Here is a 114093-nt window from a genome sequence, read left to right on the forward strand (position 1 = left end):
CTGAGGATGCAGCGGTTCAGCGCAAGGATTTTCAGGGCGAACTGGCGGTTGCCGGAAAACCGGTCGTCTCGGCGCCGGTGCCAGCGGATTGGTGGCGTCTTTATAAGGATGCGCGGCTGGATCAACTGGTACAGCAGGCCATGGCCTCCAACACCGATTTGCGCGTCGCGGCGGCGAACCTGCAACGGGCTCGAGCTCAGGTCGATGAGGCCGAAGCAGCGGGCGGCTGGAGCGCAGGTGTGAAGATGGGCGCGCAGCGTTTGCAAGAGTCTGGTCAGGCATTCTTGCTGCCGGAAAAAGTCCCGGTCGATAACGTCGGCGACATCGGCATCAGCGCTTCTTATCAGTTCGATCTGTGGGGCACTTTGCAACGCGGCATCGAAGGCGCAAAGGCCAATGCCGATGCGACCCAAGCCGCAGCGGATACGGCGCGTATCACCTTGGTGGCGGACGTGGTTCGCGCTTACACCCAAGTCTGCGCGGCCAACGAAGAACGGGAAATTGCCCAGCACTCCCTCGACCTGCAATCGCAAAGCACCACGCTGATTCAGCGTTTGCGTGACGCCGGACGTGGCGACGAAACCCAGGTCACCCGTTCGCAAACCCAATTCAAATCCCTGCGCGCCGACCTGCCGCGCTATGAAGCGGCGCGTCAGGCCGGGCTGTTCCGTCTGTCGATGCTGCTGGCAAAACCGGTCGATCAATTGCCGGCCGGTACCGCCACCTGCGCAGAACTGCCGAAAATCGCTCAACTGGTGCCAGTCGGCGATGGCGCTGCGCTGCTCAAACGTCGCCCGGACATTCGCCAGGCCGAACGTCGTCTGGCCGCTTCGACCGCCGGGATCGGCGTCGCCACGGGCGAGTTGTATCCGGACATCAGTATCGGCGCGACCATCGGCACTGTTGGTCTCATCGATGACTTGGGTGATCCGTCGACCAACCGCTGGGGCTTTGGCCCGTCGCTGAGCTGGAAGGTGCCGACCAACGGCGCCCGCGCTCGAATCCGCGAGGCAGAAGCGGCGACCCAAGGCGCACTGGCGCACTTCGATGGCGTGGTGCTCAACGCCATTCGTGAAACCCAGACCGGTCTGGCCCAGTACAGCGCGCTGCTGCAACGCCGCGATGCGCTGGCCGATGCCGAGCAATCGGCAAAACTGGCCGCCGACCAGACCCACCGCTTCTTCCAGGCCGGCCGCGAGTCGTTCCTCGCCGACCTGCAAGCAACGCGCACCTACACCGATGTCACCGCGCAACTGGCCGCCGCCAACACCCAGGTCGCCATGAGCCAGATCGATTTGTTCCTCGCCCTCGGCGGCGGTTGGGAAAGCGGACGAACGCACGCTGCAAGCCCCAGCAAACCCTGAGGCCGTTGCTATGCTTTGAAGTGTTGGAGGGGCGCCCCGAGCAAGGCGCCCTTTCAGCGCACATTGCTAGCGCTGGTCTAGGGGAAACCAATAATGAAAAACCCTTACGCTCTCGGCTTCTGGTGCGCCATCGCAGCGCTGGTGCTGCTCTCGGCGACCTATTTCTACGGCATCATGCTGGCCCACCAGATCGACAAGGCCATGGTTTTCCTCGACAGCGCCGTCGCGCTGATTGCGGTCATGGCCATCGTCGTGGTCGCCTGGGCGTCGGTTCAGGTGCAACGCGTGAAGAAGCGGCAGCTTGAACAGGGCAAGACCCTGGTGCTGATCTGGGACACCAAAGTCGCCCTGCGCCGGGTCGAAACCGTGTTCGACCGGTATTTCTGGGGCAGTTACTGGCAGCCGGGGCGCACCTTCGCCGAAGTCATGGGCGAACTCACCGGCACGCCGCTGGAAAAAAGTCTCGAAGCGCTGAAAAAGCAGTGCCTGGAACTCGACAAGCAGATCGATGACGAGGGCTGGCACTGGCTCAACAATGCCCGCGAATTGTCCGATGTCGCTACAGCCATGGCCCGCGAGCGTTATCAACTGGATTTCTGCGACCCGCGCGCCGAGGGGCCGGGCGGGGCCGTGATCGATCGGGACTTTGAAGTGCTGGTGTACACCTGGACCGCGCGGCTCAAAAGCTTTGATCATCAGTTGGATGAGATCGAGGTTCAGTATTCCTGATTTTTGCCTGAATCATCTGGCCCCTTCGCGAGCAGGCTCGCTCCCACAGGTACAGTATTGTCCTTGTGGGAGCGAGCCTGCTCGCGAAGGCGGACTGAAAAACACCGAAACTCTTCCAACCTGTCGACTGTCCATTCCCCCCATAGACACTCTTTAACCTTTAAACATTGGGCCAGCTCACGCGCCCGGTGCTAATCTCCACCGCTGAATTCAGCGCAGTCGAGCCGCGACCCGGTCACGGGTTCAGGGAAGACGACCACACTCACAGCCACGGAAATCGATCAGGTCATTCATGAATAAATCAGCAGGCGTGCTCCTCGGAATTGTTGTTGCCATCGGCGCGATCAGCGCGGGCGGGGCCTGGTACACCGGGACCAAAATCGAAGGCGTGTTGAACAACGCCGTCAGCAACGCCAACAAAGAGCTGCAAACCGCGATGGCCGGCTCCAACGGCACCGCATCGCTGGAGCTGGTGTCGCTGGATCGCCACACCTTCACCAGCACCGCGCACTATCGCCTCAAGGGTGAAGGCGAGATGTTCGGTGATGCGCCGGTCGAACTGCTGTTCGTCGACCACATCGAACACGGTCCGCTGCCGTTCTCGCGTCTGGTTTCGCTGAAATGGCTGCCGGTCATGGCCACCAGCAACTACGAACTGGAAAAGAATCCGGCTACCGAGAAGTGGTTCGCCGCCACCAAGGGCGCCGCGCCGCTCAAAGGCGTGACCAGCATCGGCTACGACGAGTCCACCACCAGCACTCTCGACCTGCTGCCGTTCGAAACTGCGCTGGATGAGCAATCGAGTCTGAAATTTTCCGGCCTGACCATGAACATCTCCGCTAACGCCAAAGCGCAGAAGGTCAAGGCAGACGGCTACATGGATAACCTGAAACTGGTTACTGTGGCTGAAGACCAGGCGCCGGTGCAGGTCGAGCTCAACGGTCTGACCCTGGCCAGCAACCTCGCCAAGAGCAGCTACGGCTACTACACCGGGGAAAACACTCTGGAGCTGACCAACAGCAAAACCACCTTCGGCACCAAGCAATCGGTGCTCGGTGTGAAGAACTTCGAAATGAAGAACCTCACCGAAGAAAACGGCAGCAATGCCTCTGGCCGTGCCGATTACAAGGTTGGCGAAGTCAGCCTCAACGACAAGAAAATCGGCTCGGCCAATATGGCCATGAGCCTGAAAAACCTCGACATCCCGTCGACCATGTCGCTGATGCAGATCTACCAGACTAAATTGCAGCCGTATGAAAAAGCCGCGGCCGAGGCTGCAGCCCAAGGCTTGCCAGCGCCGGAGCTGAACCTCACCGAAGCTGAAAACGCCCAGGTCAAAGCCGACCTGCAGAAATTGCTGGCCGCCGGCCCACAGATTGCGCTGGAGAACCTGACGTTCAACACCGCCAACGGCGAGAGCAAGGCCAATCTGGTGATCGACCTGACCAAGCCGCAATCGATGGATTTGCCGCCGGATCAACTGGGCAAACAACTGATTGCATTGCTGGATCTGAATATCCAGGTGTCCAAGCCGATGCTGGTCGATCTGCTCAGTGTGCAGGCGCAACTCGACGGCCAGACCGATGCCAAAGCCATCGTCGATCAGTCCAAGGAAGCGGCCGACATGTTTGCGGGCATGGCGGTCGGTTCGCAGTTGGCCGTCGTCGACGGCACCAATGTCGTGACCAAGCTGCATTACGCCGCCAATCAGGTCGAATTCAACGGCCAGAAGATGACCGTCGAGCAGTTCGTCGGCTTCCTGATGAGCAAGTTCGCAGGCGTCACGCAAGTGCAGTAATTCTGCGTTCTTAATAGCAGCGCCCGGCCTCTGTATCGCACAGACGCCGGGCGTTTTGCTGTCTGGCGTTCGGGTTTTCGGCTGAACCACCAGCACGATTCTGAACAATTATTGTGTTCTGGATATTGCTCTGTGCTTGCGTGCAAAACTGCCTGACTAAGCTTGGCCGTTGCATGTGCATTGGCGGCCACCGTTACGAATGGGCAAGGAGGGCATTGCGACCCGGCTGGCCATGTAAGGATGCTGACGAATGCCGCGTATTGATGTTCCCGTATTACATCGTGGTTTACGCCCTTTGTTTCGAGTCGCGCTGTGCAGCCAGTTGCTCTGGCCGGCACTGGCGTTTGCCGACACACCCTACGATCAAATGGTGCGCGACGCCCGTGCCGGGCAATACACGCCTGCGCTAACGGTTTTGCGGCAGGTGCCACCCGGCCAATCGACCACCGGGCAGATCAGCGATCACCTGCAAATTGCCAGTTGGGCCGGACTCGACGCCGAAGTGGTGCAAGTCTATGAAACCCAGGGCCGCGACCACGTGCTGCCGGTTCAGGCGCTGACCGCCACCGCCCGCGCCTATCGCAATCTCAAACGTTGGGATCAAGCCACGCAGGTCTACAACAAGGCTTTGGCGCTGGAGCCGGACAACGCCGACCTGCAACTGGGCCTGGCCCTGACTCAGGCTGACGCCGGTAAACCCGACGAAGCGGTGACCCGCGCCAAAGCGCTGGTCGCGGCCAAGCCCGATGATCCGTCGCGCCGTCTCGCCTTGGGCTATGCCCTGACCCGTGACAACAAACCTTACGATGCCCTGTTCGAATACGATCAGGCCTTCAAGCGCGCCGGCAGCAAGCCGGAAGTCGCTCGCGAATACGTGGTTGCTCTGCAAAAGGCGCGTTTGCCGGAACCGGCGTTGCGTATGGCCAATCAGCGCCCGGGGTTGATCGATCCGGTCACGTTGCGTCGCCTCGAAGGTGATCTGGCCGCCGAGCGCGTGCGCCTCGCCGAACTCGCCACCCGCAGCGAAAAAGAACGCTACGTCATCGCCGACCGAGCGCTGGTCGATTACGACAAACTGCTCGCCACCTGGACACCGGATGCCACGGCGCACGACGACGTGATTCGCTGGCGCATCGATCGCATGGGCGCGCTCAAGGCCCGGGCGCGCACCGCCGACGTCATCACTGAATACCAAAAGCTGCAAGCCGAAGGCGTGAAGATTCCGACCTACGCACTGCGTTGGGTAGCGGCGTCGTATCTGGATCAACGCCAGCCGGAAATCGCCACGGACTTGTATCGCCAAGTGCTTGCGGCGCCGGATGCCGATGTCGGCGACCGACTCGTAGACACCACAGCGCTGTACTACTCGCTGCTGGAAAGCGACCGCGCTGATGAGGCGCGCAAAGTCGCCGAGGACGCCGCCAAGTCCCAGCGTCCGCGTGTCGAACTCAAGGGCTTGCCGATCGGCAACCCCAATGATGAATGGATGGACGCCCAGCAACTGGCGGCGCAGGCCGGCACTTACAGCGCTGACTTGCCCCACGGTGAGGAGCGCTTGCAGACGCTGGTCGATCAGGCGCCGGGTAACGTCGGTTTGCGTCTGGCTCAGGCCGATTTATACCTGGCCCGTAACTGGCCGCGCCGCGCAGAAATGCAGCTCAAGGAAACCGAGAGCATGGTGCCACGCGCCATGGGACTGGAAATTGGCCAGGCCCACACCGCGATGGAATTACAGGAATGGCGGCAAATGGATGCGCTGACCGACGACGTCGTCGCCCGTTATCCGGATAACCGCCAGGTACAGCGTCTGGCCCGTGAGCGCGAAGTGCACGACATGTCCGAGCTGCGCGTCGAAGCCTACGGCGGCAAGGCCAACGGTGGTGGCAGCGGTGATGCCGGTGCTGTCAGCGGCAGCCGCGATTTCGGTATCCAGACCACCCTGTACAGCCCGCCCATCAATGAAGACTGGCGCGTGTTCGCCGGGGTCGGTTATGCCACCGGCGACTTCGCCGAAGGCACCGGTCACCACCGCTTTCAGCGTGTTGGCCTGGAACGCCGCACTCGTGACATGACCCTTGAAGCCGAAGTGTCCAATCACGATTACGGTTTCGGCGACAAACAGGGCGCGCGGCTGGCGATCGCCCGCGACATCAACGACCATTGGCAGTACGGCGGCAGCCTCGAATACCTCTCGGCTGAGACACCATTGCGCGCGCTCAACAGCGACATCAAGGCCAACGGCGGCAGCGGTTTCATCCGCTGGCGCGCCAACGAAAGCCGCGAGTGGCGCCTGTCGGTAAGCCCGTCGCACTTCAGCGACGGCAACAACCGCGTCGAAGCCTTGCTCACCGGCCGTGAGGGCGTCTACAGCGCGCCGAACGTGCAGGTCGACGCCGGTCTGGAGGTCGGCACCAGCCACAACTCCAAGTCTGATGATGTGCCGTACTTCAACCCCAAATCCGACTTCAGCGTGATGCCGCTGGTCAACGTCAATCACGTGCTCTACCACCGCTACGAAACCTCCTGGAGCCAACAATTCCAAGCCGGAGCAGGCACGTACAGCCAGCGTGAGCACGGCACCGGCGGCATGGCCCTGCTCGGTTACGGCCAACGTTACGCCTGGAACGACGTGTTCGAAGTGGGCGGTTTGTTCAGTGTGATCAACCGGCCTTACGACGGTGATCGGGAGACCGATCTGCGTCTGCTCGTCGACCTCACTTTCCGCTTCTAGAAGAGTTTGAAGATGCCTTTGATTTCGCGTTTCATCCTTCTGCTGGGAGCGCTGCTGGTCAGCGCCTGCGCCCAGCAAGCTCCGGCCTTTGCGCCGCCATCCGAGCGTCCGCTGGCGGCCAGCGAAAAACCGTGGCCGAAAAATCACGTGCTCGGCATTGCCTATCACGACGTTGAAGACCGCGATCCCGATCAGGCCGTGGTGGCGGTGCGCACCGAGCGCATGATCGAGCAGCTCGCGTGGTTGCGCGAGAACGGCTACAAACCGGTCACCGTCGACCAGATCATGGCCGCGCGCAAGGGCGGCCCGGAGCTGCCGGCGAAAGCGATCCTGCTCAGCTTCGACGACGGCTATTCGAGCTTTTACACCCGCGTACTGCCGGTGCTGCGCGCCTATAACTGGCACGCGCTGCTGGCACCGGTCGGCAGCTGGATCGACACGCCGCTCAATCAACCGGTGGATTTTGCCGGTGCGCCGCGTGCGCGTTCCGACTTCCTGACCTGGGATCAGATTCGCGAAATCTCGCAATCCGGTCTGGTGGAAATTGCCGCGCACACCGACGCCAACCACAAAGGGATCCTGGCCAACCCGCAGGGCAACCTGCAGCCTGCTGCCGCGACCCGGCGCTATGATCCGCTGACCAAACGTTATGAGTCCGAGGCCGAATTCCAAGCACGGATTCGCACCGACGTGAACAACATCTCGGAAAAAATCCGCAAGGTCACCGGCAAGAAACCACGCGTCTGGGTCTGGCCGTATGGCGCGGCGGACGGCACATCGCTGACGGTGGTTGGCGAGGAGGGCTACGAAATGGCCCTGACCCTCGAAGACGGTCTCGACGCCCTCGACAACCTGATGAGCAGCCCGCGCTTTCTCGTTGCTTCGGATCCTGACGGCGAGCGTTTCGCCAACAGTATCGTCGACGTGCAGTCGGATTTCGTCATGCGCGTTGTGCATGTTGATCTGGACAACGTTTACGACCCGGATCCGGCGCAGCAGGACATCAACCTCGGAAAACTGGTGCAGCGCATCGCTGACTTGGGCGCCAACACGGTGTTCCTGCAAGCCTTCGCCGATCCCAAGGGCGATGGCCTGGTGCATTCGCTGTACTTCCCCAACCGTCACTTGCCGGTGCGTGCGGATATTTTTAACCGCGTCGCCTGGCAACTACGTACCCGCGCTAACGTGAAGGTCTTCGCGTGGATGCCGGTGCTGAGTTTTGGTCTCGACTCGAAACTGCCGCGCGTGACCCGTTGGGACCCGAAAACCGGCATCACCTCGGTGGATCCGGATCAGTACCAACGCTTGTCGCCGTTCGATCCTGAAGTGCGACGGATCATCGGTGAAATCTACGAAGACGTGGCGCGCCTGACCTCGGTCAACGGCATTCTTTACCACGATGACGCGGTACTGTCGGATTTCGAAGATGCCGGCCCTGAAGCCCTGAAAGCCTACGCTGCCCACGGCTTGCCGGGTTCGATTGCAGCATTGCGCGACGATCCGGCAGCGATGCAGCGCTGGACGCGCTTCAAGAGCCAATACCTCATTGACTTCACCAACGAGCTGACCGCCAAAGTCCGTGCGATCCGCGGCCCGCAGGTGCTGACCGCACGCAATATTTTCGCCGAGCCAATGCTCAATCCCGAGAGCGAAGCATGGTACGCACAGAACCTCGATGACTTCTTGCAGACCTACGACTGGACCGCGCCGATGGCCATGCCGCTGATGGAAAAACAGACCCAGGCAGAGTCCGGCCCGTGGCTGGAAGCGTTGGTGGCTACAGTCAGGAAACGCCCCGGCGCGCTGGATCGTACGGTGTTCGAATTGCAGGCACGCGACTGGACGAAAAAGGATCAGGCCGACATTGGCGGTGCCCTTCTGGCTGACTGGATGGGTCGCCTCAAGCGTCAGGGCGCGACCAGTTTCGGTTACTACCCGGACAACTTCCTCGACAACCTGCCGGACCTGAAAACCGTAAGGCCTGCACTCTCCAACAAATGGAATCCATAACATGCTGGATAGACTGTTAGCCCTGCTTGTTCTGGCGCTCGTCCTCGGCGTGCCGCTGGGGCTGATCTTCCTGGTCACCGGGCAGTTCCTGATGGACTTCGTGTTCTTCTACCCGCTGTTCATGTCCGGGTTGTGGATTGCCGGCGGCCTGTATTTCTGGCTGCACTGGGAGCGCCACTGGCCATGGCAGGACGACACCCTGCCGCCGCCACTGGAAGGCGAGCCGCTGATCTCGATCCTGATTCCTTGCTACAACGAAGGTGACAACGCTGCCGACACCATCCATGCGGCGCTGGCCCAGCATTATCCGAACATCGAAGTTATCGCGATCAACGACGGCTCGAAGGACAACACCGCCGAAGTGCTCGATGCGCTGGCCAAGGAAGATCCACGTTTGCGCGTGCTGCATCTGGCGGAAAACCAGGGCAAGGCTGTCGCGCTGCGTATGGGGGCGATCGCTGCGCGTAGTGAGTATCTGGTGTGCATCGATGGTGATGCGTTGCTGGCGCCGAACACCGCGGCGTATCTGGTCGCGCCGATGCTGGATAACGCACGCCTTGGCGCGGTGACCGGTAACCCGCGGATCCGAACGCGCTCGACGCTGGTCGGGCGGGTGCAGGTCGGTGAGTTCTCATCGATCATCGGCTTGATCAAGCGCACGCAACGGGTATTCGGGCGGATTTTTACCGTCTCCGGGGTGATCGTCGCGTTCCGCCGTACCGCGTTGAACCGCGTCGGTTACTGGAGCCCGGACATGATCACCGAAGACATCGATATCAGCTGGAAGCTGCAACTGGATCACTGGAGCATCTTCTACGAGCCACGCGCGCTGTGCTGGATCCTCATGCCGGAAACCCTCGGCGGTCTGTGGAAGCAACGACTGCGCTGGGCGCAGGGCGGCGCCGAAGTGCTGTTCAAGAATATTCGTGGCATCTGGCAGTACCGCCATCGTTACCTGTGGCCGCTGCTCTTCGAATACTGCCTGTCGACCGGTTGGGCGTTCACCTTCCTGTTGTCGGTGATCTTCTGGGCCGTTGGCAAATTTGTGGTCATGCCGGAGGCGATCGCGGTGGATCACCTGATGCCGCCGGCATTTACCGGGTTGCTGCTGGCCTTCGTCTGCCTGGTGCAGTTCGCGGTAAGCATCGTCATCGATCGGCGCTATGAGCCGGGATTGGGCCGCACGATGTTCTGGGTGGTCTGGTATCCGTTGGTGTTCTGGCTAATCAGCCTGCTGACCACGTTGGTCAGCTTCCCCAAAGTGCTGTTCGGTCAACATCAGAAACGTGCGCGTTGGGTCAGTCCTGATCGGGGCATCAAACCGATCGGCGACGACGAAGAGGAGGTCATCAAATGAAAATCATCCGGACTCGCCAGCGGCCCTTTCTGGTAGTGATCGATGTGATCCTCACCGTGGTGGCCTGGGTTGGCCTGCTGTTTCTGCTGATCCGTGGCTTATGGCCGCTGATCGAAACTCACGCGGGCGGGCCGCTGCTCGATAAATCGGCGTTCGACGCGCTGGGCACCCTGCAGATTTATCTGTGGATTGCCTTGGTCAACGCGGTGATTCTGATTTCCTGGGCGCGCTATCAGCAGCGCAAAAGCCGCAGCTTCGCCCAGCGCCGCTTGCCATCGCCGGTGATTGACGATGAAGGGCTGAGCAAGAGTTTCAAACTCTGCGATGACCGCTTTCAGAAGTTGCGCACGCCAGGGGTGATGACCATTCATAACGATCAGGAGGGTGACATCAGCCATGTGGTGACACATTTCTGGCCGGTTCAGCCGCAGGAACTGCCACCGCCGCTGGCACCACTGGAGCATCCGCGGGTGATTTTTCTGCATGCCGAGGATGACGACAATCGCGAACCTCTTCCCCGTTAATTGATCGTTCCCACGCTCCGCGTGGGAACGATCAAGCGTAATCGCGGACCAGTGTCCAAGCCTCTTCCATTGCCAGCGGTTGCTTCATTCGCTCGGCCAGCAGCGCCATCGCCCGTTCCTTCTCGCAAGCGACTGCAGCGACCAGAATGCCGTTTCTGCCGAACAGACCAATAAATGGCGGATGTTCAGGCTCGCCGAGAAACTCCACTTCATCCCAGTGCTCAGCATGGCCGAGGTAGTCGTAATTCTTGCCGAAGTGCCAGGTCCAGAAAAACGGCACGTCGAGGTAATGCTCCTCGCCACCCAGCATATTGGCAGCCGCGATTCGCGCATGCTGCTGGGCCAGGCGCCAGTGTTCGATGCGTTGCGGCTGGCCGTGAAGCGGGAAAGTAGCGATGTCGCCGATCGCCCACAGGCCGTCCGTAACGCGCATACCGTCATCGACGCGCAATGACTGATCTTTTTCCCTCGGCAGTGACGCGAAGGCCTCGGTGGCCGGGTGCACACCGATCCCGGCCAGTACCAGATCCGCCGAAAGACGCAGGCCATTGTCCAGCAATACGGCCTCGACTTTGCCATCGCCGATGATCTCGGTGGCTGCGTGTTCGATGATGAACTTCACCCCGTTCTGTTCGTGCAGCGCGCGGATCGCCTTGCCCACGGCTTCACCGAATTGCGCAGCGAAGGGCATCGCGTGGCGAGCCAGTACCGTGACGTCGAGGCCATATTGGCGTAGGGCCGATGCGCATTCGAGGGCGATGAAGCTGTCGCCGATGATCACCGCGCGTTGCTCCGGTCTGGCTGAGCTCATGATCTGCTCTGCCTGAGTTTTTGAGCGCAAAACGAACACCTGAGGCAGGTCGGCGCCGGGTAACTTCAGCGAGTTGGGCTCACCGCCAGTGGCCAGCACCGCGGCGTCATAACTCAGCGTCTGGCCGTCGATAAGGTGCAAGGTTTTGTTCGGCGCGTCGATTGCGCTAATTTCGCCTTGTTGACGTTCAATGCGCTGCTCTTTATAGAAGTCATCTTCACGCAGCGGCGGTGTTTCTTGCGGGGTCATCTCCCCGGCTAGGACAAATTTGCTCAACACGGTACGGTCGTAACCGGCATCCGCCTCGCGATCGATCATCACAATCCGCCCACTGAAACCCTTTTCCCGCAACGCCGCCGCGCACGCTGTACCTGCCGCGCCGGCACCGACAATCACGAAAGTGCGCGAATCGTCCGCCGGCGGCGTATGCGGGTCGGGCAACGGCTGATAATCGACCCAAACCTCGTCGCCACGCAGTTCCAGCGGATAGCGCTTGAGGCTGTCGAGCGCCGGGGGCTCGCACAGTGCGCCGTCCTCCGCGCGAAACGCAGCTTTATGCCACGGGCAGATCAGGCGTCCGTGACACAACGCACCATCAGCCAACGGCGCGCCGGCATGTGGGCATTCGCCCTGAAACGCACGTAACTGGCCGTTGGTGCGCAACAGCACAATCTTGCATTCGCCGATTTCAACCTGCAGGCCACGGTCTTCAGGGACATCGGCGAATCGGGCGACACGGTGCAGGGGCATGATCGGCTTCCTCGCGGGCATTTCTCTTGTGAGTTTGCGCGGTAGTGCGAGGTTCAGCCATTTGCCACTGCCACGGCACGAACGGTACAGCTATAGTTTGCAAGCCGACGACGGCCCCACTGCACAAGGTGCTCCCGGAATGACCCGATTGACCTCTCTCAACCCCTGGCTGGCGGCCCTCGCCGTCACCCTTTGCGTGCAGTTTCCGGCGCAGGCCCAGGAGCGTTTCACCCTGAGCATCCCGGGTGTTTCCGATAACCGCCTGTTCACCTCGGCAGCGGCCAGCGATGCGCCCGGTTGCGGCGGCAAGAACCAGTCGCCGGCCTTGAGCTGGAACGCAGGTCCTGCCGGTACCCAGAGTTATGCGATCGTCATGCACGACCCGGACGGCCAGAAAGGCCTGGGCGTCGATCACTGGATTCATTACGGCATCAAAGCCACCACGCACCAGATCGCGGCGGGCGTCGGCGCCAAATCCGCGTTCGAAGGTGTCGGCGGCACCAACAGCAAGGGCAACACCCATTACATGGGGCCGTGCCCGCCAGTGGGCGACAGTGCGCACCACTACATCATTCAGATCTACGCACTGGATCTGGCCCCGGATGCCTTGCCGGCCGGTTTGACCCGCGCCGAGCTGATGGAAAAAATCAAAGGCCATGTGCTGCGTAACAGCAGTGCGGTGCGGCGTTATCACCGCTAAAAATATTTTTAGCGGCGTTTAACCCTAACTGAAAGGGCTGCCCGTCTCAGGGGATGAATGATCAATTTCATCCCGAGGTCAGCCCCCATGTCTCATTCTCTCTTGCGTCCTGTTGCGGTTGGTGTGCTGCTGGCGCTCGCCGGTTGCGGTGCTTCGTCCACACCCGATTCCGCTGCTGTGCCAGCGCCGGCGCAGCCTGAGGTGCTGGTTCAACAGGAAGCCGTGATGGCTGACAGCTCAATGGCCAAACGCGCGCTGTACAGGATGCCCAATGCGGGCAGCGCGCCGATGCCGTTGAGTGAAAGTTATCCACAGAGCTATCGCGACGAGCAGCGCGAGCAGTATCAGACGTTGGCCGATAACCCGATCCACAGCGTCGCCGAGACACCGGTTTCGACTTTCAGTGCCGACGTCGATACGGGCGCTTATGCCAACGTCCGCCGCTTGCTCAATCAGGGCCGACTGCCGCCGGAAGGCGCGGTGAGGCTGGAGGAACTGGTCAATTACTTCCCCTACGACTACGCGCTGCCCAGTGATGGCTCGCCCTTCGGCGTGACCACCGAACTGGCCGCTTCACCGTGGAACCCGCACACGCGCTTGCTGCGCATCGGCATCAAGGCCTCCGACCGCGCCGTGGCGGAACTGGCCCCGGCCAATCTGGTATTTCTGGTCGACGTGTCCGGCTCGATGGATCGCCGCGAAGGCCTGCCGATGGTCAAAAGCACGCTGAAATTGCTGGTCGATCAGTTGCGCGATCAGGATCGCGTTTCGTTGGTGGTGTATGCCGGCGAATCGAGAGTGGTGCTGGAGCCGACTTCTGGACGTGAAAAAGCGAAAATTCGTACAGCCATTGAGCAATTGACTGCGGGCGGTTCGACCGCCGGCGCTTCAGGCATCGAATTGGCCTACCAAATGGCACAGCAAGCCTTCATCCCCAAAGGCATCAACCGCATCCTCCTGGCCACTGATGGTGACTTCAATGTCGGCGTCAGTGACTTCGGCAGCCTCAAACAAATGGCTGTGGATAAACGCACAACCGGGATTTCGCTGACGACCCTGGGTTTCGGTGTGGATAACTACAATGAACACTTGATGGAACAACTGGCCGACGCTGGCGATGGTAACTACGCCTATATCGACAACCTGCGCGAGGCACGCAAAGTATTGGTGGATCAGTTGAGTTCGACCCTCGCCGTGGTGGCGCAAAACGTCAAACTGCAGGTGGAATTCAACCCGGCGCAGGTCAGCGAATATCGCCTGCTCGGCTACGAGAACCGTGCGTTGAAGCGTGAGGATTTCAGCAATGACAAAGTCGATGCCGGCGAAATCGGCGCAGGACACACGGTGACCGCGCTGTACGAAATTGTTCCGGCGGGCGAGCAGGGCTGGCTGGAGCCGCTGCGTTACGGCAAATCCGACGCTGTTGTTTCGGCAAAGAGCGGAGAATTAGCAATGCTGCGTGTGCGTTATCAGCGTGCCGAAGGTGGGAAAAGTCTGCTGATCGAACGGCCCATCGCCAATCAGGTTGCAACCGCCAGCGAAGATCTGCGTTTTGCCGCCGCCGTGGCCGCGTTCTCCCAGCAGCTCAAAGACGGCCGTTATACCGGCGACTTCAGCTTGAAGGACACCGAGGCATTGGCCCGTGGCGCTCGCGGCGATGATCGCTTCGGTCTGCGCAACGAGTTCGTGCAACTGGTCGAACTGGCGCAGAGCTTGCGCAGCTCAACCGCATCGAACGCGTTGGCCACTGAACAACGGATCAAATAAGTGAGTCGTCTGAAAGGCTTCATCAGTCAGCTGTTTGCCTCGGCAGACAGCTCAACCGCCAGCAGCGATGAATCGTTGCTGGCGCGTTATCGCCAAGGCGACAGCGCGGCGTTCGAGATCTTGTACGCGCGCCATCGCCAAGGCCTGTACCGGTTTCTGCTCGGATTGAGCGGCAAACCCGAACTGGCCGACGAGGTGTTTCAGGAAACCTGGCTGAGCCTGATCCGCAGCAGCAGTCAGCCACAAGGCCGGGCGACATTTCGTACGTGGTTGTTCCAGATTGCCCGTAATCGCCTGATTGATCACTGGCGCAAACACGGCGCCCGGCAACCGTTGCACGACAGCTACGACGAGCAACATCACGCGGTCAGCGATGAAACCAACGATCCCGAACAACTGCTCAGCCTCAGTCGCGACAGCCAGCGCCTGGAAAGCGCCCTGCAAACCCTGCCCGCCGACCAGCGCGAGGTGTTCTTGCTGCGTGCCCACGGCGACCTCGACCTGGCACAAATCGCCAGCCTCACCGAAACACCGCTGGAAACCGTCAAAAGCCGCTTGCGCTATGCCCAGCAAAAACTGCGTCGGCTGCTGGCCGAGGAGGTACTGACATGACTGACGCCCGCCAGACACCGGAAGATTCGGTGATTAAACATGTTCGCGAACAGCACAACGCTGAACCGCCAGCGCATCTGGATGCGTTCATCCTCAACGCTGCGCAGCGTCAAACCCCTGCGCCGAAACCAAGCCTGTGGCAACGCTGGCTGGATGCTTGCCGTAAACCACGCTGGCAGGTTGCATTCGCCAGCCTCGTCGGCGTGGCATTGATGTTGTCACTGGTACAGCGCGCTCCTGAGCCGCTGCGTCATTACGACTACGCCCCAGCCCCCAAACTTGCCGTACCGATGACCGATACGAACTCAGCGCAACTGCACCGATTGTCCGCTCCGGCCGGCGCCATACCGGCACCTGCGCCGATGATGGAAATGGCCGCACCGATGCAGGATCAAGCCATCAGCGCCGATGAAGCCAAATTCAGCAAACGCGCCGCCGCCCCGGCCAACGGCCTCGACGCACAACTGCGCGAAGTCCTGCGCCTACGCGAATCCGGCCAATCGCAAGCCGCCGACAGCCTGTTCAACAACCTGCACAAACGCTACCCGAACGCCGATCTCGACGCCCAACTCGAACAGTTGCAGAAAAAATGACCGCCTGAACCCCAGCCATTTGGCATTGCCCCGCAAAAACGCGCACTATCGGGCTATTGCCAATGCGCTGGAGGACAACGTGGCAGCAAAAATTGACCGCATCGCCCAACTGCTCAACTGCCCGGAGAAGGGCGAAGAGATGCGGCGCGCGATTACCGAGACGCGTAAGGAATTTCTGCTGAATCAGCCGGAAGAAGATGTCGTTGATGAAGACGACGTTTTCGAAGAGGAGGTTGAGGAGGAAGAAGACGACGATGATTACGACGAGTTCGACTGGACGACGGAGTGACGTCGTTCAGGTGCCTTTGCATCGTCCACAAAAAAGCCCCGGACCATGACAGTCCGGGGCTTTCTCGTTAAATCAATGGTGCACCAGGCGGGATTCGAACCCACGACCCCTGCCTTCGGAGGGCAGTACTCTATCCAGCTGAGCTACTGGTGCAGCGGGCGACATCATACCTAGGTCGACTCGGGGCGTCCATGCCGGGTTTTGGCGGGTATTGTCAGTGCGCATGTCCGCGCAAATCGCGGTATTCCATAAAACGGTAACGTCCTGCAAAACCCTCGCTTGGCGCTTTCGTGGGACTGTTCTATGGTTTTGCTGCGGCTGAGGCTTTAGGCTCGTTGATCTGAAAAATTCCACAAACGCGGCGTTTTTGTTCTTTTTTTCGAACGACCTATTGTCCTTTAACCCCTTTGATCCTACGATCCGTTTGAGATTTCAAACGCTCGTTGACCGGGCGTTGAAGCGCCGGTGTTTCGAATCGTGCACTGTCGATGCGCCACACCCGGTCACTGATTTCCCTGACGGCAGCCTTGCGAGGCGCCTTTCTACAATCATAATTTGCTCCGCGCAGGCCGCGGTGCTGTTAAGGAAAGCCGACATGCAGCTTAAAGACACCCTGTTGTTCCGCCAGCAAGCCTTCATTGATGGCGCTTGGGTCGATGCGGACAACGGTCAGACGATCAAGGTCAACAACCCGGCCACCGGCGAAATCCTCGGTACCGTGCCAAAAATGGGCGCTGCCGAAACCCGCCGTGCCATCGAAGCCGCAGACAAAGCGCTGCCGGCCTGGCGTGCCCTGACCGCCAAAGAGCGTGCCGGCAAGCTGCGTCGCTGGTTCGAGCTGATGATCGAGAACCAGGACGACCTCGCGCGTCTGATGACCCTCGAGCAGGGCAAGCCGCTGGCCGAAGCCAAGGGCGAAATCGTTTACGCCGCGTCGTTCATCGAGTGGTTTGCCGAAGAAGCCAAGCGCATCTACGGTGACGTGATTCCGGGCCACCAGCCAGACAAGCGCCTGATCGTGATCAAGCAGCCAATCGGCGTGACCGCGGCGATTACCCCGTGGAACTTCCCGGCGGCGATGATCACCCGCAAGGCCGGTCCAGCACTGGCTGCCGGTTGCACCATGGTGCTCAAGCCAGCTTCGCAAACTCCGTTTTCCGCTTTCGCGTTGGCCGAACTGGCCCAGCGCGCGGGCATTCCTGCGGGCGTGTTCAGCGTGGTCTCCGGCAGCGCCGGCGACATCGGCAGCGAGCTGACCAGCAACCCGATCGTGCGCAAACTGTCCTTCACCGGTTCGACCGAAATCGGTCGTCAACTGATGTCGGAATGCGCCAAGGACATCAAGAAAGTCTCGCTGGAACTGGGCGGCAACGCGCCGTTTATCGTGTTCGACGACGCGGACCTGGATAAGGCCGTTGAAGGCGCGATCATTTCCAAATACCGCAACAACGGCCAGACCTGCGTCTGCGCCAACCGTCTGTACATTCAGGATTCGGTCTACGACGCATTCGCCGAGAAGCTGAAAGTGGCTGTGGCGAAACTGAAGATCGGCAACGGTCTGGAAGACGGCACCACCACTGGCCCGCTGATCGACGAAAAAGCCGTGGCAAAGGTGCAAGAACACATCGCTGACGCTGTAGCCAAAGGCGCCACCGTGCTGGCTGGCGGCAAGGCGATGGAAGGCAACTTCTTCGAGCCGACCATCCTCACCAACGTGCCGAAAAATGCCGCCGTGGCCAAGGAAGAAACCTTCGGTCCACTGGCGCCGCTGTTCCGTTTCAAAGACGAAGCCGAAGTGATCGCGATGTCCAACGACACCGAGTTCGGCCTGGCCTCCTACTTCTACGCTCGCGACCTCGGTCGTGTGTTCCGTGTCGCGGAAGCGCTGGAATACGGCATGGTTGGCGTCAACACTGGGCTGATCTCCAACGAAGTCGCGCCATTTGGTGGCATCAAGGCCTCGGGCCTGGGCCGTGAAGGCTCCAAGTACGGCATCGAAGATTACCTGGAAATCAAATACCTCTGCCTGGGCATCTAAGCTCGGACAAGGATTGCTGCAAACGCAAAGGGCACGAGAGCGCTGTCCCTTTGCGTGGTTTCAAACCGGAATTTTCTCTGCGGCCAGGAACGCCGTGGCAGTCGATCATCGCATGCTGCCACCGTCGATTTCTCCCGCTTAATCCTTGAACCACGCCGCCCGATGAGCGGCGAATGAGGACTGTAATGAGCAAGACTAACGCTGAACTGATGGCCCGTCGTACCGCAGCTGTTCCACGTGGTGTCGGCCAGATTCACCCGATCTTCGCTGAGTCGGCGAAGAACGCCACCGTGACGGACGTTGAAGGTCGCGAATTCATCGACTTCGCCGGCGGCATCGCGGTACTGAACACCGGCCACGTGCACCCGAAAATCATCGCCGCCGTGACCGAACAGCTGAACAAGCTGACCCACACCTGCTTCCAGGTGCTGGCTTACGAGCCGTACGTTGAGCTGTGCGAGAAAATCAACGCCAAGGTGCCAGGTGATTTCGCCAAGAAAACCCTGCTGGTCACCACCGGTTCCGAAGCCGTTGAAAACGCCGTGAAAATCGCCCGTGCCGCCACTGGCCGCGCTGGCGTGATCGCCTTCACCGGCGCTTACCACGGTCGCACCATGATGACCCTGGGCCTGACCGGTAAAGTCGTGCCGTACTCGGCCGGCATGGGCCTGATGCCAGGCGGCATCTTCCGCGCGCTGTACCCGAACGAACTGCACGGCGTGAGCATCGATGATTCGATCGCTTCCATCGAACGCATCTTCAAGAACGACGCTGAGCCGAAAGACATCGCCGCGATCATCATCGAACCTGTGCAGGGTGAAGGTGGTTTCTACGTTGCGCCGAAAGAGTTCATGAAGCGTCTGCGTGCCCTGTGCGACCAGCACGGCATCCTGCTGATCGCTGACGAAGTACAGACTGGCGCTGGCCGTACCGGCACCTTCTTCGCCATGGAGCAGATGGGCGTTTTTGCCGACTTGACCACCTTCGCCAAATCCATCGCAGGCGGCTTCCCGCTGGCCGGTGTGTGCGGCAAGGCCGAATACATGGACGCCATCGCCCCGGGTGGCCTGGGCGGCACTTACGCCGGTAGCCCGATCGCTTGCGCCGCTGCGCTGGCGGTGATGGAAGTGTTCGAAGAAGAGAAACTGCTGGACCGCTGCAAGGCTGTCGGCGAGCGTCTGGTTACTGGCTTGAAAGCTATCCAGGCCAAGTATCCGGTGATCGGCGAAGTCCGTGCTCTGGGCGCGATGATCGCGGTCGAGCTGTTCGAAAATGGCGACAGCCACAAGCCGAACGCCGCCGCTGTAGCGTCCGTTGTGGCCAAGGCGCGCGACAAGGGCCTGATCCTGCTGTCCTGCGGCACCTACGGCAACGTTCTGCGCGTCCTCGTACCGCTGACCTCGCCGGACGAGCAACTGGACAAAGGTCTGGCGATCATCGAAGAGTGCTTCTCGGAGCTGTAAGCCGCGCACTGTGTGATCGGATAGACAAAAGAACCCGCTTCGGCGGGTTTTTTTTCGCCCCGTGAACATATCAATTGCTTTAGCGCTGTATCGAATGGCCAGCATTGGCTAAGGTTCAGGCATTGCAAGGGAGAGCGCGCATGACTGCCGTTGATTTACCCGCCGTACCCCGAGTGCTGATTGCCGAGGCCGATCCGTGGTCCCGGGACCTGCTCAAACAAGTGCTCCTGAACGTGCGTTGCGATGCGCGGATAGACTTGTGCGCCGACGGGCAGCAAGCCCTGTCATTGCTCAGTGAAGTGCCGTATGACCTGGCGATCGTTGATTGGGAGTTGCCCGGCATCGATGGTTTGAGCGTGCTGCGCAGCGTGCGCCAGCGCAAACGCAACCCGCCGTTGCCGTTCATCCTGATGAGCAGCCGTAACGACAGCGCCAGCGTGCGCGAAGCGATTCCGTTGGCACCGACGGCCTATCTGACCAAACCACTGAACATGGAAAGCCTGACCGAGCGTTTGCAGGGTTTGCTGCTGAATGCCGGTGAAGAGGTTTTCTGTGACGTACCGGCATTGGCGCCGGGCATGACCTTGTCGGTGTTTCTCGAGCGACGTCGTGAGCAGGCTGACGGTGCGCCGTTGATGACCGATGTGCAGGTGGCGGTGAAGCGCAGCCTCAACCCCAATGGCCTCGATCTGAAGCTGTTGGAAGATGAGATCAAGACCGACCCACAAATCACGGCGGTGCTGATCGCTGCGGCCAACAGCGCGGCGCAGCACCATGGCGCGCCGGTGCAGACACTGGCGCAAGCCCTGCATCGGTTGGGCACCGGGCAGAGCATGAACCTGATTCTGGGGCTGGCACTCAAGCGCAGCGCAAGGCTCAGTGATCCGTGTCTGGCGGACTATGCCGAACGTTACTGGGGGTTGTCGCTGCACACCGCTGAATATGCGCGCACCCTCGCGCGGCTGCTCGATCTCGATCAGGAGCGCTGTTACTGCGCGGGTATGCTGCATCGCTTGGGCGATCTGGCGTTGCTGCGTTGTCTGCAGGAATGGCAGCAGGCGGGTGGTGAGCTGGATGAACTGGAGGAAGTCGGCGAGGCGTTGGCCGAGTTTGGCGCGGCTTATGGTTCGGCGTTGCGTACCCGATGGCGATTGCCGCTGGAATTGCGGGAGCTGATTGCGTCGGTGTACCAACTCGGCGGCGGGGTGTATTCCCGTGAGGCGCTGGTGATGAACATGGCGGCGCAGATGGCCCGCTTGACCGAGCATGAGGGCGTTGAGGAGTTGGCGAAGAGCCGCACGGCGCGGTTGCTGAAGATCGGGCTGCCGGAGTTGATGCGGATGCGCAAATAACCTGACTTACACAATTCCAATGTAGGAGTGAGCCTGCTCGCGATAGCGGTATGTCAGTCAATTCTGTGTGTCCGACACACCGCTATCGCGAGCAGGCTCACTCCTACAATGGATCTCTGTGTAGCTGAGATACGGGTCAAGCAGAAATGATGCGGTTCTTGCCCTGTCGCTTGGCCTCATACATCGCCGCATCCGCGCGGGCGAACAGGCTGTCGAGGCTGTCGTCTGTCTCGTTCAGACTGGTCAACCCCTGGCTGACGGTGATACCGAACGTCTGGCCATCATGGCTGAAACTCAACCGCTGAATCTCCTGCTGCAGCCGTTCCGCCACTTGCATGGCCATGTCCGGCGCACAACCGGGAAATACCGCTGCAAACTCTTCGCCGCCAATCCGCCCGAACAGATCCCCTCGACGTAATGACCCGCGCCCGCACTCGGCAATCCGCTGCAACACGTTGTCGCCTTCGGGATGACCGTAGGTGTCGTTGATCATTTTGAAGTCATCGATATCCAGCAGCAGAAAGGCCATTTGTGCGCCCTGTACACGCGCTACTTCGAACTCGCGATTGGCGCACTCGAAGAAGTGCCGGCGATTGCTGCTTTGTGTCAGCACGTCGGTAGTCGCCAAACGGTGCAGCTCGGTTTCCATCTGCTTCTTGTCGGTGATGTCCTCGGCGATGCCGACGATGATTACCGGCTGACCGGGCTCGTCCTGACGATTGATGAAGCATTTGTCGCTGAGCCAGCGCACCTGGCCGTCGGCGGCAATAATCCGGTATTCGCGATCTTCCACCGCGCCTTTGTGCAGGACTTCGGCAAGGCTGCGTTCGGCGTATTCCAGGTCGTCGGGGTAGATGCTGTCGCGCCACTGGTTGTAGTCGGCGAGTAGCAGGCCTGCAGAGCGGCCGAAAATCCGTTCGTAGGCGGGGCTGACGTACAGCACCTGCCGGGTTTCCCAGTTGAAGGCCCAGAGCACGGCGTTGACGCTGACCAGCAAGGAGCTGAACAGCTGTTCGCGTTCGCTCAAGCGGGCGACCTCGCCTTGGGCGTGCATCAACGCCATCAGGGTTTGCGCGGCCTCGGGCCACTGCGGGAAGGATGAGTCTTTTTGATTGTTGTTGACCATCGGCACAGATCTCAAAGGACGTGCCGCAATTCGACAACGGCCACAGTACAGCCCGCCGGGATGGCGAAGTGTCTTTGAGATAGGCGATTTTTAGCGAAGTTCCGAAGGGTGCACCCGGGAGCCGGGTGCACCGATCAACGGTCTCAGACCGCTGCAGGACGCAACGAGTAGGTTTTCAACTGATCAGCAAATTCGCGCAGGGACTGGATGCCGCTGGCTTCTGCCTCGTGAATCCACTCTTTGATGGCCGCGAGCATGTCGTGGCCATTTGCGCTGGTCTTGACCCAGATCTGCTGCAGTGCCAAGCGTTTTTCGTAAATTACCTTCAATGCCTGGCTGTGCTCGAGCATGGTCTGGATGCGCAAGTGATGGCGATCTTCCAGCAGGCTAGTCTCCCGCGACAACAAACGCTTGGCGCGGTGGAACTGGTGGCGCACCGAATGATCGACCTTGGCCAGCTCTTGCTTGACCAGCGGGCCGATCACCAATTTGCGGTACTGGGCCATGATCTGAAAGCGGTTGTTGAGGATGGCCATGGCGGTGTCCATGTCCAGATTGCCCTTGCCTTCAACGCGGTGGGCGATCGGCGCCACGCGCTGAACCTTGGCCAGACGCAGGAAGCAGAAGACTTTGATCCACGCCCAACCGAGGTCGAACTCCCACTTCTTCACCGATAGCTTGGCCGAGTTAGGGTAGGTGTGATGGTTGTTGTGCAGTTCTTCGCCGCCGATCAGGATGCCCCAAGGCACCAGATTGGTCGCCGCATCGCGGCATTCGAAGTTGCGATAGCCGACGGCATGGCCAAGGCCATTGATCACGCCAGCGGCCCACACCGGGATCCACATCATCTGGATCGCCCAGATGGTGATGCCGATGGTGCCGAACAGCAGCAGGTCGATAACGCCCATGATCGCCACGCCCAACAGCGGGTAGCGGCTGTAGACGTTGCGTTCGATCCAGTCTTCGGGGCAGTTCTTGCCGTAGATGCGCAGGGTTTCCGGGTTCTGCGCTTCGGCACGATACAGCTCGGCGCCGGTGCGAAGTACGGTGGAAAGGCCTTTGATGACCGGGCTGTGCGGGTCATCTTCGGTTTCGCACTTGGCGTGATGCTTACGGTGGATGGCGGTCCACTCGCGGGTGTTCTGCGCCGTGGTCAGCCACAGCCAGAAACGGAAAAAGTGCTTCAGGCCAGCATTCAGCTCCAGCGAGCGATGGGCCGAGTAACGGTGCAGATAGACCGTGACGGCAACAATCGTCACGTGGGTCATCAGCAGGGTGACCGCGACCAGAGACCAGGCCGACAAGCCAAGAAAACCTTCGTACCACATAGGCTATAGGGCCCTCGATAAAGATAAAAACAGCCGTTGCATTATCACCAAGCACACAGATAAAACCAGTCGCCCTTTCAGATAAGAGTCGCTGGATGTTTCTTGACCTATAATTCCAACCTTTTTGTAGGGACATGGACAGCCGAATGCGTGCCACTTACCGCGATGCTTTGCGTGCAGCGCTGCTCTATCTCGTGCTTGCCGCTGTCTGGCTGCAAGGTACTGATCATTTATTAAACAATTTCTTCGATAACTCCGTCGATCTTGCCCGATGGCAACTGATCAACGGTTACGTTTTAGCGGCGTTCAGCGCCGGGCTGATTTTCCTGGCGCGGGCGCGCTTGTGCGAGTTTCTCGGAATCGGTGCGCGGTTGCGCGAGCGCCACGCCGATCGCGAACGCCTGCGTCAAGCGGCGGCCGTCTTCGATTGCACCCGCGAAGGGGTGTTGGTCAGCAACCACCAAGGGTTGATCGTGCACGTCAATCGCGCGTTCATCGAGATCACCGGTTATCAGCGTGAAGAAGTCCTCGGGCAGCAGCCGAGCCTGTTCAAGTCCGGCCATCATCCGCCGGGTTTCTACCAAGCGATGTTCGCCACCCTGGAGTCGCAGGGCGAGTGGAGCGGCGAGATCTGGAACCGGCGTAAAAGCGGCGAGATTTATCCACAGTGGCAAACCATCCGGGTCATTCACGATGATCAGGGCCGGCTCAGCCATTACGTTGCGGTGTTTTCCGATATCAGCGCCATCAAGGATTCCGAGCATGAACTCAAACACCTGGCGCACCACGATCCACTGACCGATCTGCCCAATCGCCTGCTGTTCAGCGACCGCGCCGAACAGGCGCTGGCTTCGGCGCAGATCCACAAGCGCGGCTGCGCGTTACTGATGCTTGATCTCGATCATTTCAAAATGATCAACGACAGCCTTGGCCATAACGTCGGCGATCGCTTGCTCAAGGCAGTAGCGGCGCGCCTGCAAGAACTGTTTGGCCCCGGTATTACCCTGGCGCGCCTGGGCGGCGACGAGTTCGCGGTGTTGGCAGAGAGTTGTCCACAGCCGGTGCAGGCAGCGGCGCTGGCGCAACGGATTCTCGATGCGCTGAAGGAGCCGTTCAGCATTGATGGCAATCAGTTGTTCATCAACGCCAGTCTCGGCATCAGCCTGTTCCCCAGCGACGCGCTAAGCGCCGAGCAACTGTTGCGCAATGCCGATGCGGCGCTGTTCAAGGCCAAGAGCAGCGGCCGCAACGGTTATGCCTTGTACACCGAAGAACTGACCGCCCACGCCCAGCAACGTGTGGAGATCGCATTCGAGCTGCGCCGGGCGCTGGAGCAGCAGGAACTGCGGGTTTACTACCAACCGGTGCATGACTTGAAAACCAGTCGCTTGATTGGCGTTGAAGCGCTGGTCCGCTGGCAGCATCCGTTGCGTGGTCTGGTGTCGCCGGCGGAGTTCATCCCGATTGCCGAGCGCACCGGGCTGATCGCCGAAATTGACGCGTGGGTTATGCAGCAGGCGTGTCGACAGATGTGCCAGTGGCAGCAGGCCGGGATCGTGCTGTCGTTTGTCGCGGTGAATGTTTCGTCACGATTGTTCGCCCGGCGCGAGTTGTACCAGCAGGTGGCGCAGGTGCTGCACGACACCGGACTGGATCCGGCATATCTGGAGCTGGAAGTCACTGAAAGCGCAGTGATGGATGATCCGGAAGTGGCGCTGGAGCAGATGCACCGTTTGCGCGAGTTGGGTATTCGCCTGGCCATTGATGATTTCGGCACGGGTTACTCGTCACTGCTGCGACTCAAGCGCTTGCCGGTGCAGAAGCTGAAGATCGATCAGGGATTCGTTGCCGGGTTGCCGTGGGATGAGGATGACGTGGCGATTGTCCGGGTGATCATCGCGCTGGCCCGAAGCATGGGCATGCAGGTGCATGCCGAGGGCATCGAGCAGGTTGAGCAGGCGGCGTTTCTGCTTGAGCAGGAGTGTGATCTGGGGCAGGGCTATTGGTTTGGGCGACCGGCTCCGGCGCACGAGATAGATTGGGTGAGAACTCCGGTGATTAGCTAAGACAGGGGCAAACTTGTTCCTGCGCTCAGCAAAGGGGCGCTCTGCGTCGGCCCAAAATCGCAGCGCAGAGCGCCGCCGGCTGCATTCCTTTGCTGCGCGTGGGAACGATCAGTTTTTCAGTTATATAAACATTCTTAAATAGTCTTTTTAAGAATATCCGCGCCTCTCTTATATTGCTCCCACGCCGAACGCAGTGCCGCCCACTGCCAGGCAAATCCCATTCAAAGGAGCAGCACCATGAGCGCATCCCTTCGCAGCGTTGACGGTCAGGACGAAACCACCATCTTGCGTGAAATCCAGAGCGCCCTGCGCGATCTGCGTTTCGGCGCGGTGGAGATCACTGTGCACAACGCCCAGGTTGTACAGATCGAACGCAAAGAGAAATTCCGTTTGCAGCAGCCGGGCAAACAACCGGGCTAAAAGATCGCAGCCTGCGGCAGCTCCTACAGGGGGCTGTGCGTAGGAGCTGTCGAAGGCTGCGATCTTTGAACCGACAACACGATTCCCGAAATACATAAGAAAAAGCCACCACCCAGAATTCCAGGAGCTTTCACCATGTCGTCGATTCGCCGTTACGCTTTGGCCGCCCTGGCCAGTGCTGTGTTTGCCGGTTCCGCCGTTGCCAAGGATTACGAACTGCTCAACGTGTCGTATGACCCGACGCGCGAGCTGTATCAGGACTACAACGCTGAATTCATCAAGTTCTGGCAGAAAGATCACGCCGGCGACACCGTGAAAATCCAGCAATCCCACGGCGGTTCGGGCAAACAGGGCCGCGCGGTGATCGACGGTCTGCGCGCTGACGTCGTGACTCTGGCGCTGGCTGGCGACATCGACGAAATCGCCAAACTCGGCAAGACCCTGCCGGCCGACTGGCAGAAGCGTCTGCCGGAAGCGAGCACGCCGTACACCTCGACCATTGTGTTCCTGGTGCGCAAGGGCAACCCGAAAGGCATCAAGGACTGGGGCGATCTGGTCAAGAACGACGTCTCGGTGATCACCCCGAACCCGAAAACCTCCGGCGGCGCCCGCTGGAACTTCCTCGCCGCCTGGGCCTACGGCCTGAAAGCCAACGGCGGTGACGAAGCCAAAGCCAAAGAATACGTACAGACCCTGTTCAAGCACGTGCCGATTCTCGACACCGGTGCACGCGGTTCGACCATCACCTTCGTCAACAACGGTCAGGGTGACGTGTTGCTGGCCTGGGAAAACGAAGCATTCCTGGCGCTGAAAGAAGATGGCGGCGCTGACAAGTTCGACATCGTCGTGCCTTCGCTGTCGATCCTCGCCGAGCCGCCAGTGGCCGTGGTCGACAAGAACGCCGAGAAGAAAGGCAACGAGCAGATCGCCGAAGCTTATCTGAAGCACCTGTACAGCCCGGCCGGCCAGGAAATTGCCGCGAAGAACTTCTACCGTCCGCGTGATAAGGACGTGGCTGCCAAGTACGCTCAGCAGTTCCCGAAACTGGAACTGGTGACCATCGACAAGGACTTCGGCGGCTGGAAAACCGCGCAGCCGAAATTCTTCAACGACGGTGGCGTGTTCGACCAGATTTATCAGGCGCAGTAATCTGACCCACAACGAGCCTACTGTTTAGGCACACCACATGTGGGAGCGACGATTCGACCTGCTCGGGAAGGCTGTATTTCAGGCGACAGGGATGTTGACTGATACTCCCTCTTCGCGAGCAGGTCGAATCGTCGCACCGTCGCTCCCACATTGATGCGTTTTTAACCAAGGACTTTTATGTCGCGTCGTATCTCCCCCGTCATACCCGGCTTCGGGCTGACGCTGGGCTACACCTTGGTGTACCTCAGCCTGATTGTGCTTATCCCGCTGGCGGCGATGTTCGTCCACGCCGCGCAACTCACCTGGGATCAGTTCTGGACGATCATCTCCGCACCACGGGTGCTGGCCGCGTTGAAGCTGAGCTTCGGCACCGCGCTGTGTGCCGCGATCATCAACGGCATCATCGGTACGTTGCTGGCGTGGGTGCTGGTGCGCTACACCTTCCCGGGGCGCAAGGTGATCGACGCGATGATCGATCTGCCGTTCGCCCTGCCGACAGCGGTGGCCGGTATCGCGCTGACCGCGCTGTATGCGCCGGCCGGTCTGGTCGGGCAATTCGCCGCTGACCTCGGTTTCAAGATTGCCTATACCCCGCTGGGTATCACGTTGGCGCTGACCTTCGTCACTCTGCCGTTTGTGGTGCGTACCGTGCAGCCGGTGCTGGCCGACATTCCCCGTGAAGTCGAGGAAGCCGCCGCGTGCCTCGGTGCTAAACCCTTGCAGGTGTTCCGCCACATCCTCGTTCCCGCATTGTTGCCCGCTTGGCTGACCGGTTTTGCCCTGGCCTTCGCTCGTGGCGTCGGTGAGTACGGTTCGGTGATTTTCATCGCCGGCAACATGCCGATGAAAACCGAGATCCTGCCGCTGCTGATCATGGTCAAACTCGACCAATACGATTACACCGGCGCTACCGCCATCGGCGTGCTGATGCTGGTGGTTTCCTTCGTCCTGTTGCTGCTGATCAACTTGCTGCAGCGGCGCATCGAAACCCCATAAGGAGGCGCGAACCATGTCCCAATCGTCTATTGCGGCCGCCTCTTCGGCCAACGCTGCACGCCGTGGCAGTGCCACTTCGCGCAGAATCCTGATCGGCCTTGGCTGGCTGGTCTTTTTCCTGTTTCTGTTGCTGCCGTTATTCATCGTGGTATCGCAGGGTTTAAAGAATGGCCTCGGCGCATTTTTCACCGCGATCTTTGAGCCGGATGCGCTTTCGGCGCTGAAACTCACCGTATTCGCCGTGCTGATTTCGGTACCGCTGAACCTGGTGTTCGGGGTCAGCGCCGCGTGGTGCGTGAGTAAATACTCGTTCCGCGGCAAGAGCATGCTGGTGACCCTGATCGACCTGCCGTTCTCGGTGTCGCCGGTGATCGCTGGTCTGGTCTACGTGCTGATGTTCGGCGCGCAGGGTCTGTTCGGGCCGTGGCTGCAGGATCACGACATCCAGATTGTCTTCGCCCTGCCGGGCATCGTACTGGCGACGATTTTCGTCACCGTGCCGTTCGTCGCTCGTGAGCTGATTCCACTGATGCAGGAACAAGGCACGCAGGAAGAGGAGGCCGCGCGTCTGCTAGGTGCCAATGGCTGGCAGATGTTCTGGCATGTCACTGTGCCGAACATCAAGTGGGGCCTGATCTATGGCGTGGTGCTATGTACCGCGCGGGCCATGGGTGAATTCGGTGCGGTGTCGGTGGTCTCCGGGCACATTCGCGGGGTGACCAACACCTTGCCGCTGCACGTCGAGATCCTCTACAACGAATACAACCACGTGGCCGCGTTCGCCGTGGCGAGCCTGTTGCTGATCCTGGCGCTCTTCATCCTGCTGCTCAAGCAGTGGAGCGAAAACCGTATCAACCGCCTGCGCGCCAGCGCCGCGGAGGAATAATTCATGTCGATCGAAGTGCGTAACGTCAGCAAGAATTTCAATGCGTTCAAGGCGCTGGACAACATCAGCCTGGACATCCACAGCGGTGAACTGGTCGCATTGCTCGGCCCGTCGGGCTGCGGCAAAACCACGTTGCTGCGGATTATCGCCGGCTTGGAAACCCCGGATAACGGCAACATTGTCTTCCACGGCGAAGACGTCTCCGGCCACGACGTGCGTGATCGCAACGTCGGTTTCGTGTTCCAGCACTACGCCTTGTTCCGTCACATGACCGTGTTCGATAACGTCGCGTTCGGTTTGCGCATGAAACCGAAAAACCAGCGTCCGAACGAAAGCCAGATCGCGGTCAAGGTGCATGAGCTGCTGAACATGGTGCAGTTGGACTGGCTGTCGGATCGTTATCCGGAGCAGTTGTCCGGCGGTCAGCGTCAGCGTATTGCTTTGGCCCGCGCACTGGCGGTGGAGCCGAAAGTGCTGCTGCTGGATGAGCCGTTCGGCGCCCTCGATGCCAAGGTGCGTAAGGAGCTGCGTCGCTGGCTCGCCCGCCTGCACGAAGACATCAACCTGACCTCGGTATTCGTGACCCACGACCAGGAAGAAGCGATGGAAGTCGCTGACCGCATCGTGGTGATGAACAAGGGTGTGATCGAGCAGATCGGCTCACCGGGCGACGTCTACGAAAACCCGGCCAGCGATTTCGTTTATCACTTCCTCGGCGATTCGAACCGCTTGCTGTTGAGCGACGACAACCACGTGCTGTTCCGCCCGCATGAGGTGTCGCTGTCCAAACATGAGCTGGAAGATCACCACGCTGCTGAGGTGCGTGACATTCGGCCGTTGGGCGCGACCACGCGGGTGACGCTTAAGGTCGAAGGGCAGACGGATCTGATCGAGGCCGAAGTGGTGAAAGACCACGACAGCCTGATCGGCTTGGCCAAGGGTGAAACTCTGTTCTTCAAGCCGAAGGTCTGGCAGAAAGTCGCCAGCCTTTAACTGATCGTTCCCACGCTCTGCGTGGGAATGCATCCCGTGACGCTCCGCGTCACAGTGGACGCGGAGCGTCCATGGCGGCGTTCCCACGCAGAGCGTGGGAACGAGCAGGGTTGAAGTCTAGATTGCCGCACGATTCGGATTAACTCGTACCACCCCCGCCCGCGCCTCGATCTGCTCTTTCAATTCATGCCGCATCCCGAGCATGAACGCCACCTCGGCCACGACAAACAACGGCCCGACAATCAGCCCCGAGACATCATCGACAAACGCCGGTTTGCGCCCTTCATAGTGATGCCCGACAAACTGGATCACCCAGCCGACCACAAACATCGCCAGACCACTGCTCAGCCAGACCAGGGTGCTCTGCTGCGCCAGCACATGCCCGGCCCAGACTGACAGCCCCATCAGCAGCGTCATCAGCACCCCGAACTTCACCTCCAGACGCAGATAAAACCACGCCGAGGCCAGCGCCACGACAACGGCTGGAGATATCCACAAGCCGCCCAGCGACCATTCTGGCCGCGACAACAAAACCGCCACCGCCACCACGATCAGCGGAATGCCGATAAAGTGGCTGGCGATATTGCGCGGATCACGGTGGTAGGCGGCGTATTGACTCAGATGGTCGACGAGGCTTTTCATTGTTGTTCCTCCGGTAGGGTTGATCGCATCATCCCTCGGGATCAGGGTTCGCTCTGTCAGGCAGGCGACAATCCAGGAGTGTTTATGCAAATACGTTCACGGCTGATGAGCGGCCAGTGGTTCAGTCATCTGCCGGCGTCCTTTCAGGATAGTCTGTTGGCTACGGCCCGGGAGCGGCGGCTGACGGCAGGGCAGCGGCTGTTCCAGCGCGGTGATCCACCGTGCGGTTTATACGCGGTGCTCGACGGCGCCGTGCGTATAGGCGCGGTGAGCGAGCAGGGCAAAGAGGCGTTGTTGAGTCTGGTCGAGGCGCCGCACTGGTTCGGCGAAATCTGCCTGTTCGATGGCCAGCCGCGCACCCATGACGCCTATGCAGTCGGGCCGTGCACCTTGCTCAATATCCCTCAGGCGACGTTGCTCAAACTGCTCGACGAACACCCGGTGTACTGGCGGCATCTGGCGCTGCTGATGAGCCATAAACTGCGCCTGACCTTCATCAATCTCGAACAACTGAGCCTGCTGCCAGCCCCGGCACGCTTGGCCCATCGCTTGCTGATGATTGCCGAAGGCTACGGCGAGCTCGATGCGCCACGCCGCGTTCTGCAACTGCCGCAGGAGCAGTTGGCATCGATGCTGTCGCTGTCGCGGCAGACCACCAACCAGATCCTCAAGGATTTCCAGGGGCAGGGGATTATCGGACTCGGGTATGGAGAGATCGAAATCCTTGATGCCATGCGATTGCGCGCTCTCGCCACGATCTAGGATCTAACACCGAACCATTGTAGGAGTGAGCCTGCTCGCGATAGCGGTCTGTCAGTCACAGATTGATCAACTGACAGATTGCTATCGCGGGCAGGCTCACTCCTACAGGGGCATTTGTGTAGGGCTCAGGAACCGCGATAGGTCGAGAAACCGTACGGGCTGAGCAGCAGCGGGATGTGGTAATGCTGATCGGTCTGCTTCACTTCGAAGATCACCGGAATCTCCGGGAAGAACGTGTCGTGCTTGACCTTCTTGAAGTACTCGCCGGTCTTGAACACCACCCGGTATTCACCCGCTTCAAAAGGCTGTTTGGCCGGGAACAATTCGGCAATTCGCCCCTGTTCATTGGTCGTGCCTTGAGCCAGTGGTTGCCAGTTCTGGCCAACGTGTTTCTCCAGTGTCACATTGATACCCGGCGACGGCAGGCCGTTTTCCAGGTTGAGCACGTGCACGCTCAACGGGTTGCCGGCGGCGAGGGCTAGACTTGAAAAAGCGCTCAGGCCGAGCGCGGCGAAGGTCATGCGCAAAGTGCTCATGGATGAATCTCCTTATTGGGAACGGGTAGTGGCCAGACCGGTTTTCTCGGCAGCCTTGATCGCACAGTTTTCGTCTTGCTCGCCGCCGCCGGAACCGGCCACGCCCATGGCGCCCACCAGTTCAGATCCGAGGAACAGCGGAATCCCACCGCCGAGCAAGAGCAGCTCGTCGAGGGTGTTGAGGTTGGCGGTTTCCGGATTGCTGCGAGCCCGTTCGGCAAACAACCGGGTCGCTGTTTTGGTCGACAGTGCGGTGTACGCCTTGCGCTGGCTGGCGGCGGTGTTGTGCGGGCCGACACCGTCGCCGCGCAGGGTTACCAGTAGATTGCCGCCACGGTCGAGCACCGACACCGTGCCGGTGCAGTTGACCATGGCGGTGTCGGCGAGCAGCCGTGCGGTTTTCAGGTCGAGATCAGCGTGACGCGGCAGCTCAGGACTGGCGGCAGCGACGCCACTGAGGCCGATCATCAGGCTGGCTACAAAGTATTTGATGGTCATGGACAGGCTCCAAAAGCGAAGGTCGCCACCTTAATCGCCGCTCTTCGTCAGAACCTCGTCAGTCTGATTACAAGTTTGTAATGGGCAACGCCTTCGAAGGCGCCTAGCCTGTGTGCCTGATCAATCGAGGTGTGCCATGCGTTTGCTGGTCGTAGAAGATGAAGCCAAAACCGCGAATTTCCTCGCCAAAGGCCTGGGCGAGTCGGGTTTTGCCGTGGACGTGGCGCTCAATGGCCTCGATGGGCGCTACTTTATCGAGCAACAGGCATATGACCTGATCATCCTCGACGTGATGCTCCCCGGCCTAAATGGCTGGCAGCTGCTGCAACTGATCCGTCAGCGCGGCGCCACACCGGTGTTGTTCCTCACCGCCAAGGACGCCATTGAAGACCGCGTACGCGGCCTCGAACTGGGCGCTGACGATTACTTGCTCAAGCCATTCGCCTTTGCCGAACTGCTCGCGCGGGTACGCACGTTGCTGCGCCGCGGGCCGATGCGCGAAGCCGAGTCCTACAACATTGCCGACCTTGAAATCGATGTATTGCGCCGCCGCGTCAGTCGCGGTGGCCAGCGCATCGCCCTGACCAACAAGGAATTCGCCCTGCTGCAATTGCTCGCCAGCCGTCAGGGTGAAGTGCTGTCGCGCACGCTGATCGCCTCGCAGGTGTGGAACCTGAATTTCGACAGCGACACCAACATGGTCGAAGTCGCGGTGCGGCGTTTGCGTGCGAAAGTCGATGACCCGTACATGCCGAAACTGATTCACACCGTGCGCGGCGTCGGTTATCAACTGGAAGCCCCCGACGATGCGCTCTAGATCGATCGCCTGGCGCCTGGCGCTGGCGTTCGCATTGGTTTGCGCCGTGGTGTTGAGTGCTATCGGTGTGTTTCTCTACCGTTCGCTGGCCTCGGAAATCGCCTACCGCGACGACCTCGCGTTGCTCGGTCGACTGGAGCAAGTGCGCGCGTTGCTCGCTGACAGCGACAGCCTCGATGCCTTGCAGGCGCGGCCACGGCTGTATCAGAACATGCTCGGTAATCTCGACAGCCTGTTGCTGGTGCGCCGCGCCGACGGATCGAGCGTGATCGCGATCAATCCACGGCAACGCGAGTTGCCCGCGCTGAGCGCGATCCCCCGCGAGCAAACGCCGCAGCGCCGTGATGTGTTGACGTGGCAAGCGCCGGACGGTGCCGAACTCGCGCTGTTGTCCGGCGAAGCGCAGGGGCCGAACGGCGAACCGCTGACCGTGATCGCCGGCAAAGTGCTTAGCGAGCGCGAACAGATGCTCGGCAGCTATCGCATGCGCTTGTACCTGTCGGTTGGCCTCGGTGCGTTGCTCGCCTTTGCCTTGGGCTTGCTGTTGCTACGCCGTGGCCTGCGACCGTTGCGGCAGTTGAGCGAAGCGGTACGCGGTATCGATCTGCGTAGCCTCGATCAACGCTTGCCCGCCAACGGCACGCCCGCCGAACTACTTGAGCCGGTGCAGGCGCTCAACGGCATGCTGGCGCGGCTGGACGACAGCGTGCAGCGCCTCTCGCAGTTTTCCGCCGATCTCGCCCACGAGATACGTACGCCGCTGCACACCTTGTTGGCGAGCAACGGTCAGGCGCTGAATCATCCGCGCAGCACCGAGGAGTATCAGGAAGTCCTCGCCTCGAACATGGAAGAGTTCGAACGGCTCAAGCGCATGGCGGAAAACCTGATGTTCCTTGCCCGCGCCGAGCAGGCCGAGCGCGCGCTCAATCTGCAAACTCTGGATTTGTGCAGCGTTGGTGGTGAGCTGTGTGATTATTTTGAAGCGTTGGCGGATGACCGCGACCTGCGGCTGGACAATCAACTGCATGGCGAACTGCGTGCCGATCAGCAGTTGCTGCAACGGGCGCTGGGCAACTTGCTGGCCAATGCCGTGCGTCATGCTGACTCCGAAACCGTGATCAGCCTGCGCCGGCGTGACGAGTCGGGCTGGTGCTGGTTACAAGTGCACAACCATGGCCCGGCCATTGCGTCGGAGCATCTGGGCAAACTGTTCGACCGTTTCTATCGCGTCGATCCTGCACGGGCAGAGCCGGGGGATTCCGGTGGGTTGGGGTTGGCGATTGTGCAGTCGATCATGCAGTTGCATGGTGGGCAGGTGCGGGTCAGCAGTGATGCTGACGGCACCGTTTTTGAGTTGGGGTTTATGGTGAGCAATTGAGTAGTTCTTGATCACTTGTAATTAGGCTAATCTTGTCGAATGGCCGCATCAAATTCGATGCAAAATAAACAAATATCTTAATTTGCACCGTATTTGATGCAGGAAATCGCATGGAACAGCTTGGCGAATTGATCAAAGCCCTGCGCAAGGCAAACAAAATGACCCAGCAGGCGCTGGCTCAGCAATACGGAATGAGCCGCGCGACGATTTCGGGGATCGAAAACAACACCATTGCCGAAATCGGCCTGCGCAAAGTCGAAGCGATCCTTAACGGGTTTGGCTATGAGCTGACAGCGGTTCCACGTCAGTCTCGCCGCCCGACACTCGATACGCTACAAAAGGTCAACTTCCATGAGTGAGTCGTCGGATCGATTAAACGTCTGTATCGGCGGGCAAGCGGTGGGAACGTTGGCGCGCGGGAAAGATCGAGTCCACAGCGTCTTCAGTTACCGCGAAGAAACCAGTGCTGAAAATGCCGTGTCACTGACAATGCCGTCCCGGCTGGAAAGTTATGGTTGGGAGCATGGCATTCATCCGGTTTTCGAGATGAATCTGCCCGAAGGTGCCCTTCGTGATGAGCTGGTTCGGCGCTTCAGCAAAGCGGTTCGCGGCTTCGATGACTTTGCATTGCTGGCCATTGTCGGCCCCTATCAGCTCGGTCGGTTATCCATTGCCAGCGCATCGTTGACGGATCGCCCGCGTGAAACATCGCTGGCCGATCTGCTAGTGCACGATGGAGCGCAAGGCTTGTTCGAGGATCTGTTGCAAACCTATGGCCAGTATTCCGGAGTGTCTGGGGTGCAGCCCAAAGTGCTGGTGCGTGACAGTGCGGCTGCGATTGATCGTCTGACTCATCGCGGATCCACTCACTTGGTTAAAGCTTTTCGCGCCGATGAATATCCGCAGCTGGCAACCAACGAGTACTTTTGCATGCGTGCCGCGCAACACTGCGGGCTAGAAGTACCGAAGTTCGAGCTCAGCGAACATGGCAAGTTTCTGGTTATCGAGCGCTTTGATTTGAGCGCTTCGGGCTACCTGGGTTTTGAGGACTTTTGCGTGCTCAACGGTTGGCCGTCGAAAGCCAAATACGATGGTTCTTACGAAGGCGCAGCCCGGCAGATCAAAGCGTTTGTTTCACCCGCGCTGCTCAATCATGCGCTCGAAGCATTTTTCAAAATTGTGGCGTTGTCTGCAGGCCTGAAAAACGGCGACGCGCATTTAAAAAACTTCGGCGTGCTTTACGAAAGCTGCGGCGAGGAATCGTCAATCAGACTCGCGCCCGCATACGACATCATCACCACATCGGTCTACATAAAGAACGACAGTATGGCGTTGCTCTTGGGTGGCTCGAAGGCTTGGCCCAAGCACAAAATGCTGATGCGGTTCGGTCGTACGGCCTGCAATCTGACGGAGGCGCGTTGTAATCAATTACTGCAGCAAGTCGCTAACGGTATGCAGGTGGCAATGGGCGAAATGGCGGAGTACGGCGCCAGTCATCCGGCGTTCGCCGCAATGGGTGCTGCGATGATCGAACAATGGTCATCCGGTATGGAACGCAGTCTGGCTAAAGGCTGACGATCAGCGCAACCCATCACGAAACTGCCCCGGCGTCAGCCCCGTCCAGCGTTTGAACGCGCGGCTGAAACTGCTGGTGTCGGCGAACCCGAGCAAATAACTCACCTCACTCAACGAGCACTGCGGATCGCGCAGGTGCAGCAGCGCCAGATTCTCACGGCTCTCATTGAGCAATGTGTCGAAGCGACAACCCTCATCCGCCAAGTGCCTTTGCAGGCTGCGCAAACTCAGGTGCAAGGCCTGGGCAATGCGCTCTGCACTTGGTTCACCTTCCGGTAATTGTTCTTCAATCGCATCGCGCACTTTGCGTTCCCAGGTCAGCGGCTGGAGCTGGGCCATGGTGCGTTTGAGCACCGCTTCATTGTGTTCGGCGAGTTCCGGATTGGCGTCGTCGAGGTGGCTGTCGAAGTCGGCGAGGGCGAACTCCAGGCGATCCTCGAGGCAGCCGAAATGCACCGGAGCGCGAAAGACTTTGTGCCATTGGTGCGCATCGCTCGGTTCCGGGCGGCGCAGGTACACAGCCAACGGTGCGTAATCACGGCCAAGGCGATTACGGCAGGTGCGCACGTAGATCGCGGTGAAGGCGTCGATGGCTTCGAAGGCTGGCGCGGGATTGCCTGACGGAATTTTCAGACGAAATTGATAGCGGTCGTCGCCACGACTCAGCTCCAGTTCCAGCGCATCGCTGACCACCGGGTGATAGCGCACGATGCGTTCGAACACTTCACGCAGGCTACCGCTGGCCACCAGTGCATAACCGAGCGCGTGGAACGTAGTTGGACTGACGAAGCGTGACACGCGCAAGCCAATCGCCGGGTCGCCGCTGACCTGCACGGCAATTTCCCACAGGCGCGTGGTGCCGGACAGTGGATAGCGCGCGTTGGGATCATCCATCAAGCTCGGATCGAGCCCGGCCTGTTGACACAGGGCAATGCTGTCCAGCCCCAACGCATCGAGTTGCTTGCGCAAGGCACGGGTCCAGCTGGCGAGGGAGGTCGGTTCCTTCATGCTGATTGGCGCTTCCGGTCAACAGGTTGGCGTTCTCGGCTACCGCAATTGAAGCGTTGGCGAGGCACGATGCGAACATCATAAACCCGAGGATGGAAGCATGGACGGTACTTCTGCAAGTCCCCAACGACACAATGCGGCCCAGCGATCAGCGCATATTCGCCAAGTGGTGCTGGCCAAAGGCGTCGAACTGCGCGAACGCTACCCGATTCTCAAGCATCAGGATGCGCTGGGCGCGGGGATTCTGGCCTTTGCCCTGATCGGGATGATCGGTTCGGCGGCGCTGTACATCACCGGCCATATGGCGTGGTGGGTGTGCTTGTTGCTCAACGCGTTTTTTGCTTCGTTGACCCATGAGCTGGAACACGACCTGATCCACAGCATGTATTTCCGCAAGCAACGCGTGCCGCACAATTTGATGATGGGGTTGGTGTGGCTGGCGCGACCGAGCACGATCAATCCGTGGATTCGTCGCCATCTGCACCTCAATCACCACAAGGTCTCCGGCACTGAAACCGACATGGAAGAGCGCGCGATCACCAACGGCGAACCGTGGGGTTTTGCACGTTTGCTGATGGTTGGCGACAACGTGATGTCGGCGTTCATCCGCATGCTGCGGGCCAAGACCTGGGTGCACAAGTTCAGCATCATCAAGCGCACGCTCAAGGTCTACGCGCCGCTGGCGCTGGTGCATTGGGGCGCGTGGTATGTGTTTCTCGGTTTTCATGCGGCCAATGGCATTGCGTATCTGCTGGGTGCGCCGATTGAATGGTCAGCGACGACGTTATCGGTGATGCAGGTAATCGATATCGCCGCCGTGGTGATCATCGGCCCGAACGTGTTGCGCACCTTTTGCCTGCACTTCATCAGCTCGAACATGCATTACTACGGCGATGTCGAGTTGGGTAATGTGTTGCAGCAGTGTCAGGTATTGAACCCTTGGTGGTTGTGGCCGTTGCAGGCGTTCTGCTTCAACTTTGGCAGCAGTCACGGGATTCATCATTTTGTCGTGAAGGAGCCGTTTTATATTCGCCAAATGACGGTACCGGTGGCGCATAAGGTGATGCGTGAGATGGGTGTGCGGTTCAATGATTTCGGCACGTTTGGGCGGGCGAACCGGTTTGTTCGTCGGGATGAAGTTGCGGTGTCTGGTGAGGCGGTGGAGGCCTGACAAACTGCCCTCACCCTAGCCCTCCCGAAACGTCGGACCGCCCATAGGGAGAGGGGACTGATCGGGGGATTTTGAAGAGTTACGCCGACGTGAAATAGCTTTGTCGAATCCATAATCGACCCGATTTTTCAGGTCGATGTATAGCGAAAGACACCTCGGTCGGCCCCCTCTCCCTCCGGGAGAGGGATGGGCGGGCGGCGTTCCGATGAGGGGCTTTTGATCTTCGCCTCAATCCGGCTGAAACGGCGACTCACTGAGAATCACCCCGGTCTCCTCGACATACTGCTGCCAATGCCCGATCAACGCGCTGAGCTTCTCCGGCCGACTCAACGCCAGATCATGAATTTCCCCCGGATCACTGCTCAAATCATAAAGCTGCCAGGTCGCCGGCCCGACCGGCCCGGGGATCCACACCGCTTTCCACGACCCCTGGCGAATCGCCCGACGCCCGAACAATTCCCACCCCGTCACCGTGTGCTCGTCATGCACCTGCGCAGTCTCACCCGACAAGAACCCCAGCCACGATTTGCCACGTAACGGTGCGACCGGTTTTCCGTGCCACAACTTGCCCGGATGCCGCACACCCGCCAGATCGAGAATCGTCGGTGTGACGTCCATCACCGTGCCGAAACCATGGCTGATCTGCCCTTTGATCGCCAATTGCGGATAGTGCAACAGCGCCGGCACGCGAATCCCGCCTTCAGTGGTAAACGCCTTGAACAACCGTGACGGTGCGGTCGCCACCTGTGCCCAGTTCGGCCCGTACCAGACATAGGAGTTAGCCCGGCCAATGTTGTCGAGGCTGTTGTCGTAATGCTGGCTGAGGTACGTCACCAGTTCCGGACCGAATTTGGGGAACGCTTCCAGCAGTGCACCTTCGGCACCGTTGTCGGACATGAACAGGATGAACGTGTTGTCGAGCTGCCCCTGCTGGCGCAGATAATCGACAACCCGACCGATGTTCCAGTCCATGCGCTCGACCATCGCCGCGTAGACTTCCATGGCCCGTGCGGAAATCTGTTTTTGCTCATCGCTCAACGCGTCCCACTGCTGGGTCAACTGAATCAGTGGATGCGGCTCGACGTCTGGTTCGATCAGGCCGAGGGCTTTGAGTTTTTCCAGGCGTTCCAGGCGCAGCACTTCAGGGCCGGCGTCATAGCGGCCACGGTATTTCTCGACGATGTCGGCGGGCGCCTGCAGCGGCCAGTGCGGCGCGGAGAACGGCAAATAGGCGAAGAACGGCCGGGTCTGGTCACGCTCCTTGAGGTACTGCAGCAACTTGTCGCCGAAGGCATCGGAGGAATAGAAATCCTTCGGCAATTCGTCGAGAAACGTGTCGTCCTCGATGTACAGCGCCGGAGTGGATTTCAGCAGGCCGGGTGTTTGCTCATCGTAGGTTGGCTCGAAACCGTAATGGTTGGCCGCGCCCGGCAGCAGCGAAAACGAACGCTCGAAACCTCGCGCATGGGGCGCCAATTCAGCCTTCAAACCGAGGTGCCATTTGCCGCTCATCAATGTTTGATAACCGGCCTCGCGCAGCAACTCCGGCAGCGCCACCACCCGATCGTTGAGATAGCCCTCATAACCCGGTTTACCGATCAGTTCCGGCGTCAGCGTTTCGGCCATGGTGCCGATCCCTGCGATGTGGTGGTCGGTGCCGGTCAGCAACATCGAACGCGTTGGCGAACAGGTCGGCGCACTATGAAAATCGGTCAGGCGCAGGCCATTGTTGGCCAGGGCATCAAGGTGCGGCGTGGCGATTTCGCCGCCGAACGCACCGATGTCGGAGAAGCCTAAATCGTCGGCCAGAATTACCAGAAAGTTGGGACGTTGCGGCATCGCAAAACTCCTGTTCAGCAGGCAATGAACGTCAGCGGCAGATCGCGGATCTGCACCGGCACGCTCGGTTGGTAATGGTCGTCACTGGTCAGCTCGTGCAGCAGCTCTTCACGCAACTGATGGAAGTCGAAACTGCTGCGCTGGCGCGGATGGGGCAGGGCGATGTCGACCACCTGCTTGATCCGTCCCGGACGCGGCTCCATCACCACCACGCGGTCGGCGAGGAAGATCGCTTCTTCGACGTCATGGGTGACGAGGATCGTGGTGATTTTTGCGCGCTCGCGGATCGCCAACAGCTCGTCCTGCATCTGCTGGCGGGTCAGTGCATCAAGGGCACCGAAGGGTTCGTCGAGTAGCAGAATGCGCGGGCTGGCGACGAGGCCGCGAGCAATCGCCACACGCTGGGCCATGCCGCCGGAGAGCTGGTGCGGATAGGCGCGAGTGAAATCGCGCAGGCCGACCAGATCGATGAAGTCGTTGATCCGTTGTTGCTTCTGCGCAGCGCTCAGCGGCTCGTTGACCAGACCCAGACCGATGTTGTCGGCGACGGTCAGCCACGGGAATAAACGGTGTTCCTGAAAGACAATGCCACGTTCGCCGCCGATGCCGCTGACGGCTTTGCCATCCACGGTAATCTGCCCGCGAAACTGCGTATCAAGGCCCACCAACAAGCGCAGCAAGGTCGATTTGCCACAGCCGCTGGAGCCGACAATGGCGACGAATTCGCCCTCGGCAATGTCGAGGTTGAATTCGCGAATCGCCTCCAGTTCGAAACCGTCGACGTCGAAGGATTTGCCTACGTGATTGAAGCTGACAATCGGTGCGTTCATGCGTGTCTCCAGCGGGTCGCGCGAATTTCCAGGCGTTGGCCAATGAGGTTGAGCAGGGCGCCGGTGAGACCGACGAAAAGCATGCCGGCCATGATCAGGTCCATGCGCAGCAGTTGTTGTGCGCCAATCATCTGGCTGCCGATGCCGCCATTGGACGGCATGAAATATTCGGCGCCGATGGTGCCGAGCCAGGCGTAGATCAGGCTCAGTCTGAGCCCGGCGAAAATCCCCGGTGCGGCGCCCGGCAGTACCAGTCGACGCAGACGCTGGCCGAGGCTCAGGCGCAGCACTTGTGCGGCTTCGTTGAGTTGCGGTGAGAGATTGGCGACGCTGCGTTGCGTGGCGATAAACAGCGGGAAGAAGGCGGCAAGGGCGACGAACACCCACTTGGCCAATTCGCCGAGACCGAACCATGCGGTGAGCAGCGGCACCCAGGCGAAAATGGCGATCTGGCGGATGGCCGCGAGGGTCGGGCCGAGCAGGCGTTCGCTGATGTTCGACAGACCCAGCAGCAGGCCCAAGGCAAATCCGAGACCGCCGCCGAGCAACAGGCCACCAAGTGTGCGGCCGAGACTGAGGGCCATGCCGCTGATCAACGTGCCGTCGAGCACGCCAGCCCAAGCCGTGCTCAAAACGGCCAATGGGCTGACCAGAATATTGGCGTCGACCCACTGTTGGTCACTTGCCAATTGCCACAGTGCCAACAAGCCCAGCGGTAGCAGCCACGGTTGCAGCCGCTGCCAGCCGTCATAACGCGGGCCGCGACGAATTTCGGCGGTGGCCGGATGCGGCCAGTGCACCAGTTTCTTGTCCAGCAGACCGATGCCGCGATCCATCGCCACGCCGATCAAACCGATGACGACGATGCAGACGAAAACGATGTCGAGCATGAACAGTTGTCGCGCCCAGACCATCAGGTAGCCGATGCCTTCACTGGAAGCCAGCAGTTCGACGGCCAGCAACGACGTCCAGCCGGCGGCCAGCGCCAGGCGCACGCCAGCCATGAACGCGGGGAGGGCGGCGGGCAATACCAGGCGCCGAATCAGCAGGCGTGGCGGCAGGCGCAGAACAGCGGCGGCTTCACGCAATTTCGGCTGGGCATCTCTTACGCCGACCAATGTGTGCAGGGTCACCGGCACCACGATCGCTTTGATCAGCACCACCAGTTTCAGCACTTCGCCGATGCCGAAAAACACCATGAACAATGGAATCCACGCCAGCGTCGGTATTTGCGACAGGCCGGCGAAGGTCGGGAAGATCAAACGTTCAAGACGCTGACTGAAGCCCAGTGCTGCGCCGAGCAATGCACCGGCCGAAACCCCGGCAAGCAGGCCCCAGAACAAACGCTGCAGGCTGATCCACAAATGGCTCCATAACTCGCCTTGAGACAGCTCGACAGCGCTGTTCCAGACCAGCGACGGCGCCGGCAAGATCTGCTCGCTCATCCATTCATTGCGTGCGGCCAGCCACCATAGGGCGAACAAGCTGAGCGGCAGCAGCCATGGCAACAGGCGCTGGTTCAGGCTGGGCCAGGTACGGCGGCTTTTCAGCGGCGGCGCGGGGAGTGGAAGACTGAGCAAGGATTGGCGGGCCATGGGTGACCTCCGTTGTCGGGTTGGCTCAAGATCAAGATCAAAAGATCGCAGCCTTCGGCAGCTCCCACGGGGGAATGCGTCCTTGAATTGACCCCTGTAGGAGCTGCCGAAGGCCGCGATCTCTTGCGGTATTAACTAAGAGCTAATGGTTATAAATAATCTTCAATAAGTTGTTTTTAGAGATAAGCAGCGCCATTTAAGGCCTCCAGCCCACACGCATCCAATGCATTCGAAGAATATTTTCGATGCTGTTAATGCATACGCCGCTGCGAGCCCCGGCGCTGCTCGCTTAGCGCTAAAAGCTATAAAAATGTGCATTTATAGTATTTAAGCGTAGGTAGTCATTCGGCCTACTTTCGGCTCCTCAACGCCCGTCGTGATCAAGGAGCAACACCCATGAACCTCCCCTTCAAACGTGTTTTCAGTCTGTTTGCCGTTCCTGCTCTGGTGGGCCTGCTGGCGTTTACCGCGCATGCCGACGAACTCAAGGAAATCAGAATCGCCGTGCCCGACCTGAGCGCGGGGACTCAACACAGTGGCGGCGGTGTGGTCGACGTGCTGCGTGATCAGCAGATCTTCGAAAAGGCCTTTGCCGATCAGGGCATCAAGATTCAGTGGAGTTTCTTCAAAGGTGCGGGACCGGTGATCAATGAGGCGTTTGCCAACGGTCAGGTTGATCTGGCGTATCTCGGCGATCTGGCGGCAATCATCGGCAAGTCCAATGGCCTGGATACTCGCTTGCTCAGCGCCAGTGCGCGTGGGGTGAAGCAGTATTTGGGGGTGGTACCGGGTTCGGGGATCAAGACTTTGCAGGATCTCAAGGGCAAGCGCGTGGCGATCTTCCGTGGCACCGCGACGCAGTTGTCGTTTGATGCGGCGCTGGCAAGCCAGGGCCTGAGCGAGAAGGATCTGAAAGTCATCAATCTGGATTTCAATGCAGCGGTCGCGGCGTTGGCAGCCAAGCAGATCGATGCGTCATGGGGCAGCTCCGGGTTGACCGCATTGCAGGCCAAGGGGCTGGCCGAGTTGCCGCTGAACACTAAGGATCTCGGTGGCGCAGGCAGCGTGCAGTCGGTATTGGTCGGCACGGGCAAGTTTGTCGACGCGCACCCGGAGGTGGTGGCCAAGTTGCTCAAGGCGCAACAACAGGCCGTGGAGTGGCTGACGCAGGACGGCAACAAGGCCGCTTACGTGCAACTGGTCTCGGGTTTGGCCAGCTATCCGCCGGTGATCCTGACCCAGGATCTGCAGGATCAGAGGTTGAGCGAAGTGTTCCCGTCGACGCTGGATCCGGTGTTCCTTGGCAGCCTGCAGGACAAAGTGGATCTGGCGGCGCAGCAGAAGCTGATTCGCAAGCCGTTCAAGGTGAATGATTGGGTGGCGCCTGAGCTGGCAGCGGCCAAGCTCTAACGTACACCGATCGTTCCCACGCAGAGCGTGGGAACGATCCCCTTAAACAGCGACGCTGATTTCCTGCCGATCCACCGCCACCAATGTCTCGATCATCGCCCGTGCCGCCGGCGACAGGCGAAACCCGGTACGACTGACAATCCCGCAACGCGCATTCATGCTCTCCAGGTTCTGCGGCAAATTACGCCAGTGCAGCAACACCAGCGAACCCTTGGCAATGTCCTCGACAAACGCCTCTTCCGTACCGACGCCAATCGCATTCGATTGCAGCACCACCTTCACCAGCGCCGGAAAATGCTCGGTCTCGATGGTCGGGGAAAAATCGATGCGGCCGCTGAGGTTCGCCAATAATTTGCGAATCCCCGGCGGGATCAGCGTGGTCGCCAGCGGATAGTCGAACATGTCGTTGGTCGACAGGCTTTCCTTGGCCAGCAACGGGTGTCCCGGGCGGCAGAAAAATACCCCGCGTTTGGGTGTCAGTGCCTGGGTCTGGAAGTTCGGATCGGACTCGAAATGGCGAATGTCGGCGATAAAGAATTCGATCTCTTCACGGCTCAACGCGCGGCTGAGTTTTTCCCAGTTATCCACCTGAAAACAGGTGCGCACTTTCGGGTGCGCGTTGATGAATTGCGCCACGGCGTCCGGCACCAGTTTCACTGCTGGCGCCGGGCCGCAACCGAAGTGCACTTCACCGGCATCGAGCTTGGTCATCTGCGTCACTTCGGCACTGAGCAGCGCCGCGCCTTGCACCAAGCTCAGGGCGTGTTGCAGCACCACTTGGCCCTCGGGTGTAGGGCGCAAATCCTTGTTGCCGCGATCCACCAGCACGCAGCCGAACTCCTGCTCGAGCCCTTGAATACTGCGGCTGAACGCCGGTTGAGTGATGCCCATCGCGTCGGCCGCGCGGACAAAACTGCGGTGTTCGTTGAGGGCGATGAAGTAACGCAACTGGCGAAGATCCATATGCTTTTCCGGCATCCTAAAAATAGCTCGAAGGCATTTGCGACGAGGGTTGCTAGAGGTTTTAAATGCAAGCTCTTATTCCGTCAACGAAGCATGTGAATATCTATTAGATGTAAATGGAATATAGATAGAGCGTTGTTTCGCTGCCGTTAAAAACCGTAAGCAGTCGATGAGGGTCTACCCATGAGCAATGCCGCACTCGCAGTAAAACCCGCTGTCCACGCGCTGGAGATTCATCCGGTCGCCGGTCGTATCGGCGCCGAGATCCGTGGCGTGCACCTGTCCGGTGAGCTGGGCGCCGCCACCGTCGAAGCCATTCAACAGGCGCTGGTTCAGTACAAAGTCGTGTTCTTCCGTGAGCAGACCCAACTCGATGATCAGCGTCAGGAAGCCTTCGCCCATTTGCTCGGCGAGCCGGTGGCGCACCCTACCGTGCCGTCGCGCGAAGGCACGCGTTATCTGCTGGAGCTGGACGGTGCCGAGGGCCAGCGCGCCAACTCCTGGCACACCGACGTGACTTTCGTCGACGCCTACCCGAAAGCCTCGATCCTGCGCTCGGTCGTCGCGCCGGCATTCGGCGGCGACACCCTGTGGGCCAACACCGCGACGGCGTACAACGGCTTGCCGACCGAACTGCGTGAACTGGCCGACAAACTGGTCGCCGTGCACAGCAACGAATATGACTACGCCAGCGCCAAGCCGGACGTCTCGGCGGAGAAGCTTGAGCGCTATCGCAAGGTCTTCACGTCGACGGTTTACGAGACTGAGCATCCGGTGGTGCGCGTGCACCCGATCAGCGGTGAGAAGAGCTTGCTGCTGGGGCATTTCGTCAAACGCATCAAGGGTTACTCGCAAGCGGATTCGGCGCATCTGTTCGGGCTGTTGCAGAGCCATGTGATTCGCCAGGAAAACATCGTGCGCTGGCGCTGGAAGGCCGGTGATGTGGCGATCTGGGATAACCGCTCGACGCAGCATTATGCGATTGATGATTACGGCACGCAGGATCGGGTGGTGCGTCGGGTGACGTTGAAGGGTGAAGTGCCGGTGGGCGCTAGCGGGCAGCGCAGTCAGACCATCAAGGGTCGTGATTAAAGATCAAAAGCCCCTCATCGGAACGCCGCCCGCCCAGCCCTCTCCCCGAGGGAGAGGGAGCCGACCGAGTTGTCTCGCGTTATGCATCGACCTGAAAGACCCTATCGATTATGGATTCGATGAAGCTGGATCAGTTCGGTGTACCTCTGAAATATCCCCCATTCAGTCCCCTCTCCCTCTGGGAGAGGGTTAGGGTGAGGGGCTCTTCCCGCTACCAGACACCAATCTGAACAACCTTCTCCGACTCCGGCTCACCATAACGAAACCGCTGCCCGCGCAAATCAATTTCCTGATGACTGATGGTCGTGCGCCGCTTCAACCCCCGCACCCACTCAAACAAATACCCTGCATGCTCCTCGCGCACCGCCGCATACGCCGGATCCTCGCCCAAATCCCGCAACTCCTGCGGATCATTCAACAGATCAAACAGCTGCGGCCGAAAGCCGTCGTACGCCAGGTATTTCCAGCGCTCGCTGCGCACCATGGTCATCCGGCAACGATCGATCGGCTGGCCCAGACGCTCCCGCGCCGGCGCCTGGAAGGCATAGTCGTATTCGCTGATTGCATAGCGGCGCCAGTGCGGATTTTCGCCGTGCAGAAGCGGGATTAACGAACGCCCTTCAAGCCGATGCTCCGCCCCCGGCAATCCCAGTGCTTCAAGAAAGGTCGGCAATGCATCGATGGTTTCCGCCAGTCGATCTTCCACCGTGCCGCGCGTGACATCCGCCGCCGCCCGAGGATCACGCACGATCAACGGCACGCCCACCGCCTGCTCCAGCAAAAACTCCTTCTCGCCCAACCAGTGATCACCGAGAAAGTCGCCGTGATCGCTGGTGAACACGATCAATGTGTCATCCCAGCGACCGTTGCTCTGCAAAAAGTCGAACAGCCGTCCGAGTTGATCATCCACCTGCTTGATCAGACCCATGTACGTAGGGATTACAGTCAATCGTACTGAATCGCGGGAAAAGTTGAGGCTTTCCTCATGCTGGCGAAAGGCAGTGTATACGGGGTGTTTGCTGGCTTCGGAGGGTGTCGCGCGGATCGCTTCGAGAATCGATTTCGTACTGTACAAGGCGTGGTACGGCGCTGGTACGATGTAGGGCCAGTGCGGTTTGATATAGGAAAGGTGTAAACACCACGATTTCTCGCCTTGCTCGGTGATGAAGTCGATGGCTCGATTTGTAGTGTAGACAGTCTCTGAGTGTTGCTCGGGAATTCGTGCTGGCAAATTCGAATGACGCATTTGCCAGCCGCTGAGGATTTCACCGTGCTCGCCTTCGGCGGCGTTGGCCCAGTCGTGCCAGGGGTTTTTGCCGTCGAAACCCTGCTCGCGCAGGTAATGGGTGTAGGGCGCGGATTCGCGTTTGTCGTCGAACAGCGGGTCGTCGGGGTAGATGCCGTCGTGGCGCATGTAAGGTTCGAAACCGACTTCGTTGAGGATTTCGGCCTGTTCGCTTTCGGGATTGATTGCCAGGCGTTGCAAGGCATCGACATTCGCCGTGGCGTGGGTCTTGCCGACCAGCGCAGTACGAATGCCGTGCGGGCGCAGGTAATCGCCGATGGTCAGTTCTTCCAGCGGCAACGGCACGGCGTTCCACGCCACTTGATGGCTGCTGACATAGCGTCCGGTGTAGGCCGACATCCGCGACGGGCCGCAAATCGTGCCTTGGGTGTAGGCGCGGCTGAAACGCACGCCGGCAGCGGCGAGGCGATCGATATTCGGTGTGTGCAGATGCGGATGGCCGTAGCAGGACAGGTAATCGCGGCGCAGTTGATCGCACATGATGTACAGCACGTTGTGCACGGTGTTTGGCGGGGTGGGCATGGGGTTCACCGGTCAATGGGACAGGCGAGGGTTTTCGCTTTCGGTGGGGGTGTTCGGCAAGTGCATTTGGGGAATGGGTTTTATGCAGGAAATGCATCGGCGCCTGCACTGCCGCTATCGCTGGCAAGCCAGCTCCCACAAGTATTAGGGGTGTTCACATGGTTTGTGCTCGGCGCGAATCATGTGGGAGCTGGCTTGCCAGCGATAGCGCTGGATCAGACAGCGAGATTCTGCAGCGAGCAAACCTCCTCATCCTGCTGATCAATCTCTTTTATCTGCTCGATCATTGCCTCGGCCAACGGCGACAACCGATACCCCGCGCGGCTGACAATCCCGTAACGGGTGTACAACTCCTCAAGATCATCCGCCAACCCTTCAATGCGCAAACACACCAACTCTCCCTTGGCTTGATGCAGCGCATCGGAATATGCCCCGACAATCCCGATCGCATCCGAGCGCAGCACCACACTGAGCAGACTCGAACTGTTTTCACATTCGACATTGGGGGTGAAATCCGGCCGCCCACTGAGGTCAACGATGACCTTGCGCAAGTTCGGCGGGCGAATGCTCACAGCCAGCGGATAGCTCATCAATTGCTCGGCGCTGACCTTATCGAAACCCGCCAGCGGATGCCCCGCACGGCAACAGAAATGCCATTTACGCGGCCGCAAGCGGTGCGTCAGATAATCCGGATCCGCCTCGAAGTAGCGTGTGTCCGCGACAAAGAACTCGAACTCCTCGCTCATCAGTCGCTTGCTCAGGCTCTGCCAGTCATCGACCTGAAACTGCACCCGCGCTTTCGGATAGCGGCCGATGAAGCTGCCAATCGCCCGAGGGATCAAACCCGCCGCTGGCGCCGGCCCACAACCGAAGCGTAATTCCCCCGCTTCCAGCCCATTGAACTGACTGATCTCGTTGGCCATCTGCTGCGCGCCACTGACCAGTCGCCGCGCGTGTTCGAGCAATACCTGGCCCTGTTTGGTCGGCGGCAATTCCTTGCGTCCGCGATCGACCAACTGACAGCCAACGCCGTGCTCGAGTGCCTGAATGCTGCGGCTGAACGCCGACTGCGACAGGTTCACCGCCTGCGCGCCAGCCACAAAGCTGCGTTGTTCAGCCAGGGCGATGAAGTGACGAAGTTGACGCAAGTCGATATGCATTTTTCACATAAAAAATATCCGGGAAATGCATTGGATATGCATTAGGTCGACTCCTTATAAAGGCAATCTCTTATGCAGTAAATATCTGTAAATACATAAATAAATAACTTAAAAGAATATGCAGCGCTAAAGATGTCTGTGTGTTTTTTGACCAGGAGCCGCGCCATGAGTCCGTTGAACCTTGCGTCACCCCTAACGCCACGACGGCTCAAACGCCTGCCTCTGGCCCTGTTGCTGGCAGGGAGCGCGAGCTGGACTCACGGTTACGCCGCCGACTCCGAAACCCCGGCGCCGGTGCCGGCCGGCAAGCCTGCCGCCAACAGTTCGCAACTGGAAACCGTGACCGTCACCACCCGCCGCCGCGAAGAAAGTTCGCAAGATGTACCGACGCCGATGAGCGTGGTCAGTGGGCAGAATCTGGAGACGCAGCGGGTCTACCGGATTCAGGATTTGCAGCAACTGGTGCCCAGCGTCAACGTCGCCTACATGCACGCACGGCAGTCCAGCGTATCGATCCGCGGCCTCGGTAATAACCCGGCCAGCGATGGCCTGGAAGGCAGCGTTGGCCTGTACATCGACAACGTCTATCTGGGCCGCCCGGGGATGGCGGTGTTTGACCTGATGGATATCGAACAGCTCGAAGTCTTGCGTGGGCCGCAGGGCACGTTGTTCGGCAAAAACACCACCGCCGGGGTGATCAACATCAGCACCCGCGCGCCAACCTTCACCCCTGAGCGCAGCATCGAAACCTCGGTCGGCGAGGACGGTTATTTCCAGACCAAGGGCACCATTTCCGGCCCGCTCAACGATCAACTGGCCGGGCGTTTTTCGGCCTATCGCACGCGCAGCGACGGTGACATCAAAAACGAATACGACGGCCATGATCTCAACGGCGGCTCGCGCGAGGGCTTCCGCGCGCAGCTGCTGTTCAAGCCCAACGAAGATTTCAACCTGCGCTGGATCGGCGACTACAACGAAGAAGATTCCAGCGCCGGCACCCGCGTGTTGTACAACACCGGGCCGACCATCAACGGCGTCAACCTGTACCAGTCGCGCTCCAATGCCGCCGGCGCAACGCTGGTCGACGGCTCGCACCGCAAGGTCAATCTGGACAACGACCAGCATGTCACCGTGCATCAGGGTGGCACGTCGGTGGAAGCCAACTGGACGCTTCCGAGCGACTTCATGCTGACTTCGATCAGCTCCTATCGCTTCTGGAATTTCACTCCGCGCAACGACGACGGCCTCAACGTGCCGGCGAGCTACAACGCCGGGGTGTCGGTGGAGGACAAACAGTACTCGCAGGAATTTCGCCTGGCCTCGCCCAAGGGTGAGTTCTTCGATTACGTCGTAGGCGCGTACTACTTCGGCTCGGATCTGGACAATAAATCCTTCGCCTATTACGGCCCGCAAGCCGATATCTGGAATGGTACGGCGCCCGGTGCGCTGGCCAACGTCACCAGTGTCGGCAACGGCCATATCAAGACCGACAGTTTTGCATTGTTCGCCCAAGGCACCTGGCACCTTACCGAGCGGCTGGATTTCACTGCCGGGGTGCGTGGCACTTATGAAGAGAAATCCGCTTGGGTCACGCGCGATGCGCCGATTGGTGGCGCTGCCGTAACGGGCGCTGCGGCCACGGCGCGACGCGGTCGTGCCGGCGCTTACGATTCCGGCGACTTGAATCAGTACAGCTCCAGTCCCTCCGGGCTGCTCAATCTCAGCTACCGGATCACCGACGATGTGCTCGGCTACGCCACGTTATCCCACGGCGAGAAATCCGGCGGGGTCAACCTCGCCGTCGGTTCCGCTCCGGTAGCGGGTGCCGATTCGCTGCTGATCGGCACCGAACGCGCGAACAACGCCGAACTCGGCTTCAAGAGCACGCTGTGGGATCACCGCCTGCAACTCAACGCCAACGTCTTCTGGACTCAGGTCAACGCTTACCAGACCAACGCCTACGACGCGGAAAATCGCGTGCAGTACCTGACTAACGCCGGTTCCGTGCGCTCGCGCGGGGTCGAGTTCGAAAGCACGGTGATCCCGCTGCGCGGCCTGACCCTGAACATCAATGGCTCCTACAACGACGTCAGCTACCTCTCGTACAAAGATGCCCCGTGCCCGCCGGAAGTCAGCCAGGCGCCGGGTGCTCCAGCGTCTTGCGACCTCAGCGGCCATCAAGTGGTCGGCGCCTCGAAATGGATCGGCAACGCCAACGGCGAATACAAATGGAATCTGGATAACGGCTTCGAACCCTATGTCACCGCGAGCTATGCATTCCGTTCGAAAGCGGTCGGCACGGTCGAGGATTCCGACTACGGACAGATCCCGAGTTACGCCGTGGTCAACTTTTCCACCGGCCTGCGCGGCGATTTCAATCAGGGCCAGTGGGACGTGTCCCTGTGGTTGAAAAACGCTTTCGACAAAACCTACTACACGACTCTGTGGACGGGCGGCAACGGCGGCTATGAAGGCCTGCTCGGCACACCGCGCACCCTCGGCGTCACCGGTCGCTACGACTTCTGATTCGTCACTCAAGGAACTGCATCATGTTGCCTATCAAAACGGCTTTGCCGGTGTTGCTGTCCGGCGCAGTGCTCAGTGCCGGCGCCTTCGCCGCACCGAGTGTTTACCCGACCGGCGTGACCCGTTATGACCCGAACAAGGCCTTCAATCAGTACGTGATTTTCAGCGGCGCGGACAAACAGACGCACCTGATCGACATGAACGGCAACGAGGTGAAAACCTGGCCACAGGCAGGTTTTCCGTCGGCGATCATCGACCCAAAACTGGTTGGCGGTGAGCGCGGCCATGTGCTGCTGCAATTGAGTGAAAAGGATCCCGGCAAACTCGGTTCGGCCGGCAACGGGCTGGACAATCAGAGCGTTGGCGAGCTGGACTGGAATGGCAAAGTCATCTGGCAGTGGGGCGATAAGGCGCCCGGTGGCGCCGCGCAACAGCATCATGATCAGCGCCGTTTGAGCAACGGCAACACCGTGGTGCTGGCGAACAAGGTGCACAAGGTCAAAGGCTTCAAAGTGCCCGAGGTGATCGATGATGCGATCTATGAAGTCAGCCCCGACGGTGCGGTGAAATGGCAGTGGCTGGCGTCGGAGCATCTCAATGAATTCGGCTTCACCGCCGAGCAGTTGAAGCTGGTGCGCGCCAGTGAAAATCCGGACTACCTGCATATCAACAACCTCAGCCTGGTCGGGCCGAACAAGTGGTTCGATTCCGGTGACAAGCGCTTCAATCCGGACAACCTGTTGATCGATTCACGCAATGCCAACTTCATCGCGATCATCGATAAAAACAGCGGCAAAGTGGTCTGGCGTCTTGGCCCGAATTTGCCGCTGATCAACCCGAAAACCGCGCAGAAATTGCCGCGTCCGGTGGATCAGTTTGTCGGTCAGCATGATGCGCACATCATTCCGGCAGGATTGCCTGGCGCAGGTAACGTGCTGGTGTTCGATAACCAGGGATCGGCGGGTTATCCGAACGTCACCCTCGGGCTGATTTCCGGCTCGCGGGTATTGGAAATCGACCCGGTGAAAAGCGAGATCGTCTGGCAGTACAGCGCGGCCAATTCGAAGCAACCGGGTTGGGCGTTTTACAGCTCGTTTATCAGCAGCGCGCGGCGTTTGCCCAACGGCAATACGTTAATCGATGAAGGCATGAACGGGCGGTTTTTCCAGGTGACGGCCAACGGTGAGAACGTCTGGGAATACGTCAGCCCCTATCTCGGCAAGGCGCCGGGCAGCGACGCGATCAGCAACTGGGTGTATCGGGCACTGCCTGTGAGTTATGACTGGGTGCCAACGGGTACGCCACGCTCCGAGACGGCGGTTAATGCCCCGGTTGTCGGTGTGCAGCAAACCAATGCCAGCCGTTAGTTGAATTGGAATTAATGCTCGATCGAACGGCGATAAGTTATGAGCGGGTTGAATAGTGCTTATTGCAATTTCGTTAGTAGCTCGCGTGGACAATAATTGAATGTGCAACCATTCTGACTGTCGTGAGTTTCCAGGAGGAAACTTGCTCTCATCGGAAGACACTTATCCAACGATAAAGGAAATCTCGTTATGTCGAGCATTAATGGCAATTATGTAAACGCTAACGCTGGCGCCAAACTGACGATTACCGATGGCAACGATTCCAACGGCACCTTCAGCGGTAAATTCAGTCAGAACGGCGTGAATTACGACATTGCTTACGGGCACTACCATTTCCAGAACAGCACCGGGCAGCCTACGATCATCACGTTCACGGCTCTGAATGACGGCACTGGTTATCAGTCTTGGACATTGTTCTCGCCGGATCACAATTATTCAAAAGTTCGTGCGGTTGGTTCGCGCACAAACTTTGATGGTGATGTTGTTGGCGTGGCAGGGGAGTTCGTCAAGCAATAAAAGCTGATTGAACAAAAAGGCCGGCGCACGAAAGTGCCCGGCCTTTTTTTGTTTTTAGAAAATAATAATCAACTATCTACTTGGTATTAGTCGTCCTGCAAAACCGGGTCAGGTGAATTTGATGCGTTGCATGAATACTTTTAATGCCTGAAAAGCATGCATTTTTTCATGCATCGCTGCAGCCCGCGTAGCACGCGGCTTTGGCGGAATTGATCATTTTTCATATTCCATAAAGGCCTATGCATAACGTTAAAGATTACTTTCGGAGATAAGCGCCAAGCCCAATGATTCATCCATCGATTCGCCGTGGGGGATTCAACAAACGGTTGATCGGCAGTTTTTGTAGAGAACGCAAAAAGACCGCAGGGAGTGAATCAATGGGCAATGTCCAGACCGCCGCCAGCGCAGAGGAATTGCTGTGGCGTCAGACGCCGGGTGGCGAGTTGGTCGATCTCGGCCGGCCGCATCGTGTGCCGTTGGGACAGCTGCGTTTGCAGCGTGCGCCCAAAGGTATTTTGAGTCGGCGCGAAATCCTTCTGCTCGGCGTGCTCGCATTGGTGGTGCATGGCGCGGTGATCTACTGGATCAGCCAGAAGCCGACGCCGGTGCTGCCGATCGTGCCGCCGGAAATTCCGCCGATGACTATCGAATTCTCGCGCCCGGCACCACCAGCACCACCGGTTGTCGAGCTGCCCCCACCTGCGCCTGTGGTTGAGCCACCGCCGCCGGTAGAAGACGAACTGGCGGTAAAACCACCGCCGCCAAAACCCGTTCCGAAACCCAAACCGGTGATTAAACAGGCCCCCAAGCCAGCGCCGAAAGCCGTCGAGCAACCACCCGCGCCGCCACAACCGGCAGCCCCGGTTGCAGCGCCAGCGCCACCTGCTCCCCCCGCGCCGGCACCGGTAACCCCGGCCTCAGCGAACGCCGCATACCTGAAAAACCCGGCACCGGAATACCCGTCGCTGGCTCAGCGTCGCGGTTGGGAAGGCACGGTGTTGCTGCGTGTGCATGTGTTGGCCAGCGGCAAACCGGGTGAGATCCAGATAGCCAAAAGCAGTGGCCGGCAACAGCTCGACGACGCGGCGCTGAACGCCGTCAAACGTTGGAGTTTCGTCCCGGCCAAGCAGGGTGATGTCGCCCAGGACGGCTGGGTCAGCGTGCCCATCGATTTCAAGATTCATTAAACCGAAACCAAATTCGCGCGAAACGTTTACACGAGGGAATCATCATGACGTTACTGGCATCTCCACTGGAATCCATCGAAAGCGCGGTGATCTGGCTGCTGGTGGTTTTTTCCGTCGCTACCTGGGGCCTGGCACTGCTCAAGGCTGTGCAGTTCGGGCGGCTGAAGGCGCAGGATCGGCGTTTTCATAAGCGTTTCTGGGCGGCGTCGAGTCTCGATTCAGCCGCTGAATTGAGCGAGACCCATCCCGGCGCTGCAGCGCGGGTGGCACAGGCCGGTTACGCGGCGATTCAGGTGGGCGAGACGCCACAGGCCAATGATTTGAGCCAGGCGATCAACCATCAGGATCGCCTCGAGCGCGCATTGCGTCAGCAGATCGTTCGCGAACGCCGTTCGCTGGAAACGGGCCTGGCGGTGGTCGCGAGTATTGGCAGTACGTCGCCGTTCATTGGTTTGTTCGGCACGGTGTGGGGAATCATGGAAGCGTTGAAAGGCATCAGCGCCGCAGGTTCGGCGAGCCTGGAAACGGTCGCCGGGCCGATTGGTGCAGCATTGGTCGCCACGGGTGTGGGGATCGCCGTCGCGGTGCCGGCGGTGCTGGTTTACAACTACTTTTTGCGTCGGTTGAAACTGACGGCGGCGGATCTGGATGACTTCGCCCACGACTTCTACAGCCTGGCGCAGAAGAGTGCGTTCCGCGTGTTGATCCACCCGACGGCGCACAAGGTCGCAACGCCGGGCAACGCAGCAAAAGTGAAGGAGGCGTCCTGATATGGCCTTCTCCACGCAAGACAGTGATGAGGTACTCAGCGAGATCAACGTGACCCCGCTGGTGGACGTGATGCTGGTGCTGCTGGTGGTGTTTATCGTCACAGCGCCGCTGCTGACCAACGCGATTCCGATCAACCTGCCGAAGACCGAAGCGGTGGCGCCGGTCGAGCAGAAGGACCCGCTGGTGGTGAGCATCGATGGCGCCGGCAAGCTGTTTATCAACAAGGACGAGATTCAGCCTGACTTGCTCGAATTCAACCTCAAGTCGGCCAAGGCCAAGGACCCGGAAGTGCGCGTGCAATTGCAGGCCGATGACGGGGTGAACTACGGCGAAGTGGCGCGGGCGATGGCTTCGATTGAACGGGCGGGGATTACCAAGTTGTCGGTGATTACCGCGCGGTAACAGGATTTACGTTTTTCCGGGGCCGTCTCCTTGGCAGGGTGCGGCCCTTTTTTTATTTCTGGCATTAAAAGCAGAACCCTCTCCCAGAGGGAGAGGGGACTGACCGAGGTGATTGTTCGAGGTACGCCGACCTGAGATTTCGAGCCGAACTCAAGATTTGAACGGCATGAAGATCGGCTCCCTTCCCCCTCGCCCCCTTGGGGGAGAGGGCTGGGGTGAGGGGGAAAAGATTTCAAGCCATGCACAAATCTCATATTCAATTCAGGTCTTAATAAATAGCTTCTTATTCCTTAACGAATATAAATCCCCTCCCTATACTCGTCCAGGAACAGACACGACGCAGGAGAGCTCCCCATGCGCAACGAATCAATCCGCTACCTGATTGTGCCGGGCTGGCAAGGATCGCCAGAAGATCATTGGCAAAGCCACTGGCAGAACAGCCTGCCGAACAGCGCGCGGGTCGAGCAGGCCGACTGGCTGACGCCGCGTCGTGAAGACTGGGTGGCGGCACTGGCCGAGGCGATTGCCGCTGACAGCACGCCTGTCATTCTTATCGCCCACAGCCTCGGCTGCATCACCGTTGCCCATTGGGCAGCCACTGCGCCGCTGCAATACCTGCGTCAGGTGCGTGGCGCCTTGTTGGTCGCGCCGGCAGATGTCGAGCGTCCGGCGTGTGCACCGGCGCTGCGCAATTTCGCGCCGATTCCGACTGATCTGCTGCCGTTTCCGAGCCAGGTCGTCAGCTCCGACAACGACGCCGCCGTGAGTGCGCCGCGCGCACTGGAGCTGGCGCGCAACTGGGGTGCCGAGGCGGGAATTCTCGCCGGTGCCGGACACATCAACGTCAAGTCCGGGCATCAGCGTTGGGAGCAGGGTTTTGCTTATCTCTATCGCCTGCAAAACCGTATGGAACACCACGCCCGCCGCCGCGCCTGACCTTTTTTCTTTCAACGCCCCCGTCTGCCGGCGGTTTTGGGCGGGAGCCTGCCATGAGTTTCGAAACCTTCGGTCAGCCGTTGCTGACCTTTCCCGATGCGGAAAAAAGCCCCCTGAGCATTCGCGCCAAGGCGCTGGTGTTCGTCGATCCGCGCTCGCGTCAACTGCGTGAGGAGCTAGAGCAACTGGCGCCGCGCTCGACTTCGGTATTGATCCGTGGCGAGACCGGTACGGGTAAAGAACTGCTCGCCCGGCACATCCATCGCGCCAGTGACCGCAGCGGTCTGTTCGTTTCGGTCAATTGCGGGGCGATCAGCCCGACCTACGCTGATGCCGAGCTGTTCGGCTACGCTGCCGGCAGTTACAGCGGCTCGGCCAGCAGCCGTGCAGGCTGGTTTGGTTCGGCCAACGGCGGCACCTTGTATCTGGATGAAATCGGCGATCTGCCGCTGCCGATTCAAATCAAATTGCTCGCTGCCCTGGAGAATCACGAAGTCACCCGTGTCGGTGCGCATCAGCCGAGTCCGGTGGATGTGCGGCTGGTCGCGGCCACCAGCATCGATCTGGCGCAAGCGGTGGACGCCGGGAAATTCCACGAGCGCCTTTATCACTACCTCAGCGAGGGCCACCTCGAATTGCCGGCGTTACGTGCGCGTACCGGCGATATCCTGTCGCTGGCCGAGTATTTCCTCGGTATCTACAGCCAGCGTCTCGACCTTCCCGTACCGCTGATCAGCGAAGCGGCGCAGCACGTGCTCGAACAACACAGTTGGCCGGGCAACACCCGCGAGCTGGAAAACGTCATTCATTTTGCGTTGCTGGTGAGCACGGGCGACGAGATTCTTCCGGAGCACCTGAATCTGCCCGAAGCGTCTGGGCCGCAGCTTCAGATCGAACGGCTGGTTGCACAAATCAACATCGGCGGCAGCGTCGCCGAGCGTAAGGCATTGAAAGATTTGCTGATTCGTTTGAGTGAGGGGTTGTAACCGTTTCGTTCAACATGAACAAAATGGAATATGAAGCTGAATAAACGTTATTGTCCGGGAATAAAAAATCCCGGTATTGTCCGCCCCACGCCAGCGATATCACTTCACTGGCACACGTATTAATGCCGTCGTCGATGACGACCGTGATTTTCGATAAGGACACTGCATGAAAAAGGTTCTGTTGTTTACCGCATTGGCGGCTGCTTTGACTGCTTCCCTGGCCAATGCTGGCGAAAAACTGGTGGTTGCCGCGACCCCGGTTCCGCACGCTGAAATCCTTGAGCTGATTAAACCGACCTTGGCCAAAGAAGGCGTGGATCTGGAAATCAAAGTGTTCACCGACTACGTTCAGCCGAACGTACAGGTTGGCGAGAAGCGTCTGGACGCCAACTACTTCCAGACCCTGCCGTACCTGAACAGCTTCAACCAGGGCAAATACAAGGACGACAAGTCCAAGTACTTGGTGACCGTGCAGGGCGTGCACGTTGAACCGTTCGGTGGTTACTCGAGCAAGTACAAGACCCTGGCTGAACTGCCGGACGGCGCCACCATCGCCATCCCGAACGAAGGTAGCAACAGCGGCCGCGCACTGATCCTGCTGCAGAAGGCTGGCCTGATCGAGCTGAAAGACCCGAAGAACGCTCTGGCAACGCCAAAAGACATCGCCAAGAACCCGCACAACTTCAAGTTCAAGGAACTGGAGTCGGCCCTGCTGCCACGCGTTCTGAAAGAAGTTGATCTGGACATGATCAACACCAACTACGCGCTGGAAGCCAAGTTGAACCCGCAGAAAGATGCGCTGGTGATTGAAGGTGCTGATTCGCCGTACGTGAACTTCCTGGTGGCCCGTGAGGACAACAAGAACAGCGACGCGATCCAGAAACTGGCCAAAGCCCTGACCAGCCCGGAAGTCAAAGCGTTCATCGAGAAGAAGTACAACGGCGCGGTACTGCCGGCGTTCTGATCTGACGCTTGAACCACCCCCTTCAAGGTGTGAAAACGCCGATGGCCAGTGATGGGCATCGGCGTTTTTGTGTGTGCGTTGAAAAGCCCCTCACCCTAGCCCTCCCGAAACGTCGGACCGCCCAGAGGGAGAGGGGACTGATTGGGGGGATGCTGTAGAGGTACGCCGATGTGAAAGATCTCTGCCGAATCCATAATCGACTCGGTCTTTCAGGTCGATGTATGACGCCAGACACCTCGGTCGGCCCCCTCTCCCTCGGGGGAGAGGGCTGGGCGGGCGGCGTTCCGATGAGGGGCTTTTGACTTACGCTGCAGCCTTCAACGCCCGCCTCAACGCCACCAACAATTTCACAATCTCCTGCGGATCCAGTCGCTGCGGCACTTTTACGTCCATGTTCTCTTCCTTGTTATGAGGTTGGCCGGGGGAGTCTGGCCAAAAGCTGTTCGTCCTTGGAGGGCTTTCATGAAAAAAAGATCCTTCCTACAGCGCAAAGAAAAGTAGCCTTCTTATTCCTTCCCGGCAAACCCACAAGATAGTTTTTTGGGTGATATCAATATGCTTTAACGGTATTTAAATTCTTGTTTTTATACCTATAAAGTCGGTGTCTGCCGGACAGCCACCCGCTGTCCATGGACTGCACCACCGTCGCTTACCGAGCGGCGTCAGGACGCTTCATGACTTTCGATTACGCATTCATCCTCAGCACCCTGCCGGCGTTTCTCAAAGCCGTGGGTGTGACGCTGCAGGTCGGTTTTATCGCCATTGGCACCTCGCTGCTGGTGGCGCTGCTCAACGCGACGATTCTGGTGTTCCGCACGCCGTACCTGCAAAGACTGGTGAGCCTGTATGTGGAGCTGGCACGCAACACGCCGTTGCTGATTCAGTTGTTCTTCGTCTACTTCGCCTTGCCGGCGTTGGGGATCAAAGTCTCTGGTTTCACTGCCGCGATCATCACCATGACCTTTCTCGGCGGCGCTTACCTCACCGAAGTGCTGCGCGCCGGCGTCGATGCAGTGCCCCAAGCGCAACTGGAATCAGGGCGCTCAATCGGCCTGTCCCATGGCCAGTTGCTGCGCTACGTGATCCTGCCGCAAGCGGGGATTCTCAGCCTGCCGTCGTTGTTCGCCAATTTCATTTTCCTGCTCAAGGAAACCACCGTGGTTTCGGCGGTGGCCGTGCCGGAAATCCTCTACACCACCAAGAGCTACATCGCGCTCTACTATAAAACCTACGAAATGCTCGCCGTGCTGACGCTGATCTGCGTGCTGCTGTTCTTGCCGCTGTCGCTGCTGCTCAGCCGTCTGGAAAGGAGGCTCCAGCATGGCCAGTTCGGGTCTTGAACTGCTCTGGGTGTCGTTGCCGCAACTGGCCAAAGGCGCCGGGCAAACTTTGTCGATCTCGTTCCTGAGCATCGCCATCAGCACTGTCGGCGGCGTGCTCTACGGTGTGCTGCGAACGCTCAACGTGAGGTGGCTGAACGCGATCCTGCGGGTCTATCTGGAGTTGTTCCGGGCGATTCCGGTGCTGGTCTGGTTGTACCTGTTGTTCTTCGGCTTGCCGATTTTCTTCGGACTGAGCCTGCCAAGTTTCTGGTGCGCGGTGCTGGTGCTGTCGCTGTGGGGCGCCAGCGAGGTGGGCGAAGTGGCGCGCGGTGCGCTGCATTCGTTGCCGCGCGGGCAGCGTGAAGCGGGGCTGTCGATCGGCCTAAACGCCGCACAACTTTATGGCTACGTACTGCTGCCGCAAGCGTTGAAGCGCATGACGCCGCCGACCATCAACGTCTACACGCGGATCATCAAGACCAGCTCGCTGGCGGTGTTGATTGGAGTAGTAGATGTGATCAAGGTTGGTCAGCAGATCATCGAGCGCACTTACGAATCGGTGCTGATCTACGGCGCGCTGTTCCTGTTTTTCTTTTTTATCTGCTACCCGCTCTCGGCCGCTTCGCGCGTGCTGGAGCGGCGCTGGACGCAAGCATGAGCGCATTGATCGAGTTTCACGGTTTCAACAAATTCTACGGCGAGCAGCAGGTGCTCAACGGCATCGACCTGCAAGTGCAGAGTGGCGAAGTGATCGTCATCCTCGGCCCCAGCGGTTGCGGCAAAAGCACCTTGCTGCGTTGCCTCAATGGTCTGGAGGAAGCCCACAGCGGCAGCCTGAAATTTGTCGGCCGCGAGCTGCTGGACAAGTCCACCGACTGGCGCGAGATCCGCCAGCAGATCGGCATGGTGTTCCAGAGTTATCACCTGTTCCCGCACATGAGTGTGCTCGACAATTTGCTGCTCGGTCCGCTGAAGGTGCAAAAACGTCAGCGCCGCGAAGCGCAGCAGCAAGCCGAAGCGCTGCTCGAACGCGTTGGCCTGGCGGACAAGCGCGATGCCTTCCCGCGTCAGCTCTCTGGCGGCCAGCAGCAACGCATCGCCATCGTCCGCTCGCTGTGCATGAACCCACGGGTGATGCTCTTCGACGAAGTCACCGCCGCCCTCGACCCGGAAATGGTCAAGGAAGTTTTGCAGGTCATTCAGGGCCTGGCCCGCGAAGGCATTACCCTGTTGATCGTCACCCATGAAATGGCCTTCGCTCGCGCGGTGGCCGATCGCATCGTGTTCATGGATGCCGGGCGCATCCTTGAACAGAACCCGCCCGAGATTTTCTTTACGAACCCGCAAACCGCACGCGCGCAGCAGTTTCTGGAGAAGTTCTCCTTCGTGGCAACACTGCCAAAAACGAATCCGACAAAGGAACTGGAACTGTTATGAAAACTGCCGCTTTTTTACTGCCTCTGCTCAGCCTCGCCTTGCTTGCCGGTTGCAGCAAAACCGAAGAACCGCCGAAACCGAAAGTCGCCAGCGAAAGCACTGCGCCGGCCGGTTATCTGGACAAGATCAAGGCCCGCGACAAGTTGATTGTCGGTGTCTTCACCGATAAACCACCATTCGGTTTTGTCGACGAAGCGGGGCGCTACGTCGGTTTCGATACCGACATCGGCCGCCGTTTCGCCAAGGATCTGCTTGGCGATGAAAACAAGGTCGAGTTCGTCGCCGTCGAGCCGGCGAGTCGCATCCCTTTCCTGCAAAGCGACAAGGTCGACCTGATCCTCGCCAACATGACTGTGACCCCGGAGCGTAAGGAAGCGGTGGAGTTTACTAACCCGAATCTCAAGGTCGCGGTGCAGGCGCTGGTGCCGCAAAGCAGCGCGGTGAAAAACCTCGATGATCTGGCGACCCGCACTACCATCGTCACTACGGGCACGACTGCTGATATCTGGCTGACCAAGAATCACCCGGACTGGAAATTGCTCAAGTTCGAGAAAAACTCCGAGTCGCTGCAAGCTCTGGCCAATGGTCGTGGCGATGCGTACGCACAGGACAATCTGGTGTTGTTCAGCTGGGCCAAGCAGAACCCGGGCTATCGCGTGCTCGATGAAAAACTTGGCGCCGAAGCACCGATTGCGCCAGCGGTGAAGAAGGGCAATATCGAGCTGCGTGACTGGGTGAATACCGAGCTGACCAAGCTGGGTGAGGAGAAGTATCTGCTCAAGCTGTACGACCAATATGTGCGTAAAGAGCTGAGTGATGACACCAAACCTGAGAGCGTGATTGTCGAGGGTGGCAAGTGGCAGGGGTGATTGCCTGTCAGGTCGGTGGTGAGGCTTGCCCCTCACCCCAGCCCTCTCCCGAGGGAGAGGGAGCCGACCGAGGTGTCTTGCATCAGACACCGACCTGACAAACCGAGTCGATTATGGATTCACAGATGCATTTTCACGTCGGCGCCACTCTTGAGCATCCCCCAATCAGTACCTCACCCCAGCTTACTCCCGGTGGGAGAGGGAGCCGATCTCTGGGCTTTTCAAAACCTGCGTTCAACTCGAGACTTTCATGTCGGCGTAACTCGAAAGAACAACTCGGTCAGTCCCCTCTCCCTTTGGGAGAGGGTTAGGGTGAGGGGCTTTTGCCTGAATCACTCAATCCGGCCAGTTCCACGCCGGCTCATCCAGCACCCGCTGGCCGACAATCCCGGTCTGCCCCAGGGTTTTCTCCAGCACGATGCAATTGCATCCCGGGTCTTCCTGCAACGCCGAAATCAACCGCCGCGCATGCGACACCACCCACACCTGACACTGCTCCGAGGCACGGATAATCAACCGCGCCAACGCTGGCAGCAGATCCGGGTGCAGGCTGGTCTCCGGTTCGTTCAGCACCATCAGCGACGGCGGCCTCGGCGTCAGTAGCGCCGCAACCAACAGCAAATAACGCAACGTGCCGTCCGACAGCTCCGCCGCCGATAACGGCCGCAACAAACCTTCCTGATAAAACTCGATGGCAAAACGTCCACCGGCCTGCGCTTCGATATGCACCCGCGCGCCAGGAAACGCATCGGTAATCGCCGCACGCATCGCATCGCCATCACCAATCTCGATGATGGTCTGCAACGCCGCCGCCAGATCCCGGCCGTCGTGATGCAGCACTGGCGTGCGCGTACCCAATTGCGGTTGGCGCACCGGTGCATCGGCATCGCTGCGAAAGTGATCATAAAAGCGCCAGCGGCGAATAAACTCGCGCATCTGAAACACTTCCGGCGAGCTGCGCAGGCTGCCAACCTGATCAAACAAACTGTCGAAATTCGGCGTGTGTTGCGCCAGTACATCCCATTTGCGCTCGGCGCGTGCGCGGATCATCGGGCCGTCGCGATCCACCAGCAAGCTGGCGGGGCGGTAAAGCGGGCCGGCCCAGATGCATTCGCGCTTGATCTGCGGGTCGAGGCTGAATCGCGAAGGAATGGGGCGCGACTGCTCGGGCAGCATGAAGTGGCCGTTCGAGTCGGGAAGCCCCAGGCTGATCGAGTAGCTGAAATCTTCCCCGGCGAACCCCAGGCGCAGTCGCTTCACGCCTTGGCGTACCGTCGACTGGATCGGCACCTCACCATTGCGCATGCGCCGGCTGATGGTTTCCGGCCCGGCCCAGAAGGTCGACTCCAGTCCGCCTTCACGGGCCAGCGCATTGACTACGCCACCCTGAGCGGTTTCCGCCAACAGGCGCAAGGCTCGGTAGAGATTGGATTTGCCGCTGCCATTGGGGCCAGTGATCAGGTTCAGACGGCCGAGCGGAATCACCAATTTGTTGATCGAACGGTAATTGCCCACCGCGAGAGTATTGAGCATGGAATTCCTTCTCTTCAGGCGCCTATTGTAGGAGCTGCCGAAGGTTGCGATCTTTTGATGTTGTTTTTAAAAGATCAAAAGATCGCAGCCTACGGCAGCTCCTTCAGGAAATATGGGGGACGAACGGGCGAACGTTGAACCCTGTTCTAAGCTCACAGTCGTATCGTCACTTGCACGTTCGTACACAGGAAGGAGTCTGCATGGCGAGTCCCGGTTTGAAAACAGCGGTCATGCTGAGTCTGCTCACTTTGCTGACCGCCTGCGGCGAGAAAAAAGCCCCTGAGGAATACCTGCCCAGGGTCTTTGTACAGGAAGTCAAACCCACGGATTACGCCGCTGCGGTGACATTGACCGGTGACGTGCAGGCGCGCGTGCAGACCGAGCTGTCGTTCCGCGTCGGCGGCAAGATCATCCAGCGTATGGTTGATGTCGGCGACCGGGTCACCGCCAAACAAGTGCTGGCCAAGCTCGACCCCAAGGATTTGCAGACCAACGTCGATTCGGCCCAGGCCCAAGTCGTCGCTGAACAAGCCCGGGTGAAACAAAGTGCGGCCGCCTTCGTGCGCCAGCAAAAACTGCTGCCCAAGGGCTACACCAGCCAGAGCGAATACGATTCCGCCCAAGCCGCGTTGCGCAGCAGCCAGAGCGCCTTGAGCGCGGCGCAGGCGCAATTGGCCAACGCTAAAGATCAGCTCAGCTACACCGCACTGATCGCCGACGCCCCGGGCGTGATCACTGAGCGTCAGGCCGAAGTCGGCCAGGTGGTACAGGCCACGGCACCGATTTTTTCGTTGGCCCGCGATGGCGACCGTGACGCGGTGTTCAATGTCTACGAATCACTGCTGGCCGAGCGTCCTGCGGATCCCTCGATCGTCGTCAGTCTGCTCGATAACCCTGCCATCAAAACCACCGGCACGGTGCGTGAAATCACCCCGGCGGTGTCGGCGCAGTCCGGCACGGTGCAAGTCAAAGTCAGCCTCGACAGCCTGCCACAAGGGATGCAGCTGGGCTCGGTGGTCAGCGCCACCGCCAAGGGCAGCGGCAAGTCGGCAGTCGAATTGCCATGGTCGGCGCTGACTAAAAACATCAGTGATCCGGCGGTGTGGATGGTCGACGATAAAGGTGAAGCGCAGTTGCACAACGTGACCGTCGGCCGCTACCTGATCGGCAAGGTCATCATCAGCGAAGGCCTCAAGGGCGGGGAGAAAGTCATTGTCGCCGGAGGACAGTTACTGCATCCCGGCATGAAAGTCGAAATCGCTGAAAACACCTACAAGGATCTGCAACCGGGAGCACAGCCATGAAGCGTCTGGGGCTGTTATCCGTGGGTGTGTTGCTGGCGGCCTGCTCGAAAAGCGAGCCACCTCCGGAGCCGGTACGTCCGGTGCTATCGGTCAAAGTTCAAGCGTTGAGCGAGGAAAGCCTCGGGCGTTTCGCCGGCAGCATCCAGGCGCGTTATGAAAGCAACACCGGTTTCCGCGTCGGTGGCCGCATCGCCAGCCGCAACGTCGATGTCGGAACCGAAGTGCAAAAGGGCACGCTGCTCGCCACCCTCGATCCGTCTGATCAGCAGAACCAATTGCGTTCGGCCCAAGGCGACCTGGCCAGAGTTCAGGCGCAACTGATCAATGCCCAGGCCAATGCCCGCCGTCAGCAGGCGCTGTTTGATCGTGGCGTAGGGGCGCAGGCACAACTGGACATCGCCACCACAGACTTGAAAACCACCCAGGCCTCGCTGGACCAGGCACGGGCGGCGGTCAATCAAAGCAAGGACCAGCTCGGCTATACCGAACTGCGTTCCGACCATAAAGCCGTGGTCACCGCGTGGAACGCCGAAGCCGGGCAAGTGGTGACGGCGGGCCAGCAGGTCGTGACTCTGGCGCAACCGGACATCAAGGAAGCGGTGATCGATCTGCCCGACACCCTGGTCGATCAGATTCCTTCCGACGTGGTGTTTCTGGTGGCCGGGCAACTCGACCCGAGCATCAACACCACGGCAACCCTTCGCGAGATCGAACCGCAGGCGCAAAGCGCCACGCGTACTCGTCGGGCACGCCTGACTCTGGCCGAGACGCCGGACGGTTTCCGCCTCGGCACGGCGATCAGCGTGACCCTCAGTTCGGCGATCAAACCGCGTATCGAATTGCCGGCTACCGCTTTGCAGGAGGTCGACGGCAAACTACGGATCTGGGTCATCGACACTCAGAGCAAAACCGTCAGCCCCCGCGACGTCAGCGTCATCAGCCGCACCGACAGCAGCGTAGTGCTCGCGGGCGGCGTGAAGAACGGCGAGCGCGTGGTCAGCGCCGGCGTCAACAGCCTCAAACCCGGACAATCGGTAAAACTTGACGAGGACAGTCAATGAAAGGCTCTTTCAACCTCTCCGAATGGGCCCTCAAGCATCAGTCATTCGTCTGGTACCTGATGTTCGTCGCGTTGCTGATGGGCGTGTTCTCGTACTTCAATCTGGGCCGCGAAGAAGATCCGTCGTTCACCATCAAGACCATGGTGATCCAGACCAAATGGCCGGGCGCGACCCAGGAAGAAACCCTCGCGCAGGTCACCGACCGCATCGAGAAAAAACTCGAAGAACTTGACTCCCTCGACTACGTGAAAAGTTACACGCGCCCCGGCGAATCGACGGTGTACGTGTACCTGCGCGACACCACCAGCGCCAAGGACATCCCGGAAATCTGGTACCAGGTGCGCAAGAAGATCGACGACATTCGCGGGCAGTTCCCCAAAGGTATTCAAGGGCCCGGGTTCAACGACGAGTTCGGTGATGTGTTCGGCTCGGTCTACGCCTTCACCGCCGACGGCCTGACCATGCGCCAGTTGCGCGATTACGTAGAACAGGCGCGGGCCGAGATCCGCAATGTACCGGGGCTGGGCAAGATCGAAATGATCGGCCAGCAGGACGAAGTGATTTATCTGAACTTCTCTACTCGCAAACTGGCGGCGTTGGGTATCGATCAGCGTCAGGTTGTGCAGAGCCTGCAATCGCAGAACGCCGTGACCCCGGCCGGTGTGATCGAGGCCGGCCCTGAGCGGATTTCCGTGCGCACCTCGGGGCAGTTCGCCTCGGAGAAAGATCTGGCCGAGGTCAATCTCAAGCTCAACGACCGTTTCTATCGATTGGCTGACATCGCCGACATCACTCGCGGTTACACCGATCCGGCTACCCCGGAATTCCGCTTCGACGGCAAACCGGCCATCGGTCTGGCGATTGCCATGCAGAAGGGCGGCAACGTTCAGGAGTTCGGCAAGGCGTTGCACCAACGCATCGATGAACTGACCGCAGACTTGCCGGTTGGCGTGGGTGTGCACACCGTGTCCGATCAGGCGGTGGTGGTGGAAGAAGCGGTCGGTGGCTTTACCAGTGCCCTGTTCGAGGCGGTGATCATCGTGCTGGTGGTCAGCTTCATCAGCCTCGGCGTACGCGCCGGCCTGGTGGTGGCGTGCTCGATTCCGCTGGTGCTGGCGATGGTGTTTGTATTCATGGAATACAGTGGCATCACCATGCAGCGGATTTCGCTCGGTGCCTTGATCATCGCCCTCGGTCTGTTGGTGGACGACGCGATGATCACCGTGGAGATGATGGTCACGCGCCTGGAAATGGGCGAGAGCAAGGAGGAGGCAGCGACGTTCGCCTACACCTCGACGGCGTTCCCGATGCTCACCGGGACGCTGGTGACGGTCGCCGGTTTCGTGCCCATCGGCCTCAACGCCAGTTCCGCCGGTGAGTACACCTACACGCTGTTTGCGGTGATTGCTGTGGCGATGCTGGTTTCGTGGGTGGTGGCGGTGTTCTTCGCTCCGGTGATCGGCGTGCACATTCTCAGCGCCAACGTGAAACCCCATGAAGCCGAGCCGGGCCGCGTCGGGCGTGCGTTCAATGGCGGTCTATTGTGGGCGATGCGCAATCGCTGGTGGGCCATCGGCATTACCGTGCTGCTGTTCGTGCTGGCAGTGTTTTGCATGCGCTTTGTGCAGAACCAGTTCTTCCCTTCCTCGGACCGGCCGGAAATTCTCGTCGACCTGAACCTGCCGCAAAACGCCTCGATTGACGAAACCCGCAAAGCCGTCGACAAGTTGGAAGAAACCCTCAAAGGCGACGCGGACATTGTGCGTTGGAGCACCTACATCGGTCAGGGCGCGATCCGTTTCTACCTGCCGCTCGACCAGCAATTGCAAAACCCGTACTACGCACAACTGGTGATCGTCAGCAAAGACTTCGAAGCCCGCGAGGCCCTGAGTCAACGCCTGCGTGAGCGCTTGCACAAAGACTTCGTCGGCATCGGCAGTTACGTCCAGGCGCTGGAAATGGGCCCGCCGGTGGGGCGTCCGATCCAGTACCGGGTCAGTGGCAAGGACATCGATCAGGTGCGCAAGCACGCCATCGACCTGGCCACCGAACTGGACAAGAACCCGCACATCGGCGAGATCATTTACGACTGGAACGAGCCGGGCAAAGTTCTGCGCATCGACATCGCCCAGGACAAGGCGCGGCAACTCGGGTTGTCCTCCGAAGACGTGGCGAACCTGATGAACAGCATCGTCAGCGGCGCGCCTCTGACCCAGGTCAACGACGACATCTACCTGATCAATGTGGTCGGCCGGGCGGTGAATTCGGAGCGCGGTACGCCGGAAACCCTGCAGAATCTGCAGATCGTTACGCCCAACGGCACGTCGATCCCGCTGCTGGCGTTCGCCACCGTGCGTTATGAACTGGAGCAGCCGCTGGTGTGGCGTCGTGACCGCTTGCCGACCATCACCATCAAGGCCTCGGTGCGCGACGAGATCCAGCCGACCGATTTGGTGAAACTGCTCAAGCCGTCGATTGATGCCTTCGCTGACAAACTGCCAGTGGGCTACAAGGTCGCCACCGGCGGTACGGTCGAGGAAAGCGGCAAGGCCCAAGGGCCGATTGCCAAGGTTTTGCCGTTGATGCTGTTTTTGATGGCGACCTTCCTGATGATCCAGTTGCACAGCGTGCAGAAGATGTTCCTCGTCGCCAGTGTCGCGCCGCTGGGGCTGATCGGCGTAGTGCTGGCGCTGGTGCCGACCGGCACGCCGATGGGCTTCGTGGCGATCCTGGGGATTCTCGCGCTGATCGGCATCATCATCCGTAACTCGGTGATCCTCGTGACGCAGATCGATGAGTTCGAGCAGAAAGGCTATGCGCCGTGGGATGCGGTGGTGGAAGCGACCGAGCACCGGCGCCGGCCGATCCTGTTGACCGCCGCAGCGGCGAGCATGGGCATGATCCCGATTGCCCGGGAAGTGTTCTGGGGACCGATGGCTTACGCAATGATTGGCGGGATTGTGGTGGCGACGTTGCTGACGCTGCTGTTCCTGCCGGCGCTGTATGTGGCCTGGTACAGGATTCGCGAACCGAAGAAGGATTGAGTCAACAGCGCCCCTCACCCTAACCCCCCCGAAACGTCGGACCGCCCAAAGGGAGAGGGGACTGACCTAGGTGTCTGACGCTATCCATCGACCTGAAGGATCGGGTCGATTATGGGTTCAGCTAAGTTAGATCCGGTCGGCGTACTGCTTAAATATCCCCCAATCGGCTCCCTCTCCCTCCGGGAGAGGGCTGGGGGTGAGGGGCTTTTCTCTGACTCGACTCAAGCCTTACGCCAAACGCTGGCCAACCAAGGCTGCTGCTCACGCGGCAGCCCGGCCGGCCGATAGTAATGCTCAAGCTCGACAAACCCCGCCGCCGACAGCAATCCTTGCCACGCCTCAAGATCGTGATACGAGCCATAGCGCGGCCCGTTCCAGCCCTCACGGTTATCCCCGCGTGGATTCGAGCTGAACAGCACGCCACCGGGCTTCAGGGCGCCATGCAATTGCTTGAGCACCCGCGACAACTCCTGCAGCGGCACATGAAACAGCACCGCATTGGCGAAGATCCCGTCGAAGCGTTCGGCCGGCAGATCCAGCTTCAGAAAGTCCTGTTGCAGCACCTCGCAGCCACTGTCCTCACGGGCCATTCGCGCAAACTCTTGCGAACCGTCGAGACCCACAGCGACATGCCCCATGCGCGTAAACGTTTGCAGATCCCGCCCTGGGCCGCAGCCAAAATCCAGAATCGTGAATGGCGCCGTGCCCTGAATATGCCGTAGCAACGCATCAATGTTCTGGCTGACATCGTGATCGCGGGTGCCTTCACGGAAGTCTTCGGCCACTGAGTTGTAATGGCCGAGGGTGGTCGCGGTGATCTGTTCGAGATCGGTGGGGGTCTGCTTCATGGTCGGGATACGCGGGCAATTGGGATTTGCCGAATATACGCCATCGGGTTCGGGGCTGCTGCGCAGCCATTCGCGAGCAGGCTCGCTCCCACAGGGAAACACATTCCAAATGTGGGAGCGAGCCTGCTCGCGAAAGCGGGTTCAGAGGCGCGGCATGATTCCGGATGAGCTCAGCGCTTGTTCAACCCCCGCGCCAAGCGATCCCCACCCAACTGAATCACCGCGACCAACGCCACCAGCAACACAATCACCGTCAACATGATCTGGCTGTCAAAGCGCTGATAGCCGTAGCGATAAGCGATATCCCCCAAGCCACCGGCACCAATCGCCCCGGCCATGGCCGAGGAGTTGATCATCGTCACTAGCGTAATCGTGAAACCGCCGACAATCCCCGGCAGCGCCTCGGGCAATAGCACATGCCAGACAATGTGCCAACGCCGGCAACCCATCGCCTGCGCGGCTTCGATCAAACCATGATCGACCTCACGCAGGCTCACTTCGGCAATCCGCGCAAAGAACGGCGTCGCCGCAATCGTCAGCGGCACCACGGCCGCCCAGACACCGTAGGTGGTGCCGACAATCAACCGGGTAAACGGAATCAGCGCGACCATTAGAATCAGAAACGGGATCGAGCGGAACAGGTTCACGAACGCGCCCAAGGCACGGTTCAACACCGGCGCTTCATAGATGCCGCCCTTGTCGCTGGTGACCAGGATCACCGCCATGGGAATCCCCACCAGCAAGGCGATCAGCGACGACACGCCGACCATCAGAAACGTGTCGATAAAACCCTGCAACAAGCGATCAAACCACATAACCCACTACCTCCACCCGTTGCGCCCAAGGCGTGGCGCGCTCGCGCAGTTGCTCGGCGCTGAACGAAGAGCCGCTCACCGCCAGCAATAGTTGCCCCAGCGCATGCCCCTGAATCCGTTCGACGCCGCCCTGAAGCAGCTTCACCCGGCCACCCAATGCAGCGAACAGTGCCGCCAGATCCGGCTCGTCACTGGCGCTGCCGGTGAACTGCAAACGCAGCACCACAGCGGCCTCGGAGGAGGGCGCTTGAGCTTGCAAGCGGCTCTGCAACTCCTCCGGCAACGCGTGTTGCAGCGGCGCGAGCAAGGTCTGGCTGACCTCATGCTGTGGATTGCCGAACACTTCCCAGACCGGGCCTTGCTCGACAACTCGCCCGTGTTCAAGCACGACAACGCGGGCGCAGATTTCGCGGATCACTGCCATCTCATGGGTAATCAATACGATGGTCAGGCCCAGGCGTTGGTTGATCTCACGCAGCAAGCCGAGGATCGACTGCGTGGTTTCCGGATCAAGGGCCGAAGTCGCTTCGTCGCAGAGCAAAATATCCGGGTCGTGCACCAGCGCACGGGCGATGCCGACGCGTTGTTTCTGCCCACCGGAAAGCTGCGCCGGATAAGCCTTGTGCTTGCTTTGCAGACCGACCAGTTCGAGCAATTCACGGACTTTTTTGTCGCGCTGCTCTTTTGCTACGCCCGCGACTTTCAGCGGCAATTCGACGTTCTGCCAAACGGTCTTGGCCGACATCAGATTGAAGTGCTGAAAAATCATGCCGATGCGCCGGCGAAGGGCGACCAGACGGTCTTCATCGAACTCGCCGATGTCGACCTGATCGATCAGAACGCGCCCGGACGTCGGCTGTTCCAAACGATTGATCGTCCGAATCAGCGACGACTTGCCGGCACCGCTGCGGCCGATGATGCCGAACACTTCACCGCGCTGAATCGCCAGATCGATGCCTTGCAACGCGGCGACCGGGCCCTGCCGGCCGTTGTAGGTTTTGCCCAGGCCGATGAAGCGTACGTGGGCGCGATTCAGTTCAGGGTGCAGCTCGGTTTTTTCAGCATGGTGTGGCTCTGGAATCTCCAGTCGCCGTTGAATCGCGGCCGTCATGCTCAGCTTTCCCAACCGGCTTGATACAGCTTGCCGTGGGCCTTATCCAGCGCCGCGCGAACAACCGGCGAATGCTGATAAATGTCGACGAATTTGATCAGGCGCGGGTCGGTTTTGCTTTTCGGCTGGATGACGAACTGGATCACGTATTCCTTGTGGTCGAGACCGTCGAACAGCAGTGCCGAACCGGCATCGAAAGTCTTCGCCAGACGAATGTAGGCCGGGTAGCCCTGGACCAGATCGGCGTCGTCATAGGCGCGTACCAATTGCACGGCTTCGACTTGGAGGATTTTGATTTTCTTCGGGTTGGCGACGATATCGTCTTCAGTAGCCTTGTAGCCGACGCCCGGCTTCAGCGTGATCAAACCGGCCTTGGCCAGCAATTGCAAACCACGCCCGCTGTTGATCGGGTCGTTGGCGATGGCGACGCTGGCGCCTTCGGGCAACTCATCAAAGCTTTTGTATTTTTTCGAATAGAGACCGACGTTGTTGATGATCCCCGGTGCGAACGGCACCAGATCAAAACCCGAGGCGGCTTTGGCGTTTTCGAGGAACGGGATGTGCTGGAAGTAGTTCACGTCGATGTCGCCGGCGGCGAGGCTGACGTTGGGTGCGATCCAGTCAGTGAACTCCACCAGCTCGACGTTCAGGCCTTGTCTGGAGGCTTCTTCTACAGCGGCTTCCAGCGGGATGGCGAAGGCTGCGGTGGTGCCGATTTTCAGCGGAGCGTCGGCGGCGAAAACGGCCGAGCTGAACAGGCCGAGGGCCAGGGCCAGTGCTTTGACTGGGTGGGACAGGCGTTTCTTGGTCATGATGGTTTTTCCAGTCAGTGCATTAATTTTGTGGTGTTGGGTCGGGCCTCATCAGTGGCAAGCCAGCTCCCACAGGTTTTGTGAACGCCACAGACCCTTGTGGGAGCTGGCTTGCCAGCGATGCTTTTAGCGGCGGAACGCTGCGCCGGTGTGTTGCTCGGGCAACTGCGCCGCGCTGTGAAACAGCTTCTCGCGCAAGCTGCCGCTGTCATACGCGGTCTTGTACGACCCACGCCGCTGCAGCTCCGGAACCACCAGCTCGATAAAGTCGACATAGCTTTCCGGCGTAACAATCCGGGTCAGGTTGAAACCATCCAGGCCGGTCTCGGCGATCCACGATTCCAGCTCATCTGCCACTTGATCAACCGAACCGACCACGGTGATGTAGCGGCCACCGAGGGCATGCTGGTCGAGCAATTTGCGCCGGGTCCAGTCGTTGTTCTGCAGGTTTTTGGTCGCCGACTGAATGGCGTTGCTCTTCACGTATTGGATCGGTTCGTCGATCTCGTATTGGGAAAAGTCGATGCCGGTGGAGGCGGAAAAATGCGCCACGCCGGCTTCGGCGCTGGCGTAGCTCAGATACTCGGCGTGCTTGGCCCACGCGGCTTCTTCGGTCGCGCCGACGATCACGTTGAGGCCCATGAACACCTTGATGTCCTCAGGATTGCGCCCGGCCTCGACGGCGCTGGCGCGCACCTTGTCGACCTGAACCTTGGTCGACGGTTTGTTCTGGCCGCTGATGAACACGCACTCGGCGTGACGCCCGGCGAACAGCAAACCGCGCTCAGAACTGCCGGCCTGAAACAGCACCGGTGTGCGCTGTGGCGACGGCTCACAGAGGTGATAGCCCTCGACCTGATAGAACTCGCCCTTGTGCTCGACCTTGTGCACTTTTTCCGGGTTGGCGTAGATCCGCTGCTCACGGTTATTCAGTACCGCGCCGTTTTCCCAACTGCCTTCCCAGAGTTTGTAGAGCACCTCCAGGTACTCGTCGGCCTGGTCATAACGACGGTCATGCTCGACCTGCTCGCTCAGTCCCATGGCTTTCGCGGCGCTGTCGAGATAGCCGGTGACAATGTTCCAGCCCACTCGACCACGGCTCAAATGATCGAGCGTCGACATGCGCCGGGCGAACAGATACGGCGGTTCGTAGGTGAGGTTGGCGGTCAAGCCGAAACCGAGGTTTTTGGTCACGGCAGCCATCGCTGAAACCAGCAATAACGGATCGTTGACCGGTAACTGAATCGACTCTTTCAACGTCACGTCCACCGAGTTCTGATAGACGTCATACACGCCGACGATGTCAGCGATGAACAAGCCGTCGAACAGTCCGCGCTCCAGCAGTTGCGCCAGTTCGGTCCAGTATTCAATGGTGTTGTAGCGCGTTGAGGTATCGCGCGGATGCGTCCACAGGCCATGGTTGATGTGGCCGATGCAGTTCATGTTGAACGCATTGAGCAGGATCTTCTTTTTCGCCGCGCTCATTAGATCGTCCCTCGCAACGGAGGGTTTTCATCGTTGAGGTAGTAGTTGCCCACCGCGTGATATTTCCAGCGCACCGGGTCGTGCAAGGTGTGCACGCGGGCGTTGCGCCAGTGGCGGTCGAGGCCGTGTTCGATCAGTGTCGCCTGGCTGCCGGCCAGTTCGAACAGCGTGCTGCCGGCGGCCAAAGAGATTTCAGTGCTGATCGCCCGTGCTTCGGCGACGGCAATCGAAGCGGCAGCGACGGTTTCTGCGCTGGTCCCGGCTTGCGCTGCGTCGAGGAATTCGCCGGCGCGTTCAAGCAACGCCTCCGTGGCGTGCAGGCGAATGCTCAAGTGGCCGAAGCTCCTCAACGTCAGCGGGTCTTCGGTGGCTTTGTCGTTGCCGGAATCGATCCACGGCCGCGTCTTGCTGCGCACAAAGTGCAGGGTGTCTTCGTAAGCGGCGCGGGCAATACCGGTGTCGATGGCGGCGTGAAGGATCTGCGCCAGCGGGCCGACGGTGGTTGGACGTTCAAAGGCGCTTTGAAACGGCAGCACGTCTTCAGCCGCGACGTACACATCTTCGAACACCACCGAACCGCTGCCGGTGGTGCGCTGGCCGAAGCCGCTCCAGTCGTCGATCACGGTCAGGCCTTTGCTGTCACGCGGAACGAAGGCCAGTTGCTGCACACCGTTTTCATCGACAACGGAAGTTGGAATGCGCTGGGCATAAATCGCGCCGGTCGCATAGAACTTGCGGCCGTTGATGCGATAGCCGTCACCATCACGCTTGAGGCTGGTGACGCGGTCGTGAGCGGTTTTCGTACCTAGTTCCGCCAAGGCGTTGCCGAAGCGTTGCCCGGCCAGCACTTCGGCATAAAGCCGTTGTTTCTGCTGGTGACTGCCGTTAACCCGCAGCACTTCCAGCGCGTAAAAATGATTTTGCGGAATCTGCCCGAGCGAGCCGTCGGCTTGAGCGATCAGCGCGATGACTTTGGCCAAAGTCACGTTGGACACGCCAGCGCCGCCGTATTCCTTCGGTACGCTGATGCCCCACAGACCCGAGCGGGAAAACACGTCGAGTTCCGGCAGAGGCAGGCGGCGTTCACGGTCGCGCAGGGCGCTGTCGCGTTTGAAATCTTCGGCCAGGTCGCTGGCGACGATCAGGGCTTGCTCATCGCTGGTGATGACCGCGACGTGATGGGAAAGCGTCATGTTTTTCTCCAGATGTCTGGTCGTCAGATCCAGGAATGGCGAGCAGGCAAAGTGCCGTTGAGGCGATAGGCGCCGACCGCGTGATATTTCCAGCGCACCGGGTCGTGCAACGTGTGCACGCGGGCGTTGCGCCAGTGACGGTCGAGGTTGAATTCGGCGAGGGTGGCGCGGCTGCCGGCCAGTTCGAAAAGCTTTTCACTGGCCAACAGCGAGATCTCGGTAGTCAGCACTTTCGCCTCCGCCACGGCGATAGAAGCGCGTGCGGCGGACTCGGCGGTGATCGGCGCGGCGTGCACTTGATCGAGCACTTTGCCGGCCTTGCGCAGCAGCGCTTCGGCGGCGTGCAGTTCGATTTTCAGTTTGCCGATATCGGCGATGACATAAAGATCATCGCTGGCGCGATCAACCTTGGCGTCGATCCACGGCCGTGCGCGGGTTTTGATGAACTCAATGGCGTCATCAATGGCGCCACGGGCGATGCCGGCGTCGATCGCGGCTTGAATCAGCTGCGACACCGCGCCTTGGGTGTTCGGGGTTTCGTTGATCTTCCAGTTGTCGACCACCAGGCTCGATTCGACACGCACGTTGTTCAGCAGAATCGTACCGCTGGCGGTGGTGCGTTGACCGAAGCCCGACCAGTCATCAACGATGCGCAGCCCCGGCGTGCCGCGACGGACGAAGGCCAGTACTTGCTTGCCGTCATCGTTGACCGCTTTCACCGCAACCCAATGCGCAAACAGTGCGCCAGTGGAGTAGAACTTCTGGCCGTTGATCACGTAATCATCGCCATCGGCGGTGATCCGCGCTTTCAGTTCCAGGGTGTTTTTGGTGCCGCGCTCAGGACCGGCGTTGCCGATGCGCCAGCCTTCCAGAACGCTCTGGAATAGCTGTTGTTTCTGCGCTTCGGTGGCGCTGCCGAGTACCAGATTGATGATGCCGAACTGGTTCTGCGGGATCTGCCCCAACGCCGGGTCGGCGGCGGAGATGATCGCGAACACTTCGGCCAGAGTGACGAATGAAACCTGCGGGCCACCGTATTCGCGCGGGATGGCGATGCTGCCTAATCCGCTGCGGGTGAACTGTTCGATTTCCGACCACGGCAGCTTGCGCTGACGGTCGCGTTTCGCGGCCTGCACGCGGGCGACTTGTGCCAGCTCTTGGGCGGCGTTGATGGCTTGGGCGTCGTTGCGCAAGACCTGCGCAGGCAACAACAACGGGGCGATGTCCAGATCAGACTGGACGTTTGCATCTGCCAGACTGGACATCAGTGCCGCTCCTTGGCTGCACGCAATGCCCTGGCGATCTGCACTGGGGTGATTGTGTTCCGGACCATGCTACCTACCTCACATCTCATGAAAAACGCCGCAAAAGTGCGGCGAACGAATGAATGTCCGGTGGTCCGGTTTATATACCCTAAACGTGTATAAATATTAAATAAACTAACTTTTAGGAATATGCATAGAAGAGGTGATGGTCGGGTTGGTTAAGAATTTTTTTGCGGCTGGAATGATCCGGTGGCGAGGGCGCTTGCTCTCTCGCCACAGGGGCATTGTGTTCAGGGCTTGCGGGATTCGGCGGCTTTGAGTTCGGGCATGAGCGGGACTTTCAGATAAGGATTTGCGCAGCCGATTTTCAATGTGCGGGGCGGTGCCCAGCGGGAGTTGTTGCCGACCCGATCGAGAATGCAATACGTCACGTCCAGGCGCAGATCCTCGCCTGCTTCGACGATCACCGACGGCGGTACCCAGACCTGAATCGGCAAGCCGATATCTGCGGCGGTGACCGGTGCCAGATCCATGCGCACGTCACCCCAGCGCAAGGTGATGGCGTCATCCTCGGCCATGTTCAGGTACGGCTCGATGGTCAGCGGCACACCGCGTTTAATCTGGTTCGGATTGACGCCCTGACGGCGTATGGCGTCGGGGATGGCAACCGGGGCCAGTTGCTGATTTTCGTCTGCGCTCAGCGCCGTGGGTTGCCCGCCGGGGCAGTCCAGTTTGACCTGTACGCGCGTCGCCGCCGAAAACGCCGGCCCCTGACCGACCTGCATCACCCGGTAGTGGATGCGCGCGGTGCCGTTGGTGATGAAGCTTTCCGGCACCCTTAGGCTGACGGCTGTGCCGACGTCATCCGCCGTCAGCACTTTGGAAGCGACATAGCATTTGTTCCAGAACAGCTCGATGAGATCGCCGCTGTCCATATCAGGGTAGGGCGACACCTCGATCAAGAGGTGTGCGGCGGCAGCCAGATTGATGCCGGTTTTTTGCGCTGGCGCGAGGGTCGGCGCTGCCAGTTCGGGGGTGTGCGAAGTGCGGGTCATCGATTTCTCTCCTTGAAGCCTTGCAGCGAAGTCCGTTTCTGAAAGAACAAAAAGCGTGAATAAACTGGCAATAAAGCTTTGGGCTTTTATTCAAGTTGAAGACGGGGTGGTTGAACTAGTTGATGCCGGTTGCCGACTAGATAAGAGTCTGCGGGATGGGGTGTCAATAGACGATATTAGTTAATCCATGAATTACGAATTAATCAGAAGTTTCCTACGCTGTCGCGGCCATATGCCTAAGTGATCAGGCGAAATGAGCCACGGGACACAGGGCTTTCTCGGCGTTTTATGCGCGGATTTATTTGAGCACTATCATTTCAGGTGGCAGGGGAGGAGGCGGGTGTTATCTGTTGCAGAACATATATATGTACTGTTTGGGATATGTTTTGTTTGAATGAGACTGAAGGGGGTAAATGTTTTATAAAGGAAACTTCCGTCCGTGGAAGTTATCGGTGATGCAATAAAAGTTCTCAGGCGTGATTCAGGAACTTGCTGAGAAACTGTTTAGTGCGTTCTTCTTTCGGATTGGCAAACAATGCCTTCGCTTCACCTTGTTCGACGATCACGCCTTTATCGAAAAACACCACACGGTTGGCCACGTCACGAGCAAAACCCATCTCGTGGGTGACGATCACCATAGTGCGTTTTTCTTCAGCCAGGCCACGAATCGTCGCCAGCACTTCGCCGACCAGCTCCGGGTCAAGCGCCGAAGTCGGCTCGTCGAAGAGGATCACTTCCGGTTCCATCGCCAGCGCCCGGGCGATCGCTACGCGCTGTTGCTGACCACCAGAGAGACGACGCGGATAAGCGTCTTCTTTGCCGGCGAGTCCGACTTTGGCCATGAGCTTTTTGCCCAAGGCAATGGCGGCTTCGCGTGGCATCTTCTTGACCACAACCGGGCCTTCGATGACGTTTTCCAGTGCGGTGCGATGGGGGAACAGGTTGAAGTTCTGGAACACGAAGCCCACATGCTGGCGCAGGTTGCGCACCAGACTTTGCTGCTGGTTCAGCGGGCGGCCGGTATCGATTTCGATATCGCCGACCTTGATCCGGCCGCTTGTGGGTTGTTCAAGGAAGTTCAGGCAGCGCAGGAACGTCGTTTTCCCCGAACCGCTGGGGCCGATGATTGCGACGACTTCGCCTTCCTTCACCTCGAGGTCAATGCCGTTGAGCACGACCTGACCCTTGAATTGCTTGGTCAGTTTTTCCACGACAATCATGGGGTCAGGACTCCTGGTCGTGCCGATTGACCCGCTCTTCCAGCTTGTTTTGCAGGTGCGCGAGCACCGAGGCCAGAATCCAGTAGAGCAGTGCGGCACTAAGGTACATGGTGAAAATTTCGAAGTTACGTGCGCTGATCAACTGCGCCTGACGTAACAACTCCGGCACCTGGATAGTGGCGGCCTGTGCAGTGTCCTTGACCAGTGAAATGAAGCTGTTGCCGAGCGCCGGTAATGCCGTACGCATCGCTTGCGGCAAGATGGCCCGCCGCAGGGTTTGCGCGCGGGTCATGCCAATGCTCGCGGCGGCTTCCCACTGACCGCGTTCGATCGAGCTGATCGAAGATCGCAGGATTTCACAAATGTAGGCCGCCATGTTCAGCGAAAGGCCGATCAGGGCAGCCGGGATCGGATCGAGTTCGATCCCCACCTGTGGCAAGCCGAAATAGATCACGAACAGTTGCACCAGCAACGGCGTGCCGCGAAAAAACGACACGTAGATGCGGGCAATCCAGTTCGCCACTTTGAAGCGCGACAGACGCATCAACGCCAGGCTGAAGCCGAGCAGGAAGCCGAAGAACATGCCACCGAGGCTGAGGATGACCGTGAAGTACATGCCCTTGAGCAAAAAGGGCATGGCCTCCCGTACGATTTGGAAAGTTGCTTCCATTATTTAGTGACGTCAGCGCTGAAGTATTTTTCCGAAAGCTTGGCCAGCGTGCCATCGGCGCGCAGCTTTTCGATAGCCTTGTTCACTGCAGCCAACAGTTCAGGCTCGCCTTTACGCAAGGTAACGCCAGCTTCCTGACGAGAGAACGGTTCGCCTGCGGCAGTGGTGTCCTTGGCTTTGCGGGCGTATTCCAGTGCGGCCAGACGGTCGATCAGGATGGCGTCGATACGGCCGACACGCAGGTCCTGGAATTTAGTCGGATCATCTTCATAAGTGCGCACGTCAGCGGTCGGCACGTTGGCTTTGACCCACTGCTCGTAGTTGGTGCCCAGGCCCACGCCGACTTTCTTGCCACCCAGATCGGCAGCGGATTTGATGTTCAGGTCGGCGGCTTTCTTGGTCAGCACCAGCGCCTGAATCCCGGAAACTGTGTACGGCTCGGAGAAGTCATACTTCTTCTTGCGCTCTTCGGAAATGGTCACCTGGTTGATCACTGCATCCAGACGCTTGGACTCAAGCGCCGCGAGGATGCCGTCCCACTTGGTGGTCTGCAGTTTGACCTTCACACCCAGCTCTTTGGCCAGCGCCTCAGAGAATTCAACTTCGAAACCGGACAGCTTGCCGTCGGCATCAACGAAGCTGAACGGTGGGTAAGTGCCTTCCAGGCCGACGTTGATAACGCCTTTGTCCTTGATCTGTTGCAACTGTTCACCGGCCACTGCCTGGCCGATCAGGCCGGCGCTCAGCGCAAGGCCCAGCGAACCCACCAGCAGATTGCGACGTAGTGCGGAAAAATTCATGACAAGCCCCTGTGTTTTCTTATGGAAGACGCTTAAGGAAAGTTGGCGAATTGGTGATTCGGACGACAGCGCTATCCTGCCTTAAAGCAGCTTATGCGTCTCTCGCGAAATTCGCCTGCGGCGAGACTATAAGATGTCTGCGTTAGACTTGAAAACACTTAATATTTGAAATGTTATTCTTTATTGGAATATGTATTGTCTGTGGAAAAAGATCGCAGCCCGCGGCAGCTCCTACATGAGATCACTTGTAGGAGCTGCCGTTTTGATCTTCTGTTACAGGAAATCCTTGTAGGCAAACAACGCTGGCGCGCCACCGGTGTGCAGGAAGATGATCGGGCCTTCATCAAAGCGCTGACGACCAATCCCGTCGAGTAAACCTGCCATGGCCTTGCCGGTGTACACCGGATCAAGCAACACCGCTTCCTGACTCGCCAGCAGCTTCAGCGCCGCCAGCGTCCCGGCATTCGGCTCGCCATAACGCGGGCCGAAATATTCGTCCCACAACTCGACCTTGAAGCTGGCCGGCAGTTCGACGCCGAGCAGCGCCGCCGTGCGTTCGGCAAGTCCCTGAACCTTCGGTCGCTGATCTTCTTCACTGCGCGAAACCGTCACGCCAATCACCGGCAATTGCGGCAACACTTCGCTCAACGCCAATGCCAGACCGCTGTGCGTCCCGGCACTGCCTGAGGCCAACACTACAGCGGCGAAATTCAGGCCGGTGTCGTTGATCTGCTCGGCCAGTTCCAGACCGGCGCGCACATAGCCCAACGCACCGAGCGCATTGGAGCCACCGATTGGCACCAGATACGGCTTCTTGCCGTTGCTGCGCAGGCGGGCGGCGAGGGCGGTCAGTTGTTCGTCGGCGTTGTCGAGGTTGTCGACCAGTTCGACTTTGGTGTCGAACAGATCCAGCAGCAGGCGGTTGCCGTTGCCGGTGTAGTTGCTGTCGTCAGTGCCCAGCGGATTTTCCAGCAGCGCCACGCAACCCAGGCCCAATTTGGCGGCCAGTGCGGCGGTCTGGCGAACGTGGTTCGATTGCAGCGCGCCGGCGGTGATCAGCGTGTCGGCGCCTTGCGCGAGAGCGTCGGCAGCGAGGTATTCGAGTTTGCGCAATTTGTTGCCGCCCATGGCCAGCGGCGTCAGGTCATCGCGCTTGATGTACACCTCGCGGCCAAGCCAGGTGGACAGGCGTTCGAGTTTTTCCAGCGGCGTAGGGTGGTTGAGCAGGTCGAGGCGGGCAAAGCGGTCCAGCTGTTGTTTGATCATGGGTCCGTACTGGCGGAGGAAGATGAAAGGACTATAGGCACGCGCTTTTGCAGGGGCAACCGTGAATCGCTTATAGCCAAATGAACTGAGGCCAGCACTATCGGTTCTTAATTCGCCCTCGTAAGCATGCCGTAAAGTAGGCGCCGTTGACGCGGCCAGACAGTCCGGCCGCCCGTGAGGAGTCTTTACCGTGAGCGAGCGTTCCAGCCATTGGCAATTGCAGACCATCGTCAGTCAACTGCGCAGCGCGCGGGATCAGTGGCGGGCACAGAACGGCCGGGCGTCCGGCGAGCAGGGCGGTCGCGAGTTGCCGTCTCGCGCAGCGATGGCGGAGATTCTTGAAGCATTGTGTGGTGCGTTGTTCCCGATGCGCCTGGGCCCGGTTGACCTGCGCGAAGAGAGTGAAGATTTCTACGTCGGCCACACCCTCGATGTCGCGCTGAATGCGTTGCTGGCGCAGACCCGCCTGGAGTTGCGTTACGTCGCCCGCCACAGCGCGCAGGCTGACACCGAAGTCGAAGCCCGCGCGATTCAGATCGTGCAGGATTTCGCCCTCGCACTGCCGGGCCTGCGCACGCTGCTCGACACCGATGTGCTGGCGGCCTATCACGGTGATCCGGCGGCACGCAGTGTCGACGAAGTGCTGCTGTGCTACCCGGGGATTCTCGCGGTGATTCACCATCGCCTCGCGCACCATTTGTATCGCGCCGGTTTGCCGTTGCTGGCGCGGATCAGCGCGGAAATCGCCCATTCGGCGACCGGTATCGATATCCATCCGGGTGCGCAGATCGGCCGTAGCTTCTTTATCGATCACGGCACGGGCGTGGTGATCGGCGAGACGGCGATCATTGGTGAGCGCGTGCGGATTTATCAGGCGGTGACGTTGGGCGCCAAGCGTTTCCCGGCAGATGAAGACGGGCAGTTGCAGAAGGGCCATCCGCGCCATCCAATTGTTGAAGACGATGTGGTGATTTATGCCGGGGCGACGATTCTCGGGCGGATCACCATTGGCAAGGGGTCGACCATTGGCGGCAATGTGTGGCTGACGCGCAGTGTGCCGGCGGGGTGCAATTTGACTCAGGCCAATTTGCAGCATGATGACGGGACGCAGAAGTAGGCTCTGAAATTGCGTTGCGGCATCTGGCCTCTTCGCGAGCAGGCTCGCTCCCACACTGGAATGCGTTTCAAATGTGGGAGCGAGCCTGCTCGCGAATGATTTTCAGACCAAATCAAGATAATGGCAATCAGCCAATTCTCCAGTGAACGAATACCCTCAAACCCACGTCATACCCATCCTTGAGCTAGCGTAGGAAAACTACCGCCTAGCCGTACGATTAGTCCTTGCCACCCTATCCATGTTTAACTTGAACGTTCATTCAAGTTAAACCGGTGGTTCGCTGCCCGCTCACAACAGGAGGCTTGCCTTTGCTGAGTCCGATCATTTCAGCCACGTTTCAACCCCTCGAGGTGCACGTTTCATGAGTGCATCGTCTACCCCCGCCAGCGGTCTGGTACGCATGAATCCGCCGGTGTTCTACTTCGCCGCGACGGTCATTCTGCTGTTTGGTCTCGTTGTCATCGCCATGCCGGAGCAGGCAGGCGCCTGGCTGCTGGAAGCGCAAAACTGGGCGGCCAATACGGTCGGCTGGTACTACATGCTCGCGATGACCCTGTATCTGGTCTTCGTGGTGGTCACCGCCTTATCCGGCTACGGCAAGATAAAACTCGGTGCCGACCACGACGAGCCCGAATTCAGTTACTTGTCCTGGGCCGGCATGCTGTTCGCCGCCGGGATCAGCATCACGCTGTTCTTCTTCTGCGTCTCTGAACCGCTGACCCATATGCTCCAGCCGCCGCAAGGCGAGGCGGGCACCGCGGATGCGGCACGTCAGGCGATGCAGATTCTGTTTCTGCACTGGGGCCTGCATGGCTGGGGCGTGTTTGCCTTCGTCGGCATGGCGCTGGCCTACTTCGCCTACCGCCACAACCTGCCGCTGGCGCTGCGCTCGGCGCTGTATCCGCTGATTGGCAAACGCATCAACGGCCCGATTGGTTACGCAGTGGACGGCTTCGGCATCATCGCCACGGTGTTCGGTCTGGGCGCCGACATGGGTTTTGGTGTGCTGCACCTCAACTCCGGTCTCGACTACCTGTTCGGCATCGCTCACACCCAGTGGATTCAAGTCGGTCTGATCACGCTGATGATGGGCGCGGCGATCATCGTTGCCGTCTCCGGCGTCGATAAAGGCGTGCGTGTGATGTCCGACATCAACATGCTGCTGGCCTGTGCGCTGCTGCTGTTCGTGTTGTTCGCCGGGCCTACCCAGCACCTGCTCAACACCTTGATCCAGAATCTTGGCGACTACCTCGGCGCCTTGCCGATGAAGAGTTTCGACCTCTACGCCTACGACAAACCGAGCGACTGGCTCGGCGGCTGGACAGTGTTTTACTGGGCCTGGTGGATTGCATGGTCGCCGTTCGTGGGCCTGTTCATCGCCCGGATTTCCCGTGGCCGGACCATCCGTGAATTCGTTTTCGGCGTGCTGCTGATTCCGCTCGGTTTTACCCTCGCGTGGATGTCGATTTTCGGCAACAGCGCGCTGGATCAAGTGCTCAACCACGGCATGAGCGCGCTGGGCATGTCGGCCATCGACAATCCGTCGATGAGCATTTACCTGCTGCTGGAAACCTACCCGTGGAGCAAAACCGTCATCGCCGTGACGGTGTTTATCAGCTTCGTGTTCTTCGTGACGTCTGCCGACTCCGGCACCGTGGTGCTCTCGACCCTGTCGGCCAAGGGTGGCAACCCAGACGAAGACGGGCCGAAATGGCTGCGAGTGTTCTGGGGCGCGATGACGGCGCTGATCACCAGTGCGTTGCTGTTCTCCGGCAGTATCGATGCGCTGAAATCAGCGGTAGTGCTGACCTCGTTGCCGTTCTCGTTGATCCTGCTGTTGATGATGTGGGGCTTGCACAAGGCGTTCTATCTGGAGTCGCAGAAGCAGATCGCGCAGTTGCACTCGCTGGCACCGGTCTCCGGTTCACGGCGCGGTACGGGCGGCTGGCGTCAGCGGCTGAGTCAGGCGGTGCACTTCCCGTCGCGTGACGAGGTGTACCGCTTCATGGACACCACGGTACGCCCGGCAATTGAAGAAGTGACGGCGGTGTTCGTTGAAAAAGGCCTCAACGTGGTCACCCAGCCGGATCCGGCGAATGACAGCGTCAGCCTCGAAATCGGCCATGGTGATGCGCATCCGTTCATCTATCAGGTGCAGATGCGCGGCTACTTCACGCCGTCGTTCGCGCGTGGCGGGATGGGCTCGAAGCAGCTCAACAATCGTCGCTATTACCGCGCCGAAGTGCATTTGAGCGAGGGCAGTCAGGACTACGATCTGGTCGGCTACACCAAAGAGCAGATCATCAACGACATCCTCGACCAGTACGAACGGCACATGCAGTTCCTGCACTTGGTCCGTTGATCGGCGCCTGAGCGTCGGGTCCGTTCAGGACTCGGCGCTTAGCACCATGAACAACACCATCGCCGCCATCGGTATGCCGAACACCGCACTGCCAATCGCAATTTCCGAACCTAGCGGCTGGCCCGCATGCACCACTCCCACGGCGCCATTAATCATCGTCAATGCCAGCCACAGGGCGGCGAAGCCGTAGGCCATGGTCTGGCGGCTGAAGCCGATGCGCTCGCCGATGTAGAGCATCAGAGCGAGCAGGACCAGGCCGAAGAAAATGATGATGGCAGTGTGCATGGCGGGTTCTGTCTGGTGAAGGTGCATTGCCTGAATAATCGCTTTCGCGAGCAGGCTCGCTCCCACAATGGATCTCGGCTGGACATAAATTTTACGTACACAGGAAATCCCTGTGGGAGCGAGCCTGCTCGCGATAGGGCCACCTCGGTGTTCTTTAGAGCATAGCCAATCCAGCCCCTACCATATTCATCAGGTGCTTTCGCGCTCAATGACCTGGCATTGCAGCAGGTTCAGCCGTTGCACCTCGTCGCTCGGCAACACGCCAAGACTTTCCAATACGCGTGTTGCGGCCAGTACGCCGATCTCCAGCGCCGGTGGTTTGATCGTGCTCAGGCTCGGCAAAAGCATCTCGGCGAACGGGTAATCGCCGAAGCCAAGAACGGCACAGTCTTCGGGGATTTTGAAACCGGCGCGTTGCCCGGCGAGCAGGCCGCCGGCGGCGAGGTTGTCGTTGGCGAAAATGATTGCGTCGGGGCGCGGTGAGGCATTCATCAGCGCATCCATCGCCTGTTTGCCGGCCTCGAATGGCGCACGATCAGCGTCAGGGGCGTAGACCCAAGGATCCAGGCCGGATTTACGCAAGGTCGCCGCGTAACCATCGCGGCGTTCCAGGGCGCTGAAGTCCCCCGGCGCACTGTTCTGCACGAAGGCGATACGTTGGTAGCCTTTTTCCAGCAGATATCTGGCGGCTGTCACGCCCACCTCGAAATGCGAAAAACCGATCTGCATCGGCTCACGCGCCGGCTGGTAATCCCACGTCTCGATCACCGGAACATCCGCCTCGGCGATCATCTTTTCCGTGCCCGCACTGTGAAAGTGACTGGTCAGCACCAGCGCCGCTGGCGACCAGCCGAGAAACGCACGCACGGCGTTTTCTTCTTGTTCAGTGCTGAAGTAACTCGACGCCAGCAACAGCTGATAGCCATAACGACTGAGCGTATCGCTGAAGCCTTGAATGGTATTGGCGAAGATCGGCCCGGAGATATTCGGGATCACCATGCCGACGATTTTCCCCCGCGCCGAGGCCAGCCCGCCGGCCACCAGATTCGGCACGTAACCCAACTCGGCCACCACCGCCGCAATCCGCTCGCGACGCTCGGGCGAAACCTGCTCAGGCTGGTTGAAATAGCGTGACACGGTGATCGCCGAAACCCCGGCCTCACGCGCCACGGCATTCAGCGTTACACGTCCGGCGCCACGGCGTTTGCGGGGTTTTTCTTCGCTCAAGGTTCGATCCTTCTTAAAAACCAAATCGCATATAAAAGTAATTTTTCAGTATTGGACGCTCTATGTACGGCTTGCCAATACTGTCGATGGTAGCGCTAACAAAGCGCGCTGTCTGCTACTCGCTCGAGCGAATGCCCAAGACACCGATTCAGGCGCTGTCGTCGCAGAACGGCAGCGGTTAAGGGCCAATTTCGAGCGGGCAAACATGCACAACATTCCTGGGGCGACAAACAAACTGGCGCAATCGATCCGCGCCGCTGGTTGGTTATTTACGGGGTTGGCGGCGCTGCCGTTGCCCAACGCATTCGCTACCGAGAGCAGTGATCAGGAGCCGACACTCAAATCCGTGACCGTCACCGCCACGCGCCGCGAAGAATCGCTGCAAAAGGTGCCGGTCGCGGTCTCGGTGATCGACGGCGAACAACTTGAGCGCGACAACCGCAACGGCGTGGCGAGTATCGTGCAGCAAGTGCCGTCGCTGAATTTCCGCACCGGCGCATCGAACAAGGACACCTCGTTGTTCGTGCGCGGCGTCGGTACGATTTCCACCTCGCCGGGCGTCGAGCCGACCGTGGCGACGGTAATCGATGGTGTGGTCTACGCGCGTCCCGGCCAATCCACTCTCGACTTGCTGGATCTGGAGCGCGTCGAAGTGCTGCGCGGCCCGCAAGGTACGCTGTTCGGCAAGAACGCCTCGGCCGGTGTACTCAACATCACCAGCAAGGCGCCAACCGCCGAGACCCACGGTTACATCGATCAGTCGTATTACAGCGGCAACGAAAGCCGCACCCGATTCGGCATTGGCGGCAGCCTGATTCCGGACACGTTGAAAGGCTCGATCAGCACGCTGTTCGGCACCTACGATGGCAACGTCGACAACCAGCACAGCGGCCAGGAGGTCAACGGTTACAACCATCGTGGCGTGCGCGGCAAACTCGAATTCACCCCGAATGACGACGTCACCTTCACCTTGATCGCCGACTACATGCAGTCCCACGACGACGGTCCAAACGGCGTGGTCAGCAAGTCGCTGACCCCGGCCTTCGCCAACGCGCTGAGTTCGGTCAATGCAAGCAGCCACAACCGCGACATCAACACCGACACCCGCTCACACGTTGAGGACACCAACAAAGGTCTGTCCGGCCAGCTCGACTGGCAACTGGGCGATTACACCCTGACGTCGATCACCGCGTGGCGCGGTTGGGACAATACGCAGTATCAGGATGGCGACCGGCTCGGCACAGTGACCGCAGCGTTTCCCGGGACCGCGGACAAGGGCGATCTGGCCTTCGATCAATACTCGCAGGAGCTGCGCCTGGCTTCGCCGAAGGGCGAATTTCTCGAATACGTCGGTGGCCTGTTCTACATGCACGGCAAGGACGACGAGACCTATCAACGCACGCTGACAACGACCACACGCACCGATCGCGGCGTCGCTGATTACAGCACCACCAGCGACAGTTACGCCGTGTTTGGCGAGAGCACGCTGAACTTCACCTCGGACTTTCGCGGCATCGCCGGCCTGCGCTACACCCACGATGATCTCGAATACGATCACCGCCGCGTTTCCACTTCGGCGACCACGGTCAGCGGCATTCAACCGGCCACCAGCAGTTCCGGTTCGGTGGACGAAGATGGCTGGTCCGGTCGCCTCGGCGTGCAGTACGACCTCAGCGATACCGTCACTACTTACCTGACCTACTCGCGCGGCTACAAAGGCCCGGCCTACAACGTGTTCTTCAACATGCAGCCGCGCGACACCGAGGCGCTCAAACCGGAAACCTCCAACACCTGGGAAGCGGGGATCAAAGCGACGAGCTGGAACAATCGCCTGACCACCAACCTCGCGATATTCCACAGCGAGTACGACAACTATCAGGCGAACTTCTTCGACACCGTCGCCGGGCAAGTGGTGACGCGCCTGATCAACGCTGGCAGTGTCAGCACCGAAGGTGTCGAACTCGATTACGCCTTGCAGGCGACCCAGCAATTGAAGCTGTCCGGCGCACTCGCCTACACCCGCGCGCGCATCGACGAATTCGCCTGCCCGGCAGGCGCAGCGGCGTCGTGCAACGTCAACGGCAAACCGCTGCCGTTCAGTCCGGACTGGAAAAGCTACGTGCGCGCCGACTACAGCATCCCGCTGGATAACGGTCTGGATATCGAACTCGGCACCGACTACAGCTGGCAGAGCGAAGTGCAGTACGACATCAGCCAGAACGTCGACACCAAGCAGGGCGCCTACGGTCTGTGGAACGCCAGTGTCGCGCTCGCCGACTACAGCAACGGCTGGCGCATCGCGTTGCTCGGCAAGAACCTCACCGACAAATCCTATTCGCCGTTGCTTGCCAGCGGCGGCAATTACATCTATCGCGCTGTGCCACGGGATGACGAGCGCTACTTCGGCGTGCAACTGCGCAAGGATTTCTGAGATGAGCAGACAGTTGAAACTCGGCGCATTCCTCATGGCCACCGGGCACCACGTGGCGGCGTGGCGTCATCCGGATGTGCCGGCGAATGCGGGTCTGGATTTCGCCCATTACAAACGTCTGGCGCAGATTGCCGAGGCGGCAAAATTCGATGCGTTGTTTGTCGCCGACAGCGTCGCCGCGCCAACTCAGGACATCGCCAGCCGCATGGCGCGTTCCGATCACTTTGAGCCGCTGACGTTGCTCTCTGCCCTGAGTGCGGTGACCGAGCGCATCGGCCTGATCGCCACGGCGACCACCAGTTACAACGAGCCGTATCATGTGGCGCGCAAATTCGCTTCGCTCGATCACCTTTCCGGTGGGCGTGCGGGGTGGAATCTGGTGACGTCGGACAATGCTGCCGAAGCGCTGAACTTCGGGCGAGACGAACATATCGGTCACGCCGAGCGCTACAGCCGCGCTCGTGAATTTCATCAGGTCGTGACCGGACTTTGGGACAGTTGGGAGGACGATGCCTTCATTCGCGACAAGGCCAGTGGCGAGTATTACAACCCTGCGAAATTGCATGTGCTGGATCACGCAGGTGAGCACTTCCGGGTCAAAGGCCCGCTGAACCTCGCGCGTTCGCCGCAAGGGCACCCGGTGATTGTTCAGGCCGGTTCTTCCGAGACTGGGCGTGAATTGGCGGCGCAGACCGCTGAGGTGGTGTTCACCGCGCAGACCTCTCTGGCCAACGCTCAGGCGTTCTACGCCGACCTCAAAGCACGTTTGCCCAAGTACGGTCGCAGCGCCGATTCGCTGAAAGTCATGCCCGGGGTTTTTGTCGTGGTCGGCGGCACCGAAGCCGAAGCACAGGAAAAATGTGAAACGTTTCAGCAATTAGTCGAACCCGAGGTTGGCGTTGCCTTGCTTGGGCGTATGCTGGGTAACTTCGATTTGTCGAAGTACCCGCTGGACGGGCCGTTGCCGGAGTTGCCGCTGACGGAAAGCGGTCAGCAGAGCCGGCAGAAATTGCTCACTGAGCTGGCGGGGCGCGAGAACCTGAGCCTTGCCGATCTGGGGCGCAAGATTGCGGGCGGGCGCGGGCATTACAGCCTGGTCGGTACGCCGGAGCAGATCGCTGATCGCTTGCAGGAATGGTTCGAACAGGGCGCGGCGGACGGTTTCAACGTGCTGGTGCCGCACTTGCCCGGCGGGCTCGAAGACTTCGCCAATGGCGTGGTCCCGGAACTGCAACGGCGCGGGCTGTTCAGAACCGAGTATGAAGGCCGGACGTTGCGCCAGAACCTGGGTCTGGCCCGACCCGGCAATCGATTTGTGTAACACCCTTCGCTAGCAGGCTAGCTCCCACAGGGAAATGCATTCCAATGTGGGAGCTAGCCTGCTAGCGATGAAGTCGACACCCATTTCAAGACAGACAAGAGAGGATTCGATGACTTACACCGCTGCCGAAAACCGCTATGACTCCATCCCTTACCGCCGCGTCGGCCGCAGCGGTCTGGTGCTGCCGGCGCTGTCGCTGGGCCTGTGGCACAACTTCGGCGACAGCACGCCGATCGACACCCAGCGTGCCTTACTGCGCACCGCGTTCGACTTGGGGATCAACCACTTCGACCTGGCCAACAACTATGGCCCGCCGTACGGCAGCGCCGAGATCAATTTCGGCCGCCTGCTGCGCGAAGATTTCAAGCAGTATCGTGATGAGCTGATCATCTCCAGCAAGGCCGGTTGGGACATGTGGCCCGGCCCTTACGGCCAGGGCGGCGGCTCGCGCAAATATGTGCTGGCCAGCCTCGACCAGAGCCTGCAGCGCCTCGGTCTGGACTATGTGGATATCTTCTATTCGCACCGTTTCGACCCGGATACCCCGCTGGAAGAAACCGCCAGCGCCCTCGCCACTGCCGTGCAACAGGGCAAGGCGTTGTACATCGGTATCTCGTCGTATTCCGGGGTGAAAACCCGTGAAATGGCGGCGCTGTTGAACGAGTGGAAAGTGCCGCTGCTGATTCATCAACCAGCGTACAACCTGCTCAATCGTTGGGTGGAAAAGGATCTGCTGGATACCACCGATGAACTCGGTACTGGCGTGATTGCTTTCACTCCACTGGCGCAAGGTCTGCTCACCGACAAATACCTCAACGGCGTGCCGGCGGATGCGCGGGTCAATCGTCCGGGCGGTGGTTCGTTGCAGGCTTCGCATCTGTCCGAGGCCAACATCGCTCATGTGCGGGCGTTGAATGAAATTGCCAAGCGTCGTGGTCAGAGTCTGGCGCAACTGGCACTGGCGTGGACGTTGCGGGATTCACGGGTGACCTCGGCGCTGATTGGTGCGAGCCGGCCGGAGCAGATTATCGAGAACGTCGGGGCGTTGAAGAATTTGAGCTTCAGTGCTGAGGAGCTGGCGGAGATTGACCGGTTTGCCCAAGAGGGCGGGATCAATCTTTGGGAGAAGCCTTCGACGGCGGAGTGAGTCACCCTCACCCCAGCCCTCCCGAAACGTCGGACCGCCCAGAGGGAGAGGGGGCCGACCGAGGTGTCTGTAGCCATACATCGACCTGAAAAACCGAGTCGACTATGGATTCAGCAAAGCAATATCAGGTCGGCGTACCTCTAAAACATCCCCCCTTTCAGTTCCCTCTCCCTCCGGGAGAGGGTTAGGGTGAGGGGCTTTTGGCTGTTAAAACGGCTCAACGAAAAAACGGCACATCCCCCAACACCGTCGCCCGCTGCATCACCCGCCGCGCCGGCCGATAATCATCCACCGCGTAATGCTGAGTCACGCGGTTATCCCAGAACGCAATGTCGTCCTGCTGCCAACGCCAGCGAATGGTGAATTCCGGCCGCGTCGCATGGGCGAACAGAAACTTCAGAATCGCCTCGCTCTCGGTTTCCGACAGCTCATTGATCTTCGACGTGAAGCCTTCATTGACGAACAACGAACGCCGCCCGCTGACCGGATGCGTACGGATCACCGGGTGCGACAGCGGTGGATTCTTGCGCCGTGCCTCTTCCCACTGCGCCAACGCTTCAGGCGTATTGCCATAACGCTCCAGTGGAAACGAGCGAGTGAAATCGTGGGTCGCGGTCAGCCCTTCGAGCAAGGCTTTCATTGACGCCGACAGCGCTTCGTACGCAGCAATCCCGCTGGCCCACAGCGTGTCGCCACCGAACTCCGGCAGCAACTTGGCGCTGAGCACCGCGCCCATCGCCGGCGTCGGCAGGAAGGTCACGTCGGTGTGCCAGATCGCGTTGTCACGCACGTCGGTGACGGCGGTGTCGAGGATCAACACTTCCGGTTGTTCCGGCACGTTCGGGTAGATCGGGTGAATGTGCAGATCACCGAAGTACGCGGCGAAACGCGCTTGTTGTGGCGGTTCGATTGGCTGGTTGCGGAAGAACAACACTTGATACTTGAGCAGCGCTTGTTCGATGGCGTCGCGGTGTTCCAGGCTCAGCGGCTGACTGATGTCGACGCCGCTGATCTGCGCGCCGAGGGCCGAGCTTAATGGGGTGATGTTGAGGCTGCTCATGGTCTTTCTCTTCGAATTCGAGTGTCATGCTTTTGTGGGAGCGAGCCTGCTCGCGAATGCGGAGTGTCAGGCGACAGTGCAGTGACTGATCCGACGCTTTCGCGAGCAGGCTCGCTCCCACAGGGGAAGTTTCACAAGGCGATTTAGTGGGCCTGGCCGTGCCACGGCACCAGTTTGCGTTGCAGGGCGCGCAGGCCCATTTCCATGGCGAAGGCGATCAGGGCGATAACCAGAATCCCCAGCACCACCACATCGGTGACCAGGAATTGCGCGGCCGACTGCACCATGAAGCCCAAGCCACTGGTGGCTGCGATTAATTCAGCGGCGACCAACGTCGACCAACCAACCCCCAGACCAATGCGCACGCCAGTCAAAATATCCGGTAACGCGCTCGGCAAAATTACATGACGAATCAGCTGCAAACGCGTCGCGCCCAGCGACTGCGCAGCACGCAATTTCGCCGGATCAACCGTGCGCACACCGGTCGCGGTGGCAATGGCAATCGGCGCGAAAATCGCCAGATAGATCAGCAGCACTTTCGACAACTCGCCGATGCCGCACCAGATCACGATCAGCGGCAAATAGGCCAGCGGTGGGATAGGGCGGTAGAACTCGATCAGCGGATCGAGCACGCCACGGGCGATGCGATTGGCCCCGATGGCAATGCCCACCGGCACGGCGGTCAGGATCGCAAAACCGAGGCCCAGACCGATGCGGCTCAGGCTGGCGCCCAAGTGCTGCCACAACGTCGAATCCATGTAACCAGTAGTCGCCAGCAACCAGCCTTTTTGCAGCACGGCGGACGGTGGCGGCAGGAACAGCGGCTCGATCAATCCAGTGGCTGTTACGGCCCACCAGATTGCCAACAACGCGAACAGCGTCAGCAGGCTGATCCAGCGCGTGCTGAGGCTGCGGCGTACGGGAATCGCCACGGATGGTTTCGCGGGTTTTACCGCAGCCGAGGAAACGTCGTAACTGCTCATGCGCGCTCCTGCCGTTGTGCGGCGCTGCGTTGCGAGAACACTTTGCTCAGCACGTGTTCACGGGTTTCGATAAAACGCGGATCGGATTTGATCGCACGGGCGGACTCGCCAGTGGCGTAACGCTGACCGAAATCCAGGTGCAGACGCTCAACGATCTGCCCCGGATTCGGCGCGAGCAGAATCAGGTCAGTGGCGAGGAACACCGCTTCTTCAATGTCGTGGGTAATCAGGAAAACCGGTTTGGCCGTGCGCTGCCAGACTTGCAGCAACAGCTCCTGCATCTGTTCGCGAGTGAACGCGTCGAGGGCACCGAAAGGCTCGTCCATCAGCAACACGCGCGGATCAGCGGCGAGCGCGCGGGCGAGGCCGACACGTTGCTTCTGGCCACCGGAGAGTTGCCAGATGCGGCGACTTTCGAACCCTGAGAGATCAACCAGCGCGAGCATTTCACGGGCGATTTTTTCGCGCTTGTCCTTGGCGATACCGGCCAGCTCCAGACCGAATGCAACGTTGGCCAACACGTCCTGCCAAGGCAGCAAAGCGTCGTCCTGGAACACCACGCCACGTTCGGCGCTCGGGCCTTTGACCGGCACACCGTCGAGGGTGATGCGCCCGGCGCTCGGCTCGACGAAACCGGCAATCAGGTTCAACAGCGAAGTCTTGCCACTGCCGGACGGGCCGAGGGCCACCAGCAATTGCTGAGGCCCCAGGGTCAGAGAAATATCCGCCAGCACCGGTGTCGGGCTGCCCGGGTACTGTGCGCTGATGCGCTCCAGCTGTAGCAAGGCCATCGCAGTTAACTCCCGGTCAGTTGGTGATGTATTTGGCGCTGACGTACGGCGCGTAGTCCGGCAGAACCGCTTCGACCTTGCCCTGCTCCTTGAGGAACGCGGCGGTGTCGGTGATGGCTTTGGTGGTCGGCGCGCCTAGGGTGACGACTTGATCAGCCGCCAGCGGGTAGACGTTGCCTTGCAGCAGCAGCGGAATGTCGCTGGCCTTGGCGCCGGAGAGTTTCACCAGTTTGTCGACGTTGGACTGATTGGCGAGCCAGGCTTTCGGGTCTTTGCGGTAGTCGGCGTAGGCGTCGAGGGTGACCTTGGCGAACGCGGTGACGATTTCCGGGTGCTTCTCGGCGAAGTCTTTGCGCACGATCCACGCATCGAACGTCGGCGCGCCAAACTTGGCCAGTTCGCCGGAGGTGATCAGCACTTTGCCGTTTTCCTTGGCGACACCGAGTGCCGGATCCCACACGTAGGTGGCGTCGATGTCACCGCGTTTCCACGCGGCAATGATCGCTGGCGGGGCGAGGTTGAGCACGGTGACTTTCGACGGATCAATGTTCCAGTGCTTCAGCGCCGCGAGCAGGCTGTAGTGACCGGTGGATACGAACGGCACGGCGATTTTTTTGCCGATCAGGTCTTGCGGGGTCTTGATCCCGGAACCGTCGCGAGCGACCAGTGCTTCGGCGGCGCCGATCTGGGTGGCGATTAGGAAGGTTTCGACCGGGACTTTGCGCGTGATCGCGGCGGTCAGCGGGCTCGAACCGAGGTAGCCGATCTGCACGTCACCGGAGGCGATGGCGGCGATGATGTCGGCGCCGTTGTCGAACTTGCGCCAGGCGATGTCGGCTTTGGTGGCTTTTTCGTAGGCGCCGTCGGCCTGGGCGACTTTCGCCGGGTCAACGGTGGTTTGGTAGGCGACGGTAAGGTCGGCGGCCTGGGCCAGAAAACTCGCGGCAGCCAGAGAGGCCGCGGCCAGCAGGCGAAGCGGGAAATTCAGTTTCATTGAACAGCTCCATATCAGGCGACCGAGCGTCGGCGTGAAAGGAGACTAAATGATCTAAGAATCAGTAAATAAATAACTTTTTAGAATGAGCTTATGAGCGGAAAAATCTAAGGCTTGGTGGGATTGGGGGGGTAGATCGTTCCCACGCTCTGCGTGGGAATGCAGCCGGTGACGCTCCGCGTCACCTGGACGCAGAGCGTCCCTTGAGGCGTTACCACGCGGAGCGTGGGAACGATCAGAATTGTGGATATTTCGGATCTTGCGTTCGACGTTAGATCTTTGCCCCCTCACCCCAGCCCTCTCCCCCAGGGGGGCGAGGGGGAAAGGGAGCCGATCTTTGTGCTTTTCAAGGCCTGAGTTCGGCTCGGTATTTCACGTCAGCGTACTTCGCACCAACAACCCGGTCAGTCCCCTCTCCCTCCGGGAGAGGGTTAGGGGGAGGGGCTCTTCAGTTGCTGATCGCCAAAATACTCGCCTGATACGACCCGACGAATACGTCGAAATCACCGACTTCGTTCTGCTCCAGCTCAGCCTGCGCTGCCAGAGAAGTACGCGCCAGCTCCTCAAACTTCGCCTGCTCATCCGCCGCCAAAGGCTCGCTACGGAAAAACTCGGCATGGACCTGGCTCTGACGTAGCGAAAACTGCGCAAAGCTTTCCTTGTGCTCCGCCATCGCCGCCAACACTTGCGCGGATGGCGTAAGGGACGGATCGCTGACCTTGGCCAGTTGCGCATCCAGCGCCTTGCTGTGCGCATCGCCGCCATGGCTCTGATCCAGCAGCGCCGCCAGCGGGGCGATTTGCTCCAGCAGTTCTGCCGCCCAGGTCTTCATCTCGACCGGTTCACCGTCACGCTGCAATTGCAGGCCTGGACGACGACCTTCCTTGACCACGCTGAGGAAGTTCGACGTCGCATTGCCGCACGAGGTGTTGGTCAGCAACGGGCTGTCGTTCAGCGCGCAGTACAGCAGGAACGCGTCGAGGAAGCGCGACTCGGTGAGGTCGATGCCCATCGGCAGGAACGGGTTGATGTCCAGGCAACGCACTTCAACGTACTGAATGCCACGGGCCACCAGCGCCTGAATCGGCCGCTCGCCGGTATAGGTCACGCGTTTCGGGCGGATGTTGGAGTAGTACTCGTTTTCGATCTGCAGGATGTTGGTGTTGAGCTGCACCCACTCACCATCTTGGTGCGTGCCGACTTCAACGTACGGCGCGTACGGCGTGGCCACGGCTTTGCGCAGGCTGTCGGTGTAGCTCGCCAGATCGTTGTAGCAAGGCGTCAGACCGGCCTGGGCGTTGCTCTGGTAACCAAGGTCGCTCATACGCAGGCTGGTCGCGTACGGCAGATACAGCGTGTCTGGATCGAGCGGTTCCAACTGATGCGAACGGCCACGCAGGAAACCGGCGTCCAGCGCTGGCGAAGCACCGAACAGGTACATCAGCAGCCAGCTGTAACGACGGAAATTACGGATCAGTGCGATGTAGGAAAACGACTGGTAATCGCGATCGGTGCCGACAAAACCTTCGGTTTCGCGCAGCAGTGGCCAGAGCTTTTCCGGCAGGGAGAAATTGTAGTGAATCCCGGCGATGCACTGCATGGTCTTGCCGTACCGCAGGGCCAGGCCCTTGCGGTAGACGTACTTGAGCTGACCGATGTTGGAGGTGCCGTAGTAGGCGATCGGGATGTCTTCCTCGGCCGGCAACGGGCACGGCATCGATGGACTCCACAGGTACTCGTTGCCGAGCTTGCTGTAGGCAAAGCGGTGAATCTTGTCCAGGCTCGCCAACGTGTCGGCCGGATCCGGCAGAGCGGGCGTGATGAATTCCAGCAGCGACTCGGAGTAGTCGGTGGTGATTTGTTCGTTGGTCAGCGCGGAACCCAAGGCTTCGGGGTGCGGCGTTTGCGCCAGGCGACCTTCGCTGGTCACGCGCAGGCATTCACGTTCGATACCGTGCAGGCACTGCTCGAGCAGAGAGAGGTTAGCGCGCTCGCCGAGCAGAGCCAGGCGGCGGTTGAGAAGTTCGCTCAATTTGGATTCCTTCACGCGTCAGTCGCCCCAATATGGGGGTGGGCAAGACGGTCTACAAGGGTGAAGTTGAAACTGGCGTTTTCGCCTGGTTTTTCTAGCCGGTCAGCCGCACACATACCTGTAGGAGCTGCCGCAGGCTGCGATCTTTTGATCTTGCTATTGAAAAACAAAATCAAAAGATCGCAGCCTGCGGCAGCTCCTACAGGATTCGTTGCGCCGAAATTAACTCAAAATGATGACCGGTAGCTACAGGACAGCGAACGTGCCTTGCGCTTTTGCGACCAGTTTGTCGCCCTGCATCACGTCGGCTTCGACCACCAAAGTACGTCGGCCCGGGTGAATCACCCGCGCCGTGCACATGACCTCACCGTCGGAAATGGCGCGGATATAGTTGATCTTGCATTCGATGGTCGCGCTCTGCTGATCGAAGCCATGAGTGCTGGAACAGGCCAGCCCCATGGCGATATCGACCAGACTGAACAGCGCGCCACCGTGCAATTTGCCGCCGCGATTGCGCAGTTCCGGTTCCAGCACCAGGGCGACTTGCGCCACCCCGGTTTCCAGGCTGTGCAGGCGGCAGCCCAACAGCTTGAAAAACGCGCTCTCGACGAGCCCGGCCGGAATCTCCATCAGCGTTTCTTCAACTGCTTGGCGTTGGCGAACAGCGAGGCCATCGCGTTGTTCACTGGCGCTGCGGTGGCGGTTTCCTTGCGCGGCGCGTTGTTCGAAGGCTGGCGTTGCGCCGAGCCTGGACGCGAGCCACGGGCGCCGTCGATCTTCTCGCCCGGGGTGTCGCCCATGCGCATCGACAGACCGACGCGTTTGCGCGGAATGTCGACTTCCATGACCTTCACTTTCACCACATCGCCGGCCTTCACCGCTTCACGCGGGTCCTTGATGAACTTCTCCGACAGCGCCGAGATGTGCACCAGACCGTCCTGATGCACGCCGATGTCGACGAAGGCACCGAATGCGGTCACGTTGGTGACAACGCCTTCGAGGATCATCCCCAATTGCAGGTCTTTGAGGTCTTCAACGCCTTCCTGGAACTCGGCAGTCTTGAACTCCGGACGCGGGTCGCGGCCCGGTTTTTCCAGCTCTTGCAGGATGTCGGTGACGGTTGGCAGACCGAACGTCTCGTCGGTGAATTTCTTCGGATCCAGACGCTTGAGGAACCCGGCATCGCCGATCAGCGAGCGAATGTCGCGGTCGGTTTCAGCGGCAATGCGCTGCACTAGCGGGTAGGCTTCCGGGTGAACGGCCGACGAATCCAGCGGGTTGTCGCCGTTCATCACGCGTAAGAAACCGGCCGCCTGTTCGAAGGTTTTTTCGCCCAGACGCGCGACTTTCTTCAGCGCTGCGCGGGTTTTGAACGCACCGTGTTCGTCGCGGTGCGTGACGATGTTTTGCGCCAGCGTCGCGTTGAGGCCGGAGATCCGCGCCAGCAGCGCCACCGAAGCGGTGTTCACGTCAACGCCGACGGCGTTCACGCAGTCCTCGACCACAGCGTCCAGGCCGCGCGCCAGTTTCAACTGCGAAACGTCGTGCTGATACTGGCCGACACCGATGGATTTCGGATCGATTTTCACCAGCTCAGCCAGTGGATCCTGCAGACGACGGGCGATGGACACCGCGCCGCGGATCGACACATCCAGATCCGGGAATTCCTTGGCCGCCAGTTCCGACGCCGAGTACACCGATGCACCGGCTTCGGAGACCATGACTTTGGTCATCTTCATCGCTGGATATTTTTTGATCAGCTCGATCGCCAGTTTGTCGGTCTCGCGGCTGGCGGTGCCGTTGCCGATGGCGATCAGATCAACTGAATGCTTGGCGCACAGGGCGGCCAGAATGGCGATGGTCTGATCCCATTTGTTGTGCGGCACGTGCGGGTAAACCGTGGCGTGATCAAGCAGTTTGCCGGTCGAGTCGACCACGGCGACCTTGCAGCCGGTACGCAGGCCCGGGTCGAGACCCAGTGTTGCACGCGGGCCGGCCGGGGCGGCCAGCAGCAAGTCGTGCAGGTTGTGGGCGAAGACGTTGATCGCTTCGGTTTCGGCGCCGTCACGCAGCTCGCCGAGCAGGTCGGTTTCCAGGTGGGTGTAGAGCTTGACCTTCCAGGTCCAGCGCACCACTTCACCGAGCCACTTGTCGGCCGGGCGGTTCTGGTTCTGGATGCCGAATTGCTGGCCGATCATGCCTTCGCACGGGTGCATGGTGCCCGGCAGTTCGTCGCCGACTTTCAGCGCGGAGCTGAGGATGCCTTCGTTGCGTCCACGGAAAATGGCGAGCGCGCGGTGCGACGGCATGCTTTTCAGCGGTTCGTCGTGTTCGAAGTAATCGCGGAACTTGGCGCCTTCCTCTTCCTTGCCAGCGATGACGCGGGCACTGAGGGTCGCTTCCTGTTTCAGGTAGTTACGCAGTTTCTCCAGCAGGCTGGCGTCTTCTGCGAAGCGTTCCATGAGGATGTATTTGGCGCCTTCGAGCGCAGCCTTCACGTCGGCCACGCCTTTTTCGGCATCGACGAAGCGTGCGGCTTCGGTTTCCGGGGTCAGGTTCGGGTCGTTGAACAGGCCATCGGCCAAGTCGCCGAGGCCGGCTTCCAGGGCGATCTGGCCCTTGGTACGGCGCTTCTGCTTGTACGGCAGGTACAAGTCTTCGAGGCGAGTCTTGGTGTCAGCAAGTTTGATGTCGCGCTCAAGGGCAGGGGTGAGTTTGCCTTGCTCTTCGATGCTGGCGAGGATGCTGATGCGCCGTTCGTCGAGTTCTCGCAGGTAGCGCAGGCGCTCTTCCAGATGACGCAACTGGGTGTCATCGAGGCTGCCGGTGACTTCTTTCCGGTAACGGGCGATGAAGGGAACGGTAGAGCCTTCATCGAGTAGCGCGACGGCCGCTTCGACCTGTTGTGGGCGTACGCCGAGTTCCTCGGCAATGCGGCTGTTGATGCTGTCCATAAAACCACCTGACATATTGTGAAATCAGGCTCGCAGGCACGGAAATAAAGGCCCGGAGTCTGGTTGAGCGGCTAGAAAATTGCCGCTGCCTGGGTCAAAAGGCAGCCCATTGACCCTTGAAATCGAACAATTACTGCGCGCGGCAGGAAAAAAAGCCTGCCACCTGCGGTAACGATTCAGACGTTGCCTGGCACAAAACGCCGCGCATTATAACCAGCGTTCTGTCATTCGGGGGCGTCGCAGTCTGTAGGCATAAACCCCGGTTTTCTGGCAGTGAAGGAAAAATCTGCTAACAATGCACACGGTGCGTATAACGGCAGCTACGCCATAATGCGCGCCGAGCTAAAAGGAGCATCCAATGAGCAGCACTGCACAAACTGCTGAAGGCGAAAAAATTCTCATCGTTGACGACGATCCGGGCTTAAGCAGCCTGCTGGAACGTTTTTTCGTCAGCAAGGGCTACCGTGCCCGCACCGTACCGAACACCGAGCAGATGGATCGTCTGCTGTCGCGTGAAGTTTTCAATCTGGTGGTCCTCGACCTGATGTTGCCTGGCGAAGACGGTCTGACCGCGTGCCGCCGTCTGCGGGCCGCGAACAATCAGATTCCGATCATCATGCTCACCGCCAAGGGCGATGAGATGAGCCGCATCAAAGGCCTGGAACTGGGCGCCGACGACTATCTGGCCAAGCCGTTCAACCCGGATGAGCTGATGGCCCGTGTCAAAGCTGTCCTGCGTCGTCAGGCCGCACCGGTACCGGGCGCGCCGGGCAGCGAAGACGAAAACGTCACCTTCGGTGATTACGTCTTGTCGCTGGCCACTCGCGAATTGAAGCGCGGCGAAGAAGTGCACATGCTCACCACCGGTGAGTTTGCGGTACTCAAGGCTTTGGTAATGAACGCGCGTCAGCCACTGACCCGTGACAAACTGATGAACCTGGCCCGTGGCCGCGAGTGGGATGCCCTCGAGCGTTCCATCGATGTGCAGATTTCCCGTCTGCGTCGCATGATCGAGCCTGATCCGTCGAAGCCGCGCTATATCCAGACTGTCTGGGGCGTGGGCTACGTGTTCGTACCGGATGGTGCCGCCACCAAGTGATCGGTGATTTGTAGGAGCGGGTCTGCAGGTTTTGGTCGAACGGCCATGCCCGCAGACTCGCAATCCGCAATATGCGAGCATTGCTCGCTCCTGCAAGTGTGTAGCGGTTATAGATGAAAACCCCTGTCTGGTTCCCCCAAAGTTTTTTCTCCCGCACCCTTTGGCTGGTGCTCATCGTCGTGCTGTTTTCCAAGGCGCTGACCCTGGTTTATCTGTTGATGAACGAGGACGTGCTGGTGGATCGCCAATACAGCCATGGCGTCGCCCTGACGCTGCGTGCCTATTGGGCTGCGGATGAAGAAAACCGCGCAAAGATTGCTGATGCGGCGACCCTGATCCGGGTGGTCGGCGCCGGTGTGCCGGAAGGCGAACAGCACTGGCCGTACAGCGAAATCTATCAGCGACAAATGCAGGCGGAGCTGGGCGCCGACACCGAAGTGCGCTTGCGCATGCACTCGCCGCCAGCGTTGTGGGTGCGCGCGCCGAGCCTCGGTGATGGCTGGTTGAAGGTGCCGTTGTATCCGCACCCGTTGCGTGGCCAGAAAATCTGGAACGTGCTCGGCTGGTTCCTCGCCATCGGCTTGCTCTCGACAGCCTCTGCATGGATTTTCGTCAGTCAGCTCAACCAGCCGTTGAAACGTCTGGTGTATGCCGCCCGGCAGCTTGGTCAGGGCCGTAGCGTGCGGCTGCCGATCAGCGATACACCGAGCGAGATGACCGAGGTCTATCGCGCTTTCAACCAGATGGCGGAAGACGTCGAACAGGCCGGTCGCGAGCGTGAATTGATGCTGGCCGGCGTATCCCATGATCTGCGCACACCGTTGACCCGCTTGCGCCTGTCGCTGGAGTTGATGGGCGACCGCAACGACCTGACCGACGACATGGTGCGCGACATCGAAGACATGGACGCGATTCTCGACCAGTTCCTCGCGTTTATTCGTGATGGTCGCGACGAGTCGGTGGAAGAGGTGGATCTGACTGATCTGGTGCGCGAGGTGGCGGCGCCATACAACCAGAATGAAGAGAAAGTGCGTTTGCGTCTGGAGCCGATTCAGCCGTTCCCGCTGCGTCGGGTCTCGATGAAGCGCTTGCTCAATAACCTGATCGGCAACGCCTTGAACCATGCCGGCGGTAGCGTGGAAGTCGCGGCTTATGTGTCCGGTGACGTCAATGCGCCTTATGTGGTGCTGAGCGTGATGGACCGCGGCGCGGGGATTGATCCTTCGGAACTTGAAGCGATTTTCAACCCGTTTACGCGAGGCGATCGTGCCCGGGGCGGTAAGGGCACCGGCTTGGGGTTGGCGATTGTGAAGCGGATTGCTTCGATGCATGGCGGCAATGTTGAATTGCGTAATCGGTCCGGGGGTGGACTGGAAGCGCGGGTGAGGTTGCCGTTGGGGCTAATGTTGCCTAGGGACGCTGTGTAGATCAAAAGCCCCTCACCCCAGCCCTCTCCCGGAGGGAGAGGGAGCCGACCGAGGTGTCTTGCGTCATACATCGACCTGCAAAATCAGGTCGATTATGGATTCAGCGGTACTCGTTCAAGTCGGCGTACTTCTTGAATATCCCCCAATCAGTCCCCTCTCTCTTCGGGAGAGGGTTAGGCGGGCGGCGTTCCGATGAGGGGCTGTTGCTCTTAGCTCTAGCTCTTCGCTTTAGCCCTTGCCTTTGGTGCGGGTCATATTCGGCCCGCCATTCTTCTCAAGATGTTCAATGATGATCCCCGCCACATTCTTGCCGGTAGTGGTCTCGATCCCTTCCAGCCCCGGCGACGAGTTCACTTCCATAACCAGCGGCCCGTGATTGGAACGCAGGATATCCACACCCGCCACCGCCAGGCCCATGACCTTGGCTGCGCGCAACGCGGTCATGCGCTCTTCCGGGGTGATCTTGATCAGGCTGGCGCTGCCGCCACGATGCAGGTTGGAGCGGAACTCGCCCGGCTTGGCCTGACGCTTCATCGCTGCGATGACTTTGTCACCGACTACGAAGCAACGAATATCCGCACCGCCCGCTTCCTTGATGTACTCCTGAACCATGATGTTTTGCTTCAGGCCCATGAACGCCTCGATCACCGATTCGGCGGCGGTCGCGGTTTCGCATAACACCACGCCGATGCCCTGCGTGCCCTCCAGAACCTTGATTACCAGCGGCGCGCCGTTGACCATGTCGATCAAATCGGGAATGTCATCCGGCGAGTGAGCAAAACCCGTCACCGGCAGGCCGATGCCGCGCCGCGACAGCAGTTGCAGCGAACGCAACTTGTCCCGCGAACGGGCGATGGCCACCGATTCGTTGAGCGGGAATACCCCCATCATTTCGAACTGACGCAACACCGCGCAGCCATAAAACGTCACCGACGCACCGATCCGCGGAATCACCGCGTCGAAACCTTCCAGCGGTTTGCCGCGATAGTGGATCTGCGGCTTGTGGCTGGCGATGTTCATGTAGGCGCGCAAGGTGTCGATCACTACCATTTCATGCCCGCGCTCGGTTCCGGCTTCGACCAGACGGCGGGTGGAATACAGACGCGGGTTCCGCGACAGCACAGCGATCTTCATGCAACACCTGTGGAGGAGGTAGATACCGGGAACACCGGCTTGTCTTGTACATATTTGATGCCCGGATTGACCACCAACTGGCCATCGATCAGGGCTTTGGAGCCGAGCAACAGGCGATAGCGCATGGACTTGCGGCAGGCGAGGGTGAACTCGATCGGCCAGACCCGATCACCCAGGGCCAGAGTGGTGCTAATCACATAGCGCTCCTGGGCATGACCGTTGGAGCTTTTGATGGTTTTGCGCGTCACCAGTGGCGCTTCGCAGCGGCGGTGACGCAACTGCACCACCGTGCCCAGGTGCGCGGTGAAACGTACCCATTTCTGGCCGTCGCGTTCGAACGGCTCGATGTCGGTGGCATGCAGGCTGGAGGTGCTGGCGCCGGTGTCGATTTTCGCTCGCAGGCCTGCGACTCCCAGATCAGGGAGCGCCACCCACTCGCGCAGACCGACAACGGTCAAATGGTCAAATGTCTTCAATAGAAAAAACCAACGATTAACGCGTCCAGGCCTCAGGTGAAACCCGGGCCAACGCTTTGAATGCAGGTTTGGCGAACCAGTAGCCCTGCATCAGAAATATTCCACAGTCGGCCAGGAAATCCCGTTCACCGGCGCTCTCAATGCCTTCGGCAATGACTGTAACGTCCAACTCCGCACAGATTGTGACAATCCCCCGAACGATCGCCTGACGAACACGGTCTTGATCGACATCGCGGATCAGCGCCATGTCGAGTTTGATCAGGTCCGGTTGGAAATCAGCCAGCAGATTGAGCCCCGAATAACCGGCACCGAAATCATCGATGGCGGTCTTGAAGCCGAATTCGCGGTATTCACGCAGAATATTGGTCAAATGGCGATAGTTATCTACGTGCTCGCTTTCCAGGGTTTCAAAAATCAGCCGGTCGAGAGGAAAACGGTGTTTTTTGGCCGCCTCGAGCGTACTGCGAATACACAGCTCTGGACGATAGACGGCGTTGGGCATGAAGTTGATCGACAAGTGTGTCTGCATATTAAGATTGGCCGCGCCTTCGATGGCGCGGGTTCGGCAGAGCTGGTCGAAACGGTAGCGGTTTTCTTCCGTAACCTGATTCAACACGGTGAATGCGCCTTCACCGTTCACACCGCGAACCAGCGCTTCGTGGGCGAAAACCGACTGGTCGCGCAGATCCACGATAGGTTGGTAGGCAAAGGCAAAATCGAAGCCCAGCGGTTCACTGTGCTGGCAGCCCTGGCAACCGGTGTGAGTCGAAGTCAATGAAGAGGGAAATTTAGTCACTTGAGCACCCCCATGCCGGTGCACCGGCCAAGATCACAGTCTATCTGGAGGGCCGAGTTGTTGCGCCCGACAGAAACGGTAGTACAGTTCCGACTACTGGCTGAACGAGGAATTCAAATGGCGCAAAAAAGCGAAGAGGACGACAAGGTTCGTCTCGACAAGTGGCTATGGGCCGCGCGTTTTTACAAAACCCGTGCCTTGGCCAAAGCGGCGATCGAAAGCGGCAAGGTGCATTGTCGCGGTGAGCGCTGCAAGCCTGGCAAAGAGCCGCGCATCGGCGATGAGTTCGAGATTCGTACTGGGTTCGAGGTGCGTACGGTGAAGGTCGAGGCTTTGTCGATTGTGCGGCGCGGCGCACCGGAGGCGCAGACGTTGTACGCGGAGACCGAGGCGAGTATTGCCAAACGTGAAGCGGCTGCGGCAATGCGCAAGGCGGGGGCGTTGGGTGTGAGTACCGACGGCAAGCCGAGCAAGAAGCAGCGGCGGGATTTGTTCAAGTTTCGGGGTAGCAGCAACGACGAGTAAGCGCGACGTTTCCGGGCTGTATGTGCTGGCCTCTTTGCGAGCAGGCTCGCTCCCACAGGAGATTGCATTTCAATCTGGGAGCGAGCCTGCTCGCGAATCGAGGGCGCAGCCCTCGCCGAAAACAGCTCGGTATCAGGCGCTACGCACCACACTCATCCGCGACACCAGCGGCAACTTGCCCAGCAGCGCGAATATCGGCGCTGTCACCTTCAACCAGAAGTTCGAGGCGTGATACGCAAACGGCGTGTAATAACCCCAGCCCAAGGCCCAAACCGCCAGCAGCAGACCGCCGATGTAATCGTCCTGACCCCAATGCGCACCGGCCACCAGTCGCGGCAGCATGAACAACAGCGCCAGACCCCAGATCGTCAGGAACTGGCCGACAGTACGACTGAACACGCCCATAAATAGCGCCCAAATCAGCAATACCGATGCATGATCCCCCGGGAAACTCTGGCCAGAACGATCCTTCAGCTCCCAGGTCTTCTCCATGTGCGGGAAGTAATCGCTGATATGCACCGCGCCTTCCAGCACCATCGACGGGCTGCTGTGCTGCCAGTCCATGTGGTCGGCGAATTTGGAAAACAGTGCGCGAATTACCACCATCAATAGCAGGATCGAGAAAAAACCGAAGAACGCACGACGCACATCAATCGCCTTGAAGACCCAGTCGCCCTTGATCAGCAGCGTCAGCAAGATCAGACCAACAACGATGTCGAACGGACGCAGACTTGCAATTGCCCAGATGTGGAGCCATATCGGGTTGCTGGCCAGCGGTGCATTGAGTGAGCGGAACAGCCACTCGTCGAAAATCACACACAGCGAGTTGCCCGTAGGCCATAACCAGAAAGCCAGTAGCGCCAGTGGCGCTACGTTGCACAGAACCAGCCGGCCGAGGTTCCACCTAGATTGGAACAAACCCGGATTGTTCATAAAATGCCTCCCATGGCAGAGCAGTCGGCACCAAAAAGAGTGCCAAGAAGCGCAAATTTTCACGTCTTGTAACCATTTTGTCACCACATTCAGATACCCAAAATTATGACCGAGCTAGCGGATACCGATTTCACTCAACGTTTCATCTTCGATGACAGCGACACGCGCGGCGAACTGGTTGCGCTTGAACGCAGCTACGCCGAAGTCCTCGCCAAGCACCCGTACCCGGAGCCGGTGGCGCAATTGCTGGGCGAATTGATGGCGGCCGCCTCCTTGCTGGTGGGCACGCTGAAGTTCGATGGCTTGCTGATTCTGCAGGCGCGTTCCGAAGGGCCGATCCCGCTGCTGATGATCGAATGCTCCAGCGAGCGCGAAATTCGTGGTCTGGCGCGTTATGACGCTGAGCGGATCAAGCCGGACGCGAGCCTTGCCGACCTGATGCCGGGCGGTGACCTGACCCTGACCGTCGACCCGACGATTGGCCAGCGTTACCAGGGCATCGTCGATCTTGATGGCGAAACCCTGTCTGAGTGCTTCACCAACTATTTCGTCATGTCGCAACAAGTTGGCACGCGCTTCAAGTTGTTCGCTGACGGCCGCCGTGCCCGCGGGATGCTGCTGCAACAACTGCCGGCCGACCGTTTGAAAGACGAAGAAGACCGTGCCGCAAGTTGGCAGCACCTCACTGCACTGGCGAGCACGCTGACCGCCGATGAGTTGTTGAGTCTGGACAACGAAACCGTGTTGCATCGCCTCTACCATGAGGAGCAGGTGCGTCTGTTCGATGTGCAGAATCTGCGCTTTCGTTGCACCTGCTCACGCGAGCGTTCGGGCAACGCGCTGGTCAGTCTGGGTCTTGAGGATGCACAGCAATTGGTTCAAGAGAACGGCGGCACTGTCGAGATCGATTGCCAGTTCTGCAACCAGCAGTACCTGTTCGACGCAGCCGATATTGCTCAATTGTTCGCTGGCGCAGGCGTCGACACGCCGTCAGATACCCGGCACTAAACCGGTTCAGCGCAGGTAAATTCACTGCGTAACGACGGAATTTCGCCGTTACGACGGGAGGACCCTACTCTTTTTGGGCTTTTCTGGCATAATCCGGCCCACTTTTTTCGCGGTAGTAGTGCACGACTTTCTACTACAAAACGTTTGGAGCACACTCGGCCACTGGCCGACGGGGAACCTCATGACGCAAGCCAATAACGCCGTGTACACCGATCTGAGTGTTGATGATCTGGTTAAAGAAGCCCTGAACCGCGGTGAGGGCGAGCTTGCCGATACCGGCGCTCTGGTTGTTCGCACTGGTCACCGCACCGGTCGTTCGCCTGTTGACCGTTTCATCGTTGAAGAGCCTTCCACCCAGGCCGCTATCGCCTGGGGCCCGATCAACCGCAAGTTCCCGGCCGACAAGTTCGACGCGCTGTGGGCTCGCGTAGAAGCCTTCAACAACGCGCAAGAGCACTTTGTGTCCCACGTGCATGTAGGCGCGGCGGAAGATCACTACCTGGCCGTGAAAATGACCACCCAGACTGCCTGGCAGAATCTGTTCGGTCGTTGCCTGTTCATCAACCCGGCCCAGTACAACCCGGCCGGTCGTGAAGAGTGGCAAGTGCTCAACGTGGCCAACTTCGAGTGCGTGCCTGAGCGTGACGGCACCAACTCCGACGGTTGCGTGATCCTCAACTTCGCACAGAAGAAAGTGTTGATCGCCGGCATGCGTTACGCCGGTGAGATGAAGAAAGCCATGTTCTCCGTGCAGAACTTCCTGCTGCCGGCCGCTGACGTGCTGCCAATGCACTGCGCTGCCAACATCGGCGAAGAAGGCGACGTGACCCTGTTCTTCGGTCTGTCGGGCACCGGTAAAACCACCCTGTCGGCCGACGAAAGCCGTTACCTGATCGGTGATGACGAACACGGCTGGGGCGAAGGCGTGGTGTTCAACATCGAAGGCGGTTGCTATGCCAAGTGCATCGACCTCTCCGAGAAGAACGAGCCGGTTATCTGGAAAGCCATCAAGCACGGCGCCGTGTTGGAAAACGTTGTCATCGACGACGCCAAGCACGCCGACTACGCCGATGTCAGCCTGACCCAGAACAGCCGCGCCGCGTACCCGCTGGAGCACGTTGCCAAGCGTTCCGAGAAGAACCTGGGCGGCGAGCCAAACGCTGTGATCTTCCTGACCTGCGACCTGACCGGTGTCCTGCCGCCAGTGTCGATCCTCAACGAAGAACAAGCGGCCTACCACTTCCTGTCCGGCTACACCGCACTGGTGGGTTCGACTGAAATGGGTTCGGGCAGCGGCATCAAGTCGACCTTTTCCACCTGCTTCGGCGCACCGTTCTTCCCGCGTCCGGCTGGTGAATACGCTGAGCTGCTGATCAAGCGCATCCGCGGTTTCGGTTCGAAGGTTTACCTGGTCAACACCGGCTGGACCGGCGGCGGCTACGGCGTCGGCAAACGCTTCAACATCCCGACCACCCGCGCAGTGATCGCAGCGATCCAGAGCGGCGCGCTGATCGGTGCAGCCACCGAACACCTCGACACCATCAACCTCGACGTGCCACTGGCCGTACCGGGCGTTGAAACCAACCTGCTCAACCCACGCAACACCTGGGCTGACAAGGCTGCGTACGACGAGGCTGCGAAAGCATTGGCCGGTCTGTTCATCGAGAACTTCAAGAAGTTCGAAGTGAGCGACGCAATCAAGGCTGCAGGGCCGAAGTTGTAAGATCTGTCGTGAATGAAGAAGCCGCCCTTTGGGGCGGCTTTTTTGTGGGTGATTAGAAGGTACGAAAAGCAAGCGCCATCCTTTCCTGCTCACTTCTGGACATCCCAAGCGCATTAGCGATCTCCGGCCAAAGACGGATCACGTCTTGAATGCGCTCAATGATGTCTGTTGAGTCCTCACGACTAACCCGAAAATACCCCGCGACTTCCCTCGCCAGCTCCAAGTCCAGCGCATTGTCAGAATCAGTGATGTTCAGCTTCAACCCATCCGCATGTGCCACCGGATTCATGTCATACGCTGCGGACAACCGCCATCCCCGACCAGGATCCAGAATAAAACCATGGTTTCGCAGGTGGTCATCGGTGTTGGAGACCAGGATGTTGAAGACGATTCGTGACCAGAGTTCACGGAGGTCGGTGTTGGGTTCCGAGCCGTGTTCCATGATCACTTCCGCCAACTCTAGATAGCTGGCGCCGGTTGAGGCGTCGTCGCCGTCGACGCGGTTGGTCATGGTCATGGCTGATGCGAAATGATGTCGGCCGCCGCGTTCGGTTCGGTCGAAACGCTTCACCAGAAAGCAGTGGTGATCGCTTGCGTAGCGTCGGGCTGTGCCGGTCGCTACGCGTAACCCGCAGTTGACTGCCAAAGCGTTCACGACCATTTCCCAACCACCGACATCATAGTCATCTCTCGTACTTGGGAATTTGGCGATCCACAGTTGGCCGAACTCGTCGACGACGCTGGCTTTCGGTCTGGCGCCGCCCAGTGAGCCGCCCGGTGCGATGAGCATTCTTAGCCATTCGCGGCCCTCGGTGGCTGTGTTGTCCCTATCGTTTTCCAAGGCGAGACTTGCCTGTTCTAACGCGCGTAGCTCGACAAAGGGTGGAGCTGCAACGCCGTCGCGGTCGTCGAGGAAGTTGCCTTCGTCATTGAGTTTGTAGCGAAGGGCGCCGACACGGAACAGGTCGTGCACGCCAAGCAGGTAATCGGATTCGAACAACTTGCTGTTGCTGGGGAGCAAGCCGTCGCGAATGTCCCTTTCCAATCGGCGTTTCATCAGCAGTTGGCCCCAACGATCGGGGCTTGAGTCTGCGAAGACGCCAAAGCGGCTCTGATGTTCGCCGGGGAATTGGCGACCTTCGAAGGGGCCGATGCGCGGGTCTAGAGTTATGGAACTCAACTCGGGATCGGCCAGCGCTTTCGGGTCGTACTCAAATTCGAACACGTTGGTGTTGCGTGTTTTCCTTGCGTGTAGAAACCCGAGGCGTCTGGCGCCTTTCAAAGATTCCCAGTCTGCATAAACAGCAATCAGCGTCATTCTTCACCTGTCGGGGGGGCCAGCCTTTTTCTTCTTGTTCAAAAGGCTGGAGAGTGAGTGTGTGTTGAATGGGAAGTCAGCCGGAATTTTCGTGGTAGTGGCGGCATCGATTACGTTTGAAGCCCCGACGTGTTCGGATGTGCCCTTTTTTACCGCACTGGCTGCTCGTACTCGCTGGGGCTTTTTCGCTGCGGATCGTGTTGCAGGCATTAACTGCGCATCCTGCAATTGGCGACCCGTTTCATCGGCTGCAGCGAGTTTGTTCAGATCTTTTTCCAGCCCCAGCACTTGCATGACCGAAAGGTAGGCACCGATGGTCACTCCTGATCCTCCCGTCTCCACATTGCGCAAGGTTGTCAGCGACATGCCAGATCGTTCAGCGACTTGCTTGGCCGTCAATTTTCGGCGCAGGCGAGCCAGCTTCAGGCGTTCGCCAAAGTCGACCAGAAGTCGAGCAGTGGAGGGCAAAAGCGGCGCTGTTTTCTTGGCCATGGTGGCAGTATTCCTTCATTTTTTAACCTTAACTGCCAGAATAATAGCACTTAAGTAGAAGGGTGCAGGGTAGAGCGGATCTGCAGTGGTCGATTTTTTAAATGGCATTATTCCAACTGTTTTTAGGATATACAGCCAGAATACTGCCACTTATGGGGGCTGTAATTTCCATTCAGTTTGTGTTTCTACGGTTCATTTCGAGAGCTGACTCACTTGAAGGAAGTGGCTTGTCGTAGCGGGCTCGCTTTTGCTCAAGCGACAACGCGGTCTTGTCGTCTGTTTTCGGTGTAGAGGTCGGACTGGAAGCGCTACGCTCCCGGCGTAAGATCTCGTCCATTTCCTGGACGCTTTCCATCAGCTCATCAAAAAATTTGCTCATGGTTACTCCGATGGTTACTCCGATGGTTAATTGCCTTATTTACCGCTCTCGACGGATAGGTGAGAGCGGTTTAATCACTCAAGCTCCGGTCGGAGCTTTCCAATTGAGCATCCGCTGCTGCGCAACCTGCAGCAGGTCACAGCCATCCTGCGTCAGCAGATAGAGGGCGTGGGTGATGTGGGGGATGTCTTCGACGTCGGCTTGTTTGAAGTTGAGGCAATAGAGGGTGCGTAGCAGGTCGCTTGAAGCGCGCAGGCGCTGGACGGCGCATTCGAGGATGTCTTGCGGGTTGGCCTCGGTGTCGATGAGCAGAGGCTTGGAGTCGGTGAGGTTGGATTCGAGTGGGCGGTAGCGATCGGTGGTGAATTGATTCCATGTTTTCATTTTTTGATCCTCATATGCTTCAGGTGAAGCCACCACATCGTGACCAAGCGACAGGAGGCAACTGTGTTCGGGTTGGTCAACCGGTGAGGATCGTGCACATACCCGGCACACCCGAAGGTGTCCCAAACACAGTCACCATAAACTGCAGGCAAATGAGTGCCGGCAGCATACAGCGCATGCGTATACACGATCCAATCGGGTGACCAAGCCCGAGCCGCTGAATTGACAGCGACAGCCACGACTATAGAGATCAGCTACACGAAGCCGATAGAAGACAAGGAGTCTGTCCTTGTAGGAACGGGACGCAGATTTGATAGGTCATCGCCGCTGATCGACCTTCTGTTTTAAACGAGCGCGTTTATCAGCCATCAATGCTCTGGATAACTCATCGGGAATGCTGGGGCGAGGATCATCAAGGCTGGCTTGAACCTGTCGGATTAACCAAGCCGTGTAGGCATCCTCGTCACTCGGTGGATCGAACTCATCGCTCGTAACATTCATTGTTGGATTCCTGCCCAAGGAGATATAGCGCTGACCTGGCGTGGCCTAGTTGTACGCCGGCTGCGCTGGCCTCTGCTTGGCCACTTCAAGCAAGTCGCAGCCATCCTGAACCAGCAGATAAAGCGCGTTAACGATGTTTGGAATGTCTTTCACATCAGCCTGTTTGAAACATAAGCAGTAGAGCGTTTCCAGCAAATCACCGGCCGCGCGCAAGCGCTGATCGGCGGCATTGATCAGGTCGGTCTGGCTGGAGTGGCTGTCGATAAGCAGTACCGGGTTTTCGCTGTAGCAGGTCTTGAGTGGGCGATAGCGGTTGATCATGGTGAGGCGTGTCCTGTTCTAAAGCGCTGGGGCGGGCCGGCAGCGGATTTGCAGCCGCGCCGGCCACTATAGAAGGGCGTTTCTCTGTGGGACAAGACAGCCGCAATGGACAGTATTCGTAGGGGTTTTTCCGTGTTTTGAGGAAATACCCTACGTGTTTTCGCAGCTTTTTCAGGCCAAAACCCTTAGGCGTAATAATTCCTACGTGATTGTCAGGCGATTCGCGGTAAACCGCTGTATCGTGCGCGCCAGAATCTGTAGGGCGTTTCCAAACGTCTGACACGCGCTTAAAGGGAATTAGGTATGCACTGGCTACGAATGGCCGCAATTTTATTGCTCGGGCTGAGCACTTGCCGTTTGACCATGGCCTCTGACATTGGCAATGCGTGGGTGCTGGATCGCCTCGATCGCACCGATTGGCCGGAGGCACTCATCAGCCAGGCGAGCATGGACACGGCGTCGCGCGGTGAAGTGTTGATGTTCGCCAAAGCCCTATTGGCCAGCGAAGCACTGGATGAAGAGGGGCTTGAGCAGCGACTCGGTGTGCCCCACGTGAAACTGAAGTCGATTCGCCATGTGCGCGACGGTCTCTGGGAGGGGTTGCTGAGCACCTATCGCAGCGCCAGTCAGAACTGTGATGAGCAACCGTTCTGCCCGCGTGTGCGCAGCGTCGCTGATTTGCGGCAGTTGGCGGCGGCATTCACCGGCGACATCAGCCCGGCCCATGCGCTGTGGGCGAGCAAGAGCCAAGGTGTGCATGAGCAGATGCTGAATGAGCAGTTGCGGGTGGCGGTTTTACGTCCCTGACTTTTTAAATTTTGTGGTGTGGCGGCTGGCCTCTTCGCGAGCAGGCTCGCTCCCACAGAGTCCCCCGGTGTTCGTGGCATCCGCTGTATCATTCCGAATCGATTTGGCCCCGACCTTTTCTCGACTCGCTGCGATCGCCCGCTAGGCTGTTGGCATGGCAGCAGTCAATGGAGTGACAGCGAATGCACAACACCCTGGAACAGGTTTTTGGTTTTCCACAGTTTCGACCCGGTCAAGAAACCGCGATCAGTGCGGTACTGGCCGGGCGCTCGGCGGCGGCGATTTTTCCTACCGGTTCCGGCAAGTCGATTTGCTACCAATTGCCGGCGCTGATGCTGCCGCACC

At 59.5% G+C, this 114093-nt stretch carries 102 protein-coding genes and 1 tRNA gene (2 of these 103 only partly in view); 57 read left to right on the top strand and 46 right to left on the bottom strand.

Annotated features, from left to right (window positions below; translation table 11 throughout):
• From LOY43_RS00790 to pgaD, 7 genes are all read left to right on the top strand, one after another.
• Nucleotides 1–1364 carry the 3' portion of an efflux transporter outer membrane subunit gene (locus LOY43_RS00790; protein WP_095047037.1) on the top strand. It extends 79 nt beyond the left edge of the window, so only the last 1364 of its 1443 coding nucleotides appear in the window; its start codon lies beyond the left edge, outside the window; it ends in the stop codon at nucleotides 1362–1364.
• A gap of 93 nt (nucleotides 1365–1457) precedes the next feature.
• On the top strand, nucleotides 1458–2093 hold the full coding sequence (locus LOY43_RS00795; RefSeq protein WP_095126610.1) for an NADH:ubiquinone oxidoreductase subunit N: 636 nt from the start codon (nucleotides 1458–1460) through the stop codon (nucleotides 2091–2093).
• Between the two features lie 292 nt (nucleotides 2094–2385).
• Nucleotides 2386–3891: a YdgA family protein gene (locus LOY43_RS00800; protein ID WP_258709059.1), complete on the top strand. Its 1506-nt coding sequence runs from the start codon at nucleotides 2386–2388 to the stop codon at nucleotides 3889–3891.
• 250 nt (nucleotides 3892–4141) lie between these two features.
• Nucleotides 4142–6622, top strand: a complete 2481-nt coding sequence (pgaA, locus tag LOY43_RS00805) for a poly-beta-1,6 N-acetyl-D-glucosamine export porin PgaA (protein ID WP_258709060.1) — start codon at nucleotides 4142–4144, stop codon at nucleotides 6620–6622.
• A gap of 12 nt (nucleotides 6623–6634) precedes the next feature.
• Nucleotides 6635–8632 (top strand): poly-beta-1,6-N-acetyl-D-glucosamine N-deacetylase PgaB, encoded by a 1998-nt coding sequence (pgaB, locus tag LOY43_RS00810; RefSeq protein ID WP_258709061.1) that lies wholly within the window; start codon nucleotides 6635–6637, stop codon nucleotides 8630–8632.
• A gap of 1 nt (nucleotide 8633) precedes the next feature.
• Nucleotides 8634–9989: a poly-beta-1,6-N-acetyl-D-glucosamine synthase gene (gene pgaC / locus LOY43_RS00815; protein ID WP_258709062.1), complete on the top strand. Its 1356-nt coding sequence runs from the start codon at nucleotides 8634–8636 to the stop codon at nucleotides 9987–9989.
• The gene (gene pgaD / locus LOY43_RS00820; protein ID WP_095047043.1) at nucleotides 9986–10513 is read left to right on the top strand and encodes a poly-beta-1,6-N-acetyl-D-glucosamine biosynthesis protein PgaD; all 528 of its coding nucleotides are present in this window, start codon (nucleotides 9986–9988) and stop codon (nucleotides 10511–10513) included. The genes pgaC and pgaD overlap by 4 nt, the downstream gene beginning before the upstream one ends.
• 31 nt (nucleotides 10514–10544) lie before the next feature.
• Here the strand turns inward: pgaD and LOY43_RS00825 are convergent, their stop codons facing one another.
• Nucleotides 10545–12074, bottom strand: a complete 1530-nt coding sequence (locus LOY43_RS00825; protein ID WP_258709063.1) for an FAD-dependent oxidoreductase — start codon at nucleotides 12072–12074, stop codon at nucleotides 10545–10547.
• A 139-nt stretch (nucleotides 12075–12213) separates the two neighbouring features.
• On the opposite strand from LOY43_RS00825, the gene LOY43_RS00830 reads away from it, so the two are divergent.
• From LOY43_RS00830 to LOY43_RS00850, 5 genes are all read left to right on the top strand, one after another.
• A complete protein-coding gene (locus tag LOY43_RS00830) occupies nucleotides 12214–12774 on the top strand; it encodes a YbhB/YbcL family Raf kinase inhibitor-like protein (RefSeq protein WP_102899649.1) in 561 nt (186 codons plus the stop codon).
• Between the two features lie 87 nt (nucleotides 12775–12861).
• A complete protein-coding gene (locus LOY43_RS00835) occupies nucleotides 12862–14541 on the top strand; it encodes a VWA domain-containing protein (protein ID WP_258709064.1) in 1680 nt (559 codons plus the stop codon).
• A 30-nt stretch (nucleotides 14542–14571) separates the two neighbouring features.
• Nucleotides 14572–15153 (top strand): RNA polymerase sigma factor, encoded by a 582-nt coding sequence (locus LOY43_RS00840; RefSeq protein ID WP_258709910.1) that lies wholly within the window; start codon nucleotides 14572–14574, stop codon nucleotides 15151–15153.
• Complete coding sequence (locus LOY43_RS00845; RefSeq protein ID WP_258709065.1) at nucleotides 15150–15746, top strand: hypothetical protein; 597 nt, start codon at nucleotides 15150–15152, stop codon at nucleotides 15744–15746. The genes LOY43_RS00840 and LOY43_RS00845 overlap by 4 nt, the downstream gene beginning before the upstream one ends.
• A gap of 19 nt (nucleotides 15747–15765) precedes the next feature.
• Nucleotides 15766–16035: a hypothetical protein gene (locus LOY43_RS00850; protein WP_245398013.1), complete on the top strand. Its 270-nt coding sequence runs from the start codon at nucleotides 15766–15768 to the stop codon at nucleotides 16033–16035.
• Nucleotides 16036–16111: 76 nt separating this feature from the next.
• On the opposite strand, the gene LOY43_RS00855 is transcribed toward LOY43_RS00850, so the two are convergent.
• A tRNA-Arg gene (locus tag LOY43_RS00855) sits at nucleotides 16112–16188 on the bottom strand.
• A gap of 442 nt (nucleotides 16189–16630) precedes the next feature.
• On the opposite strand from LOY43_RS00855, the gene gabD reads away from it, so the two are divergent.
• From gabD to LOY43_RS00870, 3 genes are all read left to right on the top strand, one after another.
• Entirely contained in the window at nucleotides 16631–18073 is a 1443-nt protein-coding gene (gene gabD, locus LOY43_RS00860) for an NADP-dependent succinate-semialdehyde dehydrogenase (RefSeq protein ID WP_007917688.1), read from the top strand.
• Between the two features lie 185 nt (nucleotides 18074–18258).
• Nucleotides 18259–19536, top strand: a complete 1278-nt coding sequence (gene gabT / locus LOY43_RS00865; protein WP_258709066.1) for a 4-aminobutyrate--2-oxoglutarate transaminase — start codon at nucleotides 18259–18261, stop codon at nucleotides 19534–19536.
• 140 nt (nucleotides 19537–19676) lie between these two features.
• Complete coding sequence (locus LOY43_RS00870) at nucleotides 19677–20888, top strand: response regulator (RefSeq protein WP_095047050.1); 1212 nt, start codon at nucleotides 19677–19679, stop codon at nucleotides 20886–20888.
• Nucleotides 20889–21024: 136 nt separating this feature from the next.
• On the opposite strand, the gene LOY43_RS00875 is transcribed toward LOY43_RS00870, so the two are convergent.
• On the bottom strand, nucleotides 21025–22014 hold the full coding sequence (locus LOY43_RS00875) for a sensor domain-containing diguanylate cyclase (protein WP_095047051.1): 990 nt from the start codon (nucleotides 22012–22014) through the stop codon (nucleotides 21025–21027).
• Between the two features lie 143 nt (nucleotides 22015–22157).
• Nucleotides 22158–23342 (bottom strand): delta-9 fatty acid desaturase DesA, encoded by a 1185-nt coding sequence (desA, locus tag LOY43_RS00880; RefSeq protein ID WP_034151820.1) that lies wholly within the window; start codon nucleotides 23340–23342, stop codon nucleotides 22158–22160.
• A gap of 146 nt (nucleotides 23343–23488) precedes the next feature.
• Between desA and dibA the strand changes: the two genes are divergently transcribed.
• The 6 genes from dibA (at nucleotide 23489) to LOY43_RS00910 (ending at nucleotide 29852) form a co-directional block, all read left to right on the top strand.
• Entirely contained in the window at nucleotides 23489–25408 is a 1920-nt protein-coding gene (gene dibA / locus LOY43_RS00885) for a phosphodiesterase DibA (protein WP_095047052.1), read from the top strand.
• 237 nt (nucleotides 25409–25645) lie between these two features.
• Nucleotides 25646–25828 (top strand): sulfur starvation response protein OscA, encoded by a 183-nt coding sequence (gene oscA / locus LOY43_RS00890; protein ID WP_034151822.1) that lies wholly within the window; start codon nucleotides 25646–25648, stop codon nucleotides 25826–25828.
• 135 nt (nucleotides 25829–25963) lie between these two features.
• On the top strand, nucleotides 25964–26977 hold the full coding sequence (locus tag LOY43_RS00895; RefSeq protein ID WP_034151823.1) for a sulfate ABC transporter substrate-binding protein: 1014 nt from the start codon (nucleotides 25964–25966) through the stop codon (nucleotides 26975–26977).
• 177 nt (nucleotides 26978–27154) lie between these two features.
• Complete coding sequence (gene cysT / locus LOY43_RS00900; protein ID WP_038367238.1) at nucleotides 27155–27973, top strand: sulfate ABC transporter permease subunit CysT; 819 nt, start codon at nucleotides 27155–27157, stop codon at nucleotides 27971–27973.
• A gap of 13 nt (nucleotides 27974–27986) precedes the next feature.
• Nucleotides 27987–28859 (top strand): sulfate ABC transporter permease subunit CysW, encoded by an 873-nt coding sequence (cysW, locus tag LOY43_RS00905; protein ID WP_038367233.1) that lies wholly within the window; start codon nucleotides 27987–27989, stop codon nucleotides 28857–28859.
• A 3-nt stretch (nucleotides 28860–28862) separates the two neighbouring features.
• Nucleotides 28863–29852 carry a sulfate/molybdate ABC transporter ATP-binding protein gene (locus tag LOY43_RS00910; RefSeq protein ID WP_034151825.1) on the top strand — a complete coding sequence of 330 codons (990 nt, stop codon included), beginning with the start codon at nucleotides 28863–28865 and terminating at the stop codon, nucleotides 29850–29852.
• A gap of 117 nt (nucleotides 29853–29969) precedes the next feature.
• On the opposite strand, the gene LOY43_RS00915 is transcribed toward LOY43_RS00910, so the two are convergent.
• Entirely contained in the window at nucleotides 29970–30494 is a 525-nt protein-coding gene (locus tag LOY43_RS00915; RefSeq protein WP_220557281.1) for a DUF962 domain-containing protein, read from the bottom strand.
• An 84-nt stretch (nucleotides 30495–30578) separates the two neighbouring features.
• Between LOY43_RS00915 and LOY43_RS00920 the strand changes: the two genes are divergently transcribed.
• Nucleotides 30579–31256, top strand: a complete 678-nt coding sequence (locus LOY43_RS00920; RefSeq protein ID WP_258709067.1) for a Crp/Fnr family transcriptional regulator — start codon at nucleotides 30579–30581, stop codon at nucleotides 31254–31256.
• Between the two features lie 125 nt (nucleotides 31257–31381).
• Here the strand turns inward: LOY43_RS00920 and uraH are convergent, their stop codons facing one another.
• Both uraH and LOY43_RS00930 read right to left on the bottom strand, forming a co-directional pair.
• Nucleotides 31382–31792 (bottom strand): hydroxyisourate hydrolase, encoded by a 411-nt coding sequence (gene uraH / locus LOY43_RS00925; RefSeq protein ID WP_093440416.1) that lies wholly within the window; start codon nucleotides 31790–31792, stop codon nucleotides 31382–31384.
• A gap of 12 nt (nucleotides 31793–31804) precedes the next feature.
• The gene (locus LOY43_RS00930) at nucleotides 31805–32290 is read right to left on the bottom strand and encodes a heme-binding protein (protein WP_095125242.1); all 486 of its coding nucleotides are present in this window, start codon (nucleotides 32288–32290) and stop codon (nucleotides 31805–31807) included.
• Between the two features lie 136 nt (nucleotides 32291–32426).
• Between LOY43_RS00930 and LOY43_RS00935 the strand changes: the two genes are divergently transcribed.
• The 4 genes from LOY43_RS00935 (at nucleotide 32427) to LOY43_RS00950 (ending at nucleotide 36060) form a co-directional block, all read left to right on the top strand.
• A complete protein-coding gene (locus LOY43_RS00935) occupies nucleotides 32427–33107 on the top strand; it encodes a heavy metal response regulator transcription factor (RefSeq protein WP_095125243.1) in 681 nt (226 codons plus the stop codon).
• Nucleotides 33097–34485, top strand: coding sequence for a heavy metal sensor histidine kinase (locus tag LOY43_RS00940; protein WP_095047055.1), 1389 nt, complete (start codon nucleotides 33097–33099; stop codon nucleotides 34483–34485). The genes LOY43_RS00935 and LOY43_RS00940 overlap by 11 nt, the downstream gene beginning before the upstream one ends.
• Before the next feature lie 110 nt (nucleotides 34486–34595).
• The gene (locus tag LOY43_RS00945; protein WP_095125245.1) at nucleotides 34596–34844 is read left to right on the top strand and encodes a helix-turn-helix domain-containing protein; all 249 of its coding nucleotides are present in this window, start codon (nucleotides 34596–34598) and stop codon (nucleotides 34842–34844) included.
• Nucleotides 34837–36060 (top strand): type II toxin-antitoxin system HipA family toxin, encoded by a 1224-nt coding sequence (locus tag LOY43_RS00950; protein WP_095125246.1) that lies wholly within the window; start codon nucleotides 34837–34839, stop codon nucleotides 36058–36060. The genes LOY43_RS00945 and LOY43_RS00950 overlap by 8 nt, the downstream gene beginning before the upstream one ends.
• A 3-nt stretch (nucleotides 36061–36063) precedes the next feature.
• On the opposite strand, the gene LOY43_RS00955 is transcribed toward LOY43_RS00950, so the two are convergent.
• Complete coding sequence (locus LOY43_RS00955; RefSeq protein WP_095125247.1) at nucleotides 36064–37068, bottom strand: AraC family transcriptional regulator; 1005 nt, start codon at nucleotides 37066–37068, stop codon at nucleotides 36064–36066.
• A 100-nt stretch (nucleotides 37069–37168) separates the two neighbouring features.
• Between LOY43_RS00955 and LOY43_RS00960 the strand changes: the two genes are divergently transcribed.
• Nucleotides 37169–38239 (top strand): fatty acid desaturase, encoded by a 1071-nt coding sequence (locus tag LOY43_RS00960; RefSeq protein WP_258709068.1) that lies wholly within the window; start codon nucleotides 37169–37171, stop codon nucleotides 38237–38239.
• 228 nt (nucleotides 38240–38467) lie between these two features.
• On the opposite strand, the gene LOY43_RS00965 is transcribed toward LOY43_RS00960, so the two are convergent.
• The 3 genes from LOY43_RS00965 to LOY43_RS00975 are packed head-to-tail and all read right to left on the bottom strand — an operon-like array spanning nucleotide 38468 to nucleotide 42503.
• Nucleotides 38468–40078, bottom strand: a complete 1611-nt coding sequence (locus LOY43_RS00965; protein ID WP_258709069.1) for an arylsulfatase — start codon at nucleotides 40076–40078, stop codon at nucleotides 38468–38470.
• 14 nt (nucleotides 40079–40092) lie between these two features.
• Nucleotides 40093–40908, bottom strand: coding sequence for an ABC transporter ATP-binding protein (locus LOY43_RS00970; RefSeq protein WP_038359705.1), 816 nt, complete (start codon nucleotides 40906–40908; stop codon nucleotides 40093–40095).
• The gene (locus LOY43_RS00975) at nucleotides 40905–42503 is read right to left on the bottom strand and encodes an ABC transporter permease (RefSeq protein ID WP_220557287.1); all 1599 of its coding nucleotides are present in this window, start codon (nucleotides 42501–42503) and stop codon (nucleotides 40905–40907) included. Before LOY43_RS00975 ends, LOY43_RS00970 begins: the two co-directional genes overlap by 4 nt.
• 396 nt (nucleotides 42504–42899) lie before the next feature.
• On the opposite strand from LOY43_RS00975, the gene LOY43_RS00980 reads away from it, so the two are divergent.
• A complete protein-coding gene (locus LOY43_RS00980) occupies nucleotides 42900–43913 on the top strand; it encodes an ABC transporter substrate-binding protein (protein WP_258709070.1) in 1014 nt (337 codons plus the stop codon).
• 42 nt (nucleotides 43914–43955) lie between these two features.
• On the opposite strand, the gene LOY43_RS00985 is transcribed toward LOY43_RS00980, so the two are convergent.
• Nucleotides 43956–44876, bottom strand: a complete 921-nt coding sequence (locus tag LOY43_RS00985; RefSeq protein ID WP_093440454.1) for a LysR family transcriptional regulator — start codon at nucleotides 44874–44876, stop codon at nucleotides 43956–43958.
• A 183-nt stretch (nucleotides 44877–45059) separates the two neighbouring features.
• Here LOY43_RS00985 and LOY43_RS00990 point away from each other — a divergent pair, with 183 nt between their 5' ends.
• Entirely contained in the window at nucleotides 45060–45968 is a 909-nt protein-coding gene (locus tag LOY43_RS00990) for a TauD/TfdA family dioxygenase (protein WP_095125251.1), read from the top strand.
• Nucleotides 45969–46179: 211 nt separating this feature from the next.
• Here LOY43_RS00990 and LOY43_RS00995 read toward each other — a convergent pair whose 3' ends face one another.
• Together LOY43_RS00995 and LOY43_RS01000 are read right to left on the bottom strand one after the other, a co-directional pair.
• A complete protein-coding gene (locus LOY43_RS00995) occupies nucleotides 46180–47796 on the bottom strand; it encodes an alkaline phosphatase family protein (RefSeq protein WP_095047064.1) in 1617 nt (538 codons plus the stop codon).
• Nucleotides 47797–48011: 215 nt separating this feature from the next.
• Nucleotides 48012–48956 carry a LysR family transcriptional regulator gene (locus tag LOY43_RS01000; protein WP_258709071.1) on the bottom strand — a complete coding sequence of 315 codons (945 nt, stop codon included), beginning with the start codon at nucleotides 48954–48956 and terminating at the stop codon, nucleotides 48012–48014.
• A 165-nt stretch (nucleotides 48957–49121) separates the two neighbouring features.
• Between LOY43_RS01000 and LOY43_RS01005 the strand changes: the two genes are divergently transcribed.
• From LOY43_RS01005 to LOY43_RS01065, 13 genes are all read left to right on the top strand, one after another.
• Nucleotides 49122–51482: a TonB-dependent receptor gene (locus LOY43_RS01005; protein ID WP_258709072.1), complete on the top strand. Its 2361-nt coding sequence runs from the start codon at nucleotides 49122–49124 to the stop codon at nucleotides 51480–51482.
• Between the two features lie 23 nt (nucleotides 51483–51505).
• The gene (locus LOY43_RS01010; RefSeq protein WP_258709073.1) at nucleotides 51506–52849 is read left to right on the top strand and encodes an aryl-sulfate sulfotransferase; all 1344 of its coding nucleotides are present in this window, start codon (nucleotides 51506–51508) and stop codon (nucleotides 52847–52849) included.
• Nucleotides 52850–53038: 189 nt separating this feature from the next.
• Nucleotides 53039–53365, top strand: a complete 327-nt coding sequence (locus LOY43_RS01015; protein WP_034151843.1) for a hypothetical protein — start codon at nucleotides 53039–53041, stop codon at nucleotides 53363–53365.
• 377 nt (nucleotides 53366–53742) lie between these two features.
• Nucleotides 53743–54552 (top strand): energy transducer TonB, encoded by an 810-nt coding sequence (locus LOY43_RS01020; RefSeq protein ID WP_258709074.1) that lies wholly within the window; start codon nucleotides 53743–53745, stop codon nucleotides 54550–54552.
• A gap of 44 nt (nucleotides 54553–54596) precedes the next feature.
• Nucleotides 54597–55322, top strand: a complete 726-nt coding sequence (locus LOY43_RS01025) for a MotA/TolQ/ExbB proton channel family protein (protein ID WP_258709075.1) — start codon at nucleotides 54597–54599, stop codon at nucleotides 55320–55322.
• Between the two features lies 1 nt (nucleotide 55323).
• Nucleotides 55324–55725 carry a biopolymer transporter ExbD gene (locus LOY43_RS01030; protein WP_003220570.1) on the top strand — a complete coding sequence of 134 codons (402 nt, stop codon included), beginning with the start codon at nucleotides 55324–55326 and terminating at the stop codon, nucleotides 55723–55725.
• Between the two features lie 354 nt (nucleotides 55726–56079).
• Nucleotides 56080–56661 (top strand): alpha/beta hydrolase, encoded by a 582-nt coding sequence (locus tag LOY43_RS01035; RefSeq protein ID WP_095047070.1) that lies wholly within the window; start codon nucleotides 56080–56082, stop codon nucleotides 56659–56661.
• A 53-nt stretch (nucleotides 56662–56714) separates the two neighbouring features.
• Nucleotides 56715–57647, top strand: a complete 933-nt coding sequence (locus LOY43_RS01040; RefSeq protein ID WP_095047071.1) for a sigma 54-interacting transcriptional regulator — start codon at nucleotides 56715–56717, stop codon at nucleotides 57645–57647.
• Between the two features lie 166 nt (nucleotides 57648–57813).
• Nucleotides 57814–58611 carry a MetQ/NlpA family ABC transporter substrate-binding protein gene (locus LOY43_RS01045; RefSeq protein ID WP_007918708.1) on the top strand — a complete coding sequence of 266 codons (798 nt, stop codon included), beginning with the start codon at nucleotides 57814–57816 and terminating at the stop codon, nucleotides 58609–58611.
• A 674-nt stretch (nucleotides 58612–59285) separates the two neighbouring features.
• Complete coding sequence (locus tag LOY43_RS01050) at nucleotides 59286–59951, top strand: amino acid ABC transporter permease (protein WP_095047072.1); 666 nt, start codon at nucleotides 59286–59288, stop codon at nucleotides 59949–59951.
• Nucleotides 59932–60591: an amino acid ABC transporter permease gene (locus tag LOY43_RS01055; RefSeq protein ID WP_095047073.1), complete on the top strand. Its 660-nt coding sequence runs from the start codon at nucleotides 59932–59934 to the stop codon at nucleotides 60589–60591. Before LOY43_RS01050 ends, LOY43_RS01055 begins: the two co-directional genes overlap by 20 nt.
• Entirely contained in the window at nucleotides 60588–61370 is a 783-nt protein-coding gene (locus tag LOY43_RS01060) for an amino acid ABC transporter ATP-binding protein (protein WP_258709076.1), read from the top strand. Before LOY43_RS01055 ends, LOY43_RS01060 begins: the two co-directional genes overlap by 4 nt.
• Nucleotides 61367–62239 carry a transporter substrate-binding domain-containing protein gene (locus LOY43_RS01065; RefSeq protein ID WP_220557292.1) on the top strand — a complete coding sequence of 291 codons (873 nt, stop codon included), beginning with the start codon at nucleotides 61367–61369 and terminating at the stop codon, nucleotides 62237–62239. The genes LOY43_RS01060 and LOY43_RS01065 overlap by 4 nt, the downstream gene beginning before the upstream one ends.
• 336 nt (nucleotides 62240–62575) lie before the next feature.
• On the opposite strand, the gene LOY43_RS01070 is transcribed toward LOY43_RS01065, so the two are convergent.
• Nucleotides 62576–63772: an AAA family ATPase gene (locus tag LOY43_RS01070; protein ID WP_095047076.1), complete on the bottom strand. Its 1197-nt coding sequence runs from the start codon at nucleotides 63770–63772 to the stop codon at nucleotides 62576–62578.
• 200 nt (nucleotides 63773–63972) lie between these two features.
• Here LOY43_RS01070 and LOY43_RS01075 point away from each other — a divergent pair, with 200 nt between their 5' ends.
• Genes LOY43_RS01075 through LOY43_RS01085 form a run of 3 tightly spaced genes read left to right on the top strand, consistent with a single transcriptional unit; the run spans nucleotide 63973 to nucleotide 69181 of the window.
• Complete coding sequence (locus LOY43_RS01075) at nucleotides 63973–65076, top strand: efflux RND transporter periplasmic adaptor subunit (RefSeq protein ID WP_220557296.1); 1104 nt, start codon at nucleotides 63973–63975, stop codon at nucleotides 65074–65076.
• On the top strand, nucleotides 65073–66137 hold the full coding sequence (locus LOY43_RS01080; protein ID WP_095047077.1) for an efflux RND transporter periplasmic adaptor subunit: 1065 nt from the start codon (nucleotides 65073–65075) through the stop codon (nucleotides 66135–66137). The genes LOY43_RS01075 and LOY43_RS01080 overlap by 4 nt, the downstream gene beginning before the upstream one ends.
• Nucleotides 66134–69181 (top strand): efflux RND transporter permease subunit, encoded by a 3048-nt coding sequence (locus tag LOY43_RS01085; protein ID WP_258709077.1) that lies wholly within the window; start codon nucleotides 66134–66136, stop codon nucleotides 69179–69181. The genes LOY43_RS01080 and LOY43_RS01085 overlap by 4 nt, the downstream gene beginning before the upstream one ends.
• Before the next feature lie 221 nt (nucleotides 69182–69402).
• Here LOY43_RS01085 and LOY43_RS01090 read toward each other — a convergent pair whose 3' ends face one another.
• The 12 genes from LOY43_RS01090 to LOY43_RS01145 form a co-directional block, all read right to left on the bottom strand.
• A complete protein-coding gene (locus LOY43_RS01090; RefSeq protein ID WP_258709078.1) occupies nucleotides 69403–70029 on the bottom strand; it encodes a bifunctional 2-polyprenyl-6-hydroxyphenol methylase/3-demethylubiquinol 3-O-methyltransferase UbiG in 627 nt (208 codons plus the stop codon).
• 170 nt (nucleotides 70030–70199) lie between these two features.
• Nucleotides 70200–70844 carry a methionine ABC transporter permease gene (locus LOY43_RS01095; protein ID WP_034151854.1) on the bottom strand — a complete coding sequence of 215 codons (645 nt, stop codon included), beginning with the start codon at nucleotides 70842–70844 and terminating at the stop codon, nucleotides 70200–70202.
• Nucleotides 70834–71955 carry a methionine ABC transporter ATP-binding protein gene (locus tag LOY43_RS01100; protein ID WP_258709079.1) on the bottom strand — a complete coding sequence of 374 codons (1122 nt, stop codon included), beginning with the start codon at nucleotides 71953–71955 and terminating at the stop codon, nucleotides 70834–70836. Before LOY43_RS01100 ends, LOY43_RS01095 begins: the two co-directional genes overlap by 11 nt.
• A gap of 2 nt (nucleotides 71956–71957) precedes the next feature.
• Complete coding sequence (locus tag LOY43_RS01105; protein WP_220557298.1) at nucleotides 71958–72767, bottom strand: MetQ/NlpA family ABC transporter substrate-binding protein; 810 nt, start codon at nucleotides 72765–72767, stop codon at nucleotides 71958–71960.
• Between the two features lie 126 nt (nucleotides 72768–72893).
• On the bottom strand, nucleotides 72894–74252 hold the full coding sequence (locus LOY43_RS01110; RefSeq protein ID WP_258709080.1) for an LLM class flavin-dependent oxidoreductase: 1359 nt from the start codon (nucleotides 74250–74252) through the stop codon (nucleotides 72894–72896).
• Nucleotides 74252–75445: an SfnB family sulfur acquisition oxidoreductase gene (locus LOY43_RS01115; protein ID WP_095047083.1), complete on the bottom strand. Its 1194-nt coding sequence runs from the start codon at nucleotides 75443–75445 to the stop codon at nucleotides 74252–74254. Before LOY43_RS01115 ends, LOY43_RS01110 begins: the two co-directional genes overlap by 1 nt.
• Nucleotides 75446–75468: 23 nt before the next feature.
• Nucleotides 75469–76710 (bottom strand): SfnB family sulfur acquisition oxidoreductase, encoded by a 1242-nt coding sequence (locus LOY43_RS01120; RefSeq protein WP_258709081.1) that lies wholly within the window; start codon nucleotides 76708–76710, stop codon nucleotides 75469–75471.
• A gap of 290 nt (nucleotides 76711–77000) precedes the next feature.
• Entirely contained in the window at nucleotides 77001–77765 is a 765-nt protein-coding gene (locus LOY43_RS01125; protein ID WP_095047085.1) for a hypothetical protein, read from the bottom strand.
• Nucleotides 77766–78235: 470 nt separating this feature from the next.
• On the bottom strand, nucleotides 78236–78985 hold the full coding sequence (gene tcyN, locus LOY43_RS01130) for an L-cystine ABC transporter ATP-binding protein TcyN (protein ID WP_258709082.1): 750 nt from the start codon (nucleotides 78983–78985) through the stop codon (nucleotides 78236–78238).
• Between the two features lie 4 nt (nucleotides 78986–78989).
• Complete coding sequence (tcyL, locus tag LOY43_RS01135) at nucleotides 78990–79655, bottom strand: cystine ABC transporter permease (protein ID WP_095047087.1); 666 nt, start codon at nucleotides 79653–79655, stop codon at nucleotides 78990–78992.
• On the bottom strand, nucleotides 79655–80455 hold the full coding sequence (tcyJ, locus tag LOY43_RS01140) for a cystine ABC transporter substrate-binding protein (protein WP_095047088.1): 801 nt from the start codon (nucleotides 80453–80455) through the stop codon (nucleotides 79655–79657). Before tcyJ ends, tcyL begins: the two co-directional genes overlap by 1 nt.
• A gap of 273 nt (nucleotides 80456–80728) precedes the next feature.
• Nucleotides 80729–81721 (bottom strand): D-cysteine desulfhydrase, encoded by a 993-nt coding sequence (locus tag LOY43_RS01145; RefSeq protein WP_258709083.1) that lies wholly within the window; start codon nucleotides 81719–81721, stop codon nucleotides 80729–80731.
• Nucleotides 81722–81911: 190 nt separating this feature from the next.
• Here LOY43_RS01145 and epsC point away from each other — a divergent pair, with 190 nt between their 5' ends.
• The gene (epsC, locus tag LOY43_RS01150) at nucleotides 81912–82838 is read left to right on the top strand and encodes a serine O-acetyltransferase EpsC (RefSeq protein WP_016983653.1); all 927 of its coding nucleotides are present in this window, start codon (nucleotides 81912–81914) and stop codon (nucleotides 82836–82838) included.
• 400 nt (nucleotides 82839–83238) lie between these two features.
• Entirely contained in the window at nucleotides 83239–85200 is a 1962-nt protein-coding gene (gene betT, locus LOY43_RS01155; RefSeq protein ID WP_163030199.1) for a choline transporter BetT, read from the top strand.
• 24 nt (nucleotides 85201–85224) lie between these two features.
• Here the strand turns inward: betT and LOY43_RS01160 are convergent, their stop codons facing one another.
• Nucleotides 85225–85485 (bottom strand): hypothetical protein, encoded by a 261-nt coding sequence (locus LOY43_RS01160; RefSeq protein WP_095125269.1) that lies wholly within the window; start codon nucleotides 85483–85485, stop codon nucleotides 85225–85227.
• Between the two features lie 189 nt (nucleotides 85486–85674).
• Complete coding sequence (locus LOY43_RS01165) at nucleotides 85675–86712, bottom strand: LacI family DNA-binding transcriptional regulator (RefSeq protein ID WP_095047092.1); 1038 nt, start codon at nucleotides 86710–86712, stop codon at nucleotides 85675–85677.
• 205 nt (nucleotides 86713–86917) lie between these two features.
• Here LOY43_RS01165 and LOY43_RS01170 point away from each other — a divergent pair, with 205 nt between their 5' ends.
• The 3 genes from LOY43_RS01170 (at nucleotide 86918) to mgrA (ending at nucleotide 91611) form a co-directional block, all read left to right on the top strand.
• The gene (locus LOY43_RS01170) at nucleotides 86918–89143 is read left to right on the top strand and encodes a TonB-dependent receptor (RefSeq protein ID WP_258709084.1); all 2226 of its coding nucleotides are present in this window, start codon (nucleotides 86918–86920) and stop codon (nucleotides 89141–89143) included.
• A 1-nt stretch (nucleotide 89144) separates the two neighbouring features.
• Nucleotides 89145–90464, top strand: coding sequence for an LLM class flavin-dependent oxidoreductase (locus LOY43_RS01175; protein ID WP_258709085.1), 1320 nt, complete (start codon nucleotides 89145–89147; stop codon nucleotides 90462–90464).
• Between the two features lie 109 nt (nucleotides 90465–90573).
• Nucleotides 90574–91611: an L-glyceraldehyde 3-phosphate reductase gene (mgrA, locus tag LOY43_RS01180; protein ID WP_095125272.1), complete on the top strand. Its 1038-nt coding sequence runs from the start codon at nucleotides 90574–90576 to the stop codon at nucleotides 91609–91611.
• A gap of 217 nt (nucleotides 91612–91828) precedes the next feature.
• On the opposite strand, the gene tauD is transcribed toward mgrA, so the two are convergent.
• The 7 genes from tauD to LOY43_RS01215 all read right to left on the bottom strand — a co-directional run bounded on the left by tauD (nucleotide 91829) and on the right by LOY43_RS01215 (nucleotide 100425).
• The gene (gene tauD, locus LOY43_RS01185) at nucleotides 91829–92671 is read right to left on the bottom strand and encodes a taurine dioxygenase (protein ID WP_095125273.1); all 843 of its coding nucleotides are present in this window, start codon (nucleotides 92669–92671) and stop codon (nucleotides 91829–91831) included.
• A gap of 143 nt (nucleotides 92672–92814) precedes the next feature.
• Complete coding sequence (tauC, locus tag LOY43_RS01190) at nucleotides 92815–93654, bottom strand: taurine ABC transporter permease TauC (RefSeq protein WP_095047097.1); 840 nt, start codon at nucleotides 93652–93654, stop codon at nucleotides 92815–92817.
• On the bottom strand, nucleotides 93651–94445 hold the full coding sequence (gene tauB / locus LOY43_RS01195; protein WP_095125274.1) for a taurine ABC transporter ATP-binding subunit: 795 nt from the start codon (nucleotides 94443–94445) through the stop codon (nucleotides 93651–93653). Before tauB ends, tauC begins: the two co-directional genes overlap by 4 nt.
• Nucleotides 94446–94461: 16 nt before the next feature.
• Nucleotides 94462–95439, bottom strand: coding sequence for a taurine ABC transporter substrate-binding protein (gene tauA / locus LOY43_RS01200; protein WP_095125275.1), 978 nt, complete (start codon nucleotides 95437–95439; stop codon nucleotides 94462–94464).
• A 448-nt stretch (nucleotides 95440–95887) separates the two neighbouring features.
• Complete coding sequence (gshA, locus tag LOY43_RS01205) at nucleotides 95888–97471, bottom strand: glutamate--cysteine ligase (protein ID WP_258709086.1); 1584 nt, start codon at nucleotides 97469–97471, stop codon at nucleotides 95888–95890.
• A gap of 246 nt (nucleotides 97472–97717) precedes the next feature.
• The gene (locus LOY43_RS01210) at nucleotides 97718–98101 is read right to left on the bottom strand and encodes a PaaI family thioesterase (RefSeq protein WP_258709087.1); all 384 of its coding nucleotides are present in this window, start codon (nucleotides 98099–98101) and stop codon (nucleotides 97718–97720) included.
• Nucleotides 98101–100425 carry a Tex family protein gene (locus LOY43_RS01215; protein ID WP_095047101.1) on the bottom strand — a complete coding sequence of 775 codons (2325 nt, stop codon included), beginning with the start codon at nucleotides 100423–100425 and terminating at the stop codon, nucleotides 98101–98103. Before LOY43_RS01215 ends, LOY43_RS01210 begins: the two co-directional genes overlap by 1 nt.
• 358 nt (nucleotides 100426–100783) lie before the next feature.
• Here LOY43_RS01215 and ompR point away from each other — a divergent pair, with 358 nt between their 5' ends.
• Together ompR and LOY43_RS01225 are read left to right on the top strand one after the other, a co-directional pair.
• On the top strand, nucleotides 100784–101524 hold the full coding sequence (gene ompR, locus LOY43_RS01220) for a two-component system response regulator OmpR (protein WP_095047102.1): 741 nt from the start codon (nucleotides 100784–100786) through the stop codon (nucleotides 101522–101524).
• Nucleotides 101525–101637: 113 nt separating this feature from the next.
• Nucleotides 101638–102951, top strand: a complete 1314-nt coding sequence (locus LOY43_RS01225; RefSeq protein WP_095047103.1) for an ATP-binding protein — start codon at nucleotides 101638–101640, stop codon at nucleotides 102949–102951.
• A gap of 228 nt (nucleotides 102952–103179) precedes the next feature.
• Here LOY43_RS01225 and rimK read toward each other — a convergent pair whose 3' ends face one another.
• Genes rimK through LOY43_RS01240 form a run of 3 tightly spaced genes read right to left on the bottom strand, consistent with a single transcriptional unit; the run spans nucleotide 103180 to nucleotide 105357 of the window.
• Nucleotides 103180–104085, bottom strand: coding sequence for a 30S ribosomal protein S6--L-glutamate ligase (gene rimK, locus LOY43_RS01230; protein WP_007949201.1), 906 nt, complete (start codon nucleotides 104083–104085; stop codon nucleotides 103180–103182).
• The gene (locus tag LOY43_RS01235) at nucleotides 104082–104528 is read right to left on the bottom strand and encodes an ATP-dependent zinc protease (protein WP_176471280.1); all 447 of its coding nucleotides are present in this window, start codon (nucleotides 104526–104528) and stop codon (nucleotides 104082–104084) included. The genes rimK and LOY43_RS01235 overlap by 4 nt, the downstream gene beginning before the upstream one ends.
• Nucleotides 104529–104577: 49 nt before the next feature.
• Nucleotides 104578–105357 (bottom strand): EAL domain-containing protein, encoded by a 780-nt coding sequence (locus LOY43_RS01240; protein ID WP_095047105.1) that lies wholly within the window; start codon nucleotides 105355–105357, stop codon nucleotides 104578–104580.
• 117 nt (nucleotides 105358–105474) lie between these two features.
• Here LOY43_RS01240 and LOY43_RS01245 point away from each other — a divergent pair, with 117 nt between their 5' ends.
• Entirely contained in the window at nucleotides 105475–105882 is a 408-nt protein-coding gene (locus tag LOY43_RS01245; RefSeq protein ID WP_007917939.1) for an RNA-binding S4 domain-containing protein, read from the top strand.
• Nucleotides 105883–106014: 132 nt separating this feature from the next.
• Here LOY43_RS01245 and LOY43_RS01250 read toward each other — a convergent pair whose 3' ends face one another.
• Entirely contained in the window at nucleotides 106015–106815 is an 801-nt protein-coding gene (locus LOY43_RS01250) for a phosphatase PAP2 family protein (RefSeq protein ID WP_220557309.1), read from the bottom strand.
• Nucleotides 106816–106920: 105 nt separating this feature from the next.
• On the opposite strand from LOY43_RS01250, the gene hslO reads away from it, so the two are divergent.
• On the top strand, nucleotides 106921–107823 hold the full coding sequence (hslO, locus tag LOY43_RS01255) for an Hsp33 family molecular chaperone HslO (protein WP_095047107.1): 903 nt from the start codon (nucleotides 106921–106923) through the stop codon (nucleotides 107821–107823).
• Nucleotides 107824–108004: 181 nt separating this feature from the next.
• Nucleotides 108005–109546 (top strand): phosphoenolpyruvate carboxykinase, encoded by a 1542-nt coding sequence (locus LOY43_RS01260; RefSeq protein WP_025110978.1) that lies wholly within the window; start codon nucleotides 108005–108007, stop codon nucleotides 109544–109546.
• 52 nt (nucleotides 109547–109598) lie between these two features.
• Here LOY43_RS01260 and LOY43_RS01265 read toward each other — a convergent pair whose 3' ends face one another.
• The 6 genes from LOY43_RS01265 to LOY43_RS01290 all read right to left on the bottom strand — a co-directional run bounded on the left by LOY43_RS01265 (nucleotide 109599) and on the right by LOY43_RS01290 (nucleotide 112941).
• Complete coding sequence (locus LOY43_RS01265; protein ID WP_220557311.1) at nucleotides 109599–110864, bottom strand: type II toxin-antitoxin system HipA family toxin; 1266 nt, start codon at nucleotides 110862–110864, stop codon at nucleotides 109599–109601.
• A 3-nt stretch (nucleotides 110865–110867) separates the two neighbouring features.
• Nucleotides 110868–111356, bottom strand: a complete 489-nt coding sequence (locus tag LOY43_RS01270) for a helix-turn-helix domain-containing protein (RefSeq protein WP_258709088.1) — start codon at nucleotides 111354–111356, stop codon at nucleotides 110868–110870.
• A gap of 172 nt (nucleotides 111357–111528) precedes the next feature.
• Nucleotides 111529–111735, bottom strand: coding sequence for a hypothetical protein (locus LOY43_RS01275; protein WP_258709089.1), 207 nt, complete (start codon nucleotides 111733–111735; stop codon nucleotides 111529–111531).
• Nucleotides 111736–111813: 78 nt separating this feature from the next.
• A complete protein-coding gene (locus tag LOY43_RS01280; RefSeq protein ID WP_095125279.1) occupies nucleotides 111814–112119 on the bottom strand; it encodes a hypothetical protein in 306 nt (101 codons plus the stop codon).
• A gap of 318 nt (nucleotides 112120–112437) precedes the next feature.
• Nucleotides 112438–112620, bottom strand: coding sequence for a hypothetical protein (locus LOY43_RS01285; RefSeq protein WP_220557312.1), 183 nt, complete (start codon nucleotides 112618–112620; stop codon nucleotides 112438–112440).
• Between the two features lie 45 nt (nucleotides 112621–112665).
• Complete coding sequence (locus tag LOY43_RS01290; protein WP_095125280.1) at nucleotides 112666–112941, bottom strand: hypothetical protein; 276 nt, start codon at nucleotides 112939–112941, stop codon at nucleotides 112666–112668.
• 303 nt (nucleotides 112942–113244) lie between these two features.
• On the opposite strand from LOY43_RS01290, the gene LOY43_RS01295 reads away from it, so the two are divergent.
• The gene (locus LOY43_RS01295; RefSeq protein WP_220557316.1) at nucleotides 113245–113748 is read left to right on the top strand and encodes a polysaccharide deacetylase; all 504 of its coding nucleotides are present in this window, start codon (nucleotides 113245–113247) and stop codon (nucleotides 113746–113748) included.
• A 182-nt stretch (nucleotides 113749–113930) separates the two neighbouring features.
• A protein-coding gene (locus LOY43_RS01300) for an ATP-dependent DNA helicase RecQ (protein ID WP_258709090.1) crosses the window boundary here: on the top strand, nucleotides 113931–114093 show its start. It continues 1766 nt past the right edge of the window; the window shows 163 of its 1929 coding nt (coding positions 1–163); it begins with the start codon at nucleotides 113931–113933; the stop codon falls past the right edge of the window.

It is taken from the genome of Pseudomonas sp. B21-041 (assembly GCF_024748675.1).
GTDB lineage: Bacteria > Pseudomonadota > Gammaproteobacteria > Pseudomonadales > Pseudomonadaceae > Aquipseudomonas > Aquipseudomonas neuropathica.

What these genes read in the sequence shown, in the direction of transcription:
- LOY43_RS00795 (WP_095126610.1), top strand. Translation starts at nt 1,458, where the DNA reads ATGAAAAACCCTTACGCTCTCGGCTTCTGGTGCGCCATCGCAGCGCTG.
- LOY43_RS00800 (WP_258709059.1), top strand. Translation starts at nt 2,386, where the DNA reads ATGAATAAATCAGCAGGCGTGCTCCTCGGAATTGTTGTTGCCATCGGC.
- pgaA (WP_258709060.1), top strand. Translation starts at nt 4,142, where the DNA reads ATGCCGCGTATTGATGTTCCCGTATTACATCGTGGTTTACGCCCTTTG.
- pgaB (WP_258709061.1), top strand. Translation starts at nt 6,635, where the DNA reads ATGCCTTTGATTTCGCGTTTCATCCTTCTGCTGGGAGCGCTGCTGGTC.
- pgaC (WP_258709062.1), top strand. Translation starts at nt 8,634, where the DNA reads ATGCTGGATAGACTGTTAGCCCTGCTTGTTCTGGCGCTCGTCCTCGGC.
- pgaD (WP_095047043.1), top strand. Translation starts at nt 9,986, where the DNA reads ATGAAAATCATCCGGACTCGCCAGCGGCCCTTTCTGGTAGTGATCGAT.
- LOY43_RS00825 (WP_258709063.1), bottom strand. Translation starts at nt 12,074, where the DNA reads ATGCCCCTGCACCGTGTCGCCCGATTCGCCGATGTCCCTGAAGACCGT.
- LOY43_RS00830 (WP_102899649.1), top strand. Translation starts at nt 12,214, where the DNA reads ATGACCCGATTGACCTCTCTCAACCCCTGGCTGGCGGCCCTCGCCGTC.
- LOY43_RS00835 (WP_258709064.1), top strand. Translation starts at nt 12,862, where the DNA reads ATGTCTCATTCTCTCTTGCGTCCTGTTGCGGTTGGTGTGCTGCTGGCG.
- LOY43_RS00845 (WP_258709065.1), top strand. Translation starts at nt 15,150, where the DNA reads ATGACTGACGCCCGCCAGACACCGGAAGATTCGGTGATTAAACATGTT.
- gabD (WP_007917688.1), top strand. Translation starts at nt 16,631, where the DNA reads ATGCAGCTTAAAGACACCCTGTTGTTCCGCCAGCAAGCCTTCATTGAT.
- gabT (WP_258709066.1), top strand. Translation starts at nt 18,259, where the DNA reads ATGAGCAAGACTAACGCTGAACTGATGGCCCGTCGTACCGCAGCTGTT.
- LOY43_RS00870 (WP_095047050.1), top strand. Translation starts at nt 19,677, where the DNA reads ATGACTGCCGTTGATTTACCCGCCGTACCCCGAGTGCTGATTGCCGAG.
- LOY43_RS00875 (WP_095047051.1), bottom strand. Translation starts at nt 22,014, where the DNA reads ATGGTCAACAACAATCAAAAAGACTCATCCTTCCCGCAGTGGCCCGAG.
- desA (WP_034151820.1), bottom strand. Translation starts at nt 23,342, where the DNA reads ATGTGGTACGAAGGTTTTCTTGGCTTGTCGGCCTGGTCTCTGGTCGCG.
- dibA (WP_095047052.1), top strand. Translation starts at nt 23,489, where the DNA reads ATGCGTGCCACTTACCGCGATGCTTTGCGTGCAGCGCTGCTCTATCTC.
- oscA (WP_034151822.1), top strand. Translation starts at nt 25,646, where the DNA reads ATGAGCGCATCCCTTCGCAGCGTTGACGGTCAGGACGAAACCACCATC.
- LOY43_RS00895 (WP_034151823.1), top strand. Translation starts at nt 25,964, where the DNA reads ATGTCGTCGATTCGCCGTTACGCTTTGGCCGCCCTGGCCAGTGCTGTG.
- cysT (WP_038367238.1), top strand. Translation starts at nt 27,155, where the DNA reads ATGTCGCGTCGTATCTCCCCCGTCATACCCGGCTTCGGGCTGACGCTG.
- cysW (WP_038367233.1), top strand. Translation starts at nt 27,987, where the DNA reads ATGTCCCAATCGTCTATTGCGGCCGCCTCTTCGGCCAACGCTGCACGC.
- LOY43_RS00910 (WP_034151825.1), top strand. Translation starts at nt 28,863, where the DNA reads ATGTCGATCGAAGTGCGTAACGTCAGCAAGAATTTCAATGCGTTCAAG.
- LOY43_RS00915 (WP_220557281.1), bottom strand. Translation starts at nt 30,494, where the DNA reads ATGAAAAGCCTCGTCGACCATCTGAGTCAATACGCCGCCTACCACCGT.
- LOY43_RS00920 (WP_258709067.1), top strand. Translation starts at nt 30,579, where the DNA reads ATGCAAATACGTTCACGGCTGATGAGCGGCCAGTGGTTCAGTCATCTG.
- uraH (WP_093440416.1), bottom strand. Translation starts at nt 31,792, where the DNA reads ATGAGCACTTTGCGCATGACCTTCGCCGCGCTCGGCCTGAGCGCTTTT.
- LOY43_RS00930 (WP_095125242.1), bottom strand. Translation starts at nt 32,290, where the DNA reads ATGACCATCAAATACTTTGTAGCCAGCCTGATGATCGGCCTCAGTGGC.
- LOY43_RS00935 (WP_095125243.1), top strand. Translation starts at nt 32,427, where the DNA reads ATGCGTTTGCTGGTCGTAGAAGATGAAGCCAAAACCGCGAATTTCCTC.
- LOY43_RS00940 (WP_095047055.1), top strand. Translation starts at nt 33,097, where the DNA reads ATGCGCTCTAGATCGATCGCCTGGCGCCTGGCGCTGGCGTTCGCATTG.
- LOY43_RS00945 (WP_095125245.1), top strand. Translation starts at nt 34,596, where the DNA reads ATGGAACAGCTTGGCGAATTGATCAAAGCCCTGCGCAAGGCAAACAAA.
- LOY43_RS00950 (WP_095125246.1), top strand. Translation starts at nt 34,837, where the DNA reads ATGAGTGAGTCGTCGGATCGATTAAACGTCTGTATCGGCGGGCAAGCG.
- LOY43_RS00955 (WP_095125247.1), bottom strand. Translation starts at nt 37,068, where the DNA reads ATGAAGGAACCGACCTCCCTCGCCAGCTGGACCCGTGCCTTGCGCAAG.
- LOY43_RS00960 (WP_258709068.1), top strand. Translation starts at nt 37,169, where the DNA reads ATGGACGGTACTTCTGCAAGTCCCCAACGACACAATGCGGCCCAGCGA.
- LOY43_RS00965 (WP_258709069.1), bottom strand. Translation starts at nt 40,078, where the DNA reads ATGCCGCAACGTCCCAACTTTCTGGTAATTCTGGCCGACGATTTAGGC.
- LOY43_RS00970 (WP_038359705.1), bottom strand. Translation starts at nt 40,908, where the DNA reads ATGAACGCACCGATTGTCAGCTTCAATCACGTAGGCAAATCCTTCGAC.
- LOY43_RS00975 (WP_220557287.1), bottom strand. Translation starts at nt 42,503, where the DNA reads ATGGCCCGCCAATCCTTGCTCAGTCTTCCACTCCCCGCGCCGCCGCTG.
- LOY43_RS00980 (WP_258709070.1), top strand. Translation starts at nt 42,900, where the DNA reads ATGAACCTCCCCTTCAAACGTGTTTTCAGTCTGTTTGCCGTTCCTGCT.
- LOY43_RS00985 (WP_093440454.1), bottom strand. Translation starts at nt 44,876, where the DNA reads ATGGATCTTCGCCAGTTGCGTTACTTCATCGCCCTCAACGAACACCGC.
- LOY43_RS00990 (WP_095125251.1), top strand. Translation starts at nt 45,060, where the DNA reads ATGAGCAATGCCGCACTCGCAGTAAAACCCGCTGTCCACGCGCTGGAG.
- LOY43_RS00995 (WP_095047064.1), bottom strand. Translation starts at nt 47,796, where the DNA reads ATGCCCACCCCGCCAAACACCGTGCACAACGTGCTGTACATCATGTGC.
- LOY43_RS01000 (WP_258709071.1), bottom strand. Translation starts at nt 48,956, where the DNA reads ATGCATATCGACTTGCGTCAACTTCGTCACTTCATCGCCCTGGCTGAA.
- LOY43_RS01005 (WP_258709072.1), top strand. Translation starts at nt 49,122, where the DNA reads ATGAGTCCGTTGAACCTTGCGTCACCCCTAACGCCACGACGGCTCAAA.
- LOY43_RS01010 (WP_258709073.1), top strand. Translation starts at nt 51,506, where the DNA reads ATGTTGCCTATCAAAACGGCTTTGCCGGTGTTGCTGTCCGGCGCAGTG.
- LOY43_RS01015 (WP_034151843.1), top strand. Translation starts at nt 53,039, where the DNA reads ATGTCGAGCATTAATGGCAATTATGTAAACGCTAACGCTGGCGCCAAA.
- LOY43_RS01020 (WP_258709074.1), top strand. Translation starts at nt 53,743, where the DNA reads ATGGGCAATGTCCAGACCGCCGCCAGCGCAGAGGAATTGCTGTGGCGT.
- LOY43_RS01025 (WP_258709075.1), top strand. Translation starts at nt 54,597, where the DNA reads ATGACGTTACTGGCATCTCCACTGGAATCCATCGAAAGCGCGGTGATC.
- LOY43_RS01030 (WP_003220570.1), top strand. Translation starts at nt 55,324, where the DNA reads ATGGCCTTCTCCACGCAAGACAGTGATGAGGTACTCAGCGAGATCAAC.
- LOY43_RS01035 (WP_095047070.1), top strand. Translation starts at nt 56,080, where the DNA reads ATGCGCAACGAATCAATCCGCTACCTGATTGTGCCGGGCTGGCAAGGA.
- LOY43_RS01040 (WP_095047071.1), top strand. Translation starts at nt 56,715, where the DNA reads ATGAGTTTCGAAACCTTCGGTCAGCCGTTGCTGACCTTTCCCGATGCG.
- LOY43_RS01045 (WP_007918708.1), top strand. Translation starts at nt 57,814, where the DNA reads ATGAAAAAGGTTCTGTTGTTTACCGCATTGGCGGCTGCTTTGACTGCT.
- LOY43_RS01050 (WP_095047072.1), top strand. Translation starts at nt 59,286, where the DNA reads ATGACTTTCGATTACGCATTCATCCTCAGCACCCTGCCGGCGTTTCTC.
- LOY43_RS01055 (WP_095047073.1), top strand. Translation starts at nt 59,932, where the DNA reads ATGGCCAGTTCGGGTCTTGAACTGCTCTGGGTGTCGTTGCCGCAACTG.
- LOY43_RS01060 (WP_258709076.1), top strand. Translation starts at nt 60,588, where the DNA reads ATGAGCGCATTGATCGAGTTTCACGGTTTCAACAAATTCTACGGCGAG.
- LOY43_RS01065 (WP_220557292.1), top strand. Translation starts at nt 61,367, where the DNA reads ATGAAAACTGCCGCTTTTTTACTGCCTCTGCTCAGCCTCGCCTTGCTT.
- LOY43_RS01070 (WP_095047076.1), bottom strand. Translation starts at nt 63,772, where the DNA reads ATGCTCAATACTCTCGCGGTGGGCAATTACCGTTCGATCAACAAATTG.
- LOY43_RS01075 (WP_220557296.1), top strand. Translation starts at nt 63,973, where the DNA reads ATGGCGAGTCCCGGTTTGAAAACAGCGGTCATGCTGAGTCTGCTCACT.
- LOY43_RS01080 (WP_095047077.1), top strand. Translation starts at nt 65,073, where the DNA reads ATGAAGCGTCTGGGGCTGTTATCCGTGGGTGTGTTGCTGGCGGCCTGC.
- LOY43_RS01085 (WP_258709077.1), top strand. Translation starts at nt 66,134, where the DNA reads ATGAAAGGCTCTTTCAACCTCTCCGAATGGGCCCTCAAGCATCAGTCA.
- LOY43_RS01090 (WP_258709078.1), bottom strand. Translation starts at nt 70,029, where the DNA reads ATGAAGCAGACCCCCACCGATCTCGAACAGATCACCGCGACCACCCTC.
- LOY43_RS01095 (WP_034151854.1), bottom strand. Translation starts at nt 70,844, where the DNA reads ATGTGGTTTGATCGCTTGTTGCAGGGTTTTATCGACACGTTTCTGATG.
- LOY43_RS01100 (WP_258709079.1), bottom strand. Translation starts at nt 71,955, where the DNA reads ATGACGGCCGCGATTCAACGGCGACTGGAGATTCCAGAGCCACACCAT.
- LOY43_RS01105 (WP_220557298.1), bottom strand. Translation starts at nt 72,767, where the DNA reads ATGACCAAGAAACGCCTGTCCCACCCAGTCAAAGCACTGGCCCTGGCC.
- LOY43_RS01110 (WP_258709080.1), bottom strand. Translation starts at nt 74,252, where the DNA reads ATGAGCGCGGCGAAAAAGAAGATCCTGCTCAATGCGTTCAACATGAAC.
- LOY43_RS01115 (WP_095047083.1), bottom strand. Translation starts at nt 75,445, where the DNA reads ATGACGCTTTCCCATCACGTCGCGGTCATCACCAGCGATGAGCAAGCC.
- LOY43_RS01120 (WP_258709081.1), bottom strand. Translation starts at nt 76,710, where the DNA reads ATGTCCAGTCTGGCAGATGCAAACGTCCAGTCTGATCTGGACATCGCC.
- LOY43_RS01125 (WP_095047085.1), bottom strand. Translation starts at nt 77,765, where the DNA reads ATGACCCGCACTTCGCACACCCCCGAACTGGCAGCGCCGACCCTCGCG.
- tcyN (WP_258709082.1), bottom strand. Translation starts at nt 78,985, where the DNA reads ATGATTGTCGTGGAAAAACTGACCAAGCAATTCAAGGGTCAGGTCGTG.
- tcyL (WP_095047087.1), bottom strand. Translation starts at nt 79,655, where the DNA reads ATGGAAGCAACTTTCCAAATCGTACGGGAGGCCATGCCCTTTTTGCTC.
- tcyJ (WP_095047088.1), bottom strand. Translation starts at nt 80,455, where the DNA reads ATGAATTTTTCCGCACTACGTCGCAATCTGCTGGTGGGTTCGCTGGGC.
- LOY43_RS01145 (WP_258709083.1), bottom strand. Translation starts at nt 81,721, where the DNA reads ATGATCAAACAACAGCTGGACCGCTTTGCCCGCCTCGACCTGCTCAAC.
- betT (WP_163030199.1), top strand. Translation starts at nt 83,239, where the DNA reads ATGAATCCGCCGGTGTTCTACTTCGCCGCGACGGTCATTCTGCTGTTT.
- LOY43_RS01160 (WP_095125269.1), bottom strand. Translation starts at nt 85,485, where the DNA reads ATGCACACTGCCATCATCATTTTCTTCGGCCTGGTCCTGCTCGCTCTG.
- LOY43_RS01170 (WP_258709084.1), top strand. Translation starts at nt 86,918, where the DNA reads ATGCACAACATTCCTGGGGCGACAAACAAACTGGCGCAATCGATCCGC.
- LOY43_RS01175 (WP_258709085.1), top strand. Translation starts at nt 89,145, where the DNA reads ATGAGCAGACAGTTGAAACTCGGCGCATTCCTCATGGCCACCGGGCAC.
- mgrA (WP_095125272.1), top strand. Translation starts at nt 90,574, where the DNA reads ATGACTTACACCGCTGCCGAAAACCGCTATGACTCCATCCCTTACCGC.
- tauD (WP_095125273.1), bottom strand. Translation starts at nt 92,671, where the DNA reads ATGAGCAGCCTCAACATCACCCCATTAAGCTCGGCCCTCGGCGCGCAG.
- tauC (WP_095047097.1), bottom strand. Translation starts at nt 93,654, where the DNA reads ATGAGCAGTTACGACGTTTCCTCGGCTGCGGTAAAACCCGCGAAACCA.
- tauB (WP_095125274.1), bottom strand. Translation starts at nt 94,445, where the DNA reads ATGGCCTTGCTACAGCTGGAGCGCATCAGCGCACAGTACCCGGGCAGC.
- tauA (WP_095125275.1), bottom strand. Translation starts at nt 95,439, where the DNA reads ATGAAACTGAATTTCCCGCTTCGCCTGCTGGCCGCGGCCTCTCTGGCT.
- LOY43_RS01210 (WP_258709087.1), bottom strand. Translation starts at nt 98,101, where the DNA reads ATGGAGATTCCGGCCGGGCTCGTCGAGAGCGCGTTTTTCAAGCTGTTG.
- LOY43_RS01215 (WP_095047101.1), bottom strand. Translation starts at nt 100,425, where the DNA reads ATGGACAGCATCAACAGCCGCATTGCCGAGGAACTCGGCGTACGCCCA.
- ompR (WP_095047102.1), top strand. Translation starts at nt 100,784, where the DNA reads ATGAGCAGCACTGCACAAACTGCTGAAGGCGAAAAAATTCTCATCGTT.
- LOY43_RS01225 (WP_095047103.1), top strand. Translation starts at nt 101,638, where the DNA reads ATGAAAACCCCTGTCTGGTTCCCCCAAAGTTTTTTCTCCCGCACCCTT.
- rimK (WP_007949201.1), bottom strand. Translation starts at nt 104,085, where the DNA reads ATGAAGATCGCTGTGCTGTCGCGGAACCCGCGTCTGTATTCCACCCGC.
- LOY43_RS01245 (WP_007917939.1), top strand. Translation starts at nt 105,475, where the DNA reads ATGGCGCAAAAAAGCGAAGAGGACGACAAGGTTCGTCTCGACAAGTGG.
- LOY43_RS01250 (WP_220557309.1), bottom strand. Translation starts at nt 106,815, where the DNA reads ATGAACAATCCGGGTTTGTTCCAATCTAGGTGGAACCTCGGCCGGCTG.
- hslO (WP_095047107.1), top strand. Translation starts at nt 106,921, where the DNA reads ATGACCGAGCTAGCGGATACCGATTTCACTCAACGTTTCATCTTCGAT.
- LOY43_RS01260 (WP_025110978.1), top strand. Translation starts at nt 108,005, where the DNA reads ATGACGCAAGCCAATAACGCCGTGTACACCGATCTGAGTGTTGATGAT.
- LOY43_RS01265 (WP_220557311.1), bottom strand. Translation starts at nt 110,864, where the DNA reads ATGACGCTGATTGCTGTTTATGCAGACTGGGAATCTTTGAAAGGCGCC.
- LOY43_RS01270 (WP_258709088.1), bottom strand. Translation starts at nt 111,356, where the DNA reads ATGGCCAAGAAAACAGCGCCGCTTTTGCCCTCCACTGCTCGACTTCTG.
- LOY43_RS01275 (WP_258709089.1), bottom strand. Translation starts at nt 111,735, where the DNA reads ATGAGCAAATTTTTTGATGAGCTGATGGAAAGCGTCCAGGAAATGGAC.
- LOY43_RS01280 (WP_095125279.1), bottom strand. Translation starts at nt 112,119, where the DNA reads ATGAAAACATGGAATCAATTCACCACCGATCGCTACCGCCCACTCGAA.
- LOY43_RS01285 (WP_220557312.1), bottom strand. Translation starts at nt 112,620, where the DNA reads ATGAATGTTACGAGCGATGAGTTCGATCCACCGAGTGACGAGGATGCC.
- LOY43_RS01290 (WP_095125280.1), bottom strand. Translation starts at nt 112,941, where the DNA reads ATGATCAACCGCTATCGCCCACTCAAGACCTGCTACAGCGAAAACCCG.
- LOY43_RS01295 (WP_220557316.1), top strand. Translation starts at nt 113,245, where the DNA reads ATGCACTGGCTACGAATGGCCGCAATTTTATTGCTCGGGCTGAGCACT.